Origin of the sequence: Nitrospirillum bahiense (assembly GCF_007828025.1) — a bacterium.
Lineage (GTDB): Bacteria > Pseudomonadota > Alphaproteobacteria > Azospirillales > Azospirillaceae > Nitrospirillum > Nitrospirillum amazonense.
Genome location: NZ_VITO01000011.1, coordinates 20,408 through 135,128 on the forward strand (window position 1 = coordinate 20,408; position 114,721 = coordinate 135,128).

At 67.2% G+C, this 114,721-nt stretch carries 97 protein-coding genes and 1 riboswitch (1 of these 98 only partly in view); of the genes, 33 read left to right on the forward strand and 64 right to left on the reverse strand.

Going from position 1 to position 114,721, the window contains the following annotated elements; genetic code table 11:
• A partial coding sequence (locus FBZ88_RS30565; protein WP_425465793.1) for a calcium-binding protein occupies window positions 1-529 on the forward strand: 529 nt, incomplete at its 5' end.
• A gap of 62 nt (window positions 530-591) precedes the next feature.
• On the opposite strand, the gene FBZ88_RS16690 is transcribed toward FBZ88_RS30565, so the two are convergent.
• The 3 genes from FBZ88_RS16690 to FBZ88_RS16700 all read right to left on the reverse strand — a co-directional run bounded on the left by FBZ88_RS16690 (window position 592) and on the right by FBZ88_RS16700 (window position 5,933).
• On the reverse strand, window positions 592-2,280 hold the full coding sequence (locus FBZ88_RS16690; protein ID WP_145618355.1) for a methyl-accepting chemotaxis protein: 1,689 nt from the start codon (window positions 2,278-2,280) through the stop codon (window positions 592-594).
• 29 nt (window positions 2,281-2,309) lie between these two features.
• Window positions 2,310-3,338, reverse strand: a complete 1,029-nt coding sequence (locus FBZ88_RS16695) for a sulfotransferase family protein (protein WP_246138703.1) — start codon at window positions 3,336-3,338, stop codon at window positions 2,310-2,312.
• A 465-nt stretch (window positions 3,339-3,803) separates the two neighbouring features.
• A complete protein-coding gene (locus FBZ88_RS16700) occupies window positions 3,804-5,933 on the reverse strand; it encodes a multicopper oxidase family protein (RefSeq protein ID WP_145618356.1) in 2,130 nt (709 codons plus the stop codon).
• A gap of 218 nt (window positions 5,934-6,151) precedes the next feature.
• Between FBZ88_RS16700 and FBZ88_RS16705 the strand changes: the two genes are divergently transcribed.
• A complete protein-coding gene (locus FBZ88_RS16705; RefSeq protein ID WP_145618357.1) occupies window positions 6,152-7,162 on the forward strand; it encodes an adenosine deaminase in 1,011 nt (336 codons plus the stop codon).
• On the opposite strand, the gene FBZ88_RS16710 is transcribed toward FBZ88_RS16705, so the two are convergent.
• Both FBZ88_RS16710 and FBZ88_RS30320 read right to left on the reverse strand, forming a co-directional pair.
• Complete coding sequence (locus FBZ88_RS16710) at window positions 7,159-7,734, reverse strand: manganese efflux pump MntP (protein WP_145618358.1); 576 nt, start codon at window positions 7,732-7,734, stop codon at window positions 7,159-7,161. The genes FBZ88_RS16705 and FBZ88_RS16710 overlap by 4 nt on opposite strands.
• A gap of 78 nt (window positions 7,735-7,812) precedes the next feature.
• Window positions 7,813-7,982: riboswitch (yybP-ykoY riboswitch) on the reverse strand.
• Between the two features lie 58 nt (window positions 7,983-8,040).
• Complete coding sequence (locus FBZ88_RS30320) at window positions 8,041-8,202, reverse strand: hypothetical protein (RefSeq protein ID WP_186464453.1); 162 nt, start codon at window positions 8,200-8,202, stop codon at window positions 8,041-8,043.
• A 265-nt stretch (window positions 8,203-8,467) separates the two neighbouring features.
• On the opposite strand from FBZ88_RS30320, the gene FBZ88_RS16715 reads away from it, so the two are divergent.
• Window positions 8,468-10,864, forward strand: coding sequence for an exo-alpha-sialidase (locus FBZ88_RS16715; RefSeq protein WP_246138704.1), 2,397 nt, complete (start codon window positions 8,468-8,470; stop codon window positions 10,862-10,864).
• Window positions 10,865-10,994: 130 nt separating this feature from the next.
• Entirely contained in the window at window positions 10,995-14,012 is a 3,018-nt protein-coding gene (locus FBZ88_RS16720) for a DUF748 domain-containing protein (protein WP_145618359.1), read from the forward strand.
• A 12-nt stretch (window positions 14,013-14,024) separates the two neighbouring features.
• Here FBZ88_RS16720 and FBZ88_RS16725 read toward each other — a convergent pair whose 3' ends face one another.
• The 3 genes from FBZ88_RS16725 to FBZ88_RS16735 all read right to left on the reverse strand — a co-directional run bounded on the left by FBZ88_RS16725 (window position 14,025) and on the right by FBZ88_RS16735 (window position 17,053).
• Window positions 14,025-14,702, reverse strand: a complete 678-nt coding sequence (locus FBZ88_RS16725; protein ID WP_145618360.1) for a Fe2+-dependent dioxygenase — start codon at window positions 14,700-14,702, stop codon at window positions 14,025-14,027.
• 119 nt (window positions 14,703-14,821) lie between these two features.
• Window positions 14,822-16,288, reverse strand: coding sequence for a sensor histidine kinase (locus FBZ88_RS16730; RefSeq protein WP_186464454.1), 1,467 nt, complete (start codon window positions 16,286-16,288; stop codon window positions 14,822-14,824).
• Between the two features lie 78 nt (window positions 16,289-16,366).
• Window positions 16,367-17,053, reverse strand: coding sequence for a response regulator transcription factor (locus FBZ88_RS16735; protein ID WP_145618362.1), 687 nt, complete (start codon window positions 17,051-17,053; stop codon window positions 16,367-16,369).
• Window positions 17,054-17,653: 600 nt separating this feature from the next.
• Here FBZ88_RS16735 and FBZ88_RS16740 point away from each other — a divergent pair.
• The 11 genes from FBZ88_RS16740 to FBZ88_RS16790 all read left to right on the forward strand — a co-directional run bounded on the left by FBZ88_RS16740 (window position 17,654) and on the right by FBZ88_RS16790 (window position 29,384).
• Window positions 17,654-18,058, forward strand: a complete 405-nt coding sequence (locus FBZ88_RS16740; protein ID WP_040849122.1) for a hypothetical protein — start codon at window positions 17,654-17,656, stop codon at window positions 18,056-18,058.
• A gap of 3 nt (window positions 18,059-18,061) precedes the next feature.
• Window positions 18,062-18,310 (forward strand): hypothetical protein, encoded by a 249-nt coding sequence (locus FBZ88_RS16745; RefSeq protein ID WP_145618363.1) that lies wholly within the window; start codon window positions 18,062-18,064, stop codon window positions 18,308-18,310.
• Between the two features lie 452 nt (window positions 18,311-18,762).
• Window positions 18,763-20,364 carry a FlxA-like family protein gene (locus tag FBZ88_RS16750; protein WP_145618364.1) on the forward strand — a complete coding sequence of 534 codons (1,602 nt, stop codon included), beginning with the start codon at window positions 18,763-18,765 and terminating at the stop codon, window positions 20,362-20,364.
• Between the two features lie 150 nt (window positions 20,365-20,514).
• Entirely contained in the window at window positions 20,515-20,931 is a 417-nt protein-coding gene (locus FBZ88_RS16755) for a hypothetical protein (RefSeq protein ID WP_145618365.1), read from the forward strand.
• A gap of 163 nt (window positions 20,932-21,094) precedes the next feature.
• Window positions 21,095-21,598 (forward strand): RNA polymerase sigma factor, encoded by a 504-nt coding sequence (locus FBZ88_RS16760; protein WP_145618366.1) that lies wholly within the window; start codon window positions 21,095-21,097, stop codon window positions 21,596-21,598.
• The gene (locus FBZ88_RS16765) at window positions 21,595-22,560 is read left to right on the forward strand and encodes a FecR family protein (protein WP_186464455.1); all 966 of its coding nucleotides are present in this window, start codon (window positions 21,595-21,597) and stop codon (window positions 22,558-22,560) included. The genes FBZ88_RS16760 and FBZ88_RS16765 overlap by 4 nt, the downstream gene beginning before the upstream one ends.
• Window positions 22,561-22,707: 147 nt before the next feature.
• Window positions 22,708-25,113 carry a TonB-dependent receptor gene (locus FBZ88_RS16770; protein ID WP_281290146.1) on the forward strand — a complete coding sequence of 802 codons (2,406 nt, stop codon included), beginning with the start codon at window positions 22,708-22,710 and terminating at the stop codon, window positions 25,111-25,113.
• Between the two features lie 13 nt (window positions 25,114-25,126).
• Window positions 25,127-26,359 (forward strand): ComEC/Rec2 family competence protein, encoded by a 1,233-nt coding sequence (locus tag FBZ88_RS16775; protein WP_186464456.1) that lies wholly within the window; start codon window positions 25,127-25,129, stop codon window positions 26,357-26,359.
• 111 nt (window positions 26,360-26,470) lie between these two features.
• Window positions 26,471-27,607: an aromatic ring-hydroxylating dioxygenase subunit alpha gene (locus FBZ88_RS16780; protein ID WP_145618369.1), complete on the forward strand. Its 1,137-nt coding sequence runs from the start codon at window positions 26,471-26,473 to the stop codon at window positions 27,605-27,607.
• Window positions 27,604-28,368, forward strand: coding sequence for a GntR family transcriptional regulator (locus tag FBZ88_RS16785; RefSeq protein WP_246138705.1), 765 nt, complete (start codon window positions 27,604-27,606; stop codon window positions 28,366-28,368). Before FBZ88_RS16780 ends, FBZ88_RS16785 begins: the two co-directional genes overlap by 4 nt.
• A gap of 41 nt (window positions 28,369-28,409) precedes the next feature.
• Window positions 28,410-29,384 (forward strand): PDR/VanB family oxidoreductase, encoded by a 975-nt coding sequence (locus FBZ88_RS16790; RefSeq protein WP_145618370.1) that lies wholly within the window; start codon window positions 28,410-28,412, stop codon window positions 29,382-29,384.
• 5 nt (window positions 29,385-29,389) lie between these two features.
• Here the strand turns inward: FBZ88_RS16790 and FBZ88_RS16795 are convergent, their stop codons facing one another.
• A complete protein-coding gene (locus FBZ88_RS16795; protein ID WP_145618371.1) occupies window positions 29,390-30,223 on the reverse strand; it encodes a metallophosphoesterase in 834 nt (277 codons plus the stop codon).
• Window positions 30,224-30,350: 127 nt separating this feature from the next.
• On the reverse strand, window positions 30,351-30,815 hold the full coding sequence (locus FBZ88_RS16800; RefSeq protein ID WP_145618372.1) for an Rrf2 family transcriptional regulator: 465 nt from the start codon (window positions 30,813-30,815) through the stop codon (window positions 30,351-30,353).
• 301 nt (window positions 30,816-31,116) lie between these two features.
• Here FBZ88_RS16800 and FBZ88_RS16805 point away from each other — a divergent pair, with 301 nt between their 5' ends.
• Complete coding sequence (locus FBZ88_RS16805) at window positions 31,117-32,553, forward strand: cytochrome ubiquinol oxidase subunit I (protein ID WP_145618373.1); 1,437 nt, start codon at window positions 31,117-31,119, stop codon at window positions 32,551-32,553.
• Window positions 32,550-33,563, forward strand: a complete 1,014-nt coding sequence (cydB, locus tag FBZ88_RS16810) for a cytochrome d ubiquinol oxidase subunit II (protein ID WP_211098829.1) — start codon at window positions 32,550-32,552, stop codon at window positions 33,561-33,563. The genes FBZ88_RS16805 and cydB overlap by 4 nt, the downstream gene beginning before the upstream one ends.
• Before the next feature lie 43 nt (window positions 33,564-33,606).
• On the opposite strand, the gene FBZ88_RS16815 is transcribed toward cydB, so the two are convergent.
• From FBZ88_RS16815 to FBZ88_RS16830, 4 genes are all read right to left on the reverse strand, one after another.
• Window positions 33,607-34,260, reverse strand: a complete 654-nt coding sequence (locus FBZ88_RS16815) for a hypothetical protein (RefSeq protein ID WP_145618374.1) — start codon at window positions 34,258-34,260, stop codon at window positions 33,607-33,609.
• Between the two features lie 370 nt (window positions 34,261-34,630).
• A complete protein-coding gene (locus tag FBZ88_RS16820; protein ID WP_145618375.1) occupies window positions 34,631-35,842 on the reverse strand; it encodes an NnrS family protein in 1,212 nt (403 codons plus the stop codon).
• Between the two features lie 257 nt (window positions 35,843-36,099).
• Window positions 36,100-36,624 carry a GAF domain-containing protein gene (locus tag FBZ88_RS16825; RefSeq protein WP_040849237.1) on the reverse strand — a complete coding sequence of 175 codons (525 nt, stop codon included), beginning with the start codon at window positions 36,622-36,624 and terminating at the stop codon, window positions 36,100-36,102.
• Between the two features lie 36 nt (window positions 36,625-36,660).
• Window positions 36,661-37,371, reverse strand: a complete 711-nt coding sequence (locus tag FBZ88_RS16830) for a glutamine amidotransferase (protein ID WP_145618376.1) — start codon at window positions 37,369-37,371, stop codon at window positions 36,661-36,663.
• Window positions 37,372-37,582: 211 nt separating this feature from the next.
• Here FBZ88_RS16830 and FBZ88_RS16835 point away from each other — a divergent pair, with 211 nt between their 5' ends.
• Entirely contained in the window at window positions 37,583-38,854 is a 1,272-nt protein-coding gene (locus FBZ88_RS16835; RefSeq protein ID WP_145618377.1) for an MFS transporter, read from the forward strand.
• Window positions 38,855-38,860: 6 nt separating this feature from the next.
• Here FBZ88_RS16835 and FBZ88_RS16840 read toward each other — a convergent pair whose 3' ends face one another.
• Window positions 38,861-39,616 (reverse strand): Crp/Fnr family transcriptional regulator, encoded by a 756-nt coding sequence (locus tag FBZ88_RS16840; protein ID WP_246138706.1) that lies wholly within the window; start codon window positions 39,614-39,616, stop codon window positions 38,861-38,863.
• 176 nt (window positions 39,617-39,792) lie between these two features.
• Between FBZ88_RS16840 and FBZ88_RS16845 the strand changes: the two genes are divergently transcribed.
• The gene (locus FBZ88_RS16845; RefSeq protein ID WP_145618378.1) at window positions 39,793-40,698 is read left to right on the forward strand and encodes a ketopantoate reductase family protein; all 906 of its coding nucleotides are present in this window, start codon (window positions 39,793-39,795) and stop codon (window positions 40,696-40,698) included.
• Here FBZ88_RS16845 and FBZ88_RS16850 read toward each other — a convergent pair.
• On the reverse strand, window positions 40,695-41,897 hold the full coding sequence (locus tag FBZ88_RS16850; protein WP_145618379.1) for an acyltransferase family protein: 1,203 nt from the start codon (window positions 41,895-41,897) through the stop codon (window positions 40,695-40,697). The genes FBZ88_RS16845 and FBZ88_RS16850 overlap by 4 nt on opposite strands.
• Window positions 41,898-42,068: 171 nt before the next feature.
• Between FBZ88_RS16850 and FBZ88_RS16855 the strand changes: the two genes are divergently transcribed.
• Window positions 42,069-42,419, forward strand: coding sequence for an antibiotic biosynthesis monooxygenase (locus FBZ88_RS16855; protein WP_088875342.1), 351 nt, complete (start codon window positions 42,069-42,071; stop codon window positions 42,417-42,419).
• Here the strand turns inward: FBZ88_RS16855 and FBZ88_RS16860 are convergent, their stop codons facing one another.
• Window positions 42,420-43,004, reverse strand: a complete 585-nt coding sequence (locus tag FBZ88_RS16860) for a TetR/AcrR family transcriptional regulator (protein ID WP_145618380.1) — start codon at window positions 43,002-43,004, stop codon at window positions 42,420-42,422.
• 208 nt (window positions 43,005-43,212) lie between these two features.
• Here FBZ88_RS16860 and FBZ88_RS16865 point away from each other — a divergent pair, with 208 nt between their 5' ends.
• Window positions 43,213-44,310, forward strand: coding sequence for an HlyD family secretion protein (locus tag FBZ88_RS16865; RefSeq protein WP_246138707.1), 1,098 nt, complete (start codon window positions 43,213-43,215; stop codon window positions 44,308-44,310).
• Between the two features lie 42 nt (window positions 44,311-44,352).
• A complete protein-coding gene (locus FBZ88_RS16870) occupies window positions 44,353-45,936 on the forward strand; it encodes an MDR family MFS transporter (protein WP_145618381.1) in 1,584 nt (527 codons plus the stop codon).
• A gap of 92 nt (window positions 45,937-46,028) precedes the next feature.
• On the opposite strand, the gene vapC is transcribed toward FBZ88_RS16870, so the two are convergent.
• The 14 genes from vapC to FBZ88_RS16940 form a co-directional block, all read right to left on the reverse strand.
• Complete coding sequence (vapC, locus tag FBZ88_RS16875; protein ID WP_145618382.1) at window positions 46,029-46,436, reverse strand: type II toxin-antitoxin system tRNA(fMet)-specific endonuclease VapC; 408 nt, start codon at window positions 46,434-46,436, stop codon at window positions 46,029-46,031.
• Window positions 46,436-46,660, reverse strand: coding sequence for a type II toxin-antitoxin system VapB family antitoxin (gene vapB, locus FBZ88_RS16880; RefSeq protein ID WP_040849228.1), 225 nt, complete (start codon window positions 46,658-46,660; stop codon window positions 46,436-46,438). Before vapB ends, vapC begins: the two co-directional genes overlap by 1 nt.
• 98 nt (window positions 46,661-46,758) lie before the next feature.
• The gene (locus tag FBZ88_RS16885) at window positions 46,759-47,349 is read right to left on the reverse strand and encodes a hypothetical protein (RefSeq protein ID WP_145618383.1); all 591 of its coding nucleotides are present in this window, start codon (window positions 47,347-47,349) and stop codon (window positions 46,759-46,761) included.
• Window positions 47,346-47,888 carry an RNA polymerase sigma factor gene (locus FBZ88_RS16890; RefSeq protein WP_145618384.1) on the reverse strand — a complete coding sequence of 181 codons (543 nt, stop codon included), beginning with the start codon at window positions 47,886-47,888 and terminating at the stop codon, window positions 47,346-47,348. Before FBZ88_RS16890 ends, FBZ88_RS16885 begins: the two co-directional genes overlap by 4 nt.
• A 204-nt stretch (window positions 47,889-48,092) precedes the next feature.
• Window positions 48,093-48,467 carry a group III truncated hemoglobin gene (locus tag FBZ88_RS16895; protein WP_211102700.1) on the reverse strand — a complete coding sequence of 125 codons (375 nt, stop codon included), beginning with the start codon at window positions 48,465-48,467 and terminating at the stop codon, window positions 48,093-48,095.
• Window positions 48,468-48,592: 125 nt separating this feature from the next.
• A complete protein-coding gene (ccoS, locus tag FBZ88_RS16900; protein WP_145618386.1) occupies window positions 48,593-48,760 on the reverse strand; it encodes a cbb3-type cytochrome oxidase assembly protein CcoS in 168 nt (55 codons plus the stop codon).
• Entirely contained in the window at window positions 48,760-50,979 is a 2,220-nt protein-coding gene (locus FBZ88_RS16905; protein ID WP_145618387.1) for a cation-translocating P-type ATPase, read from the reverse strand. The genes ccoS and FBZ88_RS16905 overlap by 1 nt, the downstream gene beginning before the upstream one ends.
• Window positions 50,980-50,988: 9 nt before the next feature.
• Window positions 50,989-51,789 (reverse strand): DUF2189 domain-containing protein, encoded by an 801-nt coding sequence (locus FBZ88_RS16910; RefSeq protein WP_145618388.1) that lies wholly within the window; start codon window positions 51,787-51,789, stop codon window positions 50,989-50,991.
• Window positions 51,790-51,819: 30 nt separating this feature from the next.
• Window positions 51,820-52,011 carry a hypothetical protein gene (locus FBZ88_RS16915; RefSeq protein ID WP_145618389.1) on the reverse strand — a complete coding sequence of 64 codons (192 nt, stop codon included), beginning with the start codon at window positions 52,009-52,011 and terminating at the stop codon, window positions 51,820-51,822.
• Window positions 52,008-52,949: a cytochrome-c oxidase, cbb3-type subunit III gene (gene ccoP / locus FBZ88_RS16920; RefSeq protein WP_211102701.1), complete on the reverse strand. Its 942-nt coding sequence runs from the start codon at window positions 52,947-52,949 to the stop codon at window positions 52,008-52,010. The genes FBZ88_RS16915 and ccoP overlap by 4 nt, the downstream gene beginning before the upstream one ends.
• Window positions 52,946-53,110 carry a cbb3-type cytochrome oxidase subunit 3 gene (locus FBZ88_RS16925; protein WP_145618390.1) on the reverse strand — a complete coding sequence of 55 codons (165 nt, stop codon included), beginning with the start codon at window positions 53,108-53,110 and terminating at the stop codon, window positions 52,946-52,948. Before FBZ88_RS16925 ends, ccoP begins: the two co-directional genes overlap by 4 nt.
• 6 nt (window positions 53,111-53,116) lie before the next feature.
• Window positions 53,117-53,890, reverse strand: a complete 774-nt coding sequence (ccoO, locus tag FBZ88_RS16930; RefSeq protein ID WP_145618391.1) for a cytochrome-c oxidase, cbb3-type subunit II — start codon at window positions 53,888-53,890, stop codon at window positions 53,117-53,119.
• Window positions 53,891-53,895: 5 nt separating this feature from the next.
• Window positions 53,896-55,563: a cytochrome-c oxidase, cbb3-type subunit I gene (gene ccoN, locus FBZ88_RS16935; RefSeq protein WP_145618392.1), complete on the reverse strand. Its 1,668-nt coding sequence runs from the start codon at window positions 55,561-55,563 to the stop codon at window positions 53,896-53,898.
• 419 nt (window positions 55,564-55,982) lie between these two features.
• Window positions 55,983-56,501 carry a hypothetical protein gene (locus FBZ88_RS16940; protein ID WP_145618393.1) on the reverse strand — a complete coding sequence of 173 codons (519 nt, stop codon included), beginning with the start codon at window positions 56,499-56,501 and terminating at the stop codon, window positions 55,983-55,985.
• A 243-nt stretch (window positions 56,502-56,744) separates the two neighbouring features.
• On the opposite strand from FBZ88_RS16940, the gene FBZ88_RS16945 reads away from it, so the two are divergent.
• A complete protein-coding gene (locus FBZ88_RS16945) occupies window positions 56,745-57,668 on the forward strand; it encodes a LysR family transcriptional regulator (RefSeq protein WP_145618394.1) in 924 nt (307 codons plus the stop codon).
• A 17-nt stretch (window positions 57,669-57,685) separates the two neighbouring features.
• Here FBZ88_RS16945 and FBZ88_RS16950 read toward each other — a convergent pair whose 3' ends face one another.
• Together FBZ88_RS16950 and FBZ88_RS16955 are read right to left on the reverse strand one after the other, a co-directional pair.
• Window positions 57,686-58,108: an organic hydroperoxide resistance protein gene (locus tag FBZ88_RS16950; RefSeq protein ID WP_145618395.1), complete on the reverse strand. Its 423-nt coding sequence runs from the start codon at window positions 58,106-58,108 to the stop codon at window positions 57,686-57,688.
• Between the two features lie 211 nt (window positions 58,109-58,319).
• Window positions 58,320-58,772, reverse strand: coding sequence for a carboxymuconolactone decarboxylase family protein (locus tag FBZ88_RS16955; protein WP_145618396.1), 453 nt, complete (start codon window positions 58,770-58,772; stop codon window positions 58,320-58,322).
• A 123-nt stretch (window positions 58,773-58,895) separates the two neighbouring features.
• Here FBZ88_RS16955 and pdxR point away from each other — a divergent pair, with 123 nt between their 5' ends.
• Entirely contained in the window at window positions 58,896-60,317 is a 1,422-nt protein-coding gene (gene pdxR, locus FBZ88_RS16960) for a MocR-like pyridoxine biosynthesis transcription factor PdxR (protein ID WP_145618397.1), read from the forward strand.
• A gap of 7 nt (window positions 60,318-60,324) precedes the next feature.
• Here the strand turns inward: pdxR and FBZ88_RS16965 are convergent, their stop codons facing one another.
• Complete coding sequence (locus tag FBZ88_RS16965; protein ID WP_145618398.1) at window positions 60,325-60,954, reverse strand: hypothetical protein; 630 nt, start codon at window positions 60,952-60,954, stop codon at window positions 60,325-60,327.
• A 280-nt stretch (window positions 60,955-61,234) separates the two neighbouring features.
• On the opposite strand from FBZ88_RS16965, the gene FBZ88_RS16970 reads away from it, so the two are divergent.
• The 6 genes from FBZ88_RS16970 to FBZ88_RS16995 all read left to right on the forward strand — a co-directional run bounded on the left by FBZ88_RS16970 (window position 61,235) and on the right by FBZ88_RS16995 (window position 73,255).
• Entirely contained in the window at window positions 61,235-61,780 is a 546-nt protein-coding gene (locus FBZ88_RS16970; protein WP_145618399.1) for a cysteine hydrolase family protein, read from the forward strand.
• Window positions 61,781-61,981: 201 nt separating this feature from the next.
• Window positions 61,982-67,852 carry an autotransporter outer membrane beta-barrel domain-containing protein gene (locus tag FBZ88_RS16975; RefSeq protein ID WP_145618400.1) on the forward strand — a complete coding sequence of 1,957 codons (5,871 nt, stop codon included), beginning with the start codon at window positions 61,982-61,984 and terminating at the stop codon, window positions 67,850-67,852.
• A gap of 363 nt (window positions 67,853-68,215) precedes the next feature.
• The gene (locus FBZ88_RS16980; protein WP_246138708.1) at window positions 68,216-68,827 is read left to right on the forward strand and encodes an invasion associated locus B family protein; all 612 of its coding nucleotides are present in this window, start codon (window positions 68,216-68,218) and stop codon (window positions 68,825-68,827) included.
• Between the two features lie 41 nt (window positions 68,828-68,868).
• Window positions 68,869-71,205, forward strand: coding sequence for a tetratricopeptide repeat-containing sulfotransferase family protein (locus FBZ88_RS16985; protein ID WP_145618401.1), 2,337 nt, complete (start codon window positions 68,869-68,871; stop codon window positions 71,203-71,205).
• A 14-nt stretch (window positions 71,206-71,219) separates the two neighbouring features.
• The gene (locus tag FBZ88_RS16990) at window positions 71,220-72,383 is read left to right on the forward strand and encodes a glycosyltransferase family 9 protein (RefSeq protein ID WP_211102702.1); all 1,164 of its coding nucleotides are present in this window, start codon (window positions 71,220-71,222) and stop codon (window positions 72,381-72,383) included.
• 5 nt (window positions 72,384-72,388) lie between these two features.
• Window positions 72,389-73,255 (forward strand): alpha/beta hydrolase family protein, encoded by an 867-nt coding sequence (locus tag FBZ88_RS16995; RefSeq protein WP_211102703.1) that lies wholly within the window; start codon window positions 72,389-72,391, stop codon window positions 73,253-73,255.
• Window positions 73,256-73,345: 90 nt separating this feature from the next.
• Here the strand turns inward: FBZ88_RS16995 and FBZ88_RS17000 are convergent, their stop codons facing one another.
• The gene (locus FBZ88_RS17000) at window positions 73,346-74,572 is read right to left on the reverse strand and encodes an AGE family epimerase/isomerase (protein ID WP_211102704.1); all 1,227 of its coding nucleotides are present in this window, start codon (window positions 74,570-74,572) and stop codon (window positions 73,346-73,348) included.
• Window positions 74,573-74,921: 349 nt separating this feature from the next.
• Between FBZ88_RS17000 and FBZ88_RS17005 the strand changes: the two genes are divergently transcribed.
• Window positions 74,922-75,209: a type II toxin-antitoxin system RelE/ParE family toxin gene (locus tag FBZ88_RS17005; RefSeq protein WP_145618403.1), complete on the forward strand. Its 288-nt coding sequence runs from the start codon at window positions 74,922-74,924 to the stop codon at window positions 75,207-75,209.
• Between the two features lie 93 nt (window positions 75,210-75,302).
• Here FBZ88_RS17005 and FBZ88_RS17010 read toward each other — a convergent pair whose 3' ends face one another.
• From FBZ88_RS17010 to FBZ88_RS17075, 14 genes are all read right to left on the reverse strand, one after another.
• Window positions 75,303-78,497, reverse strand: a complete 3,195-nt coding sequence (locus FBZ88_RS17010) for an efflux RND transporter permease subunit (RefSeq protein ID WP_145613155.1) — start codon at window positions 78,495-78,497, stop codon at window positions 75,303-75,305.
• 52 nt (window positions 78,498-78,549) lie between these two features.
• The gene (locus FBZ88_RS17015) at window positions 78,550-79,743 is read right to left on the reverse strand and encodes an efflux RND transporter periplasmic adaptor subunit (RefSeq protein WP_088875356.1); all 1,194 of its coding nucleotides are present in this window, start codon (window positions 79,741-79,743) and stop codon (window positions 78,550-78,552) included.
• Window positions 79,744-79,777: 34 nt separating this feature from the next.
• Complete coding sequence (locus tag FBZ88_RS17020) at window positions 79,778-80,551, reverse strand: alpha/beta hydrolase (protein ID WP_246138709.1); 774 nt, start codon at window positions 80,549-80,551, stop codon at window positions 79,778-79,780.
• 259 nt (window positions 80,552-80,810) lie between these two features.
• On the reverse strand, window positions 80,811-81,020 hold the full coding sequence (locus FBZ88_RS17025; RefSeq protein ID WP_145618405.1) for a hypothetical protein: 210 nt from the start codon (window positions 81,018-81,020) through the stop codon (window positions 80,811-80,813).
• A 463-nt stretch (window positions 81,021-81,483) separates the two neighbouring features.
• Entirely contained in the window at window positions 81,484-81,765 is a 282-nt protein-coding gene (locus tag FBZ88_RS17030; protein WP_326485528.1) for a type II toxin-antitoxin system VapC family toxin, read from the reverse strand.
• A gap of 139 nt (window positions 81,766-81,904) precedes the next feature.
• The gene (locus tag FBZ88_RS17035) at window positions 81,905-82,147 is read right to left on the reverse strand and encodes a type II toxin-antitoxin system Phd/YefM family antitoxin (protein ID WP_145618406.1); all 243 of its coding nucleotides are present in this window, start codon (window positions 82,145-82,147) and stop codon (window positions 81,905-81,907) included.
• 83 nt (window positions 82,148-82,230) lie between these two features.
• On the reverse strand, window positions 82,231-83,220 hold the full coding sequence (locus tag FBZ88_RS17040) for a LysR family transcriptional regulator (protein ID WP_145618407.1): 990 nt from the start codon (window positions 83,218-83,220) through the stop codon (window positions 82,231-82,233).
• 79 nt (window positions 83,221-83,299) lie between these two features.
• On the reverse strand, window positions 83,300-84,799 hold the full coding sequence (locus tag FBZ88_RS17045) for a 5-methyltetrahydropteroyltriglutamate--homocysteine methyltransferase (protein WP_145618408.1): 1,500 nt from the start codon (window positions 84,797-84,799) through the stop codon (window positions 83,300-83,302).
• Between the two features lie 15 nt (window positions 84,800-84,814).
• Window positions 84,815-85,609 (reverse strand): phosphonate ABC transporter ATP-binding protein, encoded by a 795-nt coding sequence (gene phnC, locus FBZ88_RS17050; RefSeq protein ID WP_145618409.1) that lies wholly within the window; start codon window positions 85,607-85,609, stop codon window positions 84,815-84,817.
• Window positions 85,609-86,424: a phosphonate ABC transporter, permease protein PhnE gene (gene phnE, locus FBZ88_RS17055; protein WP_145618410.1), complete on the reverse strand. Its 816-nt coding sequence runs from the start codon at window positions 86,422-86,424 to the stop codon at window positions 85,609-85,611. The genes phnC and phnE overlap by 1 nt, the downstream gene beginning before the upstream one ends.
• Window positions 86,425-86,441: 17 nt before the next feature.
• Window positions 86,442-87,326 (reverse strand): phosphate/phosphite/phosphonate ABC transporter substrate-binding protein, encoded by an 885-nt coding sequence (locus FBZ88_RS17060; RefSeq protein WP_145618411.1) that lies wholly within the window; start codon window positions 87,324-87,326, stop codon window positions 86,442-86,444.
• A gap of 22 nt (window positions 87,327-87,348) precedes the next feature.
• Window positions 87,349-87,711, reverse strand: a complete 363-nt coding sequence (locus tag FBZ88_RS17065) for a DsrE family protein (RefSeq protein WP_145618412.1) — start codon at window positions 87,709-87,711, stop codon at window positions 87,349-87,351.
• A 22-nt stretch (window positions 87,712-87,733) separates the two neighbouring features.
• Window positions 87,734-87,961 carry a sulfurtransferase TusA family protein gene (locus FBZ88_RS17070; protein ID WP_145618413.1) on the reverse strand — a complete coding sequence of 76 codons (228 nt, stop codon included), beginning with the start codon at window positions 87,959-87,961 and terminating at the stop codon, window positions 87,734-87,736.
• A 375-nt stretch (window positions 87,962-88,336) separates the two neighbouring features.
• A complete protein-coding gene (locus FBZ88_RS17075; RefSeq protein WP_145618414.1) occupies window positions 88,337-90,682 on the reverse strand; it encodes a TonB-dependent receptor in 2,346 nt (781 codons plus the stop codon).
• A 309-nt stretch (window positions 90,683-90,991) separates the two neighbouring features.
• Between FBZ88_RS17075 and soxR the strand changes: the two genes are divergently transcribed.
• Window positions 90,992-91,495, forward strand: coding sequence for a redox-sensitive transcriptional activator SoxR (gene soxR / locus FBZ88_RS17080; protein WP_145618415.1), 504 nt, complete (start codon window positions 90,992-90,994; stop codon window positions 91,493-91,495).
• A 188-nt stretch (window positions 91,496-91,683) separates the two neighbouring features.
• Here the strand turns inward: soxR and FBZ88_RS17090 are convergent, their stop codons facing one another.
• Window positions 91,684-91,944 carry a type II toxin-antitoxin system Phd/YefM family antitoxin gene (locus tag FBZ88_RS17090; RefSeq protein ID WP_145618417.1) on the reverse strand — a complete coding sequence of 87 codons (261 nt, stop codon included), beginning with the start codon at window positions 91,942-91,944 and terminating at the stop codon, window positions 91,684-91,686.
• Between the two features lie 115 nt (window positions 91,945-92,059).
• Between FBZ88_RS17090 and FBZ88_RS17095 the strand changes: the two genes are divergently transcribed.
• Window positions 92,060-93,130 carry an alpha/beta hydrolase family protein gene (locus tag FBZ88_RS17095; protein ID WP_145618418.1) on the forward strand — a complete coding sequence of 357 codons (1,071 nt, stop codon included), beginning with the start codon at window positions 92,060-92,062 and terminating at the stop codon, window positions 93,128-93,130.
• Here the strand turns inward: FBZ88_RS17095 and FBZ88_RS17100 are convergent, their stop codons facing one another.
• The 14 genes from FBZ88_RS17100 to FBZ88_RS17165 form a co-directional block, all read right to left on the reverse strand.
• A complete protein-coding gene (locus tag FBZ88_RS17100; protein WP_145618419.1) occupies window positions 93,131-94,114 on the reverse strand; it encodes a fumarylacetoacetate hydrolase family protein in 984 nt (327 codons plus the stop codon).
• An 11-nt stretch (window positions 94,115-94,125) separates the two neighbouring features.
• Window positions 94,126-95,376, reverse strand: a complete 1,251-nt coding sequence (locus tag FBZ88_RS17105; protein WP_246138710.1) for an alpha/beta hydrolase family protein — start codon at window positions 95,374-95,376, stop codon at window positions 94,126-94,128.
• 153 nt (window positions 95,377-95,529) lie between these two features.
• On the reverse strand, window positions 95,530-97,341 hold the full coding sequence (locus FBZ88_RS17110) for an ATP-dependent nuclease (protein WP_145618420.1): 1,812 nt from the start codon (window positions 97,339-97,341) through the stop codon (window positions 95,530-95,532).
• 243 nt (window positions 97,342-97,584) lie between these two features.
• A complete protein-coding gene (locus tag FBZ88_RS17115; RefSeq protein ID WP_246138711.1) occupies window positions 97,585-99,966 on the reverse strand; it encodes a TonB-dependent receptor plug domain-containing protein in 2,382 nt (793 codons plus the stop codon).
• A 302-nt stretch (window positions 99,967-100,268) separates the two neighbouring features.
• The gene (locus tag FBZ88_RS17120; RefSeq protein WP_246138712.1) at window positions 100,269-100,670 is read right to left on the reverse strand and encodes a Rieske (2Fe-2S) protein; all 402 of its coding nucleotides are present in this window, start codon (window positions 100,668-100,670) and stop codon (window positions 100,269-100,271) included.
• A 1-nt stretch (window position 100,671) separates the two neighbouring features.
• Window positions 100,672-101,607 (reverse strand): VOC family protein, encoded by a 936-nt coding sequence (locus FBZ88_RS17125; RefSeq protein WP_145618422.1) that lies wholly within the window; start codon window positions 101,605-101,607, stop codon window positions 100,672-100,674.
• A gap of 193 nt (window positions 101,608-101,800) precedes the next feature.
• Complete coding sequence (locus FBZ88_RS17130; protein ID WP_145618423.1) at window positions 101,801-103,714, reverse strand: CopD family protein; 1,914 nt, start codon at window positions 103,712-103,714, stop codon at window positions 101,801-101,803.
• Window positions 103,715-103,732: 18 nt separating this feature from the next.
• A complete protein-coding gene (locus tag FBZ88_RS31365; RefSeq protein ID WP_145618424.1) occupies window positions 103,733-104,104 on the reverse strand; it encodes a copper resistance protein CopC in 372 nt (123 codons plus the stop codon).
• Between the two features lie 47 nt (window positions 104,105-104,151).
• A complete protein-coding gene (locus FBZ88_RS17140; protein ID WP_145618425.1) occupies window positions 104,152-106,464 on the reverse strand; it encodes a TonB-dependent receptor in 2,313 nt (770 codons plus the stop codon).
• A gap of 173 nt (window positions 106,465-106,637) precedes the next feature.
• Window positions 106,638-107,180, reverse strand: coding sequence for a hypothetical protein (locus tag FBZ88_RS17145; RefSeq protein WP_145618426.1), 543 nt, complete (start codon window positions 107,178-107,180; stop codon window positions 106,638-106,640).
• A 224-nt stretch (window positions 107,181-107,404) separates the two neighbouring features.
• On the reverse strand, window positions 107,405-110,365 hold the full coding sequence (locus FBZ88_RS17150; protein WP_211102705.1) for a TonB-dependent receptor domain-containing protein: 2,961 nt from the start codon (window positions 110,363-110,365) through the stop codon (window positions 107,405-107,407).
• Between the two features lie 447 nt (window positions 110,366-110,812).
• Window positions 110,813-111,730 carry an ROK family protein gene (locus tag FBZ88_RS17155; protein ID WP_145618428.1) on the reverse strand — a complete coding sequence of 306 codons (918 nt, stop codon included), beginning with the start codon at window positions 111,728-111,730 and terminating at the stop codon, window positions 110,813-110,815.
• A complete protein-coding gene (locus FBZ88_RS17160) occupies window positions 111,727-113,586 on the reverse strand; it encodes an alpha-amylase family glycosyl hydrolase (protein ID WP_145618429.1) in 1,860 nt (619 codons plus the stop codon). Before FBZ88_RS17160 ends, FBZ88_RS17155 begins: the two co-directional genes overlap by 4 nt.
• Window positions 113,587-113,701: 115 nt before the next feature.
• Window positions 113,702-114,721, reverse strand: the 3' end of a protein-coding gene (locus FBZ88_RS17165) for a TonB-dependent receptor (RefSeq protein WP_145618430.1). The gene runs 1,455 nt beyond the window's last position; the window shows 1,020 of its 2,475 coding nt (coding positions 1,456-2,475); the start codon falls outside the window, past its right edge; it ends in the stop codon at window positions 113,702-113,704.

Genomic DNA, 114,721 nt, shown 5'->3' on the forward strand with positions numbered 1-114,721 from the left:
GGCCGACGTGCTGGACGGCGCCGCCGGAGCCGATACGCTGGTCGGCGGTACCGGCAACGACACCTATCTGGTGGATGACGCCGGTGACGTGGTGACAGAGGTGGTCGGGGCCGGGACGGACGAGGTCCGTACGACGCTGGCGAGCTACACGCTGGGTGACAATGTGGAGAACCTGACCTACACGGGGATGGGCGCCTTCACCGGCACGGGCAATGACCTGGATAACGTCATTACCGGCGGTTCAGGCGATGACACCTTCGCTGGTGGATTGGGGAATGACACCTACGTCTTTGGCCTGAACAGCGGTTCTGACGTCATCACCGATGGGGCGGGCGCCAATGTGCTGGTGTTCTCCTCCGACGTTGATCCGGGCAGCCTTGTCTTCCAGCAGTCGGGCAACGACCTGGTGCTGTCGCTGACGACGGGGAACACGGTGGTGACTTACGCCAATTACTACAGCGACCCCACCGTCGTTGGATCCGTCCAGCTGGGCAGCACGGTGTTGGTCCCGCCCTTCTCCCACAGCTGAGACCTCAAAAAGGGCGGCGCCTCCTTGCGGAGATCGCCGCCCTTTCTCCCCCCTTACTGTCTTCAGATCGCGCGCAGGCGGGCGAAGAAGCCGGTGATCTCGGCGTTCAGGGCGTCGGCGTCCTGGCGCAGGGCTTCCGAGGCCGTGTGCAGGGCGTTGGCCGACTGGCTGGTCTGCTCGGCTGCGCCCGCCACGCCGACGATGTTGGTCGACACCTGCTGGGTGCCCATGGCCGCCTGGTTGATGTTGCGGGCGATTTCCGAGGTGGTGGCGCCCTGCTGTTCCATCGCGGAGGCGATGGCGGTGGCGATCGTCCGCATGTCGCCCACCACGGTGGCGATGCTGCCGATGGCCTCCACCGCCCGCGAGGTTTCCTGCTGGATGCCGGTGATGTAGCCCTGGATTTCGTCCGTGGCCTTGGTCGTCTGGCTGGCCAGGGTCTTCACTTCGCTGGCCACCACGGCGAAGCCCTTGCCCGCCTCACCGGCCCGCGCCGCCTCGATGGTGGCGTTCAGCGCCAGCAGGTTGGTCTGGCCGGCGATCTCCTGAATGACCTGGATGATGTTGCCGATGCTCTGGGCCGCATCCGCCAGGCCCTGCATGGTGACGCCGGTCTGTTCGGCCTGGGCCACCGCCCGCTCCGCGATATCGGTGGAGCGCGTGACCTGGCTGTTGACCTCTCCCACGGCGGCGGCCAGTTCCTCGGCCGCGCTGGCGATCATCTGCACATTGCCGGTGGTTTCGGCCGAGGCGTGATTGGCCATCTCCACCATGCCGCGGCTCTGCGTCGCCATGTCGGCCAGGCCCGAGGAATGGTTGCGCACGTCTTCCGAGGCGTGCACCACGTTGCTGAGCACCCGGGCGGTGCGCTGCTGGAAATCGGCCAGCGAGGCCTCCACCGCTTCTTGGCGGCGCAGCTTCTCTTGCTGCTCGGCCTGCTGGGCTTGGGTCAGTTCGGCGTTGCGCAGGCCGTTGCGCTTGAACACTTCCAGCGCGCGGGCCAGGCGGCCGATCTCGTGACGGTCGTTCAACAGTGGGATATCGACGGTCAGGTCACCATCGGCCAGCTGGCCCATGCGCTCCGTCATCAGCTTCAGGGGCTTGGCGATGCTGCGGGCCAGCATGTAGGCCACCAGGCCGCCGGCGCCCACCACGATGGCGGTCAGCATCAGCATATCAATCAATATATCATGATAGATATCGTCGATGTCGTCGACGTAGATGCCGGTGCCCAGCGCCCACTGCCATGGCTCGAAGCCCAGGCTGTAGGTCATCTTGGGGAAGTTCTCGGCGGGGCCGCCCTTGCTGCCCGGCCGGGGGTAGGTGTAGGTGAAGGATCCGCCGCCCTGCTTGGCGGCCTCGATGCCCAGGCGCACGGTCTCGACGCCATCGGCCGTCTTGAAGTCCATGCGGTTCTTGCCCTCGAATTCCTTCTTGATGTGGACGACGGTCAGGCCGTCGTACTGGTTGACGTAGACGTACTCGCCATTGCCGAAGCGCAGCTTGCGGATGTCGTCCTGGGCGCCCTTCTGCGCCTGAGCCCGGGTCAACTCGCCCGACTGCTCGCGGTCGTACCAGTTCTGCGCCACCCCGCGGGTGACCATCAGGATCTGCTTCAGCTCTTCCTTGCGGTCCTCGGTCAGGGTGTGGCGCAGCGTGGTCAGGGCGAAGCTGACAGCCAGGCCCAGGGCCAGCACCAGCATGGGCATGAACAGCGCCAGCCGGTGGGAAATCTTTAGTTTGTTCAGCATGATCGGATCTCTCGCGCAGGGCGTAGGGGTCAGGCGACGGCGGCGGCAGACGCGGTGTCGTCCTCGCGGAACAGGCCGCGGGGCAGGTCCAGGTCGCGGGCGCAGGCGGCCGCGTTACGGGCATAGACCTCATCCACGCCATGACGGCACAGCAGATCCAGGTCCGTGTCCGTGACCGCCCCCCGGTCCCGGTCCTGATAGGCGTAGCAGCCGATGCCACCCGCCTGCTGATGCAGGCCCGGGGCGGCATAGGCCTCCGGCTCCACCGGGAACAGGATGCGCGACTGGCTGTCGTCCAGGCTGTCCATCCGCTGCCAGCAGGTCACCGTTTCGGGGGTGAAGTAATCGGACAGGCCCAGCCGGTGGAACAGGGCCGCGGCCGACAGCACCGGCTGCCGGGCCGCCTCATGAACGTAGTGGGTCACGGGCACGCCCTGCCGGCGGGCGTAGTTTTCGACCCGCGCGGCGTTTAGGGAGGCGATGACGAAATTCTCCAGCAACTGGTCCCGGCTGATCCGATGCGACCACTTACGCAGCCAGGATGCCAGGGCGTGCACCGGCTCGCGGTCCAGCATCACCAGGTGCAGGCGGCTGGCGGGATAACCCGCCTCGATCAGCATCTGCAGCGGGATGTACAGGCACTCCGCTGTCAGATAGGGTCCGGCCACGTCCTTGCAGAAGATATGCGGCGCCTGGTCGGCCAGGGGAATGGCCCAGGGGCCGGGGCAGTCGGCGGCCAGCACATGGCGCATGACCGCCTTGGTCGGCTGGTAGTACGAGGGCATGCCGGCCACGCCGAACAGGTTGGCCATGGCGGTGGAACCGACGCGGGCCCGGCCCCAGGCGCAAGTCAGGTGGGGGAAGTCCTGTTCCGCCCGCCCGCAAAAGCCCGCCGCCAAGTAGGTGGCGACCTGCTTAGTTAAGCCTTCTAAATGGAACTCCCGGACCTGATATCGCCCGTCGGACGCCAGGCAGACACTGCCCAGCGAAGGGGCATCCGCTTCCACCAGTTCCGCGAGCTTCTCTAAGTCAATGATTTGCTTATAGAAAGCGACCATTTCTTTCCCCGCCAAGGATAGTCGGCCGGTGTCCTGATGCGGCATCCCTCCGCCCCAAGTCACAGCCCTAACCCAAAGAATAGGAAAGAAGGTATTAAGGCAACATTAAGAGAGGGCGATACGTAAAAAACTACTACCAACGAATTAGAAACTGAATACAAACGTATTTACGCGGTGTTTATATTGCATTTGTATTTATTACGTTTGGCTGCTTACACACGTACGCAGACACTTGAATTTATATAAACATTCACTGGGATGTCACGGAGGTTAACCGGAGCGTGCGCGACATGCAGGGCCGTACCAACCCATGAGGCGCGACGCTCCCGCGTGCATCCCGTGGCCCGCCACCGGGCGGACGCCGCGCACAGCATGCGCGGGGGAATGGCGCCACCCGGACGCCAGACGAAAAACGGCCCAGCCGGTGAGGGCTGGGCCGCTGTCAGGAAGGGATGGCCGGGAGAATCAGTGGTGGGCTTTGGCCAGGCCGCCGTTGCCGTCGCCCACACCGATCTCCACGTTCTGCATCATGCCCTGGTCTTCATGGTCCAGGATGTGGCAGTGCAGGACGTACTCGCCAATGTACCGCTCATACCGGGTGCGGACGATCAGGCGGTAATAGCCCTTGGTCTTGTCCGTCAGCGTGGCGCCGAACGGGATCTTGGTCTTGACCCACAGCGTGTCCTTCCAGGCGCCGCGCAGGCCGGCGTACTGGCTGTCGCCATCCTTCTCGACATAGCCCGGGGCGCTGACGTCGTTGTTGTCAGGGTCCAGGATGGCCACGATCTGGAATGGGTTCACATGGATGTGGAAGGGGTGGTTGACCCCATAGGACCGCAGTTCCCAGGTTTGGGCCTGGCCCAGGATCAGCGAGCGGTCCACGACCTTCGGGTCATAGGAATGGGTCTGGGGCCGGCCGTCGGCGCCCAACTGGAAGGTGTTGCCCACGGTGAAGATGGCGGGGCCGTTCGGATTGTTGAGGTCCTTCGGCCCCAGATAGAACAGCATTTCCTGCGTCGGGTTGCCCGCCACCTCGCCTTCCTGGATGGTGGGGTGGGGCACGAAGCGGGTCAGCAGGATGTTGGGCTTGCCCTTGGCGTCCTTGGTCGTCAGGTCGGCGACGATCTGGTTGCGGACGTCCGCCGGCATGTTCTTCTGGGCCGAGGCCACCAGGGTATTCACTAGGGTCTGGATGGGATCGGCGGTGCGGGTGCCGCCCCGCACGGTGACCACGCCCAGCAGGCTGCGCAGCGTGCCGGATCGGCTGACGGTGACGTCCGCGGCCATCGGGCTCTGGGTCACGCAGTAGTTGCCGGGCTCGGGGAAAACCACCATCAGGTCATAGCGATAGCCGGGCTGCAGGGTGGTGTTGGTGTTGGTCAGGGTGTTGCCCATGGTCAGGCCATCGGCCGCCACCACCTGGTAAGGCACGGCGGGGCCGGTGCACACCGTGTCGACGAACTTGTCCGCGCCGTTCTTGCTGGGGCGGGCGGTGGCGGTCGTGGTGTCCGCCATCTTGTGGAATTCCACGTTGATGGTCTCGCGCACGCCGGCGTGGATCAGGCGCCAGCGTTCCGCCGTGCCCGCCTGGGCGTCGGTGAAGGTGGGCATGATGACGCCGTTGATGCTGGTCCAGCGCCCCGACTGCGCCCAACTGCCGGGGCTGAACTCGTCACTGGTCGGGGGGACGGTTCCCGGGGGGTTCTGCACGGCCCCGTATGTTTCGATGATCCCCGTCTGGTTGGCCTTGCAGTCCCAGGTCGGCGTCTTGTTGTCGTCCAGGCAGTAGTACTGGATCTGCTGGAACACCAGGGTGCGTTCCTTGAGGGGTTTGCCGTCGGCGCCGATCAGCAGGGTATCCAGGTCGCCGTTGATCTGGGGCGTGGGCTTGCGGTCACCACGGATGATCAGCGCGCCGGCCATGCCGCTGCCCACCTGCAGGGCCGTCGAGCCGTGGCGGTGCGGATGGTACCAGAAGGTGCCGGCCGGATGGTCGGCCGGGATGTTGTACTCATACTGGAAGCTGACGCCGGGATTCAGCGAGATCAGAACGTTGTCGCTGTTGCCCGTGGGGCTGACCCACAGGCCGTGCGAGTGCAGGTTGGTGCCGTTGAAGCAGTGCGGCGTGTCCGGCGTGATGCTGTGGTCATTGCAGCTGGGGTCGGCCGGCAGGTCGTTGTGCAGGGTGACGCGCACGGTGTCGCCCGGCGTCACGTCGATCTCCGGCGCCACATAGGGCGTGCCGGGCGACACGCCGGTGCCGACATAGCTGCGCAGGTGCACGCGCTGGTAACGCTGCTCGCCCGGGTCGTACAGGGCGGCGTCGGTGTACTGGATGTGCAGGTCGAAAGCCCGCTCCTTGCCGGCGTGTGCCGTCGGGCTGTCAGCCAAGCTGATGGCCGATGGCGCCTTGGGCAGGCCGGGGACGTTGGCTGAGCCCTTCGCCGGTGCCGTCTGGGGCAGGCTGGGGGGATTGGCGAAGGTGCTCTGCGCCGCGGCCGGCTGGGCGGCCCCCAGCAGCATCAGGCCCAGGCCGGCGACACCGGCCCCCAGGCTTACCCTCAGTGACGCGCCGCGCGCCGGATATCTCTGCATGCTCCACCCCCTCTTCGCGGCCCACGCCGCCTCTGGTTGAGTTATTGGGGTGCAATCTAGCAGATAAGTGTCGCCAATCCACCCGTTTAACGGGTATGTGGGATTGATATACCCTCCCCAGATGTAATCGGCCTTTTAACGGCGGTGCGGGAAGGTCTGTCATCGGCGGCATTGCTGGGGCTACACTGGCCATTCTTGCGATGATGAAAGGCAGCCCGATGACCGACCCTCTCTCCGATTTCATCCGCGGCCTGCCCAAGGCGGAGCTGCACCTGCACATCGAAGGCAGCCTGGAACCGGAGCAGATGTTCGACTTCGCCCGCCGCAACCGGGTGGATTTGCCCTTCCGCACGGTGGAGGAGGTGCGGGCAGCCTACGCCTTCACCAATCTCCAGGACTTCCTCGATATCTATTACCAGGGCGCCCAGGTCCTGCGCACGGAAGAAGACTTCCATGACCTGGCGATGGCCTATTTCCGGCGGCTGGCGGCCGATGGTGGCGTGCATGCCGAGATCTTCTTCGATCCCCAGACCCATACCGACCGGGGCATCCCCTTCCAGGTGGTGGCCGACGGCCTGCTGGCCGGCATGGCGGCGGCGGAGAGGGAGTTGGGCGTCACCTCCCGCCTCATCCTCTGCTACCTGCGCCACCTGGATGAGGAATCAGCCTTTGCCACCTTGGCGGCGGCGGAACCCTATCTGGACCGCATCGCCGGCGTTGGCCTGGATTCATCCGAGGTGGGCAACCCGCCCTCCAAATTCGCCCGGGTGTTCCAGGCGTCACGGGAGCGGGGGCTGAAGCTGGTGGCCCACGCGGGGGAGGAGGGGCCGCCCGACTACGTCTGGCAGGCGCTGGACATCCTGGGCGTGGATCGCCTGGACCATGGCAACCGCGCGCTGGAGGATGCGGCCCTCACCCGGCGGCTGGTGGACCAGGGCACGACGCTGACGGTGTGCCCGCTGTCCAACCTCAAGCTCTGCGTCGTGCCCAGCCTGGAGACGCATCCCCTGCGGCGCATGCTGGACCTGGGGCTGAAGGCCACGGTCAACGCCGACGACCCGGCTTATTTCGGCGGCTATCTGCTGGACAATTACGTGCGGGTGGCGGCGGCCCTGGGGCTGGACCGGGTGCAGCTGGCGCGTCTGGCCCGCAACAGCATCACCGGATCTTTCCTGGATATGGCCGCCCAGGTGCCGCATCTGGCCAAGCTGGACGCTATAGTGCTTTAACCGCCAAAGCCTCCCAGGGTGTGGTCGTACAGCACCTTGGCGCCGATGCCGATCAGGCCCAGGCCGCCCAGCACCTCGGCCCAGCGGCCCAGCACGGGACCGGCGGCCCGGCCCAGCATCACCCCGCCGAAGGCCATGGTGAACGTCACCAGGCCGATCAGGGCAATGGTGGTGGGCACGTCGACATTCATATAGCCCAGGGTAATGCCGACGGCGGTGGCGTCGATGCTGGTGGCGATGGCGGTCATGGCCAGCGCCAGGGGCGAATGCCGGTCGGCCTTGGGCTTGTCCTCATCGTCGTTCTTCCACGCCAGCCAGGCCATGCGGCCGCCCACGATCAACAGCAGGCCGAAGGCGATCCAATGATCGTAGGCCTCGATGTAATGGGCGAAGGACAGGCCCAGCCCCCAGCCCAGGATGGGGGCCGCCAGCTCGAACAGGCCGAAATAGGCACCCACCCGGGCCGCCTCCCGCACGCCGGGGCGGTTCAGGCTGGCACCCTTGCCCAGTGAGGCGGCGAAGGCGTCCATGGACAGGCTGAACGCCAGGGCGAAGGACGTGGTGATGGGCATGGTACAGACCTCGGGGGGCGGCAAAGCGACAGGCCAGGCGGACGACAGCAGCAGTCCGCGCCCGGCCCGGCCAGGGCGGACGCGACATGCCACTGGTCTCGCCAACGATCCGCGCAGGGCGGATCGGTCGCACGCGCCATGGGCCGCACCGGTGAGGCACCGAACTGGTGATGCACCGATGGGGCCCAAGTCTGTTGACGCGGCGCCCGCTCAAAATCGGCGGGCGGCTACTCCCCAATGATGGGCGGTGATTAACGGCTGGCGAGGCGGTCTGTCAAGGCTCCTTTCGCGCTGCACAATACCCCGTCATGGATCCCGTGATGGGGGAACCGACGGCGTGTCACTGGCGGGAAAGCTTTCCTCCAGCGCCTCGTCCAGCAACTCGTCGACATGGCGGTCATTGACCTTGGCGGGGCCGTTGGTTCCGGTTTGGCCGGGGGTTGGGGACGGCGGCGTAGGGGTGGGCATGGGCTTCCTTTCACATGATATCCTGCCGGGAACGCCAGGATGATGCGGGCGGGTGCCAGCGACCGTCCCGTGGCTATGCCGTGACTGACCGTGAAGATTTGATGGCGGTTGGCGGCCCGTGGCGATGCCGCATGCCGAACCGCCTGTTGCGCCGGCTTCCCGCCGGCTGCGACATTCCGGACTTGGCCGGCGCCCTTGATGTTACCGGTAACTTGAGCAACAGTGGCCCCGAAAACGATTACAAAATGGGGTTGGGAACGCTGTCATGACAGGAAACTCGCATTCCACGCGGGCGCGACGCCTGCTGCTCGCCACCGTCGCGGCTCTCGCGCTGGCCGGCTGCCAGACTGATGGCGGACGGAAGGCACCGCCCGTCGCCGCCGCGCCATCGGCGCCGCAAGGGCCCGTGCTGGCGGGGCAGGCGCCCTATCAGTGGAAGAACGTTCAAATCGTGGGCGGCGGTTTCGTCGACGGCATCATCTTCCACCCCACCGTGCCGGGCCTGCGCTATGCCCGCACCGACATGGGCGGCGCCTACCGCTGGGACGAGGGGGCCAAGCGCTGGATCCCCCTGCTGGACTGGGTGTCCTATGCCGACACCAACCTGATGGGCGTGGAAAGCATCGCGCTGGACCCGCACAACCCCGATCGTGTCTACATGGCGCTGGGCACCTACACCGCCCCGCAGGCGCCCACCGGCGCCATCGTGCGCTCCGACGACCGGGGGCGGACCTTCCGCCGCGTCGACGTGCCCATCAAGTTCGGTGGTAACGAGAACGGCCGTGGCAATGGCGAACGCCTGGCGGTCGATCCCAATGACCCGGACACCCTCTACCTCGGCACCCGCCACGACGGCCTGTGGGTCAGCCACGACGGCGCGTCCACCTGGAACCGCGTCGCCAGCTTTCCCGATGTGACGGAGGACCTGTCGAAGGAGATCGCGGCCGGCGCGTCGCCTTGGGCGCGCGGCGGGTCCGGCCTGGTGTTCGTGATCTTCGACCCCAGAAGCGCCACCAAGGACGGCAAGGGTAGCCGCACGATCTACGTCGGCGCCTCCCTCAAGGGGCGGGACAACCTGTTCCGCAGCACCGATGGCGGCCGGACCTGGACGCCCGTGCCGGGCCAGCCCACCGCCAATCGGCCAACGCGCGCCGCGCTCGCCGCCGATGGCACGCTCTACATCTCGTACGGCAGCAGCCCTGGCCCCACCCGCATGACCGACGGCGCCGTGTGGAAGCTGGACACCCGGCGGGGCAAGTGGACCGACATCACGCCGGAGAAGCCGGACGCGGCCAAAGGGGCAGCCTTCGGCTACGCCGCCGTGGCGGTGGACGCGCACAATCCCAAGGTGGTCATCGCCAGCTCCTTCGACCGGCACCGCCAGCCGGGGTCCTACCCCGGCCTGGGGGAGGACATCTTCCGCAGCGTGGATGGCGGCAAGACCTGGCACGGCGTGTTCGGCGGCCCCAAGGGCGACGGCAAGAATGGCGGCGTCTACGACTACAGCCTGGCGCCCTATGTGAAGCCCACGCCCATCCACTGGCTGTTCGATATCGAGATCGATCCCGCCAACCCTGACCACGCCCTGTTCACCACGGGCTACGGCGGGTGGGAGACGTTTGATCTTACCGCCGTGGACAAGGGCCAGCCCAGCCACTGGCAGGTGATGAGCACCGGCATCGAGGAAACGGTGGGCATGGCCTTCAACAGCCCCGTCCAAGGCGCCCCGCTGATCTCCGCCATCGGCGACTATGGCGGCTTCGTGCATTGGGACCTGGACAAGCCGGCGCCGGAGGGCGCTGCCTCCTCGCCCCTGTTCGGCAACACCGACAGCGTGGTGTCGGCACCGCTGAATCCCGGCGTGGTGGTGCGCGTGGGCATCCATGACGAACGCTATCCCGCGCCCAACATCGGCTATTCCCTGGATGGCGGCCGCAGCTGGAAGCCGGCGGAGATGCCGGTGCCGGAGGCCAAGCGTGGCAAGGTCGCCGTCTCCGCCGATGGCGCCACCTGGGTGTGGACGCCGCAGGGGGCTAAGGAGGGGCTGGTGTCCGGCGCCTTCGTCACCACCGACCACGGCGCCACCTGGACCTCGGCCCAGGGCCTGCCGGATGGCGTGCGGGTGATCGGCGACGCTGCGGATCCCAACACCTTCTATGCCCTGTCGCTGTTCGACGGGAAACTGTACGTCAGCACCGACCGCGCCGCCCATTTCCAGGCGCGGCCCTTCACCCTGCCCAACGGCCTGCCCACGCCGGCGGCGGTGCGCAACGGCCGGGGCGATCCGCGTGGCGGCCAGGATGCCCTGTACGCCACGCCGGGCCGCAAGGGCGACTTGTGGATCGCCGCCTTCGATGGGCTCTACCACGGCACGGCCGATGGTGGGGCCTACACCCGCCTGCCCGGCGTGGAGGAGTTGCACGCCTTCGGCTTCGGCAAGGCTGCCCCCGGGGCTGACGTCGCCGCCCTCTACCTAGTGGGCACCATCGACCATCAGCGGGGCATCTTCCGCTCCGACGATGCCGGGCGGCATTGGGTGCGGGTAAACGATGACCAGCACCAGTGGGGCCTGATCCTGCAGGTGTCGGGCGATCCCAAGCGGTATGGCCGCGTTTATGTCGGAACCCATGGCCGGGGTATCGTCTACGGCGATCCCCAATAAGGCGCAGCTTGGGAATCATAAGCTGACCCAAAGGGTTAGTGTCGTCCGGGCAGGTCCGGACGACACCAAGCCCATATCCCTTGCAGCTTTGCCATTATAGGATGGGGTCCACGCCGCAGGACCCCATCCCATGCCGATCCCGCCACCCACGCCGTCCTCGTTCCGCCATCGTCTCGGCGTTTTCATCCGCCGGCAGCGCCTGGGCGAGCCCCGCCTGTGGTGGACCGTGCGGCGCAAGCGCTTCTGGGCCGTCCTCATTCTGGCGCTGTACACGCTTGTGGGCTTCTTCGTCGCCCCGCCCGTGCTGCGGCGGGAAATCGTGGAGGTGACGCAGAAAGCCTTCCAACGCCCTGCCACCCTGGACGAGGTGCGCGTCAACCCTTACGCCCTCAGCGTGGAGTTGCGCGGCTTCCGCCTGACGGAGGCCGATGGCGCTCCGCTGCTGGGCTTCGACCGACTCTATGTCCGCCTGGCGCCCAGCGGACTGCTGCGCTGGGCCTGGGGCGTCAACGACATCCAGCTGGATGGCCTGAAAGCCACCCTGGTGCGCTATGGCGAGACCGACACCAACATCGGGCGCCTGATCCAGGCCGCCGCCTCTGGTGAGGACCAGGCCAAGGCCGACGCGCCCAGCCAGGGCCTGCCGCGCCTGCTGATCCATCGCGTGACCGTCACCAACGCGGCCGCCGACGTGACCGACCAGGTGCCGGGCACACCGTTCAAGACCAAGGTCGGCCCCGTCGGCATGGAGTTCAACGACCTCAGCACCCTGCCGGAACGCCAGGGGCAACAGCACCTGCAGGTGGGGCTGGAGGGCGGCGCCACCCTGGAATGGACGGGCACATCCGGCCTGAACCCCATCGTCTCCGCCGGCCATGTGGCGGCGCGCGGGCCTTACATTCCCCTGGCGGCCCGCTATTTCGGCGATGTCTTCAAGGTCACCGTGCCGACCGGCACCCTCGCGGTCGACCTGGATTATCAGGTCAGCCGCCGCGCCGACGGTGCCTATGCCTTGGCGGTCACCCATGCGGGTGTGGCGCTGCGCGACCTGGCGGTGCATGAGACCGGGGTGGCGGCGCCTTTCCTGACCCTGCCGGAACTGCGCTTGGCCGGCGGGCGCCTGGCTTGGCCGGAACGCACCTTCGCCGCCGACAGCCTCAGCCTGGACGGCTTGACCGCGGCCTTGCGGCGCCAGGCGGACGGTCGCGTCGGTCCCATGCCCTGGCTGGTGGGAGATGCCGATCCAGCGGCCATGCCGACACCGAAGGGGACCGACGCGCCGCCGTGGACCGCCACACTGGGCAAGGTCCAGGTGCGCAAGGCCAAGGCGGTGGTGGAGGATCAAGCGCTGCATGAGCCGGCGCGGCTGGAGCTGACGCCCATCGACCTCACCCTGGACAATCTCTCCAACCAGGCGGGCGCCGCATTCCCCTTCACCCTGGCGGCGGCGCTGTCCGGCGGGGGCCAGGTGACGGCGCACGGCAAGGTCACGGCGCTGCCGGCCCTGCGGCTTGAGGCCACGGCCACCCTGACCGACCTGCCGGCCGCCGCCGCCCAGCCCTATGTGCGCGAAAGCGCCCGGGTGGACATCAACGATGGCAATCTGTCTGCGGAGGGTGACATCACCATCACACCGCCCGAGGACAAGACGCCTGGCGGTCTCATCGTGGTCGGCAAGGGCGAGGTGCGGTCGCTGACGGTGGCGGAGCAGGGCGGCGGCATCCCGGTCGTCTCCTGGGAGAGTCTGAGCATCGACCGCTTTGAATACAGCCAGGCGGCCAATGAGCTGCGCGTTTCCCAGGTCACCGTGGCGGCCCCCTATCTGCGCCTGCAGGTGGCGGCCAACCAGACCACCAACTTCAACCATCTGATAGTGCCACGGGCCAAGGCCGCCGCCGGGGCGGCCGCACAAGCTTCGGCACCGGCCCCGGCGGTCAGCGTGGGCCGGGTGGTGGTCACGGGCGGCAAGGCCGATTACGGCGACGCCTCCCTGCCACTGCCCTTCTCGGCCCACATCACCGACCTGCAGGGGGAGGTGGCGGCGCTCAGTTCCAGCGCCACGGCGTCCTCGCGCCTAGCCTTGCGCGGTCAGGTGGGTGACTTCGGCCAGGTGACCATCGACGGGCGGCTGGTACCCTTCGACCCCGGCCGCGATTCCAACGTCAACATGCTGTTCCGCAACGTCGAATTCCCCGACCTGTCGCCTTACACGGTGAAGTTCGCCGGCCGGCGTATCGACCGGGGGCGCCTGGATGTCGACCTGCACTATCTGGTCAAGGGCGGCGCGCTGAACGGCGCCAACCGCGTCGTCATCCGCGACATCAAGCTGGGCGACCGGGTGGATGTGCCCGGCGCGCTGGACCTGCCCTTGGATCTCGCCATCGCCCTGCTGAAGGATGACGAGGGCAAGATCAACGTCGACCTGCCGGTCAGTGGCAACATCAACGACCCGCGTTTCGACATCGGCAGCGTCATCCGTGCCGCCGCCGCCGACCTGCTGACCAATCTGGTCACCGCCCCCTTCCGCGCCCTGGCCGCGCTGTTCGACGGGGCGGACGCGGACAAGCTGGACCATATCGACTTCGCCCCCGGCCGGGCCGACCTTTCCCCGCCGGAGCAGGAGAAGATCGTCCATCTGGCCCAGGCGCTGGGCGCCCGGCCGCAATTGGCCCTGGTCGTGCCTGGCGTCATGGCGCCGGAGGCGGACAAGGCACAGCTGCAGGGGGATGCGCTGGACGCCCGCATGGCTCAGGCGTTGGCCGACCACTACACCCTGGAAGGCCAGCGCCAGTTCCTGGAGGCGCAGTTCGTCGAGCGCCTGGGCGCCGACCAACTGCCGCGGTTGCGCGATTCCTTCACCCATACGCCCCCGGCGGCCCTCGGCGCCAAGACCCCGCCGCCCCCCGTGTTGGATGAAACAGGCTATGTCGGCGCCCTGCGCGACCGTGTCGCCAAGACCGAACCGGTAGCGGAACAAGCCTTGAAAGCCCTGGCGCAGGCCCGGGCGATCGCGGTGGCCGGCGCCCTGAAGCAGCGGCTGCCCAACCTGGATCCCAAGCGGGTAAGCCTGCGCGGCGAGGTCCAGGCGAAGGTGGACAGGGAAGGATTGATTCCCCTGAAGCTGGACGCGGCCAGCGCCGGCGACTAGGCCGTTACGCCTTCACAGCTCCGTCCATTCGCGCATAAGGTTGGCGTAGATGCGGGCCAGGGCGTCGAACTGCGCGCTCTTGCCTTCCAGGCTGTGCAGATGGGTGCGGGCCTGGCCCAGGTCATACAGCATGGACCGGTGTTCCGGGCGGCGGATCATGCTTTGCAGCCAGCCCACGGCGGCCATGCGGGTGCCCCGCGTCACCTTGGCCACGCGGTGGATGGCGCCGGACGGATAGGCGACCAACGACCCCGCTGTCGGCTTGAAACCCTGTTCGTGCCCGCCCTGGTCGATGACCAGTTCCCCGCCGTCATAGGATGTGGGATCGCACAGGAACAGGGTGAAGGAGATGTCGGCGCGGATGGGCCCCCGGTCCGGTGTGTTGATCACCGGCATGTCGTTGTGGGCGCCGTACTCCATGCCCTCGTCATAGCGGTTGAAAGCCAGCGGCGCCATCAGCAGGGGAAACAGGGCGCGGCGGAAATCCTCACACCGCTCGATGCCACGCACCACCGTGCGGAAGGCGCCGTCATAGCCCGGCATGCCCGCCTGCAATTGCAGGTTCTTCTTCACCTGCCGGATCTGCTCCCCCGCCGTGGCGGCGCCATCGGCGAACGGCGTGCCGCGCAGGCCCACCAGCAACTGGCTGACTTCCTGAGGGCTCAGGACATTGGGGAAGATGGTGATCATGGGCCCGCGGCGTCCCTGCGTTCGTCTTCTTGAGGCCGGTCACCTTGCCCGTTGGTTCAGGGACTGGCAACCGGGCAGTGGGGCTGGCACGCGCCGGAACGCTGGGGGCGGGCGGATATTCAAACGGTCGGGGAGGCAGCCACCGGCGCCCTGGGCGCCAGTGCCCCCTCCGCCACCAGTTCCACCACGCAGCCCGGGTTGTTGTCGCCGACCCGGGGCGCCATGCCGTGCAGCCGGGCGATGGCGGCCACCAGGCTGAGGCCCAGGCCGGTGCCCTCCAGGTGGCGGGTGCGGTCGGAGCGGTAGAAGCGGGAAAAGACAAGGTCGCGCTCGTGCGCCGCGATGCCGGGGCCGCTGTCGGCCACGCGGATGACGGTGGCGCCGTCACCCTCGCGCGGGCCCAGCGCCAGGGTGACCCGGCCGCCCGGGGGCGTGAACTTCAGGGCGTTGTCCACCAGATTTCCCACCGCCTCCATCAGCAGGTCGCGGTCGGCGAACATCGGCGGCACGGGCGCGATGTCGACGGTGAAGGTGATGTCCTTGGTTTCAGCGATGGGCTGGTACAACTCCTCGATCAGCAGGATGACCTCGGCCGGATCCAGGGTGGTGAAGCCGCGCTGGCGCTTGCTGTTCTCCAGCTCGCGGATGCGCAGCAGGGCGGTGATGACAGCCAGCGCCTGGTCCAGGCCGCCGATGGCCTTGCCCACCGTCTCCCGCGTCTCCTCCGGCCCCATGTCGCCCTTCATGGTGCGCTCCAGGCGGGCGCGGACGCGGGTCAAGGGGGTGCGCAAATCATGCGCGATCTCATCGCCCGTGGCTTTGATCTCGCCCAGCAGGCGCTCCGTCTCATCCAGGATGCCGTTGAACAACAGGGACAAGCGGTCCAGCTCATCCCGGGGGCCCATGCCGGCGATGGGCAGGCGCTCATGCACCTCTCCACTCATGATGCGCTCGGCGGCGCGATGCACCTCCTTCAGGCGCTGCTGGGTGCGCCAGGCTAGGAACATGCCGGCGCCCAGCGCCAGGCCCATGGCCGGGATGGCCCCCATGGTCAGGGCATGCATCACCACCTCGCGCAACACGACCATGTATTGGCCATTGCGGCCGATCACCAGGATGTTGCCATTGGCGATGCGCAGGGCCGCCAGGCGTACGTCGATGGCACCCATGGCCGGAAGGTCGGTGCGCGCGGCGCGCACGACGTGGACCTTGCCGTCGATGGGAAGGCCGGGCGGCACCCCTTCCAGGTTGCCGGCGATGCGGTTGCCGTTGGGTGCGAACAGGGCGGCATAGCCCACGCGGTGGAAATCGCCCGTCACGTGGGTGTTGATCAGGGCCAGGATGGCGTCCTGGTCCTCGCTGGCCAGGGTGCGCGCGTCCTCGGTGATTAGGGCGTCGATACGGTTGGTCTCGAACACCGTGGCCCGCCAGTAGATGAAGGCGAACAACAGCAGGGACGACCCGGCGAAGAAGCAGGCGAACACGATGGCCAGCCGGAAACTGGTGGTGCGGGCTATCTCATGCCAGCGGTCATGGGAGGGTGTTGCCGGGGCGCGCCGGCTGGCGGGCCGCGTCGTGAGGCGCATGAACCAGGCCGCCGGATGGCGGCGTCCGACACTTGCGCATGGCGGCATTTCAGCGGTCACGATCGAATACCGCCGATGTCACTGAGGTTCACGAAGAACGAAGCCCACGTTGCGGATGTTGTAGATCATGGGGAAGTCGCCGGGCGCGTCCACCTTGCGCCGCAGCTTGCCGATGTGAACGTCCACCAGGTTGGTCTGGGGCGAGAAGCGGTAGTTCCACACGTCTTCCAGCAGCATGGCGCGGGTGATGACCTGGGCGGGATGACGCATCAGGTACTCCAGCAGCTTGAACTCGCGCGGCAGCAGTTCCACCGGACGGCCGTCGCGGTTGGCCTCGCGGCTGATCAGGTCCAACTCCAGCGGGCCCACGCGCAAGCGGGTGGTGCGCGGCTCCGCCGGCCGCCGCAGCAAGGCTTCCACCCGGGCTGACAGTTCCGACAACACGAAGGGCTTGGTCAGGTAATCGTCGCCACCGGCCTTCAGCCCGCGCACGCGTTCGTCCACGTCGTTCAACGCGCTCAGGAACAGCACGGGCACGCGCACGTCTTCCGCCCGCAGCTGGCTGATGATGGACAGGCCGTCCACCTCCGGCAGCATGCGGTCCAGGATCAGCAGGTCGTACTTGCCCTCGCGCGCCCGCTCCAGGCCCACGCGGCCATTGTCGGCGTGGCTGATCATATACCCGCGGTCGGCTAGGTCGCGGATGATCTCATCGGCGGTTTCCCGATCATCCTCAATCAGCAGGATGTGAGCTTTGGAAGTCACGGGGGGCCATCCCTGATCGTCGAATGTGTCGATGTCCATCCGCCGGTTCCGCCGTCAGCCGTTACGCCACCACCCTGGGCGCGTGCGCGTCCAAGGCGAAAGCCTGACCATCCGCCAAGGGCGTGCCGGTGGCAACCACCAAACATGGTGAACGCGGCGATACCGCAGGGGCGGGAAACGGACGACGGCGGTCCTCTGGCGGGGACGTTGCCGTGGCAACTTTCGGCTCGTTTGATTAATGCCGCCAATTAAAAAGCGCGAATGGTTTTTAAAAAAAATTATAATTTTGGCTATGCGGGCGCTGTGATAACGAATTACCTCATAAAAATCCGGTATGCGATCTAATGCCGCAATATATCATGATATCTAGTTGTAAAACACCTTCAAATCGACCACAGCAATTTCGAAAATTCCGATGTGGTGCGACCAATATGGTGTTGTCAGCGGGATTTTACTGAGTCCATGATTGGTAAGTTGATTGACTCAGTTATTGAAAATCTAAAATCAGTTTTAATAAATAAACTAAGCTTTAGTTGTGACGTGAGTCCGTGACGATAACATTCGATCCATCAGTCATTCACTTGACGGTTGGAGTGGAAGATGCAGCGTATACTGAATAATGCCAAAGTCCAGAAGGCCGGCCTGGCTCTGCTGGTATGGGCCGGGGTGGCGGCTTGCGCCCATGCCGCGACGGTTCCCGCCACTCAGTTGGACACCGTGAAGCGCGTCTGTCGCGACACCATGGGCCTGACAGCACCCAACACCGACTATGTCGCCTGCGTGGACAGCTTGACCGGATCGCTGGCCGAAGCCGCCACGAACCGGGCGGAGGCTTCCGCCAACCTGGCCGGCCAGTCGGCGTGCAGCCAGAAGGGCCTGACCCCGGATACGCCGGACTACGCCATGTGCGTGCTGAACTATCGCGACAAGGTCCTGGGCAACGCCACCCATGTCGCCGCCTATCACTCCACCCAAAACCCGATCGACATCGCCGGGGGGAACTAAACCATGACCATCGCCATCAGCCGCCGCCTGATCAAGGCCCATTGGGCCGCCATCCTGGCCGCCGTCACCCTCGTCGCCGGCATCGGCGGCAGCTTGGCCGCCTGCGCTGGCCCCTCCTTCGCCACCCAGCGGCTGGCGCAGGAGAACCGCGCCTGCGCCGAGGTCGGCTTCACCCCGGGCACGGGGGAACATGCCCGCTGCGTCGACAACCTTGACGCCGCCATGACCCAGACCCTGGTGCCCATCAACTAGGGCGCTTCCCGCCATCGCCCCATCGACGGATCCCCGTCCCGCCTGTCTGGGGATCCGTCGTACGGCCCGGGTGGCCCCCGCAAAACCACCCAGGGCCTATCGGCCCGCCCCGCCGCCGGTTGCATCCCCCAGAAAACCCGGCGGCGGGGCGTGGTCTTTAGCTGGTAATATAGCAATATATCGTGATTTAATCTGAATATTGTCCGCGTGTGCGACTGAATGTCGCCCATAGGATCTTAAAAGCGAATTTAATTAGCTAAAAGATCCTTTAGTCGACTGCCACATTTCTTCAATCGACAACTGCTTTAAAGGGCCATCGCGCCTGTCCGGGTGCGGATAAGAAGCTAATCAGTTGATGGGAGTGGACAGTGATGTCTATTGAAGCGCGGAACGGATGGACCCATCCGCCGCATCAGATCCGTAAAGGCCGCGCCCTCGCGCGTGCCGCGTTCATGACCACGGCCTGCATCGCCCTGATGGGTGCAGCGACCGCGGCGCGCGCTGAGGACGCCGCCAGCACCACGAAGCATAAGAAGGCCGCCTCGGCTGCCGCCACCGCCGCCACGCCGACCCAGATCGTGGCGACCCAGGCGCAGATCGACGCCCTGAACAAGCAGATCCAGGCGCTGCAGTCGCAGCTGCAGGCGCTGGCGACCCAGCAGGACACCAACGCCAAGGCGGTGGTGGAATCCCGCGCGGCCGCGGAAAAGGCGGCCACCGCCGCCACGCAGATCGCCCAGCAGCAGAAGGTGACCGACCCCAAGGACAACAGTCTGCGCCTGGGCAAGGGTCTGAAGCTGACCTTCGGCGGCTTCATCGAAGCAGCCACCATCTACCGGTCTCGCAATGAGACGGCGGATATGGCCACCCCTTACAACAGCATCCCCTTCAAGAACTCGTCCAACTACGATCGTGACGAGTTCCGTGGCAGCGCCCGTCAGAGCCGCCTGTCGCTGCTGGCGGAAACCGACGTCGGTCCCGACACCCACCTGGGCGCCTATTTCGAGGCGGACTTCCTGGGGGCCGGCACCACGTCCAACAGTGGCCAAAGCAACAGCTACGTGCCGCGCATGCGCCACGGCTTCCTGTCGGCCGACTGGAACGATACCGGCTGGCACCTGCTGGCCGGCCAGACCTTCAGCCTGGTCACCACCGACAAGCTGGGCACGGGCATCACCCCGCGCAACGAGCTGCTGCCGGCCGGTCCGGACGCGCAGTACGCCGTCGGCTTCGACTGGACCCGCGCCTGGACCTTCCGCGCCACTAAGGATTGGGACAAGAAGTACTGGCTGGCCATCGCCCTGGAAGGCCCGCAGGCCTCCATCAACGGTTCGACCAGCCTGGTCTCCAACAGCAACACGAACCCAGGTGGTTCGCTGCTGAACGCCACCGCCAACTACTCCACCGACATCGCGCCGGACCTGGTCGTGAAGTTCGCGGCCGAGCCGGGCTACGGCCACTATGAACTGTTCGGTTTGGCGCGTGAGTTCCAGAGCCGCGTCGCCGGCCAGAACTACACCGAGACGGGTTGGGGCATCGGTGCCGCCGCCGTCCTGCCCCTGATGCCCAAGGTGCTGGACTTCCAGGCCAGCACGATGGTGGGCCAGGGTGTCGGCCGCTACGCCTCCGCGGGCCTGCCTGACGTGACGGTCAACCCCTACGGCCGCCTGTCGCCGCTGACCGAGGTCACGGCCCTGGCCGGCCTGGTCGCCCACCCGGACGCCGACTGGGATCTGTACGCCTACTACGGCCTGGAGCAGGCGGACAGCAAGGCCTTCACCGTGGCCGGCAAGGCCTACGGCTATGGTAACGCGCTGTCGGTCAACACCGGCTGCTACACAGAGAACTCGTCGCTGGCCTGCACCGGCAACACCCGCTCCATCCGCGAAGTGACCGCTGGTTACTGGTGGAAGTTCTACCACGGCAACATGGGCACCATGCAGTTCGGCATGCAGGCGGAATACCTGCGGCGCGACGCCTTCCAGGGCGTCGGCGGCAGCCCCAGCACCGACGACACGGTGGTCTACAGCGCCTTCCGTTTCTACCCGTTCTAAGTCGATCACCGGGCCCGGCTCCTTCGGGGGCCGGGCCTTTTTCAAGGTTCCGATGCCATCATGAAAGCTTGATGGACGGGACCGTCCCCGAAGAGGAGCACGACCGTCATGCCGGAAAAAGCCACCCCCAAGGTTAAGGATCAGCGGGTCATGACCACTTTCCGCCTGGAACCCGACCTGCTGCGGCAGATCAAGATCCGCGCGGCGCTGGACGGCACCAGCATCAACGCGCTGATGGAGCAGGGCATCCGCCATATCCTGCGCATCAACCGTGAGAACGACGAGTCCGTGCGCCGCTTCATCATTTTCGTGGCCGAACTGAGCCCGGCGGAAATGCAGCGCCTGGGCGCGGGCCTGGATGACATCGTGATGGAAGCGGCCACCGGAGAGTTCTACCTGTGGGCCCACGGCTTGCGGCGCGGCGATAAGGACCGCACCATGTTCAACAGCCACAGCCTGGCGGACACCGGCCTCAGCGGACGCCAGATCCGCCAGCACCTGCTGGACCATGCCGACGCCCTGGTGAACGCACCCCAGGACGTGCCGGTCAAGGCGGGCCGGGCCTGATCCGGACCGCATGGGCCACGTCCTCCCCAGCGGGGGCGTGCAAGCGGAGTTGGGCAAGGGGGGTAGGAGGGTTTCTGCGCGGCGCACCTTTCCCCGGGTGCGCCGGCTGCGGTATCGTACGCGCGCATATCCCCCGACGTTCCGCCGACGGAATTCCGCGCCCATGGACCAGCACCAGAAGGACGCCCTGGCCAGCCGCACCCTGTGGGCGCGCCTGCGCCGGCAGTTGATCCGCCTGACGGGCGCGCAGGACGTGGACGACCATCTGCACGCCGCCTTCATGAAGCTGGAGGCGTACCGCGCCCGGGAACAGGTGCGCAATCCCGAGGCCTTCCTGGTGCGGGCCGCCGCGAACAGCGCCCTGGACGAGCATCGCCGCGCCCGTCGCCAAACCGCCGCCGCGCCCTTGGACGCGGGCATGGCCGACACCTTGGCTGATGATGCCCCCCTGCAGGACGAGGTCTACGCCGCCCGCCAGCGTCTGGACCGGGTGCGCGAGGGCATCGGTCGCCTGCCGCCGCGCACGCGGGAGATTTTCCTGATGCACCGGCTGGATGGCCTGAAATACCATGAGATCGCGGCCCGCCTCGGCATCAGCCAGAGTGCCGTGGAAAAGCACATCGCCAAGGCGGCCCTGGCCTTGGCCGAATGGGCGAAGGGGTGGTGAGACAGGTGGCCCGGGCACAATCCCATAGCGCGTCGCCGCATGAGCCGGCCGATGTCGAGGCCGCCGCCTGGATGGCGCGCCTGCATGCCCCCGACCGGACCGAGGACACCGTGGCGGCCTTCCGTGCCTGGTGCGCCGCCGATCCCGCGCATGCCGCCGCGTTCGAACACATGACCCTGGTGTGGGACGTGGCCGGCGGCCTGCATGCGGAGCGCGCCAGCCTGTCGCCGCCACCGGCGCCTGACGCGCCCAGCCGCCGCCTGGTCCTGGCCGGCATCGCCGGCGGGCTGGTCCTGGCCGTGGGCGGCATCGGCTTCTGGCAGCGGGCGGGCGCCACCGTCTACAGCACCGCCGTGGGCGAACAGCGGCGTGTGACCCTGGCGGACGGCACCCGGGTCATCCTGGATACCGACAGCCGGATCCGGGTGCGCCTGGACGACAAGGCCCGCCGCGTGACCCTGGTGCGCGGCCGCGCCAGTTTCACCACCGCCGCCACCGATCCCCGCCCCTTCGAGGTGGAGGCGGCCGGCCGTCACGTCCAGGTCCAGCCGGGCGTCGCCCAGCTGGATATCCGCCGCGATGCCGACGACGTCACCGTCACCCTGGTGGATGGCGGCGCCCAGGTGGGGGGACTGCCGGGGGACGCCGCCCCAGTCACCCTGGCCGGGGGCCAGCAGCTGGCGACGGAAGCCGCCGGCGTGCGGCTGAGCCAGCCCAACGTGGCCGATGCCATCGCCTGGCAGGGCGGGCGCGCGGTGTTCCGCGACGACACGCTGGCGGCGGCGGCGGCGGAAATGAACCGCTACAGCGCCGTGAAGCTGGCGGTAGCGCCCGAGGTGGCGGCCCTGCGGGTCAGCGGCACCTATCGCGTGGGCGACAACGCCGCCTTCGCCCGCTCCGTCGGCACCCTGCTGGCCCTGCGCGTGGTGGGGCAGGGGGATCGGCTGACGCTCGTCCGGTAAAGAGCCGGATGACAGTTTAGTGAAATTTCCCAAAGGGGGGTGAGGTAAAGGCGGGCCCCCGGCGTCGAGGGAAAGAGGCTGGAAATCAGCCCTGCCACTCGGGGGAAAATCATGGCGTTTCATCACAGGAAAATGGCGGTCGGGCGGTTGCGCCGGTCCTTGATCGTGGGCACGGCGCTGGCCGGCCTATTAGCGGTGGGGGGCACCGCCCGCGCACAGGCCCCGGCTCAAGCGCCGGCCGGTCCTGCCCAGGCGCAGGCGCAGGTGCAACTGCCGGCCCAGCCGCTGGCGGCGTCGCTGGAAGCGCTGTCGCGCCAGACGGACACCAACATCCTGTTCGCGCCCGACATGGTGGCGGGCCGCACCGCGCCGGCGGTGGACGGCCGCATGAGCGTGTGGGATGCCGTGGTCCGCCTGCTGGCCGGCAGCGGGCTGGAGGTAGTGCCGGATGCCGGGGGCGGGCTGGTGGTGCGCAAGGCCGTGCCGCACGCGGCGGCGGGGGAGGCGGCCCAGTACGCCGCCGCCGACCTGACGGAAATCCTGGTCACCGCGCAGCGGCGTGAGGAAAAGTTGCAGGACGTGCCGGTGGCGGTGACGGCCCTGCCGGCGAAAGCCCTGCGCGACCAGCGCATCACCAACCTGCAGGATGTGTCGCGGGTGACGCCGGGCCTGCTGGTCTCCTCCTTCAACTACAGCAGCCCCACCATCGCCATCCGCGGCGCCAGCAACACCTTCACCCAGATCGGCGTGAACCGGCCGGTGGCGGTGGTGTTGGACGATGTGTTCATCACCCGCAGCTCCGCCGCCATGTTCGACCTGTTCGACCTGGATTCGGTGCAGGTGCTGCGCGGCCCCCAGGGCACCCTGTTCGGCCGCAACGTCACCGGCGGCGCCATCCTGCTGAACACACGCAAGCCGTCCTTCACCACGCCGGAGGGCTCGGTCTCCGTCGGCTATGGCAACTACAACGCGGTGGACCTCAACGCCCTGGTCAGCGGCCCGGTCAGCGACGATGTGGCGGCCAAGCTGGTGGTCTCCCGCCGCAGCCATGACGGCTATGGCGAGGATCGCCTGACGGGCAGGGCGGAGGATGATTTGGACAGCACCAGCGTTCGTGGCCAACTGCGGGCCCGCGCCGGCCGGGTGCAGACCCTGTTCACCCTGGACTACAGTGACGACCACAACGGCGGCCGCACCCTCTCGTCGCTGGGCGGTGGTAATGACGGCAACCCGCGCACCTCCGAGCTGGGTTTCCCGCAGAGCTTCACCCGGCACATGGCGGGTTTCGCCAACAACACCGAGATCGACGTGGGTCAGGGCACGGTCACCGCCATCACCGCCTACCGCCTGTCGCGCTCCGTGGAACGCTATTCCTCCACCGGCACCAACTACGCCTTCCTCACCACCGGCAGCCAGCAGATGAACGACGATGCCGACGACGTGAAGGATTTTTCCGAAGAGGTGCGTTACACCAGCCCGGAATGGGACCTCGGCACCTTCGTCGCCGGTGTCTATTACCTGAACGAGGACGCCAGCCGGCAGCTGGGCACCCGCAATTTCGCGGCACGCACCGGCGTGCTGACTACCAATCAGCTGGCCAATCAGTCGGTGGGCACGGACAGCATTTCCGGCTTCCTCGACGGCACCGTCAACCTGCCGGCGGACGTCAAGCTGACGCTGGGCGGCCGCTACACCCTGGACCAGAAGCAGGGCAACCTGGCCCGCACCAATTACCTGGTGCCGGCGGCGGGCTTCCGCACCGGGGACCTTAACAGCGCCTGGGCGCAGTTCACGCCGCGCGCCGTGCTGTCGTGGCGACCCATCCCCGACACCATGCTGTACGCCAGCATGGCCAAGGGTTTCACCTCCGGCGGGTACAACACCGAGGCCAGCAGCCTTGCCGCCATCGTCACCCCCTTCAACCCCGAAAAGGTCACGAACTATGAGGTGGGGGCCAAGACCGGCTGGTGGGACCAGCGCCTGACCGCCAACCTGGCGCTGTTCCACCTGGACTACCGCGACAAGCAGGAATTCGTGCAGAACACCGTCACCGGCATCGGCACCATCCTGAACGCCGCCAAGGCGACATCGCAGGGGGCGGAGCTGGAGCTGGGCCTGCATCCCGTCCAGGGCCTGGACCTGACCGCTGCCTATTCCTACCTGGACACCGCCTATGACGATTTCTTCATCGCCAAGGTGGTGAACAACACCGGCCACCCCCTGGGCTCCTCGCCTAAGCACAAGGTGGCGCTGACGGCCAATTATGAGACGCCGGTGGGCACGCTGGGCTTCCTCAGCGGCAACGTCAGCTATTCCTGGCTGGACGACTACTACACCGGCGCCACCAAAAGCCCGCAGCTGTTCGTGCCGGCCTATGACCTGCTCAACGCCAGCCTGTCGTTCGAAACGCCGGACCGACGCTATCGTCTGACCCTGTGGGGCAAGAACCTGTTCGACACGGCCTTCCTGCAGACACCGTCCACGGCGGGCGTGCTGTCGGAATATCTGGGCCCGCCGCGCACCTATGGCTTCACCCTGTCGGCGTCGTTTTAAGATGAGGGCGCACATGGATCGCCGCCAATTCTGTGGTGCCCTGGCCGGCGGCCTGCTGTTGGCCGGCACCCGGCGCGTGGGAGCTGCAGGCGAGGCGCTGCCGCCCTGGACGCCAGGCACGCTGGACATCCACCACATCGACACCGGCCGGGGCAACGCCACCTTCATCCTGGCACCCGACGGCACCACTCTGCTGGTCGATTGCGGCACCAACCATGACGGGCCGGGCCTCTCCGCCCCCATCCGGCCCGACGCCAGCCGCCAGCCGGGGGAATGGGTGGCGCGCTATGCCCTGCGCCAGGCCCGGGCCGCCGGACGGGACAGCCTGGACTATATGGTCGCCACCCATATCCACCCCGACCATATCGGTGACGTGACGTCGGACCTGGCCCAGGCGCCGGACGGCGATTATCGCCTGACGGGCCTCAGCGAGGTCGACCGCCTCATGCCGGCGGCCATGGTCATCGATCGCGCCTATCCCGACTATGGCGACTTGCCGCCCCTGTCGGCGCCTTTCGCCACCAACTACCGCGCCTGGCTGGATGCCCGGGCGCGGTCGGGCCGGGCGGTGGCGGCGGTGCGGGTGGGATCGGTGGACCAGATCCGGTCGCGCACCCCGGTGGCGGGCTTCGCCATCCGCGTGGTGGCGGGCAATGGCCGCGTGTGGACGGGCCAGGGCCCGGACAGCCGGCCGCTGTTCCCCGACAATGCCACCCTGGCGCCCGCCGATCGGCCGGTGGAGAACATGATGTCCCTGGCCCTGCGCCTGGACTATGGCCGCTTCGGCTATTTCACCGGCGGTGATCTGACGGCGTCCACCCGCGACGGCCGTTTTCCCTGGATGGATGTCGAGACGCCCGTGGCCGCCGCCTGCGGCCGGGTGGAGGTGGCGGTGGCCGACCATCACGGCTATTTCGATGCCTGCGGGCCGGACTTCGTCCGCCTGCTCGACGCCCAGGCCTATATCATCCCCTCCTGGCACGCCACCCATCCGGGCATGGCGCAGATGGAACGACTGACCAATGCCTGGCCGGGCGCCAAGCCCCGCGATGTCTTCGCCACCGAACTGCTGCCGGCGGCGGCCCAGGTCAACGAACGCTTTCTGCCGGCCCTGCGCAGCCGCCAGGGCCATGTGGTGGTGCGCGTCACCCCCGGCGGTGACAGCTACCGCATCTTCGTCCTGGACCCGACGAGGGAGGAGGGCGGCGTTACCTTGGCCTGTGGGCCTTATGCCTGCCGGGCTTGATGTATACAAAATAGGGAAATGGACGTCAGATTCCGCCGATAAAGAGTCAAGTTGCATGCATCTCCGCGATACGGTACATATGCTCCATAACAAATGTGGAGGAGCGGTGCCATGGGTCGGGACGATCGCGCGCAGGGTGAGGGCCAGTCCTGGGTGACGGGGCGTTCGTTGGTTTCAGGGGCTGGGGCCCCTGGGCTGGATACGGCGGCGAAGGCCTGGCCGGACAACGCCTGGTACGCGGCGGCCTGGGACCATGAGGTGGGTCGGGCCCTGTTCCCGCGTACCATCTGCGGCACGCAACTGGTGTTCTACCGTCAGCTGGACCGCACGCCGGTGGCCCTGGCCGACGCCTGCTGGCATCGCCTGGTACCGCTGTCCAAGGGCCGGCTGGTGGGCGATGGCGTGCGCTGCGGCTATCACGGCCTGGAATACGCCGCCAACGGCCGCTGCACCCACATGCCCAGCCAGGAAACGCTGAACCCCGCGGCGTGCGTGCGATCCTATCCGGTGGTGGAACGGCACCGTTTCCTCTGGGTGTGGATGGGCGATCCGGCCCTGGCCGACCCCGCCCTGGTGCCCGACCTGCATTGGAACCATGATCCCGACTGGGCAGGCGACGGCCGCCTGATCACGGTGAAGTGCGACTATCGCCTGGTGCTGGACAATCTCATGGATCTGACGCACGAAACCTTCGTGCACGGCTCCAGCATCGGCAACGACGCGGTGGCCGAGGCGCCCTTCCAGGTGACCCATACCGACAAGACCGCCACCGTCACCCGCTGGATGCACGGCATCGATCCGCCGCCCTTCTGGGCGGCCCAGCTGGGCAAACCGGGCAAGGTGGACCGCTGGCAGATCATCAATTTCGAGGCGCCCTGCACCATCGCCATCGACGTGGGCGTGGCCCCCGCCGGCACCGGCGCGCCGGAGGGCGACCGCAGCCAGGGTGTCAACGGCTATGTGCTGAACACCATCACGCCCCAGACGGACGGCAGCTGCCATTACTTCTGGGCCTTCTGCCGCAACTACCGCCTGGGTGAACAACGCCTGACCCATGAGCTGCGCGAGGGCGTGCACCGCATCTTCGGGGAGGATGAAGAGGTGCTGGAGGCGCAGCAGCGCGCCATCGAAAGCCATCCGGACCGCCGTTTCTACAATCTGAACATCGATGCCGGCGGCATGTGGGCCCGCCGCCTGATCGACCGCATGATCGCGGCCGAGCGGCCCCAGCGGGTGGCGGCGGAATGAAGGCGATGGTGGCGGAGGAAGAGGGGCGGGGCATGCAGGTGGCGCGCGCGCAGCAGGGTCTGCGCGAGCTGATCCTGGCGGGGGAACTGCCGCCCGGCAAGCGCGTGTCCGAACCGGCCATGGTCGAGCGGCTTGGCGTGTCGCGCACGCCGGTGCGCCTGGCCCTGGAGCGGTTGGCACAGGAAGGGCTGGTGGCGCCCGGGGCCAGCGGCGGCTTCGTCGTGCGCGCCTTCACCGCCGCGGATCTTGCCGACGCCATCGAGGTGCGCGGCACGCTGGAGGGGCTGGCCGCCCGCCTGGCGGCGGAGCGCCGGCCCACCGCCGCCGCCCTGGCGCCCTTGCGCGATTGCGTGGCGGCGCTGGACCGGGTGGTGGCCCAGCCGCTGCTGAGCGAGGCGGACTTTGACGAGTACGTCCGCCTCAACGCCTTTTTCCATGAGGAACTGGTGCGCCTGGCGGGCAGCGGCGTCGTGGCGCGCGCGGTGGAGCAGGCGGCGGCACAACCCTTCGCCGGCCCTTCCGCCTTCGTGCAGCTGCACGCCACAGAGGCGGCGGGCCGCGACACCCTGGTGGTGGCCCAGGAACAGCACCGCCTGCTGCTTGAAGCGATCAGCCGGGGCGAAGGGGCCCGGGCCGAGGCGCTGGCTGCCGAGCATGCCCGCGTGGCCCAGCGCCGCCTGCGCGCCGCCCTGAGCGACCGGGACAGGCTGACCGGCCTGCCCGGCGGATCGCTGCTGCGACTGGCGGCGGCGTGGCCGTGACCGTGGCGCGGCGCTGAGACATTACGGGAGGAAAACGACCTATGGGATTCAAGGCAGAATGGGGGTCGGCGCGCCTGCTGGCCACCCGCGACGTGGCGGATAGTGTCCGCCAGTTCGACATCCAGCCGCAGGGGCCGGTGCCGGCCTACGGCCCCGGATCGCACATCCAGGTGCAGGTGCTGATCGGCGGCCAGCCGGACGTGCGCCACTATTCCCTGGTGGGGGAACCGGGCGACGGCATCCTGCGCATCGCGGTGAAGCGGCTGCCGGACAGCCGGGGCGGTTCCGCCTATATGTGGGGCCTGGCGCCGGGCGCGCGCCTGACCATCAGCGCGCCCCTGAACCATTTCCAGCTGTCGGCCGGCCGGCCCGATCATCTGCTGATCGCTGGCGGCATCGGCATCACCCCCATCCTGGCGATGGCGCGCGCGCTGGCCCGCCGGGACGCCGCCGTCCGCCTGCTCTACGCCGCCCGCCGCGCCGTGGATCTGGCCTTCGCGGAGGAATTGCGGACGCTGCTGGGCGACCGGCTGCACATCTTCCTGGACGCCGAGGGCCAGGCCATCGACTTCAAGGCCGAGCTGGCGCGCGTGGCGCCGGGGGGTGAGGTCTATATCTGCGGCCCCGCACCCATGATGGCGGCGGCGCGCCAGGCCTGGGCCGCCCTGGGCCGCCCGCCGTCCGATTTCCGGCTGGAAACCTTCGGTGCCGGCGGCGCCTCTCCCGCCCAGCCGTTCATCGCCCGCGTGCCGCGCCTGAACCTGACGGTGACTGTGCGCCCTGACCAGACCCTGCTGTCGGCCCTGCAGGAGGCTGGCGCCGACCTGATGTACGACTGCCGCCGGGGTGAATGCGGCCTCTGTGCCCTGGACGTGGTGGATGTGGCCGGCGGCGCCCTGGACCACCGCGACGTCTTCCTCAGCGACCGGCAAAAGGCGGAGGGCCGCCAGATGTGCATCTGCGTCTCCCGCGCCACCGGCACGGTGACGCTGGAGACGGGGGACAGGGCGGGATAGGGGCCTTACAGCGGCCCCGCCCGCTGGGCATCCAGGACGCGGATGTCAGGTCCGTGCAGGGCCACGGCGGACAGCCGGCCGCTGCGGTAGGCGCCGGTGTCCACCGCGATGCGCTGGGGCAGGATGTCGACGTCCGGCACGATGGTATGGCCATGGACGATGACCTTCTCGTGCGGCCCCTCGGCCAGCATGAAGGGCGCGCGGATCCACAGCATGTCTTCCGCCGTCTGTTCGGCCAGGGGCCGGCCGGGCCGTATGCCGGCATGGACGAAGGCGTAGTCGCCATAGACGACCTGATAGGCCAGCCCGTCCAGGAAGCGGCGGTGTGACGGGGGCAACTGGGCCGCCAGTGCCTCGCTCAACGCCACGGCCTGCAGTACGGCAGGCCCCTCCATCACCGCGGGCAGGCCATAGCTGCGCAAGGTGGCCGGTCCGCCGAAGTCCAGCCAGCGCAGGGCGGCCAGGGGATCGGCCAGGAAGTCCAGCATGGATTGTTCGTGGTTGCCGCGCAGGCAATGGCGGGTGAAGCCGGGCAGCATATCGTCCAGGGTGCGGCCGGCCGGGTCGGCGCCCCCGCGCAGCAGATCGACGACCCCGCGGCTGTCCGGACCCCGGTCGACATAGTCGCCCAGCATGATCAGCACCGGCGTCAGGGGGCCATGGCGCTCCACCATCTGGGCGTGGTCCCGGGCGATGGTATCCAGCAAGCGGCGCAGCAATCCCAGTTCACCGTGGACGTCGCCTACGGCGTAGAGGACATGCCCGTCCGGCGCCCGGGGCGCCGTCCGGTCGGGACGGGCCTGGGCCGGCCTGAGGGCGGCGCGCAGTCGGTTCAGCATTGCGAATGACATCCGGCAAGGATGCGGGTGGGGTGAAACCGACGGTAAGGGCTGGACGTTCCCCTGTCACCATCGTTGCCATCGGGGCGACCCTGCGCGGATCGGGACACCGGGGCGTGGCGGGTGGTCAGGCGGTCCCGGCCAGGCTGGCGGGCAGCGGCAAATCCAGCAAGCCGGCCAGAGTGCGGCGGGGTTTCACCAGGTCGGCCAGGGTATAGTCATCCAGCACGGCCAGGAAAGCCTGCAGCGCCTCCTTCAAGGCGGACTTCAGCACGCAGGTGGGATTCAGGCGGCACAGGGCGGGCGAGGTACTGGAGAAGCACTCCAGGATGTCCAGCTCCTGCTCCGTGGCGCGCACGACCTCGCCCAGGCGGATGTCTTCCGCCTTGCGGCCCAGTCGCAGCCCGCCGCCCCGTCCGCGCACGGCCTCGACGTATCCCAGCTGGCTCAGCTGATGCACCACCTTCATCAGGTGGTTCTTCGAGATGTCGTAGGTCTGGGCGACATCGTTGATGGTGGCCAGGCCGTCGGACTTCAGCGCCAGGAACACCAGCGTGCGCAATGCGTAATCCGTGTAGCTCGACAACCGCATGGGCGCCCTCAAAAACAGCATGAAGGATACATCTATACCCCATTCATAGAGCCATGTTCCCCGATTTTTGTTGGGGGCGTCATGCGATGCTGGTCCTGACGACCGGAATTGGGCGATGCCAACCGGTTCCGACAAGTTACCGCAAAAATCACCAATCATTTCCGGGCTCAGTGCCTTAGACAATTCGACCGCTGGACGGTTCGCCCAATCAAGCGGATCCTGCCCACACGTGAACGCCAGGGGCATTTTCAACCGCGGACAGGCTCCACCCCCGGCGGCCTTCGAGAAGGAGACCAGTCCCATGTCCACCGACCACCTGTTGGATCCCCTGATCCTATCCCGGTTGCAATTCGTCTGGGTGGTGGCTTGGCACATCCTGCTGCCGGCCTTCACCGTGGGGATCGCCTCTTACATCGCCATGCTGGAAGGGCTGCACGCCTGGACCAAGAATCCCGTTTACTTGAAGATTTCCAAGTTCTGGATCCGCGTGTTCGCCGTCACCTTCGGCATGGGCGTGGTCAGCGGCATCGTCATGCCCTTCCAGTTCGGCACGAACTGGAGCCGCTTCACCGACGCCGTCTCCAACGTGGTGGGGCCGCTGTTCGCCTATGAGGGGCTGACGGCGTTCTTTCTGGAGGCCGCCTTCCTGGGCGTGCTGCTGTTCGGGCGCAAGCTGGTGCCGCCCTGGGCCCATTTCGTGGCGGCCAGCATGGTCGGCCTGGGCACCCTGCTGTCCACCTTCTGGATCCTGGCGGTGAACAGCTGGATGCAGACGCCCCAGGGCTACACCGTCGTCGACGGGCGCTTCTTCCCGGCCAGCTGGGTGGATATCATCTTCAGCCCCAGCTTCCCCTACCGCCTGGCCCACGTGGTCAGCGGCTTCTATGTCACCACCGCCTTCGTCGTGCTGGCGGTGGCGGCCTATACCCTGCGCAAGGGCCGCTTCCCGGATGAGGGGCGGGTGATGATGCGCATGGCGCTGGGCTTCCTCACCCTGTTCGTGCCGCTGCAGATCGTGCTGGGCGACATGCACGGCCTGAACACCCTGGAACACCAGCCGGCCAAGCTGGCCGCCATGGAAGGGCTGTGGGAGGGCGGGCAGGGCGTCCCGGCTTCGCTGTTCGGTTTCCCCGACCAGAAGGCGGAAACCAACCATTTCGAAATCACCGTGCCCAAGCTGGGCAGCCTGTACCTCACCCACCACTGGGACGGGGCGGTGAAGGGGTTGAAGGATTTCCCCGCCGACCAACGGCCGCCGGTGATCGTCGTCTACTGGGCCTTCCGCGTCATGGTGGGGGTGGGGCTGCTGATGCTGGCCATTGTCGGCGTGGGCTGGCTGCTGCGCTGGTCCGGGCGGCTTTACACGACCGGCTGGTATCTGCGCGGCCTGCAATGGGCGGGGCCTCTCGGTTTCATCGCCGTGCTGGCCGGCTGGACCACGACGGAGGTGGGGCGCCAGCCTTGGACCGTTTACGGCCTGATGCGGACGGCGGACTCGGTGACGCCGTCCCTGACCGGCGGGGACGTCATCCTGTCATTGCTGATGTACATGGCGGTCTATCTGCTGATCTACCCCACGGGTCTGCTGCTCCTGCGCCGCATCGTGCGCAACGGTCCGCTGGATCACGATGCGGAGAACGACACGCCTGTGGAAAGCGGCCGGCCGGCCCAGCCGGTGGTGGCCTTGCCGCTGGCCCAACTTCCCGAAGGACATGCTGCGGAGGGACATACGCCATGAACGGCCCCATGCTCGACCTGGTCGGCGTCTGGACGGTGATCCTGGGCGCCGGCGTCTTCTTCTACGTGCTGCTGGACGGGTTCGACCTGGGCGTGGGCATGCTTTACGGCCTGAACCCCGACAGCACGTCACGCGGCATCATCATGAACTCCATCGCCCCCATCTGGGATGGTAACGAGACTTGGCTGATCCTCGGCGGCTTGGCCCTGCTGGCGGCCTTTCCCCTGGCCTTCGCCATCATCATCCCGGCCTTGTATTTCCCCGTACTGCTGATGCTGCTGGCCCTCATCTTCCGTGGCGTGGCCTTTGAGTTCCGCTTCAAGGACAAGGAGCACCGGGGCTTCTGGGACAACGCCTTCGCCTACGGTTCCGCCGTCGCCACCTTCGCCCAGGGCACGGTGCTGGGCGCTTTCATCCAGGGTTTCCAGGTGGAGGGGCGGCAGTTCACCGGCGGCTCCTTCGATTGGCTGACGCCCTTTTCCGTCATGACGGGCGTGGCCCTGATGGCGGGTTACACCCTGCTGGGCGCCGGTTGGCTCATCCTGAAGACCGAGGGGGGGCTGCAGGACTGGGCACGGGTGCAGGGGCGGCGGGCGCTGATCCTGGTGCTGGTTGGCATCGGCATCGTCAGCCTGTGGACCCCCTATGCCCAGCCCGACATCGCCCAGCGCTGGTTCACCTGGCCCAACATCGTCTTCCTGGCGCCGGTGCCCCTCGCCAGCGCGGTGCTGGCCTGGGCCACCTGGCGCAGCCTGGGCCGTGACCATCACGCCTGGCCCTTCGTCTATGGCATTGGCCTGTTCATCACCGCCTACCTGGGCCTGGCCATCAGCCTGTGGCCCAACATCGTGCCCCACAGATATTCGCTGTGGGACGCCGCCAGTTCGGAAAGCACCCAGGCCTTTCTGCTGGTGGGTACGCTGTTCCTGCTGCCCATCATCCTCCTGTACAGCGGCTGGTCCTATTGGGTCTTCCGCGGCAAGGTGAAGGCGGACGCGGGCTATCATTGATGATGGGCGCCTCGGCCGGCGTCGATGCCGGCCGGGGCGCCGTTCATTTCGCGATGTACTTTCCGCCCCGCGGTTCATTCCGGCGGCTGGGGAAATGGCGGAAGATCAGCGAATGGACGTTGCCGGTGCTGGTGTCCAGGGCTGCGGCAATCGCCTTGTAGGATTGGCCGGCATCCAGCATCTCCCCGATCTTGCGGATCCGGTCCTTCAGGACGACGGGGTTGCGCGGCTTCAAGGTGGGGAAGTACTGCCCGATGGCGTTACGGACATAATATTCCGAAATGCCGGTTTCCCGGCTGATATGCGCTGGCTTATGGCCCTGGCGGTACAGGTCCCCGATATGGGTGATGATCTCGGGCGTCAGCTTGCTGGTTCCACCAAATCCTCGGATATTCCTATATATGTATTGTCGGATGGTGTGCTGGCTCTTGCCCAGAATCACGGCGATCGAGGGCACGGTTTCACCGGCGCGCAGCAGCGCTTCGATCGTTTCAAGCTGATATAATCGCAGGTCGATATTTCGGCTTGAGAGTTCGGGGAAATACCAATTTATCAATATTGATAAATAACTTGGGCTCATATTCAGTGCACTGGCTATCCGATAAATGGGATAGCCCTGATCAGACATTAACTTTATAAGCGCAATCGTGTCCGGGTTGTGGCGTTCTGGCGATCCATTCCGTTGAATGTTGTGCATGATATTTCTTCCAGATACGAATTATCGATTCATGAGGCCGATACCACGCAAAAGGACGAAAAATATATCGTGACAGGACGCATATCTCGCCAAAAACTTGCCTATGACTGATCATTTTCTTGGGAAGCCGCGCACATGTGCCCGCAGAATTATTTATGATCGCTCTAAATATACGGATCTCCAGGGTTGGAGTCTTGAACAAATGTGAAGGCGTACACCCCGTGCGACAAGTTTTCTGGGAAACTACGGCGACGGCCTCGTGCCCAGGGTGAGGTCAGCCGGCAGCATCCGGTCGCGCCCAAGTCGCAACAACGGCCGGTTCAGTCGATCCTGTCCGTGAGCGGACTTACGCGGTAATGCGTTTCCACCGTCACACGATCCGCTCCAGGCGCGGCCGCCGCCAATAAGGCAGGTTGCGCGCTGCGAACAGGGTGAAGGCGGTCACCCAAAGCAGGGCCGATAGGGTCAGCAGCGATAGGTGCGTTCCCCCCATGAGGCTGGCGGCGATGCGGGACAGGGTGGCGCCGTTGACCAGCAGATAGACTCCGACCGTCGCCCGGTCGGCGGTCAGGGGGCGGCCGGTATGGCCCAGTGTCGCCCGGCTCATGACCGCCAGCATCATGGTGCCGATGGACCCGGCGGTCAGGGCGTGTATCGCCGTCGCCATGGGCACGGCACTGGTCAGCAGGGTGCCGCCCAGCAGGGCCGCCCCCGCCACCACCCAGAGATAACCCAGATGCAGGATGCTCAGCAGCGGTTCAGCCAGGGTGGTCCAGCCCCGCCAGCGGGCCAGGCGCGCCAGGTTGGCGGCGCCGGCCAGCAACAATAGGCAACCGGCGAGGGCGGTGCCCGGCCCATGGCCGTTGGCCAGGAAGGCCCAGGCCAGCAGGCCGGTGTGCAGGCTGGCCAGCGCCAGTCGGTCGACAGGGCCGGGGCTGGCCGGGGGTAGGGCGGTGGCGCCCCGTTTCACCAGCCAGTTGCGGGTGAAGGCCGGGATGATGCGGCCGCCGATGGCGGAGATCAGGATGATGATGGCAGCCAAGCCCAGGCGCCAGCCTAGGCCATTGGGCACGGCAACGCCGCCGGCCTCGGCGACCGTCAGCCCGTCGGCGATGGCCAGGACCAGCAAAGGCACCGTCATTGCCAGGTTGCGCCAGTTGCGCGCGGCCACCACCTGGCGCGCGGCATAGGCGGCCAGCGCGAGGGGCAGGGCGGCGTCAACCAGCGCCACCAGGGCCAAGGGCGGTGTCGCCACCAGGCTGGTGAGCGCCAGCAGGCGTGCCGCCAGCCAGAGGCCGACCAGGGCGGCCAAGTGGGTACCGCGCACAGGGGGCCGTCCCGTCCAGTTGGGAATGGCGGTCAGGATGAAGCCGGCCACACCCGCCATGACGAAGCCGAACAGCATCTCATGGATGTGCCAGGCCAGCGGATCCAGGGCACGGGGCCCGACGATGGCGCCGCTCAGAAGCGCCACCCACAGGCCCAGTGCGACGGCGGCCCACACCGCCGCCGCCAGGAAGAAAGCACGAAACCCTTCGGCCAGCAGCGTGGGGCCGGCATAAGGACGGGGCGCGGTGGCCATGGCAAAACCCTCCGGACAGGAGCGCCGAACCCGGCGCGATCCTGCTCAGGATGGGCTTCCCACCGACGGCCATCGTTGTGCTGGCGCAAACCCTACACCGCCAAATGCCAGCGTCAGCGGGCTAGGACGCGACCGCGTCCGCCGCAGCGAGCACCGCCCAGTTGGTGTAAAGAGGCGCGCAGCGAGGATGGCAAGGCCACGGATGTGACCGCCCGCAGGGAACTACATAGTTGCTGGGACGCGCCCGCAGGGCAAACTTACAAAGGCCAGTCGCTGCCGGTGACGAACAGCTCGGCCAGGGCTTCGATGCCGGCCTGGTCCTGTGCGTCGAAACGGGCGGGGCTGGGGCTGTCCAGGTCGATGACGCCCAGCACCTGGCCATCCAGGATCAGCGGCACCACCAGTTCCGAGCGCGAGGCCGCGTCGCAGGCGATGTGACCAGGGAAGGCGTGCACATCCTCCACCAGTACGGACTGGCGCCGTTCCACGGCGGTGCCGCAGACGCCCCGGCCCACGGCGATGCGCACGCAGGCCGGCTTCCCCTGGAACGGCCCCAGCACCAGCTCCCGGGTGCCGCCCAGGTTGCCCTTGGCGGCGTTGCGCATGAAATAGAAGCCGGCCCAGTTCAGGTCGGGCAGGGTTGTGAACAGCAGCGCCGACAGGTTGGCGGCGTTGGCGATGGCGTCGCGCTCATCCGTCAACAGGCCGCTGAGGTCGGATTTCAGGTCGCTGTACAGCGTGGCCTTGTCGCGCGGGGTGTCGCTGGTGCGGGCTTGGAACATGGGAAGGCGTCCTCGGGGGCAAATGATGGCGCGGGCTCAGTCCAGCCGCGCCAGCCAGGGGGTGAATATACGTGTCGCCTGGTCGGCGGCGCGGGCGGCCATCACAGCGCCGGCCGCGCGCAGATCCGGCACCGACAGGCCAGCGGCCGACAGCTCTGCCGCGTGGCCCACATACCACAGGTTCAGGCGCGCCGGATCGGCCTCGATATGGAACTGCAGGGCCAGGGTGTTTGTGCCATGGCTGTAGGCCTGGTTGGGATAAAGGCTGTTGCCGGCCAGGCGGGTGGCGCCCTGCGGCAGATCGAAGGTGTCGCCGTGCCAATGCAGCACCCGGGCCCCCGGTTCCCCCAGTGGCGCCAGGCAGGAGGCGTGCCCGGCCTTGGTCAGGTCTAGGGCGCCCCAGCCGATCTCCTTGGCGGGACCAGCATAGACTTTCGCCCCCAGGGCGCGGGCCATCAGTTGGGCGCCCAGGCAGATGCCCAGCACCGGCCGGCCGGCCGCCAGCCGCCGCTCCAGCAGGGCGATCTCCTGGGTCAGGAAGGGGTGTTCCTTATCCTCATACACGCCGATGGGACCGCCCAGCACCACCAGCAGGTCGGCATCGGCGATGGCCGGGTCGTCCAGGTCGTCCACCGGCGCCTCGCGATATCCGACATTCCAGCCGCTGGCGGCCAGCACCGGTGCCAGCAGGCCCAGATCCTCAAACGCCACATGACGCAGCGCCACGGCTTTTCTGGTACGCGACATGGGAAGGAACCTCCGGTGCCGGGGTGGGGAGGTCCGTTATAGGGGGCGGGGAAGCACGGCGGGTAGGGGATTTTGCTGCGGCTGGGGCAGCGCTCTTCGCGGCCACCTTCCCGCCCAGCTCTCAATGTAAAGGTTTACATGAAGTCCAATCAGCCCTATGAGTCGGCCAAGCCGCTGGGATGGGCGGCAAACCGAAAAAAGGGGGAGGGGCATGAGGACGCGCCTGCTGGTGATGATGGCGTTGCAGATCGCCGTCTGGGGTGCCTGGGCGCCCAAGCTGTTCCCCTATATGACCATGCTGGGCTTCGGGCCCGGCCGGCAGGCGCTGGTGGGCAGCGCCTGGGGCATCGCCTCCGTTATCGGCATCTTCTTCTCCAACCAGTTCGCCGACCGCCGCTTTTCGGCGGAGCGTTTCCTGGCGGTCAGCCACCTGATCGGCGGGCTGTGCCTGGTGGGGGCGGGGTTCGCAACCGACTTCTGGCCCTTTTTCGCCTGCTTCCTGGGCTACAGCCTGGTCTATGTGCCCACCCTGTCGGTGGCCAACACCCTGGCCTTCGCCAACTTGGTGCAGCCGGCGCGGGAATTCGGGACGGTGCGCCTGGGCGGCACGCTGGGCTGGGTGCTGGCCAGTTGGCCCTTCGTCTTCCTGCTGGGCGCGCAGGCGACGGCGGCCCAGGTGCGCTGGATCTTCCTGGTCGCCGCCATCCTCTCCTTCGCCATGGCGGCCTATGCCCTGGCCCTACCGCACACCCCGCCGCAGCGGGAAGGGGGGCGGGAGGGGGCGGTCGACCGGCTGGCATGGCGCCGCGCCGTCGCCTGCCTGCGCCAGCCGGCGGTGGCCGTGCTGTTCCTGGTCACGCTGCTGGATGCCGTGGTCCACAACGGCTACTTCGTGATGTCGGATGCCTTCCTCACCAACCGCGTGGGCATCGCCGGAAACCTCAGCATGGTGGTGCTGAGCCTGGGCCAGGTGGCGGAGATGGCGACCATGGCCGTGCTGGGCTGGGTCCTGGCCCGCCTGGGTTGGCGGCTCACCATGATCATCGGTATCCTGGGGCATGCCGCCCGTTTCCTGGTCTTCGCCTTCCTGGCGGACAGCGTGCCCGCCATCGTGGCGGTGCAGTTGCTGCACGGCGTCTGCTACGCCTTCTTCTTCGCCACCGTGTACATCTTCGTCGACGATGCCTTCCCCAAGGATGTCCGGGTCAGCGCCCAGGGCCTGTTCAACCTGCTGATCCTTGGCGTCGGTAACGTCATCGCCAGCTTCGTCTTCCCCGCCCTGTCCAGCCGGTGGACGGTGGTGGTGGACACGGCCACCGGGCCGCAGGCGGCGGTGGATTACCGCACCCTGTTCCTGGTGCCGACGGCCCTGGCCTTGGCCGGGGCCGTGCTGCTGGCGCTGTTCTTCCGGCCCGGTCAAGGGATGGGCCCAGGGGTGGGGCATGGCGTGGGCCAGGGGGCGGAGCAGCCGGTCGAGGCCTGACCGGCGCTATTCCCGCCCCTCCTCCGCCACCGCGGCCAGCGCCGCCTGGTCGTGCAGGGTGATGCGGGACCGCCCCTGGGCGCGGCCGCTGGACAACCAGCCCCGCTTTTCCCACGCCGCCAGGGTGCGGCTGGCGGTGTGCAGGGTGGTGCCGGACAGTTCCGCCAAATCCTTGCGGGTCAGGGGGAAGGCCAGCGCGGTACCGGTGCCGGACGTCTTGCCGCTGGCCGCCAGGCGCAGCAGGGCGCGGGCCAGGCGTTGCTCCACCCGGCCGGTGGTGACCTCGCGCAGGCGGTCCTGCACCTCCATCAACCGGCGGCCGATGACCGTCACCAGGTTCAGGGCGATGGCCGGGTGGCGGGTGATCAACTGGCGCAAGGACGCCTCGGTCCAGCGGATCTCCACGCTGTCGGCCACGGTTTCGGCGTCGGCCGGATAGAGGCGGTCGGTGAACAGCGGCACGCTGCCGAACATCTCGCCGGCGCCGATGAAGCGCAGCGCCACCTGGGCGCCGGCGGCATTGGTCTGGCTGATGCGCACCCCGCCGCTCAACAGGGCGTGGCAGTGCCGGGCCGGGTCCCCCTGATGGAACAGCGGCGTGTGGCGGGTCACGGTGCGGATGAGGGCGACGGCCATCACCTCCGCCAGGGCGGGCACCTCCAGGCCCCGGAACAGCTCCATACCCGCCAGCGCCTGGGGTGGCCAGCTGGTGCTTTGGACCGGGGCGGCGTGGGAAGCGGTGTGGGGGACGGTGGACGGCATGGGGCGGAAGGATACCCCGGCCGCCGGGGACGGTGAAGGGCGGGATCCGGCCAGGCGGATGCGCTTTCGGCGGGGGAGGGATGAGCGATGGGCCGTTGCGCCGCTTCCCTGTCCCCCGCACCTTAACCGCAACGCCGCGTAGCGAAAGACGCGCCACCACACGGAGGATACGCAGGATGAACATCGGTGTCATGGGGGCCGGCGCGGTCGGCTGCTTCTTCGGCGGGCTGCTGGCCCGTGCCGGCCATGCCGTCACCCTGGTGGGCCGGCCGGCCCTGGTGGAGGCGGTGCGCGCCCACGGCCTGCGGCTGCAGATGAAGGATGGGTTCGACGGCCAAATCGCTATCGGCGCCGCCACGGGGCCGGAGGCGCTGGCCGATGCCGACTTGGTGCTGTTCTGCGTGAAGTCCGCGGATACCGAGGCGACAGGGCGCGCCATGCTGCCTCATCTGAAGCCGGGTGCGGTGGTGCTGGCGATGCAGAACGGCGTCGACAACGCCGAACGGCTGGCCGCCGTGCTGGGCCGGCCGGTGGTGCCGGTGGTGGTGTATGTCGCGACCGACATGGCGGGGCCGGCCCATGTGCGCCACCATGGCCGGGGCGACCTGATCCTGGGCACAGGCCCGGACAGCGGGCGGGTGGCCGAGATGCTGCGGACGGCCAACATTCCGGCCACGGTGTCGGCCGGCGTCACCGCCGCCCTGTGGGACAAGCTGATCATCAACTGCGCCTACAACGCCATATCGGCGGTGGCGCAGGTGACCTACGGCACCATGGTGACCGTGCCCGAGGTACGTGCCGTCATGGCCGACGTGGTGGCGGAGGCTGTGGCCGTGGCGCGCGCCCGCGACATCGCCGTGGGCGACGACATCCTGGATCGCGTCATGGCCCTGGCCGCGGCCATGCCCAACCAGTTCTCCTCCACCGCCCAGGATCTGGCGCGGGGCAAGCGGAGCGAGATCGATTACCTGAACGGCCACATCGTGCGCCAGGGTGCTGCCCTGGGCATCCCCACGCCGGCCAACCGGGCGCTGCTGGCCCTGGTCAAGCTGCTGGAGGCCAAGGCCGCCCTGACCGTCTAAAGCCGCACATGCAGGCCCCTGCGGTGCAGGGGCAGCAGCGCCAGCACCACCAGGCTCAGGATGCCCAGCGCACAGGCGAAGGATGCCAGGTATGGGTCGGCGATGACGGCCACCGACAGCCCATCGCCCCAAGCCTGTGGGGTGATGGGCCCTTGCGCGGTGACGATGAAGGGCACGCCGCCGATGGCGCTCAGACTCTGTGACAGGGTGAAGGCCAGGATGGCGTTGCCGCCCAGCACGCGGAAGGGGAAGCTCAGCGCCTGGGGGAGGGCGGCGGGCCCTTGGTCGAGCAGCACCGACAGGACGACCAGGACAGCCAGGGAAAAGCCGCTGCTGAACAGGGCGAAACTGCTGGTCCAGATGCGCTTGTTGATGACCAGCACGGGGTCCAGCGCCAGGCCCGCCATCATCAGCAGGACGGCGGCGACCAGCAGGTTCAGGCGGCTTTTGGATGCCTTCAGCGCCGTGCCGGTCAGCACGCCCACCAGCACGTTGACGGTGGCGGGCAGGGTGGACAGCAGGCCTTCGGGATCATAGACGACGGCGCCGGCCGCATCGGTGCCGTAAGGCCACAGATGAGGCACCGTGAAGACGCCGCGGTCGATCCAGGATGGCAGGTTGCCGCCGGGGTCCAGATGCCCCGCGCCGATGCCGGGCACCGGCACCCAGGCCAGCACCGCCCAATAGCCCAGCAGGACCACCGCCATGGCGACCAGCAACGCCCGCCGGTTCACCGTGCTCCCCGCATCCGGACCCGTCCTGGCGGTCGCGAGGCACAGCGTGGTGGCCAGGGTGTAGCACAGGGCGATGCGCTGCAGGATGCCGGGCAGGCGCAGATGCGGCAGGTCGAAATAGGGCAGGGCGTTCAGCACCACGCCCAGGGCGATCAGGGTCAGGGCGCGCCGCGCGATCTTGGCCCGCGCCGCCCGCTTGTCCCGCGTCAGCTTGCCGAACGACAGCGCGATCGCCAGGCCCACGCTGAACAGGAAGGTGGGGAACACCATGTCCGCCAGGGTCCAGCCGTCCCAGGGGGCGTGCTTCAGCGGTGCGTAGGCCTTGTCCCAGTCCCCGGGGCTGACCACCAGGATCATGCCGGCGACGGCCAGGCCGCGCAGCACGTCCAGCGAGGGCAGGCGGTTGGTCGCTGAGGCGCGTGCGGCGCGGTGTGCGCCGGATGGCGTGGTGGCGGCGATGGTCATGACGTTCCGGTTCTCCCCGATCTTTTATGGGGCGCACCATGACATGTTCTGACAACGTTGTCACATGAGATTTCACCAAGGCCGGCGAGGCTATTTTCCTGCTTGACCTCAACTTATATTGAGGTCTTAGCGTGCGGGGGCCTTTGAACGATCCGGTTGGAGCCAGCCCCCATGAACACCCATGCCCCCGTGTCCTCCTGCGCGGACGCCAGTCACCGCTATCGCATCGACAAGTTCACCGTGCCGGCGGCGGCGCGCGATGCCTTTATCGAGCGTATCCGCTTCATCGACGGCTTCCTGCATGATCAGCCCGGCTGCCTGCAGCATGGCCTGTATGAATGGCGGCTGGATGATGGCGACTACGGCGTCGTCACCTTGGTGCAGTGGGAAAGTGAGGAGGCCATGGCCGCCGCCAAGGCCCGTGCGGCGGAGGAGTACCGGCGTCAGGACTTCAACCCCGGCGCCTTCCTGGCCCAGTGGGGCATCAAGGCCGACATGGGCAGCTACATGCGCCTAGGTTGACTAGGCGGCCGGTTTGGCGGCGATGCCGTTCACCAGGATGTCGATGACGCCGTCCATCCAGGCGTCATCGGTGGGCACATGCAGCAGCAGCTGGTGGTAGATGGCGCCGAAGGTCAGGTCCAGGATGGTGTGCGGCGCCACGCCCGGGCGGATGGATCCGTCCTGGATGCCCCGTTCCAGCAGGGGCACCACCTCCGCCCGGCGGGGGGCCACCAGGTTCTCCTTGAACAGGCGCAGGGTTTCCGGGTCGCGCTGACATTCCGCCAGGATGCCGGCCATGATGGGGCCGGTGCTGCCCCGCATGGCCCGCGCCACCGACTTCAGCAGCCGGCGAAACTCCGCCAGGGCATTGTCGCCCTTGGGTTCCAGCGACAGCTCCCGATTCAGCATGTCGAGCGTCGCCTCCATGGCGATGGCCCCCCGGCTGGGCCACCAGCGGTACAACGTGCTGCGCGAGGCGCCTGCCCGGGTGGCCACCTTGTCCAGGGTCAGCCGTGCCAGACCCTCTTCCCGCAACAGCTCATAGGTCGCCTTCAGGATGGCGGCGTGGCTGGCGTCGCTGCGAGGGCGACCGACGGGGGCCATGGTGGTTCTCCTCAGCAATGGCCCGGGGTTTGAGGCGTGCCCGGGCACTCACCTCACCATAGGCCCCATTCGGGGGCGGGGCGAGAGCGGTGAGACATTACGGCACAGCATGTCTCGCATTCAAAGGCGGCGCTGCTCGTTAATTACGAAACGATGCAACTTGTATCGAAATTTGAACCCACCCTTTCTGGTTCCTCAGGAGATTTCCATGGTCGACATCACTGATACCGCCGCTCCCGCTGTCGCCGGTGCCCGTGTCGGCGGCATCTTCAAGCGCATCCTGCTGGCCGGTGTCGGCATCGCCGCCCTGGCCGCCGCAGGCCACTATGGTTTGGACTATTGGCGCATCGGCCGGTTCCTGGTGGAGACGGACGACGCCTACGTCGATGCCGACGCCTCCACCATCGCGCCGCACGTTTCCGGCTACATCGCCAAGGTGTTGGTGGACGACAACCAGGTGGTCAAAGCGGGCCAGCCTTTGGCCGTCATCGATGACAAGGACCTGAGGACGGCGCTGGACCAGGCCCGTGCCGCCCGCCAGATGGCGGAGGCCAAGGTGGCCAACATCCAGGCGCAGATCACCCTGCAACAGGCCCTCATCGACCAGGCCGCCGCCCGCCGGGTGTCGGCCAAGGCGGCGGCCACCTTCGCCGGCCAGGACAGCGACCGCTTCAACCAGCTGGTCACCACCGGCGCCGGCAGCGCGCAGAAGGCGCAGCAGGCGACCTCCGTGCGCCAACAGGCGGATGCCGACCTCAGCACGGCCGAGGCCGGCCTTGTTGCCGCCCGCCAGCAGGTGGAAGTGCTGAAGACCCAGAAAGTCACGGCGGAGACGGAGGTGGACGAGGCGCGCGCCGCGGAGCACCAGGCCGAACTGAACCTGGGCTACGCCACCATCACCGCCCCGGTGGACGGTGTGGTGGGTGCCCGCTCCGTCCGCGTCGGCCGCTATGTCCAGGCGGGCACACAGCTGATGGCGGTGGTGCCGCTGCAGCAGGTCTATGTCGTCGCCAACCTCAAGGAAACCCAGCTGACCGACGTGAAGCCGGGCCAGCCGGTGGACATCGCCGTCGATACCTATCCCGGCGTCGTCGTCCATGGCCGGGTGGACAGCATCTCCCCCGCCAGCGGGCTGAAGTTCGCGCTGCTGCCGGCGGACAACGCCACCGGCAACTTCACCAAGATCGTCCAGCGCGTGCCGGTGAAGATCACGCTGGACGCCTACGCCGCCGCCGGCAAGGGCGCGGTGCAGCTGCGCCCCGGCATGTCCGTGGAACCCACCATCAACACGAAGGACGCGGACTGACGACCCGTCCCGCTCAACCCGTCGCGTCCAGGAGTGAGGGTCATGGCAAACGCAGTTTCACAGGCGGCACCCGCCGGCGCTGAAGCGCCCACCAGCTTCAAGACCTGGTTGGCGGTGGTGGGGTCGATGATCGGCGCCTTCATGGCGGTGCTGAACATCCAGATCACCAACGCCTCCCTGCCCGACATCCAGGGCGCCATCGGCGCCGGCATCGACGACGGCGGCTGGATCTCCACCTCCTACCTGGTGGCGGAGATCGTGGTCATCCCGCTGACCGGCTTCCTGGTGCCGGTGTTCTCGCTGCGCCGCTATCTGCTGGCCAACACGGCCCTGTTCCTGGTGCTGTCGGTGGCCTGCGCCTTCGCGGGCAACCTGCAGCAGATGATCCTGCTGCGCGCCCTGCAGGGCTTCTTCGGCGGCGTGCTCATCCCGCTGGCCTTCACCATCACCCTGACCATGCTGCCCCGGTCGAAGCAGCCCATCGGCCTTGCGCTGTTCGCCCTATCCGCCACCTTCGCGCCCGCCATCGGCCCCACCATCGGCGGCTACCTGACCCAGACCTACGGCTGGCAGTACATCTTCTACGTCAACGTCGTGCCCGGCGCTGTCATGCTGGCCGCTCTGTTCCCCACCCTGCCGGCGGCGCCCATGAAGCTGTCGCTGCTGAAGAAGGGGGATTGGCCCGGCATCGCCACCCTGGCCATCGGCCTGGCCGCCCTGCAGACGGTGCTGGAGGAAGGCAACAAGGACGACTGGTTCGGCTCCCCCTTCATTGTGAAGCTGTCGGTGGTGGCGGTGCTGTCGCTGGCCGCCTTCCTGTGGGTCGAGCTGACGGCGGCCAACCCGCTGCTGAACCTGCGGCTGCTGACCCGCCGCAATTTCGGCCTGGGCAGCGTCAGCAACATCATCCTGGGCATGGCGCTCTATGGTTCGGTCTTCCTGCTGCCCAGCTACCTGTCGCAGATGCAGGGCTACAACTCGGAACAGGTGGGCGAGGTGCTGGCCTGGACCGGTTTTCCCCAGTTGCTCATCATTCCCTTCGTGCCCTTCCTGATGAAGAAGGTCGATGCCCGTATCCTGGTGGGCGTAGGCTTCGTCCTCTTCGCCGCCAGCTGCTTCCTGAACATCCATTTGTCCAAGGACTACGCCGCCGACCAGCTGGTCCTGCCCAACGTGGTTCGCGCCGTGGGCCAGTCCCTGGTGATGACGCCCCTGTCGGCGCTGGCCACCGGTGGCATCGAGCGTGAGAATGCCGGCTCCGCCTCCGCCCTGTTCAACATGATGCGCAACCTGGGCGGCTCGGTCGGCATCGCCGGCCTGCAGACCATCCTGACCAAGCGGGAACAGTTCCACTCCACCGTCATCACCACCCATGTGACGGGCTTCAGCGAAGCCACGGCCGACCGCATCCAGGAACTGCAGGAACGCTTCCTCTCGGTGGGCGGCGTCGATCCGGACCTCGCCTGGAACCAGGCGGTGCAGGCCATCGGCAAGTCGGTGAAGCTGCAATCCTTCCTGCTGGCCTACAGCGACGCCTTCTACCTCATGGGCGGCGCCCTGGTGCTGGCCCTGCTGGCCGCCCTGATGATGAAGAAGACCAGCGGCGGCGGGGCGGGGGCACATTGAGCTGACGCTGAAATCGGAAACGTTCCCATCCACCACGGGTGGGGGCGTGTCCTATTTTAAGGCGGCCCTACCCCACCGGAATCCGGTTCAGATCAGGTGTCTAGCCAGTCCTCGCAGCGTAGCCCATCCACGCGCCGGAACTCCCTCAGGTTTCCCGTCACGACAACCAAGCCCTGGCTGCGCGCATGAGCGGCGATCATCAGGTCATAGGGGCCGATCAGGCATCCTCGACGTTCCAGGTCCACGCGGATATCGCCGTAGTGGGATGCCGCATCGTCATCGAAGGGCAGTACCTCAAGGCGGGCAATGAGGCGCTCGACCTTGTCCCGGTTTTGCGTCGGCTGCGTGGACTTGGCCGCGCCATGGAACAGCTCCGCCAAGGTGACGGTCGAGATGCAGAGGCCGCCGGGGCCGGCGGCGTTGAATCTTGCGCGCGCCGCCGGTGGCCTGTCCCGCAGCACCCGGATACAGACGTTGGTATCCAACATGTAGCGCAACATCAAAGCTCTTCCCGGGCCTGATGCTCGGGTTGGTCTCGGTCAGGGAAATCCGCCGCGGGCTCATCGAAGAAGTCGTCCCAAAGGCCGTCAGCCGGTACGATGATGCGCTTCTTGCCTTCCCGGATAATGACCACCTCCCGCACGTCCGCCGGGAAGGAGACGTCTTTGGGCAGGCGAACGGCCTGGCTGCGATTGGATTGGAAAAGAGTGGTGCGGACCGCCATGGCGTGCCTCCGTGCCGGGATACCCACAGCGTATATCCCGGCACGGATATGTCAATGGGATATACGCCTGTTCCGTCGGCGGCTGGCGTCATCGGACCTTATCCCCTCAGCATCCGGTCCAGATCGTTGATCTGGTTCTGAAGGCGAGCCGCGCCAAGCAGGCTAACCAGCACGACGATGGCCAACATCAGCAGGCCGATGACGCCGCCCAGGATGATGAAGGTATGGTCGAGGTCCAGCGGCCGCCCGCCGGCATGATCCTGCCGATAGCGGCCGACATAGATCAGGATCAGCCCGGGCAGGAACAGGGGAAGGTCGCGGCGCCAGAAGGCGGCTGCGCCCCGGTACTGGCGGACCAGGGCGTCGCGGTAGGCATCGACCACCGTCCGGGCGTCGCCCCCGGCAGCCCGCGCATTGCCCCGCTGGTGCAACCGCCACATGGTCCAGCCCAAGGCCAGGATGGTCAGCGCGCTGCCCAGCTTGATCATCCAGCCGGGGAACAGCCAGATGTAAAACGCGAAGATCGCGGCCGCGACGGCGGTCCCAATGTATTCCCGCAGGTTGCGGCGGCGGATCTTGCGTTCGAAGGCGGCGGCCTTGGCGCGGATTTCGTCGAGGGTCACGGGTGGAATCTCCTGTTCCTGGGTTTGCCACAAGGCTTTCAGGGTGTCGGCGGGATCGGCCGTCATTTCGGGCCTCCCTTCTGCGCGGGTGCGGGTTGGAAATGCCGTGCCAGCACGGCCTTGGCGCGGTGGATCTTGGTGGTGACGGCGCCAGGCGACAGGCCGGTGACCTCGCCGATGGCGGCCCCGTCCTCCCCTTCCAGGTACAACAGCATCACCTGCTGGTCCGGGGCCTTCAGCCGGCGGATCAGGTCATATAGCCGGCTCAGGGTCTGTTGCCGGTCGGCCATCTGTTCGGGGTTGTCGGGGGCGGCCAGGCCATCCAGTTCTTCCAGGCTGACCAACTTGCCGGGGCGTGAGCGGCGTTGGCGCAGGATGTGGGTGGCCCCGGTGTTGTGGGCCAGACGGAACACCCAGGTGCGCAGGGCCGCGCGCCCGTCGAAACCGTCCAGGCTGCGCCACAGGGCCAGGTGGATGTCCTGCAGCAGGTCGCGCGCCAGGTCCGGGTCGCGCTCATAGGCGCGGGCCAGTCGCTCCAGCGCCGGGCCGAACTGGGCGACCGCCTGCTGGTATCGCGTGTCCCGGCTGTCCTGCCCGCCGTCCATGACCCATCCCTTGGCATCAGTGATGACAAGGTAGTCCGGAACGCGGGGAATTTCTTACGGGCGCCGTATGGAAAAAAAGCCCCCACCCCTAGCCTTTACCTGAACGGGGGGCGAAAGGTGGGGGGTGGCCAGTCACTGATGGCGGGAAGGGGTGTCGCCGCCATCAGTTTCCTCGGGCGGGGCCGAAGAAACGGGGAAGGGGGTTCAGGCGGCCGGGCGGTAGAACAGGCCCAGCTGCAGGCTGGTGGCGATGCGGGCGGCCTTGGCCAGGGCATCGGCCGCCGCGTCAGGCGGGAGCACGTCGGTGGTGGCCTCCGACCACAGGGCTAGCCAGCGGTCGAACAGGGCGGGGGTCAGGCGTTCCAGGTGCTTCAGGTGCGCCGCCATGGGGTTGCCCTTGTAGCGTTCACCCGTGTGCCGCTCCGGCGACAGCAGCAGGGCCGACCAAAACGCCGTCAGGGTTCCCAGATGATGGTCCCAGTCGTGGATGGCGTGGTTGAACACCGGCCCCAAATCGGGATCGCGGCGCACCCGGGCATAGAACTGGGAGACTAGGGTGGCGATCAGCGGCTCATCCATCACTTGGCCTAAAAGCATGTATTTTTGATGAATGTTATTATGCCGCCAGAAAGATGCAACAGGGATATTTGTTTTGGCGCCGCCGGCATGCGGCCGGCGCATCGCGCGGCAACCAAGCCGCGGGATCAGTCAGGTGATTGGTCGGCCAGGGGCGTGTCGTCATCCTGGTACAGGATGCGCTCCGCCGCCCCCTGCATGTCCTCATATTGGCCGTTGCGCAGCGTCCACAGGAAAGCGCCCAGGCCGCCGGCACCCATGGCCAGCGCGATGGGGATCAGGAAGAAATAGCCCATCACGCCCCCGCTCCCATCGCTGGGTTGGCCGGCTTGGGCAGGCCCCAGTCCAGGCGCAGGGCGTTGGCCACCACGATGATGGAGGACAGCGACATGGCCAGTGCCGCGATCAGGGGCGAAACATGGCCCAGCACCGCCACCGGCACGGCCGCCGCGTTATACAAGATGGCCAGCGCGAAGTTTTGGCGCACCAGCCGCCCCGCCCGGCGGCAGACGGTCACCGCAAGGGGCACCGCCCCCAGGCTGTCACGCAGGAAGACAAAGTCGGCGGCGTTGCGCCCCACCTCCACCGCGTTGGCTGGCGCCATGGAGACATGGGCCGCCATCAGGGCCGGCGCGTCGTTCAGGCCATCGCCCACCATCAGCGCCTTGCGCCCCGCCCGGGCGATGTCCGCCAAGCGGGCGGCCTTTTCCCCGGGCGGGACAGCGGCCTTGTAGTCGGTGATGTCCAGCCGGCCGGCGAGGTCCGCGACCGCCAGCACCTGGTCACCCGACAGCACTTCGACGGCCAGACCCTGGGCACGCAGGCGGGCCATGGCGGCCCCGGCGTCGGGGCGCACGTCGTCCTGGAAGCGGAAGCCGGCCAGCCGCCGGCCGTCACGGGACAACACGACGTCGTCGCCGTCGTCCCGCTCCGCCGCCGCCCAGCCGGGTCGGCCCAGGCGGTAGACATGGGTGCCGACCATCGCCTCCATCCCCAGGCCCGGTAGCTCGGCCACCTGATCCAGGGTGGGCAAGGGCAATCCCGTGCCGGCGGCGGCCAGCGCCCGCGATCGGGGATGGCTGGAATGGGCGCCTAGGGCGGCGGCCAAGGCCAGCACGGGCGGATCGACATCACCCGTCCCCAGGCGCGGGCTGCCCAGCGTCAGGGTGCCCGTCTTGTCGAACACCACGGTGTCGATCTCGGCCAGCCGTTCCAGGGCCGACCCGTCCTTGACCAGGATGCCCCGGTCGAACAGGTGGCGGGCGGCCACCACCTGCACCATGGGTACCGCCAGGCCCAAGGCGCAGGGGCAGGTGATGATCAGCACGGCCACGGCGATGGTGATGGCCCGGTGGATGTCGCCTGCCGTCGCCATCCAGCCAATGAAGGTCAACAGGGCGGTCAGGTGGACCACGGGCGCGTACAGGCGGGCGGCACGGTCGGCGACGCGGCGATAGGTACCGCGGCCGGACTCCGCCACCTCCATCAGGCGCACCATTTCCGCCAGGAAGCTATCGGCGGCGGCGGCCGTGGCGCGCAGGGTCAGCGGCCCCGTCAGGTTCAGGGTGCCGGCCTGTACGGTGGTGCCGGGCTCCGCCCCTTGTGGTGCCGACTCTCCCGTCACCAGGGCGCGGTCGATGTCGGACCGGCCGGCGATGACCTTCCCATCCACCGGCACCCGCTCCCCCGCCGGCAACAGCACGGTCATGCCGGGACGGATGTCGGCCACGGGTAGATAGCAGCGGGTGCCGTCGTCCAGCACCACGGTGGCGCCCCGGGGTGCCAGCCGGGCCAGCCCCTTTACCGCCGTGCGCGCCTTTTCCCGCATCATGTGGTCCAGCGTGCGACCCACCAGCAGGAAAAACAGCAGCGAGGTGGCCGCGTCGAAATAGGCCTGGTCGCCATGATGCAGCGTATCGTACAGGCTCATGCCATAGGCCAGCAGGACGCCCAGCGAGATGGGCACGTCCATGTTGGTCTGGCCCCGTCGTAGCGCGCGCCAGGCGGAGCGGAAGAACACCCGCCCGGAATAGCAGAGGGCCAGCAGCGCGATCACGGCGGAGATGCCGTGGAACAGGTCCCGTGTGGCCGGCTCCGCCCCCGACCAGATGGAGACGGAGAACAGCATGATGTTGCCGGCGGCGAACCCGGCCACGGCCAGCGCCCGTACGTGCGCCGCCAGCACCGGGTCCCTGGCCGATGCCCCGCCCGCGTCCGCGTCGTTCAGGTGGGCGCTGAAGCCCAGGCGGGTCAGCGTTTCCATCAGGGGCGGCGGCGTCCCTTCATCCCGCCAGCGCACCGTCAGGCGCTTGGTCGACAGGTTGACGCGCGCGGCCGCTACGCCGGGCAGCCTGCCCACCGCACGCTCGATGCGCTGCACGCAGCCGCCGCAATGGATCTCCGGCACCGAAAGCTCGGTCTGCAGCAGCTTCGGCCCCACGCTGCGGCTGGCCAGACGGATCTCCTCCGCCTTGACTGGGGCGTCATGGGTGCCGGGCAAGGTCAGGACGGCCATGGGGCGGCCTCAGGGCTGGCGGATGGCGATATAGGCGTGCCAGGTGGCGTGGCCCAGCAGCGGGAAGGCCAGGATCAGGCCGATCATGCCCGGGATCAGGGCCAGGACCAGGATAACCAGCACGATGGCGCCCCAGGCGATCATGGGCCGCCGGTTGTTCCACACCAGCCGGATGCTGGTGCCCATGGCGGTGAAGGCGTCCAGCCGCTCATTCAGCAGCATGGGCACGGAAAAGACGCTGACGGCGAAGCTGAAGGCGGCGAACAGGCCGCCGATGAGGGTGCCCACCAGCAGCATCCACCAGCCGGTGGCCGTGCCGAACAGCATGGACGCCACATGGTCCAACCCAGGGAAGGGCAGCACCCCGAAGAACAGGGCGTAGATCAGCACCGCCGAGCGGAACCACAGAGTGAGCAGCAGGCACAGCAGCACGCCGATGAAGAAGATCTGCAGACCCGACCGCGCCTGCACCAGGATCATGTAGGCCAAGTCCACCCGCTGCCCCTCCGCCCGGCGGCGGCTTTTCTCATAAAGGCCGGTGGCGATGACCGGCGCCACGATCATGAAGCCCGCCAACGCCGGGAACAGGAAATAATCCAGCCCCAGGCGGAACAGCCCGCCTACCAAGCCGATGGAGATGAGGAAGACGGCGGCCCCATAGGCCAGGCTGGGCAAGGGATTGTCGCGCAGGTCGTCCCATCCCTTCATCAGCCAGCCCAAGGCCGCTCCCGACGGCAGATGGCGTGCCAAGTCGTAGGCCGGCGGCTGGCTCGGCAGGATGGGGGGCAGGACATCGTCAAGGCTGTTCATGCGGATCACCCTCGAACTGGCGGGACGCGGTCAACAGGAGGACTGGGCGGCGCTGAGACTGGAGGCGCCGGGCGCGGTCCCTGGCTTCTGGTGGGGCACGCAGCCGGGCCAAGAAGATCGCGCCACATGGATCAGGTGGGCGTTGGCCAGGGCGAAGATTCCGACACCCCCCGCCACCAGCAGGGCGATGCTCCAGCGCGGTTTCAGGCGGCCGAGCCTCATGGCACCGTACCCTCGCTAGCCTTCACCGCAGCGCTGTCGGCCGGCGCCCCCTTGCGGCCCAGATCCAGCACGTAGAGCGTCAGCACCTTGCGGTCCAGCGCGGTCAGCCGCGCCTCCCAACTCGGCATGTGGCCCTGCCGGCCATTATAGACCGTCTCGAACACCGTTTCCTTGTCGCCACCGTACAGCCAGATGGCATCCGACAGGTTGGGTGTCCCCATGGCCGTCTGGCCCTTGGCATCCTCGCCATGGCAGGCGGCGCAGTTGGCGGCGAACAGGTCCTTGCCGGCGGCCACCTTGGCCTGGTCCTCCTTGTCCACTGGCCCGGAGAGGGAGCGGACATAGGCGATGACGGTCAGGATGTCGGCCCGGGGCAGCATCTGGTCATGGCCGAAGGCCGGCATCTGGGACACACGGCTGTCGGGGTGGGTGGAATTGATGCCCACGCGGATGGTCTCGAACACCGTGTCGGGGTCGCCGCCCCACAGCCAGTCATTGTCCGTGAGGTTGGGGAAGCCCTTGTTGCCCGTGGCGTTCAGGCCGTGGCAGACGGCGCAGTTGTCGCCGAACAGGGTGTGGCCGCGCTGGCGCACGTCGGCCATCAGGGCGGGGTCGGCCTGGATGGTGGCGTAGTCCGCCGCGGCCACCTTGGCCATCCATTCCGGCGCATGCGCCGCCGCCTGCTGCAGCTTGTGCTCCACCGTGCGGCGCTGGTCCACGCCCAGCAGGCCCTTGGTGTAGGTGTGGCCCAGGGGCCAGGCCGGCATCAGGATCCAATAGCCGACGCCGAACAGGAAAGCGATGGTCAGGAAGAACCACACCGGCTTGGGCACCGGTGTGTTCAACTCGGTGATGCCGTTCCATTCGTGGCCTGTGGTCATGTGGCCGGTGTGCGGATCGCGCTTGGGCGCATGGTCCATATGGTCTGGCTGGCTCACGGCGTGTCCTCCTCCCGCAGGATACTGCGCGCCGCCTCGGGGAAGCGGGTCTTGGTGCCGGGCCAATAGGTGTAGGCCAGCACGCCCACGGCCATGGCCAGCAGGTAGAACAGGCCGAAGGATTTGGAGAGCATGACGACCAGATCGTGCAGGTTATCCATCGCGCCTCACTCCCCCGCCGCCGTGGGTATGGCGCCGGCGGCGCCCGCCTTCTCCCACGCCGCCTGTTCCTTGGCGGCGGCGTCGGTCAGGTGCCCCAGGATCTGCAGGTAGGCCACCAGGGCGTCCATCTCCGTCACCTCTCCGGTGTTGCCATCAAAGGCGCGGATTTGCGTGGCGCCGCCGTAGCGCTCCTGCAGGCCGGCGTCGTCCGTGCCGGGCGTGGCTTGGGCGATGGCGTCCTTGGTCGCATGCTCAATCATGGCGTCGGTGTAAGGCACGCCCACCTTGCGCAGGGTGGCCAGGTGCCGACCCAAGTCGTCGGTGCGCAAGGCCGTGCGCTTCAGGAAGCGGTAGGCCGGCATGACGGAGACGGAGACGACGTCGCGCGGGTTGTTCAGGTGCGCCACATGCCATTCGTCGGAGTACTTGCCGCCCACGCGGGCAAGATCCGGCCCGGTGCGCTTCGATCCCCAGAGCATGGGGTGGTCGTATTTGGATTCCACGGCCAGGGAATAGGGACCGTAGCGTTCCACCTCATCCCGGAGCGTGCGGATCATCTGCGAATGGCAGGCGTAACAGCCCTCGCGGATGTAGATGTTGCGGCCGGCCACCTCCAAGGGTGTGTAGAGGCGCATGTCGGGGGCGGCCTCTACCGTTTCGCCGATGGTGAACAGGGGGGCGATTTCCACCATGCCGCCCACGGCGGCGACGCAGATGATGGCGATGACGAAACGCAGCGCGTGGCGTTCCAGGCGGTAGTGGAAGCTGAAGATGGACATCGGCCTCACTCCCCCGCCACGGCGGGCGCCGGCAGTGCGGCTATGGGCACATCCAATGCGGCGGGGTCGGGCGCCGGCTGGGCCGTGGCTGGCGCGGCCGGGCGGATGGTCATCCACACGTTGTAGGCGCCGATGCCGGCCCCGGCGAGGAAGAACAGGCCGCCGATGGCGCGGGCGATGTAGTAGGGGTGCATGGCCACCAGGCTGTCCACGAAGGAATAGGCCAGCGTTCCGCTTTCATTGTAGGTCCGCCACATCAGCCCCTGGATGATGCCGGAATTCCACATGGCGAAGACGTAGATGATGGTGCCGAACAGGGCCAGCCAGAAGTGCCACTCCACCAGCCTGGGCGAATACATCTGTGGCCGTTTCCACAGCCAGGGCGTCAGCGTGTACAGCGAGCCGAAGGTGATCATGGCGACCCAGCCCAGGGCGCCCGCGTGCACATGGCCGATGGTCCAGTCGGTGAAGTGGGAGAGGGAGTTCACCTCGCGGATCGCCAGGAAGGATCCCTCGAAGGTGGTCAGGCCGTAGAAGATGGCGGCCACCATCATGAAGCGCAGGGTGGCGTCGTCGCGCACCTTGTGCCAGGCGCCGTTCAGGGTCAGCAGGGCGTTGCCGGCCGAGGCCCACGATGGGATCAGCAGCATGAGCGAGAAGGTCATGCCCAGCGTCTGCACCCACTGCGGCAGGGCGGTGTAGTGCAGGTGGTGGGACCCCGCCCACATGTACATGAAGGTGATGCCCCAGAAGCTGATGATGGACATGCGGTAGCTGAAGATGGGGCGCCCCGCCTTCTTCGGCAGGTAGTAGTACATCATGCCCAGGAAGCCGGAGGTCAGGAAGAAGGCCACGGCGTTGTGGCCGTACCACCACTCCGTCATCGCGTCCTGCACGCCGGAAAAGGCGGAGTAGCTCTTGGCGTGGTCCAGGCCGATGGGCACCGCCAGGTTGTTGACGATGTGCAGCAGGGCCACCACCAGGATGAAGGCCATGTAGTACCAGTTGGCCACGTAGATGTGCGGTTCCTTGCGCCGCGCCAGGGTGCGCAGGTAGATGGAGAAATAGACCACCCACACGATGACCAGCAGCAGGTCGTCGTACCACTCCGGCTCGGCATATTCCTTGGACTGGGTGATGCCCATGAGGTAGCCGGTGGCGGCCAGCACGCAGAACAGGTTGTAGCCCACCAGCACGAACCAGGGGCTCAACTGGTCGGGCAGGCGGGCGCGGGCCGTGCGCTGCAGCACATGGAAGGACGTGGCGATCAGGGCGTTGCCGCCAAAGCCGAAGATGACGCCGCTGGTATGCACCGGCCGCAGACGGCCAAAGCTGGCCCAGGCGGCGTCGAAGGTCATGTCGGGATAGGCCAGCAGCCAGGCCACCCAGTCGCCCACGAACATGCCGACCACGGCCCAGATCATGGTCAGGACGATGCCGGCCTTGCTGGGGTCGTCATAATACCGCGACAGGCGGGCGGCATCCGGCTCGGGCGCGCCGATGCCGCCGATGACCGCGAAGGCCAGGGCGACGGCGATGCCGACCACCAGCAGGCCGTGCACGCCCACCGGGTCACCGGCGCCCACGACGCCGAAGGTCAGACCCAGCAGGGCCAGCGCGATCAGCAGGCCCAGGGCCAGCTGGCGTTCAAATACCGTGAGTTGTGCGACCATGGCTCCCCCCGTGGGGCCCCCTGCGGCTGGCGTTGCGGTCGGACGGCCGCCAGGACGGCGGCTATAAGATTCATCTACAATATGTGTTTATGCGTTGCTTTGCGTATTGGAAAGGAAATTATATCACCCCATCAAATGGATGCGCCTCATCACGGTTTTGTGAGCGCATCATTTGGCGATTAATAGGGCGTTTTATAAAGGCCTTATGGCTGTATCAGAGCCGTTATGGTTGGGCTAACGGCCCGTTCCCTGCATAAAACGTATGGTCGAAAATCCTTCGGCGCGCCACGGGACACTTTCGCCGATGGACGCTGGAATTCAAGCATCGCCCGGTGTGCTTGCGGGCAACGCAACAAAGGCGGCATCCCCGCCGCAACGGGGAACGCCACCTGGTGCGAAAAGACCTTGAAAGGGGCTTGTCAGGCCCGGGCGCGCCGGGCGCTGGCCGTCGCCAGCCACCCCCCGGCCAGCCGGCAGGGAACCAGCATCAGCAGGGTGGCGGCAGCGGCCACCTGCAGGCGCTGCAGCAAGGCCGCCAGCAGCAGGCGGGGATGGTCGGCCCACATCAGGAAATCCGGCACGTCCATGCGCAGCGGATGCTGCACGGTGCCGAGCTCGGCCAGAGAGCCCAGGGCGGCACCGCCGCCAAACAGGGGCACCAGCACCATCAGCGCTTGGGTGGCGCCCTGCAGCAGGGGGAAGGGGGTGGCACTGCTGCGGCCCAGGGCCAGGCGGGCCAGGGCCAGCAGCAGAACGGCGGCGCCCAGCATCTGGTTGACCTCGCGCAGCGCCGCCTCGCTGGTGGTGAAGGAAACGGCATGCAAGCTCAGGCTCAACGCCGACACCTCATGGGCCAGGGCCAGTCCCATGGACAGGCGGTCGCGGGGCAGCAGGGCGGAGATCAGGGGGCGGATGGCCAGGGCGGGTAGGGTGGTCATCGGGCAAACCTCCGGCTGTCCGGGCGTGAGCCCGGCGTCTGGAACGCGGCGCTGGTTGGGAAGGCGGGTGGGGGATGGCCCCCGGAGTTGATGGCTTAGGTGTACTGTGGGGCGGCGTCGCGGATAAGGCAGCGCGCCGGCACTTCATTGATGAAGAAAAGCGACTAATGTGGGGGCCACGGGGCGTTTTGGGCCCTGATGATGCGTTCCGGGGAACGCACTGTTGCCGTTTGGGGATAGCTGATGCCGCATTTGCCGGATTTCGAGGCCTGGGCCGTCTTCGCCAAGGTGGTGGAGCGGGGGTCGTTCTCCGCCGCCGCCGAGGACCTGGGCCTGTCCAAGACCACGGTGTCCAAGATCATCACCCGGCTGGAGGAGCGGATGCGCACCACGCTGCTGCACCGGACCACCCGCCAGCTGTCCCTGACGGAAAGCGGCCGGTCCGCCCTGAGCCGGGCCAGCCGCATCCTCAGCGACGGCGCCGCCATCGAGGAAGACATTTCGGAAGAGGCGGCGACGCCGCGCGGCACCGTCAAGATCGCCGTGACCATCACCTTTGGCTTGGAACACCTGGCGCCGGTCATTCCGGACTTCATCGCCAAGTATCCGGAGGTGGGCGTCGACCTGCACCTGACCGACGATGCCATCGACATGGTGGCCGAGGGCTATGACCTGGCGGTGCGCGTGGGGGCGGCGGCTGATTCCTCCCTGCTGATCAGTCGGCTGTTCTCCTTCCGGCTTCCCGTCGTGGCGTCGCCCGCCTATTTCGAGCGTCGCGGCAGGCCGGCGCATCCCCGGGATCTGGAGGGGCATGAGGCCCTGCTGTTTTCCCACGTTCCCGACCATGCCCACTGGCGTTTCCAGCATCCGGAGCATGGCAGCCTGGTCGTGCCGGTCACGGGCCGTTTCCACGTCAACAACGGCTTGGCGGCCGTTCCGGCGCTGGTGGCCGGCATGGGCATCACCGTACTGCCGGAATCCTTCGTCTGGCGGGAACTTGAGGACGGCCGGCTGGAAGAGGTGCTGGCCGACTGGACGGTGCCCTCCATCCCCGTCAACATGCTGACCCCGCCCCGCCGGGTGCGGCCGGCGCGGGTGCGCGTGATGATCGAATTCCTGCGCCAGCGCTTCATGACCATGCCCTGGGCGCGCGGGGTGGAGGTGTAGCGGCGAAGCGCGGCCGGTCAGAACAATTCCAGCCGCACGTCCAGGCCGTTGCGGGTGGCGTGGGAATAGGGGCAGGCGATGTGGGCCTGGCGCACCAGGTCCTTGGCCACATCCGGATCCACGCCAGGCAGGCTGATGGTCAGCGTCACGTCCAGGCCATAGCCCTGGCCATCGTCGCGCTTGCCGATGCCGACCTCCGCACTGACGGTGCTGTCGTCCGCCAGTTTGACCTTGCGGCCGGCGGCGACGGACTTCAAAGCGCCCAGGAAGCAGGCGGCGTAGCCGGCGGCGAACAGTTGCTCCGGCGTGTTGCCGTCACCGCCCTTGCCGCCCAGCTCGCGCGGGGCCGCCAGGGTCACGTCCAGGCCGCCGTCGGCCGTCCGCACCCTGCCGGTGCGACCGCCAGTGGCGATGGCGCGGGTCTGGTACAGGGTCTTCATGGGCGGCGGGCTCCTGACGGGTTTAGGGCGGTAAGGCCCCCCTTTGAAATAGCGCCGCCGCCCGGGCCGGAATATCGCCCAGTGACCACATCACTGTTGACGAAAGGAAACCAATGCACGGCAAAGTTGCCGTACTGGCGTTGACATTGTGATAGAAACGGCAACAGGCGGGCGGCCGTGGACCGCCCGCCTGTTGGCATGATGGATCTGTTCAAACCTTCGCGGCGGCCGGCACGGCGCGGAAGCTGATGGCCATGCGGTTGTAGGCGTTCATCAGGCCGATGGCGATGGTCAGGTCGGCCAGCTCCTTGTCGCTGAACCGCGCGCGGGCGGCCTGGAACTCCGCGTCCGGCACGGCGGTCTCGGCCACGCGGGTCACCGTCTCCGCCCAGCGCAGGGCCGCCTGCTCCTGCTCCGTGAACAGGGCGCCGGCCTCATGCCAGGCCGGGACCAGCACCAGCTTTTCCACGTCCAGCCCGCCCTTCAGCAGGTCGCGGGAATGCATGTCGATGCAGTAGGCGCAGCCGTTGATCTGCGAGACGCGCAGATAGACCAGGTTCACCAGCTGGGCGGGCAGGCCACTCTGGGTGATGTAGCCGTAGACACCGCCCAGGGCCTTCATGCCGGCGGGGGAGGCATTGGCGTAGTCGAGACGCAGGGTCATGATCCGTTTCCTTATGGCTGTCTGTCGTGTCGGAAGGCGGCGGGGGGCCGTTAACAAGAAGATGCACCCGGCATGGATCAGGAAATAGGACCAAGAATTATCAAAAAGATTGTACCATGGTCCATGGACACCGACCTTTCCATCGTCCTGGACCGGGCGGCGGCGATGCCGCTGGCGGCCCAGATCCACGGCGCCCTGCGTCAGGCCATCCTGGGCGGGCGGCTGGCCGCCGGCGCCCGCCTGCCATCCTGGCGCGATCTGGCGGCCCAGCTGGGCGTGGCGCGCGGCACCGTGCGGGTGGCCTATGAGCGGCTGATGGATGAGCAGCTGGTGGTGGGCATGGGGGCGGCCGGCACCCGGGTGGCGCGCTGGCCGGTGCCCGACCTGCCGCCGGTGCCGCCGCCGGCGGAGACCTTGCCCATGGCGGCCTTCTTCCATGACTTCGAGGGCACGCCGCTGGCCTTCCAGATGGGCGTCCCGGCCCAGGACGCCTTCCCCTATACCCAGTGGTCCCGCGTCCTGGCGCGCGCGGCGCGCACGGCGGCCCAGGCGCCGGTGGGCTATCCCGACCCGCGCGGCCATCCCGAGCTGCGGCACGCGGTCGCCGCCTACCTCGCGATCGCCCGCGGCATCCAGTGCGCGCCGGGCCAGGTGCTGGTGACCAACGGCTATGCCGGGGCGCTCAACCTGGCTGTCCGCGCCCTGGGGCTGGAAGGCAGGGCGGCGTGGATGGAGGAACCGGGCTTCCCGCTGACCCGCACAGCCCTGTCGCTGGCCGGCATGCGGCCGGTACCCGTGCCGGTGGACGGCCAGGGGCTGGACGTCGCCGCCGGGGTGGCGGTGGCCCGTGATGCCGCGCTGGCGGTGGTGACGCCGGGGCAGCAGGCGCCCCTGGGCATGGCGCTGTCGCTGGCCCGCCGCATCACCCTGCTGGACTGGGCCCGCCATACCGGCGCCTGGGTGTTGGAGGATGATTACCTGAGCGAGCTGCAACTGGCCGGCCGGGCAGCGCCCGCCCTGGCGGCGGTGGACCACGCGGCGGGCGGTGACGCCCGGGTGCTGCACGCGGGCACCTTCAGCAAGACCATCAGCCCGGCCCTACGCCTGGGCTTCCTGGTGGTGCCGGCCGCCCTGGCCGGCCATTTCGGCGACGTGGCCGCCTGCCTGTCGCCGGCCCCGGCGGCCCCGGTGCAGCGGGCCGTCGCCGCCTTCCTGGCGGAGGGGCACTACCTGCGCCACCTGCGGCGCATGAAGCGGCTGTACGCTGCCCGGCGAGCCACGCTGCTGCGCGCCCTGGATGGTCTGCTGCCGGTACGGGCCACGGCCGGCCTGTCGGTGGTGGTGTCGCTGCCTCCGGGCACCAATGATATCGCCATCGCCAACCAGGCCCTGGCCTTCGGCATGGCGCCGGTGCCGCTGTCGCCGTGGTACGTGGCCGAGGGTAACGGTCAGGCCGGCCTGCTGCTGGGCGTCAACAACTTGAACGATCGCCACCTGGCCGCCGACTGCGGACGACTGGCGGAGTTGGTGGCACGCTTCGGATGAGGGGAGGCTACAGCGGTAGCGCGTCGATCGCGCGGATTAAGCCACTATAATCCCGACGGTTGATGGGCAGCTTCGTTTCATTCTCTGCTGCGACTACGGCGGAGAAATACGGCACGCTCCAGTCCCACAGAACTCGATTATTGGTTATTTTGGCCGCTATTGGGATCATGAAAGGTCCAAGGTGGCGGAAAAGGCGCTTGTCGCAGGCGTAGGCGACGGCGGTCTCCAGGTCAGCCAGTGCCGACAGCCGGGCTTCTTCGGCCAGAAGATGTTCCCTGATTTCTTCCTGGGTAGCGATGATGCCGGATGGGGAACCGGGACTGATGTCTTCCTGCGCCAGATAGAAATGGCGTTCGTCCTCCCAGAACAGGCCCCAGAGCCACAACCGGAACATGCCGATATGCCTGTCGGGCCAGCCTGCGTTCGAGGCACCACTGATCAAGGCCTTGTTCAGAACGTCGAAGCGCAGGCCGGACGTGTAGCTCAGATGATGCCATATCCCCGACATCAGGGCGGTCACATGCACGCCCTTGGCGACGGTTTTGCGCAGGCCATCTCCGTGCTGGGCGTCGCGATAGCCATCAGGATGCAGGCTGGCCCGCAGAAAGGCGCGGGTGTCACGGTAGTAGTCGGCCATGCTGTCCCCTCTTGGGCAATGTAAACACGGCGCAGGTGCGTCCGTCACTAAGACGCTTGACGCCGTCCACGCCCACCCGGCATGGTGCCCGTCATGAACGCCCTGTCCTCCATCCTTGTGGCCGCCCTGACCACCAAAACCATCACCACCACCGCCATCGGCGGGCGGCGCGGGATGGGCTTGTCGGCGTAAAGCCAGGTCGTTCCGCAACCCCCGCCCTAACGGGACGGGGGAGATGGCCAAAGGCGCCTCCGTTCCAAGACCCGAACGGAGACCCCTCATGAGACCCCAACACTCCCGTCGTTCCTCCTCCGCCCTCATCGTCCTCGACATGCAGGTCGGCTTGCTGCATGGCCCCGTGCCGGCCCATGGCGGCGCCGGCGTCGTGGTGCGCATCCAGGACATGGCCGACCGCGCCCGCAAGGCCGGCGGCATGGTGGTCCTGGTTCAGCACGACGGCCCGGAAGGGTCGCGCGCCGCGCCCGGTTCCGCCGATTGGCAGCTTGTGGAACAGCTGGCGCCCCAGGCCGGCGACCTGGTGGTGCGCAAGTCGCGGCCCAGCGTGTTCGCCGGCACGGAACTGGCTGCCCTGCTGCGCGACCACGGCATCGGCCGCGTGGTGCTGTCGGGCATGAAGACGGAATATTGCGTCGACGCCTCCTGCCGCGCCGCCCGTGATTTGGGCTTCGAGGCCGTGCTGGCCGGTGACGCCCACACGACGATCGACACGCCGGTCCTGGCCGCGGGGGCCATCATCCACCACCACAACCTGACGCTGGGCGGCCCCTTCGCCCAGGTGATGGCCGCGGCGTCCGTGGGGTTTTGACGGGGCTTCCGGCCTGCCCATCCGCCGCTGTCCAAAATACCCAGGTAGGGACAAGTGATGGAAAAGACGCAGGTTTGTTGAGCACCCTCCATTTCGCGCCCGCTGGTCACCGTTTGGTCACAGGCCAAGGCCAACCCCGGCACGCTTGAAAGGGGCGGCGCCCACTCAAGGGCGCGCCCAGATCAAGGCGGGGAGGGCCATATGGGGCTTAATACGGGCACGGCGGCGCGGCTGCTGAAGGGCGGTTCCTCCTTGCTGGCGCTGGGCGTCGCGCTGGCGGCGGGGACGGCGCGGGCGCAGGATGTCACGCTCACCGGGGCCACCATCGGCTATGCCAACGCCGGCACGCTGGGGGCGTTGCTGATTGCCGGCACGGCCACCGTGGCGGGCGGCACGGTGGCGGGTATCGCCAACACCGGCGCCATCGCCACCCTTACCAATGACGGCACCCTTACGGGCACTTTTGGCGTGCTGAACCAGGGCAGCATCGGCGCGCTGATCGACAGTGGCACCATCCAGGGCGCCGCCACGGCGCTGCGCAACGAAGGCACCATCGCCAGCCTGACCATCACCGCCAGCGGCGGCCTAAGCGCGAATTCCACCGCTTTTTACAATGGGGGCAGCATCGGCACGCTGGTGAACCAGGGGCGGATCGGCGACGGCATCGGTTTCGGACAGCATGCGCTGTTGAACGTGGGCAGCATCGGCACCTTTCTCAACGGCGGGGTGATCAGCGGCTTTTCCGGCGGCGTGGTCAACCTCGGCACCATGGGCAGCCTGGGCAACACTGGCACCATCGAGGGGCCCGTCATCGCCCTGATGAATCAGGGCACTGTCGGCCGCCTGGACAATGCCGGCATCATCAACGCCGCCGGCACCGCCCTCTATGTCCACACCCTGGGCGGCGTCGGCCTGTTCAACAACAGCGGCCTGATCGCCGGTCAGGCGGGCCTGTGGAACGACGGCAGCATCACCACCCTGGTCAACACCGGCACCCTCAGCGGCGGCACCCAGGCCGGCCTGACCAACCGGGGCTGGATCGGCCAGGTGGACAATGGCGCCACCATCTACGCCCTGCTCACCGGCCTGGACAATGCCGGCACGCTGGACAGCGTCATCAACAGCGGCACCATCATCGGGCGTAGCGACGGCCTGGTGAACGCCGGCACCGTGGGCACGCTCAGCAACAGCGGCACCCTGACCAGCAGCCGGGGGGAGGCGATCTACAACGGCCGGGGCACCCTGGCCGTGCTGGACAACAGCGGCACCATCAGCGGCTACAAGGCCATCGCCAACGCCGCCAGCCTGGGCCAGGTGACCAACAGCGGGCTGATCAGCGGCACGGGGTTCGCGTTCGATCTTTCAGGCACCACGGGGACGGTCAGCAACAGCGGCACCATCATCGGGCCCACCGCCCTGCGCCTGAACAGCGGCGCCACCCTGGCCGGCCTGATCAACCAGGGCACCATCATCGGCAACATCGTGAACCTGTCGTCGGCCCCCCTGACCTTGTCCGGCGGTGCCAGCCTGGGCACCTACACCGGCACCAACGGCGGCCAAGCCATGGTATCCAGTACGCTGGCCAACGTGGTGCTGGGCGGCGGGCGCCTGCTGCTGAACGATGGCGTGGATGTCGGCGGCCACACCCTGGTGAACGCCGGCGCCACCGTGGTGCTGGACACGATGGTCAGTGTCACCGGCGCCTATGCCCAGGCGCAAGGCGGGCTGGACCTGGCCACCATGGCGGCCCGGCTGGTGGTCGGCGGTGCCGCCTTGATCAGCGGCGGCACGGTCATGACATCGCCCGCGCCCACGGCCACCTATCGGGTGGGCGATACCGTGGGTACGTTGGTCCAGGGCGGCACCGGATCCAGCTATGCCGGCGTCACCGTCGCCAGCGGCGTGGCGGGCCTTGCCTTGGCGGGCCGGGCGGGCGGAACCGATCTGCTGGCGGTGGCGGCCAATGATTACATCGGCGATGCCCAGGGCTCACTGGCCAACACCGGCACGCTGGCGGCCGTCACGGCCGTCCATATCGCGGCGACCGGCAGCCTGGCCACTCTGAACAACAGCGGCACCCTGCAGGGGACGGCCTACGCGATCTACGGCGCCGGCACGCTGGACACCGTGGTCAACAGCGGGGTGATCGCCGGCACCATCGTCAATGCCGCCGCCCATGCCCTGACCATCGCCGGCGGCCTCGGGGGTGCCATCGGCACGCTGACCGGCCTGGCGGGCGGCCCGGGACTGCTGCGCAGCGGCGGCGACGTGGTCCTGGCCGGTGGCGCCCTGCTGCTGAACGACGCCATTGATGCCGCCGGGCATACGGTGGCCAACACCGGCGCCACCGTGGCGCTGGGCGGTACACTGACCATCACCGGCGGCTACAGCCAGACCGGTGGCGTTCTGGCGCTGGGCGGCAACACCCTGGTGGTGACGGAGACGGCGCTGCTGAGCGGTGGCACGGTGACGGCCAGCCTGTCCGCCACCGCCAACCGGATGGCGGGAGAGGTCACGGGCACCTTGGTTGCGGGTGGAACGGCCTCGCGCTATGGCGGGGTGGCGGTGGACGTCGGCGTCACCGGCTTGTCGGTGGCCGCGGTGGCGATGACCATCGGCGGTCAGGTGGACCTCGTGGCCACGGCCACCAACGACTATATCGGCGGCACCCTGGCCGCGCTGGAGAACGGCGGCGTGATCACGGCCGCCACGGCTGTCCACATCGCGGCCACGGGCAGCTTGGGCACCGCCGGCAACACCGGTGTCCTGGTGGGCACCGTGGCGGCCGTCGCCAACCTCGGCACCGTCGGCCTGCTCAGCAACCAGGGCACGCTCAGCGGCGTGACGCGCGGCCTCTACAACACCGGCACCATCGGCGCCGTGACCAACAGTGGCCTGATCACCGGCGCGACCGCGTTATACACCAGCGGCAGCATTGGTGCCGTCGGCAACAGCGGGGTGATCGCGGGGCGGATCATCAACGCCTCGCCCAACGCGCTCAGCATCAATGGCGGCCCCAGTGGCGCCATGGGCACCCTGACGGGGCTGGCCGGCGCGCAGGGGGCCATTGTCAGCACCGGCGCCGACGTGGTGCTGCCGACCGGCAGCCTGCTGCTGAATGACGCGGTGGACGTGACTGGACACACGCTGGTCAACAGCGGGGCGGCGGTGCTGCTGGCCAGCATCGTCAGCGTGACGGGCAACTATGTTCAGACGGGCGGCACCCTGGCGGCGGGCATCGGCGGGGCCTCCATGGGTGGATTGGTCGTCAGTGGGGCGGCCAGCCTGACGGGCGGCACCGTCGCCGTGGCGGCGATGGCCGGATCCAACCTGCTGGCGGGCGACAGCTACACCATCGTGGCGGCCGGCAGCCTGACCGCCACGGGCCTGACCGCCGCCGCCAGCGGCTTCACCGCCACCCTTGGCACGACCACCAGCGGGGCCGCGACCGACCTGGTGCTGACGCTGGTCAGCGACTATATCGGCGGCACCCTGGGCACCCTGACCAACAGCGGTGTGCTGTCGGCCACTACCGCGGTGATGATAACGCCGGCGGGCAGCCTGGGCACCCTGGCGAACACCGGCGCCATCCTGGGGGACGTGGTGAACGCCAGCGCCAACGACCTGGTGGTGACGGGCGGCAGCGGCGGCACGGTGGGCACGCTCGCCGGCGGCATCATCCACAATAGCCTCAGCAACCTGGTCTTCGCCGCCGGCGATCTTAGCCTGGGCGACGCCATCGACGCCGCGGGCCACACGGTGGTCAACGGCGGCGCCAACATCGCTTTGTCGCGCGACGTGGCCATCACCGGCGCCTACAGCCAGACGGCGGGCACCCTGGTCGCCGCTGGCCACGTGTTGAGCGTCAGCGACGCGGCGCGTGTGATGGGCGGCGTGGTCTCGGCCGGGGTGGACGCCGGCGGAACCTACCAGGTGGGCGACAGCGTCACCCTGATCCACGGCGGGGCGGGGTCCAGCTACGCGGGCGCCACGGTCACCAGCGGCGTTGCCGGCCTGTCGGCCACCGGCGCCACCGGCGGCACCGACCTGCTGGCCGTGGCCGGCAACGACTATGTCGGTGGCGGTCTGGACAAGCTCGACATTTCCGGAACGCTCGCCAACACCGCCGGTGGCGCCACGGCGTTGTACATCGCGGCCAGTGGCGCCCTGGGCACCTTGGCCAACAGCGGCATCATCGCCGGTGACATCGTGAACCAGTCAGCCAATCCCCTGGTGATCAGCGGGGGCACGGATGATGCCCCCGGCACGCTGACCGGCGCCGGCGGGCGGCTGGGGTCCATCACCAGCCGCTTGGCCGACGTGCGCTTCATTTCCGGCACGCTGCTGCTGAACGACCATCTGGACGTCGGCACGCATGGCGTGGTCAACAGTGGCGCCACCCTGCTGGTCAACAGCGCCATCAACATCACGGGCAGCTACAGCCAGACGGGCGGCGGTCTGGTGATCGGTGTCGCCTCCACCAGCAGCTACGGCAGCCTGGTGATCAGCGGCAGCGCCAGCCTGGGCGGCGGATCGGTGACGCTGAAGCCTACGGCAGGTGGGGCGCTGACGGCCGGCAGCTACACCATCGTGTCGGCGGGGGGCGGGCTCAACACCGGTACCCTGGCCCTGGCGGCGGCCGGCTACACGGTGACCAGTTCCACCATGACCAGCGGCGGCCACACCCAGCTGGTGCTGACCCTGAACACCGCCAGTACTGGCACCACGGGCGGGAATACGGGCGGCACTACAGGTGGCAGCACGGGTGGAAATACAGGTGGGGACACGGGTGGGAATACCGGGGGCTCGACCGGCGGCGGGACGGATACCGGGGGAACGGACGGTGGAACGGGCAACACGGGTGGCACAGGAAATACGGGTGGGACGGGCACCGGTGGCGGCACGACCAGCCCACCGCCCCCCGTCGGCTCCCACTATGCCGCGGTTGGCCTGGCCCAGGGTGGGGCGGCCATGGGGGCCGGCGCGGCGCTGGATGCCATCGCCGCCAGCGGCGGCGGTGCGGCAGCGGCCTTCCAGGCGGCGGTGCTGACGCCCCTGTCAGGCTTGCCGGTCATGGCGCAACGGCTGGCGGTGGCGCAGCTTGCGCCCAACCAGACGACGCCGCAGATGACCCTGTCCATGACGGCGCCCACCACCACGGCCATCAGCCAGCACCAGCAGACGGTGGCGGATCTGATGGCCGGCACCGGCGCCTCGGCCGGTTCCGACGGTCAGCAGGGTGCCATCTGGGGGGAAATCCTGGGGGGTGGCGCCCTGCGCGCCAACAGCGCGGATGCGGCCGGGTATCGCGCCAGCAGCGCCGGCCTGGTGCTGGGCGCGGACTGGTATGCCGATGACCAGGTGATGGCCGGCCTGGCCTTCAGCTGGCTGAACAGCGCGGCGGTGGGTCAGGGGGTATCGGCAAACAGCCTGACGCGGGCGGGCAGCTATCAGCTGACGGCCTACGGCGTCTGGCGGCCGGACATCGCCGACCAGCGGCTGTCCATCGCCGGCCAGGTCAGCTTCGGCTACAACCATTACGACCAGCGCCGCTGGATCGATTTCCTGGGCGCCCGCGCCAACGCCAACTATGGGGGGGAGCAGTACCTGGGCAAGCTGACGGTGGGCTATGACCTACCGCTGACGGGGACCTTCACCCTGACGCCGCAATACAGCCTGCGGGCCGTGCGCCTGACCAACCACGGATACCAGGAACACGACGCGGGCGTGGCCGACCTGGCCGTGGACGCGCTGGTGACCAGCAACATCACCCAAGAGCTGGGGGCGACGATGGCCACCCAATTCAATACGGGGCTGGGCGCCCTGGTGCCGGAACTACGCGTGGCCTGGGTGCACGATTACCTGAACGGTCCCGTCGCCACCACGGGCGTGCTGGCCGGCGTGGCTTTCGCCAGCACCACGGCCCAGGTCAGCGCCGACGGTGTCGCCATCGGCGTGGGCGCCACCCTGCGCCAGGGCGATAGTGTCAGCCTGCGCCTGGAATACAGCGGGGAATACCGCCGGGATTATCAGACGCACGCCGGCATCCTGCGTGCCACCTGGGCGTTTTGACGGCGTGGAGGTTCGTCTCAGCGCATGTAGCCGAGGTGTGAACGAATCACCTCGACGTCAGGTCCGCACAGATTTGGCAAAAGTGTGAAAAGCCTCTTGCCATTTACAGACAGCCATTCATTTTTCATCAGAATTGATCAGAGGTCTGCGGGCGATTTGCCCGGGTCTACCCCTGGCACCGCCACCCGCCCTCTAAATGACGCGAAAAAAGCTTTTGAGAGCTTGACCTTGTTATCGCCCTGTTGGTTAGTCCCTTATCGTCCTTCCGTATAGGCTACGGGCGATAGTTAGGACGTGGCGGGACGCCGCCATTTCATTCTATAAGCGGTTAGACCGCATACTTGCAGGGGCCGGAGTACCGAGATGAGCATAGTGGCGAGGGCGGCGTTGGTCGCGATGACGGCCGGCGTGTTGACGGCGTACACCGGGGCGGCCACCGCCACCGTGGCGGCGGAGCCGGTGAAGACACCCCCGCCGGCGACGTCCGTTCCCGCCCCCGCCAACGGCCCGGCCGCCGGCAAAGGCCCCGATGTGACCAAGGCGCCGGGCCCGCTGTGGTCCAAGAGCTGCGCCAAGACCGACGCTGGTGCCGAGATTTGCTATGTCGAGCAGTTCGCCATCGCCACGCCACAGAACGTCATGATGCTGCATGTCCGCGTGGGCTATCTCGGCCCCGACGGCAAGCCGCGCCTGATCCTGGCGACGCCCCTGGGCGTGCTGCTGCAGCCGGGCATAACCTTGGTGGTGGACCAGGACAAGCCCTTGTCCCTGCCGTTCGACGCCTGCCAGCAGGGCGGGTGCGTCGCCGCGGCCGACCTTGAGGACGGCAAGGTGTTGGACCACTTCACCGGCGGCAAAGTCCTGGCGGTGCGTTATATCAATGGCGACAAGGCCGCCGTCGACATCCCGGTGCAGCTGAGCGGCCTGGCCGCGGCGCTGAAGGCCCTGCCGGCGCCGCCCAAGCGCACCCCGTAAGCCACCCGCCCTGACCCATTCCTGAAAAGCGCTGTGAAGCCATGAACACTCAACCGCAGACCACCATGACCGTTGAGCAGGCGCTGGGCCAGGCCCACGCCCATTGGAACGCCGGCCAGGCCGACCAGGCCGAACGGTTGTGCCAGCATGTGCTGGCGCTGTGGCCAGGGCAGTCGGACGCCTTGCACCTGATGGGCCTGATGGCCCACGCCTACGGCAACCTGGACCTGGCGATCGACCATCTGCGACGCGCCTGCCAGGCGCCGCGCGTGCCGGCCGTCTACCTCAGCAACCTGGGTGAGATGCTGCGCCAGCGCGGCCTGCTGGCCGAGGCCGAGGTGGCCGCCCGCCGCGCCGTCACCATGGACAACGCCCTGGTGGCCGGCTGGAACAACCTGGGCATCATCCTGCAGGAAGCCGGCAAGCTGGAAGACAGCCTGACCTGCCTGGAGCGGGTGGTGGCGCTGCAGCCCAACTATGCCGAGGCGCACAACAACCTGGGCAACACGCTGAAGCGCATGGGCCGGCTGGACCAGGCCCGCCAGCGTTACGAATACGCCCTGAACCTGGCCCCGGCCTATGCCGAGGCGCAGAGCAACCTGGCCAACCTGCTGAACGACCTGGGCCGCCCGGACGAGGCCCTGGCCGCGGCGCGCAAGGCCATCGACCTGAACCCGCGCCTGTCGGACGCCTACATCAACGCGGCGGCGGTGGAACTGGGCCGCAACCGTAATGAGGACGCGCTGCGCTGGATCGACGCGCTGCTGAGCTACGCCCCGCTGCATGCCGGCGCCCTGACCGTGCGCGCCACGGCCCTGCGCCACCTGGAACGGCTGGAGGAGGCGTTGGCCGACGCCCGCCGCGCCGTGGCGCAGCAAGCCGACAATGGCGAAGCGCAGAACGTCCTGGGTGAGGTGCTGCAGGCCCTGGGCCAGCATGACGAGGCGCTGGCCGCCTTCGACAAGGCGTCCAAGACCCTGGGCTTCGCCCCCGAAAAGGCCCTGATCAACCGTGGCGTCCTGCTGATGGAACGCGGCGACAAGGCCGAGGCCAAGGCCGCCTTCGAACAGGTGGTGGCGCAGTTCCCGCGCTCCGCCTCCGCATGGTTCAACATGTCGGACCTGCACCGCTTCCAGGCCGGCGACCCGGCCGTGACCAAGATGGAAGCGTTGCTGTACGGCCCCGACCCAGTGCAATCGCAGACCGACCGCACCGCCCTGAACTTCGCCCTGGGCAAGGCGTGGATGGACATTGGTGACGCGGACCGCGCCTTCGGCTACCTGAACGAAGGCAACCGGCAGAAGCGCGCGACCTTCGCCTACGATGCCGCTGCCACAGGCCGCTGGATGGCCGACATCGCCGCCGCCTTCCCGGCCGATGCCCTCAAGAAGGCCAAGTCCAGCCTGGCGGGAAGCGACCAGGCGGTGTTCGTGCTGGGCATGCCGCGTTCCGGCACCACCCTGATCGAACAGATCCTGGCCAGCCATCCCCAGGTGGCCGCCGCTGGCGAGCTGTCGGCCTTCAACAACCTGGTGAACCAGCTGGGCCCGTACCCCCAGATCGCCGGCCATCTGACGCCGGAGATCACCGGCGGCCTGGGCCAGCGCTACCTGGACTTCATCCGTCCCCTGGCGGGCGGCCGTCGCAAGGTCGTGGACAAGATGCCGTCCAACTTCCTGTTCGCCGGCCTGATCAACCTGGCCCTGCCGGACGCCCGCATCATCCATGTGCGCCGCGACGCGGTGGACACCTGCCTGTCCTGCTACACCAAGCTGTTCACCCGTGAGCAGCTGTTCACCTACGACCTGGCGGAGTTGGGGCAGTTCTACCGCGCCTATGAACGGCTGATGGACCACTGGCGCGCCGTGCTGCCTGCCGACCGCTTCATCGAAGTGCGGTACGAGGACGTGGTGGATGACCAGGAAGGCCAATCCCGCCGCCTGATCGAGGCCATCGGCCTGAATTGGGACTCTGCCGTCCTGGACTTCCACAAGACCCAGCGCACCATCCGCACCGCCAGCCTGAACCAGGTGCGCCAGCCCATCTTCCGCAGCAGCATGGGCCGTTGGAAACCGTTCGCGGCCCAGCTGACGCCGCTGCTGACGGCGCTGGGGATCGACCCCAACGCCCCGGACGCTCCAATGGACGTCCCGGCGGCCGTGCCGGCCAAGAAGCCCACCGCGAAGAAGGCGGCGCCCAAGGCCGAAAAGGCGCCTGAGCCGGTGATCGAAACGCCCGCGCCTGAGGCTTCCGCGCCGAAGGCCAAGGCGGCACCTAAGAAAGCCAAGGCCGAAGCCCCGGTGGCTGAGCCTGTCGCCGCCCCCGCCGAGGACGCGGCGAAGCCGTCGCGCAGTCGTCGCAAGCCGGCCGCCAGCTGACAGGGCCTGCCGTCATGGACATGAAGGAACTTGAGCAGCAGGTCCGCCCCATGCTGATCGCGGGGCGGGGTGTCGAGGTCGAGGCCATGATCCGGCCCCTGCTGGCCAGTGGCACGGGCCCTGTGACGCTGTGGGCCCTGCTGGCCCAGGCCCTGCGCGTGCAGGGTCGGGTGCTGGAGGCCAAGCCCATCCAGGAGATGCTGGTGGATGCCCTGCCCGGGCACCTGTCCACCCGCTTCGACCTGGCGGAAACCCTGCTGCTGCTGGGTGAGTTCGACCGCGGCTGGCGGGAATACGCCTACCGCTACAGCCTGGCGCACACCACGCGCATCGAGCGCAAGGTGCAGCGCCCGCGCTGGGACGGCCGTCCCATCCCGGGCAAGACCCTGCTGATCCATGATGAGCAAGGCTATGGCGACACCTTCCAGTTCATGCGCATGGTCGCCTGGGCGAAGGAGAAGAGCCAGGCCAACGTCATCCTGGAAATCAATCATGAAACGGCCAGCCTGGCGCGGCGCATGAAGGGTTTCGACGCCCTGACCCTGCGCGGCGAGCTGCCCCCCTATTTCGACGTGCACGCCGAAATGATGAGCCTGCCCATGATCATGGGCCTGCAGCTCAGCCAGCTGCCCGGCGAGCCCATGCCCTATCTGTCGGCACTGCCCGACCGGCGGGAGCATTGGCGCAAGCGGCTGGAATCCTACAAGGGCCTGAAGGTGGCCTTCCTCTGGGCCGGCCGCCCCACCCATTTCAACGATGCCAACCGGTCCATGGGGCTGGAGATGCTGGCGCCGCTGGCACAGGACGGCGTCACCCTGTTTTCCGTGCAGAAGGGGCCGAAGGAAGAGCAGGCGCTGAACCCGCCGCTGGCCCTGGGCAAGCACGTCGTCAGCCTCAGCCCCGAAATCCGGGATTTCGAGGACACAGCCGCCATCCTGATGGAGGTCGACCTGCTGATCTCCATCGACAGCTCGCCGGTGCACCTGGCCGGCGCGCTGGGCCGCCCGGCTTGGGTCATGATACCCCTGCTGCCGGATTGGCGCTGGCTGCAGAACCGTGACGACACGCCCTGGTATCCGTCGGTCCGCCTCTTCCGCCAGACGGAATGGGGACAATGGGGTCCGGTGGTCGACCGCGTGGCCAAGGCGCTGGCGGAGTTCAAGGCCAAGAAGGGCTGACGGGTATGCGGGCCCGCGCCCTGATGGCTTTGGTGCTGGCGGGCTGCTTGGCCGCCTGCTCCGGTATCCATGGCCGGCAGGAGCGGGGACCCACCCTGGCCCAGGGTGGCGGGTGGCGCTGGGACTATATTTCGGCAGGCAGCTTCGACCTGGCGACGGCGGTCAAACCCTACTCCCCTGGGCCTGGCCGGGGCGAGGATCTGCTGACCGTTTACATCGAAGGCGATGGCTTGGCCTATCTGTCGGCGCGCGAGCCGTCGCAGGATCCCACGCCCACCGATCCCCTGGCGCTGCGTCTGGCCATGGGCCATCCCGGCACCGGGCCCGTCGCCTATCTTGCCCGGCCCTGCCAATACGTCATGGAAACCCGCCCGCGTACCTGCCAGGTGGGCTACTGGACCAAGGCCCGCCTGGCGCCCGAGGTGGTGGACAGCGCCAGCCTGGCGCTGGACCGGCTGAAGGCCGACGCCCATGCCCAGAGTCTGGTGCTGGTGGGATATTCCGGCGGCGGCGGTCTGGCGGCGGTGCTGGCGGAACGGCGCGCCGACGTGGCTGGCCTGGTCACCGTGTCCGGCAACCTGGACTTCGGCCTGTGGACCAAGACGTTGGACCTGACGCCGCTGTCGCAGTCGGTCGATCCCATCACCGACGCCGCCAAGCTGGCGGGCCGGCCCCAGGTTCATTTCGTCGGTGCCGACGACAAGGTGGTGGGCATCGCCATCGCCCAGTCCTTCGTTGCGCATCAGCCCACACCCGCGTCCGCTACCATCATTACCGTGCCCGGCCAAGACCACGGCTGCTGCTGGGCCGCTGCTTGGGCCACCTTGGCCCGGCGGCCAGAGATGAAGGCCATCCCCGGCTGGCTGCCCTGACGGGTCCTTTTCAGGGGCGGTTCCTTTCACGCAGCTTCCCTGCGAGGCTGGGATGCGGGATACGGCCGTTCTGACGTCAGAACAAGGGCTTCAGCCTGGGTGTCCAATGGCGGCCAACGCCTGGTCCAGTTCCTGGATGGCGCAGACGATGTGGTAGAAGCTGCTGGCGGGGGCGGCCTCTTCGACGAAGGTGCCGTCCGGGTTCAGGCGGTCGCGCCACAGGCCTTTCACCGGCGTGTCGAAGTATTTCATCAGGCCGCGCCCGCCGTTGGCGGCCATGGTCCAGTAGGTGTCGCTGCGGTCGGCGTCGTCGCGGGTGGCCAGGGCGGCCAGCACGGCGCACTTGATGCGTTCCGTCTGCGGCCACAGGCGGGCGACGGGGTCGTGGGGGGTCAGGTCGTCCAGCAGGGCGTTCATGGCCACGCCGCGCGCCGGGTCCACGCCCGGCCCCTCGCCCACGGCGATCATGCGCCAGGCGGCGTCGGCGGCCGCCTTGTTGCCGGTCAGGGCCGACCAGCGCAGCATCAGCCACGACCATTCGAACTGGTGTCCCGGCTCGACGATGCGGCCGGGCGTGCCGGCCTGGGGCCGCCAGTCGCCGTCGAAGAACTCCTTCAGCCCGCCCATGTCGTCGTCGATGAAACGGGTGAGCGCCAGGCCCACGATCTCTTCCGCCAGGTCGCGCCAGCCGCTGTCGCCGCCCTGTTCCATCCAGGCCAGCGACGCCTCCAGCATGTGCATGTGCGGGTTGGACAGCAGGGGCAGGGTGCGGGGGTGGCTCTCCTCGAACCCGCCCTGGGCGTGGTGCAGGGTGTCCAGCAGCCGCTGGCGCAAGGCCACGGCCATCTCCTCCGCCCTGCGGTTCTCCGGCGTGGCGCTCTGCGCGGCGGCCAGCGCGAACAGGGCGAAGGCCTGGTCGTACAGCACCACGGTGTCGTCCAGGGCGGTGCCGTCCGGCGCCACCTTGGTGCGGAACAGGCCGTCGGGCCGGCGGTAATGGTTCAGGAAGAAGGTCAGGCCGTGCTCCGCCGCCTCGCGCACCGGGCCGTTCCAGCCGGATTTGGCGGCGACGGAATAGGAATAGACCTGGCGGGCCTGCACCCGGGCGCGGCGGGCGTCGTTGGTGGGCTTGCCGTCCAGCCTCAGCTTCTCATGGAAGCCGCCGTTCACCCGATCCGCCCCCACCTCCCACCACAGGGGGTAGGCTTGCTCCACCAGCCAGGCCTTAAGCTGGCCGCGCACGGCGGCGGCATCGGCCACGGCGCCGGTGGGGGTGGAGTTGGGGGTGATGGAGGATTGGACAGCCGCGTGCATCATGGTTCGCTTTCCGATCGGGCTCTCGGGAGAAATTGCCAAGACGATAAAAGGCGCGTCCCGCGCCGGCCAGGGGCAAGGCGGTAATAATTCGGTGACCGGGTGGTCAGGGAGCGAAGTGGCGGGCACTCGACATCCATCCAGCTCGGTGCCATCTTCTAGGGATGAGCAAGCCGGAACCCATAACGCCGTTGAGCGATGAAGAAGCTGCCGAGTTGGCGGCTTTGACCGCTGCTGTGGCGGAGGCTCGGGCGGATTATCGTGCTATTCCGCACTCTGAGGTGCGGGCCTGGCTGCTGGAGATCGCAGCCGGCAATTTTGACGCGCCTCACCCCACGCCCCGGTAACCTGGATGGCGGAGCAGGTCACGTGGCGGCCCGTCGCTTTTACGGACCTCGCCAAGATTATCGCTCATATCCATGCGGAAAATCCAATCGCCGCCCAGCGTGTCGGCCGTGAATTGCTGCTTGCGGGGGATAGCCTGGCGATTTTCCCAAATCGCGGGCGGCCTGGGCGCGTGCTCGGTACCCGCGAACTGGTGACCATTCGGCCGTACATCATCGTCTATGAAGTGAACGACCGGACGAAAGTGACAATCCTGCGGGTTTGGCACAGCGCCCAGGACTGGCCAGCGCCATAAGGGCGCTCTAAAAAAACGGCCCAGGTCCGGTGAAGGACCTGGGCCGCATCGTAACCGCCGCCTGTAGGGGGGAGAGGAAGGCGGCGGGTGCGATCACTCGGCGGCGTGCTGCGCCGCGTGGCTGCCGATGGCCGGCTGATCCAGCTTCTCATGCGTGATCAGCTTGCCGCCCGCCAGCTTGCGCAGGAGGACGTAGAACACCGGCGTCAGGCCCAGGCCGAAGAAGGTCACGCCCAGCATGCCGAAGAACACGGCGACACCCATGGCATGGCGCATTTCGGCACCCGGCCCCGTCGACATCACCAGGGGCACGACGCCCATGATGAAGGCGATGGAGGTCATCAGGATGGGACGCAGACGCAGGCGGCTGGCCTCGATCGCGGCCTGGACGGGGGTTTTGCCGTGGATTTCCAGTTCACGGGCGAACTCCACGATCAAGATGGCGTTCTTGGCCGACAAGCCCACCAGCACCATGAAGCCGATCTGGGTGAAGATGTTGTTGTCACTGCCCGTCAGCCACAGGCCGGCCAGGGCCGACATCAGGCTCATGGGCACGATCAGCAGGATGGCCAGCGGCAGGGTCAGGCTCTCGTACTGGGCGGCCAGCACCAGGAAGACCAGCAGCACGCTGATGGGGAACACCCACAGGGCGGAGTTGCCGGCCAGGATCTGCTGGTAGGTCAGGTCCGTCCATTCCAGCTTGATCCCCCGGGGCAGGACCTCATGCGCGATCCGCTCCGCGGCGGCCTGGGCCTGGTTGGTGGAATAGCCGGGGGCCGGGCCGCTGTTGATGTCGGCGGCGGTGTAGCCGTTGTAGCGCACCACCATTTCCGGACCATAGGTCGGGCTGACGCTGACCAGCGACGACAGCGGCACCATCATGCCCTGGGCGTTGCGGGTCTTCAGCAGGCCGATGTCGTCGGCATGGGCGCGGAACGGGGCGTCCGCCTGCACCCGCACCTGGTAGACGCGCCCGAAGCTATTGAAGTCGTTGACGTACAGCGAGCCCAGGTAAATCTGCATAGTGTCGAAGACGTCGTTGACCGACACGCCCAACTGCTTGGCCTTCACCCGGTCCAGGTCCACGTTCAGCTGCGGAACGTTGATCTGGTAGCTGGAGAACGTCGGCCCCAGCTCCGGCGTCTTCATGGCCTTGGCAATGAAGTCGTTGGAGGCCTTGGCCATGGCCTCGTACCCCAGGGCGCCGGTATCCTCAAGCTGCAGCTTGAAACCGCCCAGGGTGCCCAGGCCCATGACGGGCGGGGGCGGGAAGACGGCGATGTAGGCGTCCTTGATGCCCGCGTATTCCTTGCGCAGGTTGGCGGCGATCTCGGCGGCCGAGATGTGGCCGGGACGATCGTCGTAATGTTCCAGCGGGACGAAGACGATGCCGGCGCTGGAGCTGTTGGTGAAGCCGTTGACCGACAGGCCGGGGAATGAGACCGCATGGGTCACGCCCGGCTGCTTCATCGCGATCTCCGACATCTTGCGGATGACCTCCTCCGTGCGGTCCAGCGAGGCGCCGTTGGGCAGCTGGGCGAAGGTCACCAGGTATTCCTTGTCCTGGGCGGGCACGAAGCCGCCGGGCACGGTGTTGCCCAGGAAGACGGTGGCACCCAGCAGGGCGACATAAATGCCGACCATGATGCCCTTGTGCCGGATGACGCCGCCCACGCTGTTGCCATAGGCCTGGGACCCGCGGTGGAAGACCTTGTTGAAGCCCCGGAAGAAGGGGCCCAGCACGGTGTTCATGCCGCGCGTCAGCCAATCCTGGCCGTCATGGTGACCCTTCAGCAGCAGGGCCGCCAGGGCGGGGGACATGGTCAGCGAGTTGAAGGCGGAGATGACGGTGGAGATCGCGATGGTCATCGCGAACTGCTTGTAGAACTGGCCGGTCAGGCCGCTCATGGCCGCCAGCGGCACGAACACGGCCACCAGGGTCAGGGCGATGGCGATGATGGGGCCGCTGACCTCGCGCATGGCCTGGTAGGTCGCTTCCTTGGGCGACAGCCCCGCCTCGATGTTGCGCTCGACGTTTTCCACCACGACGATGGCGTCGTCGACCACGATGCCGATGGCCAGCACCATGCCGAACAGCGATAGCGCGTTGATGGAATACCCGAAGGCCAGCAGCAGGGCGAAGGTGCCGACGATGGAGACGGGCACGGCCAGCAGCGGGATGATGGACGCCCGCCAGGTCTGCAGGAAGACGATGACCACGATCACCACCAGGGTGATGGCTTCCAGCAGGGTGTGGATCACCGCGTTGATGCTGGCGCGGACGAACTGCGTCGGGTCATAGACGATGCGGTATTCCACGCCGGGGGGCATGTCGGTGGCCAGTTCCGCCATGGTCTTGCGGACCTCGTCGGAAATGGCCAGCGAGTTGGCGCCGGGCGACTGGTTGATGGCCATGGCCACGGCCGGCTTGTTGTCCAGCAGCGCCCGCAGGCCGTATTCCGAGGCGGCCAGCTCGATGCGGGCCACGTCGCGCAGGTAGGTCACGCCGCCGTCGGCCGTGGTCTGCAGGATGATGTCGCCGAACTCCGCTTCCGTCTTCAGACGGCCGCGGGCGTTCACCGACAGCTGCAGGGGTACGCCCTTCACCGACGGGGACGAGCCGATCACGCCCGCCGCCACCTGGACGTTCTGGTCACGGATGGCCGCCACCACGTCCTCGGCGGTCAGGTTGCGCTGGGCCACCTTCTGCGGATCCAGCCAGACGCGCATGGAATAATCGCCCGAACCCCAGACCTGCACCTGGCCCACGCCCTGGATGCGCTCCAGCCGGTCCTTCACGTTCAGGACGGCATAGTTGCGCAGATAGGTCATGTCATAGCGGTCGTTGGGCGAGATCAGGTGCACCACCATGGTCAGGGTGGGGGAGCTCTTGATCGTCGTGACGCCCAGGCGCTGCACATCCTCCGGCAGGCGCGGCAGCGCCTGCGAGACGCGGTTCTGCACCATCTGCTGGGCCAGGTCGGGGTTGGTGCCCAGCTTGAAGGTGACCGTCACCGCCAGGTTGCCGTCGCTGTTGGCCTGCGACTGCATGTACAGCATGTTCTCGACGCCGTTGATCTGCTCTTCCAGCGGCGCCGCGACGGCTTCGGCGATGACCTTGGGGTTGGCGCCCGGGTATTGGGCGTGCACCACCACGGTGGCGGGCACCACCTCGGGGTATTCCGAGATGGGCAGTTGGAACACGGATATCAGGCCGGCCACGAAAATGGCCACCGACAGCACGCCGGCGAAAATCGGCCTATCGATGAAGAAGCGGGAGATGTTCATGGCTGTTCTCTAAGGGAACGGGCGTTCATCCAGGCACCTCGGGGGTTGCGCCTCACAGGGCGGAACCGGCGGCGGTCTGCCGGGTCTGGGTGGCGGGGTTCTCGCCCGCCATGGCGACGTTCTTGGGCTTCACCGCGTCGCCGGGGCGGGCGAACTGCACGCCGTTGACGACGATGCGCTCCCCGGCCTTCAGGCCCTTGGTGATGACGCGCAGGCCGTCCTGCATGCCGCCCAGGGCGACCTCGCGGTAGGCGACCTTGTTGTCGTCGCCGACCACCAGGACGTACTTCTTGTCCTGGTCGGTGCCGATGGCGCGGTCGTCCACCAGCAGGGCCTCATGCGGGCTGCTGCCGCCCACCTTGATGCGGGCATACAGGCCGGGAACCAGCAGGCCGTCCGCGTTGTCGAACTTGGCGCGCACGCGGATGGTGCCGGACACGGTGTCCAGGTGGTTGTCCACATGCTCCACCGAACCGGTCCGGGAATAACCGTCCTCGGTGGCGAGGCCCAGCTGCACCGGCGCGGTGCCGTCCTTCACGCTGGCGATGTAGCGCAGGTAGGTCTGCTCATCCACGTCGAAGGAGGCGTAGATGGGCGAGACGGAGACCAGCGTGGTCAGGGGCACGCTGGCGGCACCGGCGGCCACGATGTTGCCCACCGTGATCTCCGCCCGGGAAACGCGGCCGTCCACCGGTGCCACGACGCGGGTGTAGCTGAGGTTCAGGCGCGCCACCTCCAGCGCCGCCTCGGCCGCCTTCACGTCGGCGGCGGCGGTGCGGGCGGTGTTCTCGCGATCGTCCAGGTCCCGCTGGGGGATGGCGTTGCTGGTGATCAGCTTGCGGGCGCGCTCCAGGTCCGTGGTGGCGAAGCGCAGGCGCGACTGCGCCGACGCCAGCGCCGCCTCGGCCCGGTCGACCTCCGCCTGGAAGGGGCGGGGGTCGATTGTGAACAGCAGATCGCCCTTCTTCACCAGGGCGCCGTTCTTGAAGTTCACGGCGACGATGGGGCCGGAGATCTGCGGACGGATGTCCACATGCTCCACGGCCTCCAACCGGCCGGAATAGCTCTGCCAGTCGACGACGGTGCGGGCCAGCACCGGGGCCACGTCCACCTCGGCCGCCGGCGGGGCGGCGGGGGTGGAGGCGGCCTGGGCGCCGGAGGGGCCGTGCAGGAAAAAGCCGCCGATGGCGACCAGGGCGACGCCGGCGGCCAGCGCCAGCACCAGCTTCGTGCGCGTGTTGGACATGAATGATACTCCTTGAGACGGCGTTGGCGGGGCGTTACAGGCGACGCCCGAGGAAGTTGGCGATGGCCGCCAGGGCCGCGGGATTGGCGGCCAGGTCGGCATGGGAAACGCGGGGGAAACGGGTCACCTCGGTGGGCACGCCGGCCCCGATCAGTTGACCCGCGTACTTCTCGGCCTCGACGTGCAGCACGTCGTTCTGGGCCGTGACGATCAGCGCCGGGGGCAGGCCGGCCAGGCGCCGGGACTCCAGCGGCGCCGCATAGGGATGCAGGCGCTGCGCCGCTTCCGGCAGGTAGGCGCGGTAGCACTTGGCGCAGTCGGCGATGGTGATGTCCGAACTCAGCAGCGTCTCGTCCCCCACCCGGGTCAGGCTGGGGTCCAGCATGGGGCCAATCAGCACCTGCGCCTTCAGCGGCACGTCACCCTGGTCTCGGGCGATGAAGGTCAGCGAGGCGACGATATGCCCGCCGGCATCGTACCCGGCCACGCCCAGGCGGTTGGCGGCGCCGCCGAAGTCCTTGGCGTGTTCGGTGGCCCACAAGGCGGCACGGTAGGCGTCGCCGGGGGCGGCGGGGAAGGGGTGGGCCGGGGCCAGGGAATAGCCCACGGAGATGACGAAGGCCGGCGTATGCGTGGCGATGAAACGCGCCGCCGGATCGGCATCGTCCAGCCCGCCCTTGGTGAAGCCGCCGCCGTGGAACACCAGCACGACCGGCAGCGAGGGCCGCAGGGTCTTGCGCGCCACGGCCGGACGGTACAGGCGCAAGGTCACGTCCTGGGCATAGCCCGGGATGCGCGTCTCGCACACGGTCACCTCATCCGGGCCGCTGGCGGTGGTTTCACAGGGATTATGGCGCGATGGCCTGGACATTTCACACGGACGCGGGTGCGTCCCTCCTGGTTTATGACAGGGTGGACTGTATGAGGGGTGTTGCGGCGAATAAATCAGTGTTTCGCTGCTACACAATTCGGATTGTCAGAACAATCGCGCCGACGGGAGACGGCAACGCGTACCGCGGCCGGTGCGCCGCGGTACGCATGGGGCGAATTTTCGGGAGGGGCGGTGCTTAGAAACCCCGGAGCATGACGCCGATAAAGGGCAACAGGTCGCAGAGCGCCAGGCCGGCGAACAGCGACAGGCCGGTGCCCATGGCCGCCAGGACGGCCAGGGTCATGCGGGCGTCCGAGGTCAGAAGATGGCTGGAGGCAGGTGCCTCCCCCACCAGCGACGTGGGAATCGTCAAGCTGTTCTGGACATCAAAGGTCGGTGCGGCCATCGGACGAACTCCTTACGAGCGGGTGACGCCAGGCATACGCCGGGAACTGCGGCGGTCGCGTCCCGTTTCCCGCCGTCAAATCGGCGCGGATGCGGGCGGCGGTATCGGCCGCGGGTTCCGGCAAGGATGCCGGCATCAGGCATGGGGCGGCGGGACCGGAGACTGCCAAGACCACGGGTCACGCCAGGGACAACGCGTCCGCGCCCCTCTCCATTGGAAAAGGACGATCAGGCCGCGAGACTAGGTTGGGGCCCCGAACGGGGCGGTTTCACGAAGGGCGGACCCTAGGATTATCCCCCGGATCCGGGCCACCGACCGGTCCGTGACCGGCACTGCAGCAACGGTTCCATCATAGCGAACGCCGCTCTAGGCGGAATACGCGATAATGCGAATAGTCTGTTTAGAAAAAACCGCATAATCGGGGCATTGGGGGCCCCGCCCGCGCCGCAGCTGAGCAATGACTTTACGGTATCATTGTCGCGATGCCCAGGGCCAGCCCCGCCTCGGCGAGCTTGTGATCCAAAGTGCAAAGAGTGGCGCCTTCATCGGCAGTGATTGCCAGCTGAAGGGCATCAGCGGCCCGCAAACCCAAATTATGATGGTCGCAAAAACGGGCAGCGGCTTGGAAATGACCTGAAGAAATCGGTGGCCGGATGAAAGTGTATTCTATCCGCCCCCAAAATATTCTCAAGGCTTGTGCCCGTTGCTCAGCGCTGATTCGACTTGTCCGCACCTTGATGGACAAGGCCGAGGAAAACCCCGTTATCACCCAATCGCTGATGAGCAGGGCATTGGCGTCCTGCCGGCTCAGCAATGTCTGGATACGATGCGAAGCGGACTCATCGTCAGGGCGGCGACCAGCAGCGACGTGTCGAGGTAGAGCATCAATACCGGTCGTCGTTCCGCATGGCGCGCACGAAGGCTTCAGCGGGCTGTGCTTGCGGCGCCATGCTTCCGGTTAGCGCTTGCATCGGGGCTAGCGCGATCGGTTGCCGGGAGGCGGTCATTGGGACTAGGCGGGCGACGGGCTTGCCCCGGCGGGTGATGATCACGGTTTCCCCCGCTTCGGCCTGGCTGATCAGGTCGCTCAAGTGCGCCTTGGCATCAGCAAGGTTGATCGTGGTCATGTTCGTTCTTCCTGACCAGATAGTTGGTCAGATATGGACGTGTCCCTCCCTGAAAACAATGCGAATTGCCCGGGCGCGCATCCTCACGCGCAGATCAGGCACTTCTCCTCTTCCTCCACATCGGCTGGGGCGGGGGCCGGGGGCTTTTCGGGGCAGAGGGTGGCCTGGCCGTTGAACAGCGGGCAGCTGTCGAAGAGGTCGGCCACCCAGTCCACGAACACCCGCACCTTGGGCGACAGGTGGCGGTTGTGGGGATAGACGGCGGAGATGGGCATGGGCTCCGGCTTCCACCGGGGCAGCAGTTCCTTCAGCTGGCCGGACAGCAGGTAGGGCTTGGCCATGAAATAGGGCGGCTGGATGATGCCCAGCCCTTCCAGCCCGCAGGTGAGATAGGCGTCGGCGTCGTTCACGGCGACGGGGCCGGCGGCTTTCACCTCCTGCACCTCGCCCTCCACGATGAAGGACAGGTCGACGATCTTGCCGGTGCGGCTGTGGAAATAGTTCACGGCCTGGTGCCGCTCCAGATCCTCCAGCGTTTCGGGCACACCGTAGGCGGCGATGTAGGCAGGGCTGGCGCAGGTCACGCCTTGGAACACGCCCACGCGCCGCGCGATCAGGCTGCTGTCCTGGAGATGGCCAACGCGCACCACGCAGTCCACGCCGTCCTGCACCAGATCCACCGGCCGATCGCCCATGCCGATCATCAGGTCGATGTCGGGATATTGTCGGCGGAATTCATGGACGCGGGGAATGACCAGCAGCCGGCCGATGGCGCCCGGCATGTCCACGCGCAGCTTGCCGCGCGGGTTCTTCTTCATGTTGGCGAAGGAGGACTCCGCCTCGTCGATGTCGGACAGGATGCGGACGGCGCGCTCGTAATAGGCGGCGCCATCGGGGGTCAGGCTCAGGCGCCGCGTCGTCCGCTGCAGCAGGCGCACGCCCAGGAAGCCTTCCAGGTTCTGGATGATGGTGGTGACGGACGCACGGGGCAGGCCCAGCGTGTCCGCCGCCTTGGAGAAACTGTTCACTTCCACGATGCGGGTAAAGACCTGCATCGCCTGCAACTTATCCATGGGAACCACCGGATATCACGCGATCCGGATCAATGTAGGCGCTTGAACGGTCCGGTTCCAGGTTCGCAGTTACGGGCCGTCAGCGGAAGCGCGCCGCCCCGCGCGCGATGGCGGCCAGCTTGTCCTGGGCCGTGCCGCCGGCGCAGATGGGGTTGTCGGCGAAGGTGGCGAAGCCGCAATCGGGGTGCAGCAACACCCGCCCCCGCCCGAACAGGTCGATGGCGTGCCCGATGCGGGCCGCCACCGCGTCCGCATCCTCCACCGCCGCATGCTTCTGATTGACCACGCCGACCCCGACGCGGGCGTCCTGCGGCAGGGCCCGCAGGATTTCCATTTCCCCGGCGCGCGGCGTGCACATCTCCAGCAGATAGGCGCCGACCCTCACCTGGGCCAGGGTGGCGACCAGGGGCGCGTAGCTGCCGGACAGGGCCACGCTCTCATCCGGCGTCCAGTTGCCCCGGCAGACGTGCAGGGCGGTACGCTCGCGGGGGAAGCCGGCCAGGACGGCGTTCAGCAGATCGCGGGCGAAACCCAGCTCATGGTCGGGCCCCAGCGATTCCGAGAGCGCGCCGCACATGAAGCTGCGTTTGTTCTTGGCACCGGCGAACACCACTTCCGACAGCACCGGCTCATCGAACTGGACCAGCGTGGCCCCGGCGTCCAGTACCTCCGCCAGTTCTTCCCGCAGCACCCGCACGATGTCCTGGGCCAGGGCCTCGCGGCTGGCGTAGGCCTGATCGGAAATGCACTCCATCCACATGGTGCGGGTCAGGAGATAGGGGCCGGGCAGGGCCACCTTCACCGGCTTGGCCGTGACCGTGCGGGCGAAGTCCACCTCGTGCGCCACCAAGGGACGGGAACGGACCAGCGGCCCGAACACCGCCGGATGGCGCACCTCACCCGCTGGAATGTCCAGGGCCCGCAGCTCCGCCTCGAATGCCTCGGGATCATCCACCAGGGGCAGCAGGTCGGTCAGGGGGATGAGCTGGCAGTTGTCCAGCCGGGTGGCGACGAAGCTGGCATAGCTGTCGCGCCGCTGCTCCCCATCCGTCACCACGTCCACGCCCGCCTTTTCCTGGGCGGCGATGGCCAGACGCACGGCGTCGTCGGCGGTCTCATGGAAAGCCTGCTCCGGCAGGCGGCCCTCCACATAGGCGTGCATGGTGTCGGCCATCCAACGCGGCCGCGGCCAGGACCCGATGCCCATGACCGCCAGCTCCGGCAGGGGCGGGGCCGCCACCGGTTCGCGCCGCCGGGCGGGGACGGCGGGCGCCATGGCCATGGGGGCCGCCGGCATGAGGGGTGCCACCGTCCGTTCCGCCAGGGCGCCCTTGCACACCAGGAAACTGCGCTGGCGGCCGGTCTTGGTCCAGGACACCAGTTCGTTGCGGGTCATGCGGCACCAGGCCGGCAAATCCTCGTCCACCGACACCTCGGACGACAGGATCTCCAGCAGACCGCCGCGCGGCAGCGGGTCGATATGCTTGCGGATCAGCAGCAGCAGGCCGTTGCCGCAGTCAAGCTCCCCCCCGTCGAAGGAGACGTCCGGGCTGTGGGCGTGGTGGGCGATGGGGTCCATGGGGAAGCTGTCCGATCAGGAATTGCCGTAAAGGCGCGCGGCGGCGGCGGCGTCGAAAAGACTGGTCGGCAGGTCCGCCACCACCCGGCCGCCGGCCAGGCCGATGATGCGGTCGGCGGCGGCGCGGGCCAGGTCCACCTGATGCAGGCTGCATACCACGCCCACGGCGCCATCGTCGCCTTGGGGGCCGCGCGCGATGTCGCGCAACAGGTCCAGCACCCCGGCGGCCGTGGCGGGGTCCAGGCTGGCCACCGGCTCATCGGCGACGATCAGGCGGGGACGCTGGGCCAGCGCCCGGGCGATGGCCACGCGCTGCTGCTGGCCGCCGGACAGGGTGTCGGCCCGCTGCTCCGCCTTGGCCAGCAGGCCGACGCGGTCCAGGCATTCCAGGGCCAGTAGGCGGTCGGCGCGGCCGAAGCGGCGTGACCAGCCGCGCCAGGCCGGCACGTGGCCCAGTCGGCCGGCCAGCACATTGTCCAGGGCCGTCAGCCGGCCCACCAGGTTGAACTGCTGGAACACCACGGCCACGTCGCGCGCCAGGCGCCGACGGTCGCGGCCGGCGGTCCGCGCGATGTCCTGCCCCCACACCCGCACGGACCCCGCATCGGGTGGGGCCAGGCCGGCCAGGCAGCGGAACAGGGTGGTCTTGCCGGCGCCGCTGGGGCCCAGCACGGCCACCACCTCGCCCGCGCGCACGCTGAAGCTGACATCCGCCAGGGCGGCATGGCCGCCGAAGGCCTTGGCCAGGCGCTCCGCGCGCATCAGCGGTTCCACGGGAATGGCACGGACAGGGGGAAGCGGCGCGTGCATCACGCCAGCCTCCGGCGCAGCCAGCCGGAAAACTGGTCCAAGGCCGTCACCACCACCAATATGACGGCGATGATGGTGACCAGGCGGGGGAAATCCAGCAGATCCATGCTGTTCTTCAATTCCTGGCCGATGCCGCCGGCGCCCACCACGCCCAGGACGGTGGAGGCGCGGACATTGAACTCCCACCAGAACAGGGCGGTGGACAGCATGACGGGCGCCACGTCGGGCACCAGGGCGTAGCGGATGGCCGCCAACCGGCCGGCGCCGGTGGTGCGCACGGCCTCCAGCGGGCCCAGATTGGCGTTTTCCAGATGGTCGGCGAACTGCTTGGCGGCGCTGCCCCAGGTGTGCAGGGCGATACCCAGCACGCCGGCGAAGGGCCCCAGGCCCACCGCCGCCACGAACAGCAGGGCGAAGACGAAGCTGTCGATGCCGCGCAACGCGTTCAGGAACCAGCGCGCCGGATGGTACAGCCGTGGCCAGGGCGTCAGGGGGCGGCTGGCCAGGATGGCCATGGGCAGGGCCAGCAGGACGGCCAGCGTGGTGCCGATGGCCGCCATGGCCACGGTTTCGGCCGTGCGCAGCGCGAACAAGGGCAGCTCATGCAGGTCGGGCGGCCAGGCCGTGGCCAGCCAGCGGCCCAGCTTGGGCAGGCCCACCGCCAGCTTGTGCGGGTCTATCCCCGCCAGCCGCCAGGAGGCGGCGTAGAAGGCCAGCAGGGCGGCGCAGATCAGCCACAGCCGCAGGCGGGGCCCCGTGATGCCTCGGCCCGCCGCCTCCATCCGCCGCAACGCCTGTTCCGCAGCACTGGCCATCCGTCGCCGTTCCGTCCTCAGGCCTTGGCCTTGATCTTGCCCAGCGCCAACCCCGCCTTCTCGATCATGTCGTAAGAGGCGTGGGTGGCGGCCACGAAGCCGGTGTAGCGGTTGGGCAGCAGGGCCTTGGCCTGATCCACCGTGATGGCGGTCAGGATCTTGCGCACCTGGTCGCCCATGCCGGCCGGGGCGTTGGCCGGCAGCACGATGGCGTCGTTGGGCAGGGGGTCGGAGGTCCAGACGATCTTGTTCGCGTCCTCCTTCACCTTGCCGCTGGCGATCATGGCGTTGCGGTTGCGGTCGAAATCGGTCGCCAGGTCGACCTGGCCCGCACTGACCGAAATCTCGTTGGCGGCGTGGGTGGCGCCTTCCGTGTAGGTCCAGAAGGTCCTGGGGTCGATCTTCCAGACCTCCTTGGCGTAGTAGCTGGGGATCAGCCAGCCGGAGGTGGAGCCCACGTCGGCGAAGGAGATGGTCATGCCTTTGGTGTCGTCCGGGAACTTGGCGACCTTGACGTCCGGCCGGGCGATGATGACGCCCAGGTAGGTGGGCTTCTCGTCATACTTGACCGTGGCCACGGCCTGGCAGCCGGTGGCGTTGTTGGCGATGATGTAGCCCCAGGGGCCCATCCAGGCCAGGTCCAGCTGGCCTGAGCCCATGGCCACGGCCATGCCAGCCCAGTCGGTGGTGGCCACCAGCTCGAAATCCACGCCCAGTTCCTTGGCCAGGTGGGCGAACAGCGGCATGTAGGCCTTCTTGGTATCCTCCGGCGAGGGCAGCAGCGGCCCGATGCCGAAGCGCAAGGTCTTGCGGGCCTGCGCCAGGGCCGGCGTGCCCATGACAGCCGTGGCCAAGCCGGCGCCCGTGACGATGCCCCTGGCGATGAACGTCCTGCGATCCATGTGCGTATCCTCGTCCCTGGGATCAGTAGCTGACGCTGGGTGCGCCGTCGCTCATGAACTCCACCAGCTTGGCGCCGCCCACGATCTTGGCGCCTGGGATCAGCTTGCCCTCGTCCAGGCCGCGCTTCTTGAAGCAGGGGGAGCAGACATAGATGGTGCCGCCGGCGGCGGCGAAGTTAGCGATCAGGTCCCTCAGGGGGGCGAAGCCCTCCTCATGGATGTCGTCGGCATAGCCCGCCTGCGACAGGCGGGTGCCCTCGATGGACAGGAACACCACCGTTTCCTTGTCGGATGCCACGGCGGCGTTGGCGATGACGAAGGCGACGGTGGCCTTGTCGGTGTCGTTCTTGGCGCAGCTCAGCGAGACGACGAATTTTCCAGGCATGGTTACTCTCCGGTGAGGGGACTCACGGCCAATCGGGCCGGGAGCGGATCCAGAAGCTGTGGGTGGCGGGGTCGTGGCGGACCAGCGTGTTGCGGGTCATGCGGCACCAGGCCGGCAGATCCTCCGGCGCGCCGCTGTCATGGGCGATGACGCGCAGCATGGCGCCGGGCATGGCTTTCAGCCGGACGCGCAGCAGCATCACCAGCTCGCCGCAGCCCATGTGGCCGGCATCCCAAGTGTCGCTGTCCATGTTGCGCATCTCCGCCACGCCAACCGCTTTCCGCCCAGGCCCGACCCGGACATGAACCGCCGTGCATGCGCCCAGGCGCACGCGATCCCACGAGGATTCCTGAAGGGAAGGAGCGGATGACGGCCACGGACGTCCCCGTGGGCACACGGGCATCGGGCCAGCCCGGACCGGGCATGACGTGGGACCGAAACGCTCAGCAATCACCCTAGGTTAGCGCCGGGACGGGCGTCAAGGCGTGGCGGTCGCCCGCCCGGTACCGGGCCCGGTTCGGCGGTGTTTTCTTATAAAAAAGCGTCAAGGATACAAGGCGGAAAGGAAAGGGGCCGGCACGCGGACGTGCCAGCCCCTCGCGTCAAAGCCGCTGAGGCGGCGGGCTTAGAACCCGGCCTTCAGGGTGACGAAGAACTGGCGTGGGGCCAGCGGGTAGATGGCGTAGGTGCCGGAGGCCGAGCCCACGGTGATGGTGCTGGCCGCCTTCTTGTCCATCAGGTTGGTGACGTTCAGCGCGATGGAGGAGGACTTCACGCCCGGGGCGATGGCGCCCAGGTCGTAGCTGGCCTCCAGGTTGAACTGCCAGTAGGAGGGGACCCACAGGTCGTTGGTGTAGGTGGCGTAGCGCTTGCCGTAGTACTCGCCGCTGACCTTGGCGCCGAAGGCGCCGTAGTTGCTGCTGACGATGAAGCGGTTCATCCACTCCGGATCGCCGGGGATCAGCTTGCCCGCGGTCTGCACCGTGCTGGCGCCGCTGACGTAGTTCTGATCGTACTGGGAGTGGTTGTAGGACAGGGCATCGTAGACCGAGAAGTGGTCGCCCAGATGCACGGTGGCGGCCACGTCGACGCCGTCGGTGGTGACGCTGCCCACGTTCTGCAGGATGCCGACGCCGCCCACGAAGCTGGTGAGGGTGGCGTTCGGGCTGATCAGCAGCTGACGGTTGCTGAAGTCGACGTGGTAGTAGTTGATCTGGCCGCCGATGCCGGTGATGAAGCCCAGGTCCACCGGGTGGTCGCCGCGCCAGCCGGCCTCATACGTCCATGAGGTTTCCGGGTTGCCGGTCTTCTTGAACAGGTCGAAGGCAGCCTGGTTGCCCAGGCTCCACGGCGAGGCGCCGCCCAGGCCGTAGGTGATGTACTGGCGCAGGTTCTTCTGGATGTTGAAGAACAGCTGGTCGTTGCCGGTGATGTCCCACAGGGCGCCCACCTGCGGCAGGAAGCCCTCCTTGGTGTCGATCTGGCCCTGCGGCAGGTTCACGGTGGTGCCGCTGTAGGAACCGGGCAGGGGCTGCACCGGCATCTTGCCGTCGGCGAACTGCAGGCTGGCCTTGAAACCGGCCTGCAGCTTCACGGTCGGCAGCACCTGCCACTGGTCCTGCAGGTAGGGCTGGATCACGTCGTTGGTGATCTTGCTTTCCACCTGGGTGAACAGCGCGTTGTCCGGGACGTCATAGGGCGTCAGCGGGTTGGTCAGCGACAGCTGGTACCAGCGCCGGGCCGTGGTGGTCTCGTTATGCTCCCACCACACCCCACCTTCGATCTGGTGATCGCCCAGGGTATAGGTGGCGTTGGAGCGCACGCCCTCGCGGTCGATGGTGTACTCGGTGGTGCGCACGCCATAGCCGGTGTTGCCCAGCACGGTCTTCAGATCCTGGGTCGGGTAATAGACCTTGAACACCGAGGCGGCGCCGCTGATGGGCAGGGCCACGATGCCGCGGCCGTCGTCATGGTGATAGTAGACCTGGTTGTGCCAGACCAGATCGTCGCTGAACTGGTAGTCATAGCTGACGTAGCCCAGGTAGTCGGTACGCTGCGCCGCGCTGAAGTAGTTGGAATAGTTGGCGCCCAGGGCCGCCGGGGTGTTGCCCTTGGCATCGACGTAGGTCAGCGCCTTGGTCAGGTCCGGATACAGGAAGGGGCGGGTGTAGGGCTGGTAGGCCTGGTTGGCGGCGATGGAGGTCGCGTCCTCGTTCGGCTCGACCTTGTCCGACCAGTCGAAGAAGGCCTTCAGCGTACCTTTGTCGCCGGCATGCACGAACTTGCCGTTGACCTGGTATCCGCCCTGCTGGCCGTTGAAGTCCCAGGCGCGGGAATCCTGGCGCACGAAGGAGACGTAGCCGCTGTTGCCGCCGCCCAGGTCGCCGGTGTCGATGCGGGCGAAGGTGCGGAAGGTGTCGTAGCTGCCGAACACCTGCTCCACCTGCGCGCCGGCGTCAGCCTTGGGGTCATCGGAGAACACGGCCAGCGTGCCGCCCAGGTTGCTGGTGGACGCGGTGCCCAGGTCACCGGCGCCTGACGCCAGGCTGATGCGGCCAATGTTCTCGCTGATGATGGCGCGCTGCGGCGACAGGCCGTTGTAGTTGCCGTAGGACTGGTCGCCCAGCGGCACGCCATCCAGGGTGTAGCCCAGCTGCTGGGCGTTGAAGCCGTGGATGTAGAGCGAGGAGTTCTGCTCGTTGTTGCCCCACGGGTCGGCGTTCTGGAAGATGACGCCCGGCAGCATGTTGATGGCCTTCACCGCGTTCACGCCGGGCATGATGGCCTGGATCTCGCGCGTCGGCAGCTCGATTTCCGACGCCGAGCGACGGGACGAGGTGACGATGACCTCCTGCATCTGATCGGTGTCAGCGGCGGCCGCATCGGGCGCCTGCTGGGCCGACGCGGGCAGGGTCAGGCCGGTCAGCAGCGCCAGGGCGGCGGCCGACGCCAACAGGTGACGGATTTGCATTTCTTTCCCCCAGGGTTATGAAATTTCTGGGGTAATAGCCAGGCTACCGCAGTGCGGCAAATTAAGATTTGATTTCAAAATGGGTGCGGTAACATTACAAAATCATGTAAGTTATACTTACAACGAATGGTTTCTGATCGCTTTGATTATGTCTTAAGGGCAATATACTGCGTAATTGCCACGGTGGCGAGATGCCGCAGATGCGAAGGCGCCCCTGCTGGCGGGCAGGGGCGCCGGCCTGTCGTCGCATCCTTGCACCCGTTTGCCGGCGGGCCTTATAAAACCTCGTCCTTTGTTTAGGTATGCGCCATGTCCGCTCCGCCAAAGCTGCCCCCTGCCAACCCGCCGCCTGCCAAGCTGAAACGTGAACTTTCCGTGGGAGAGGTGGCGAAACGCGCCGGTGTCGCCGTTTCCACCCTGCATTTCTACGAGAGCAAGGGCCTGATAACCGCCAGCCGCAGCAGCGGCAATCAGCGCCGCTATCCGCGCGATGTGCTGCGCCGCATCGCCATCATCCGCGTGGCTCAGCGCGCCGGCATCGCCCTGGCGGACATCCATGCCGCCCTGGGCACAGTACCGGACGGCCGCACCCCCACCCAGGCCGACTGGCGCCGCCTGTCAAGTGACTGGAAGGACATGCTGCAGCAGCGCATCGACAGCCTGATGCAGCTTCGCGACCAGTTAGAAACCTGCATCGGTTGCGGCTGCCTGTCACTGGGCGACTGCCCCCTGCGCAACCCCTACGACCGCTTGGGCGCCGATGCGGCGGGCCCTGTGCTGTTGCAGCCGGGTGTAGGTGGGGCAGCGGAGTGAGGCGACGGTGGTCTTAAGGCAACATCAGGCGGACGTTGCTTGACGCGGCGGCTTGCCGCAACGTCGTGCCCAAGGGGGCGAGCGGCAGGCCCGATCTCAACGCCAGTCCCAAATAGATGGCGTCATACACGCAGAGCCCGAGACGTAGGGCGAGGTTAGGGATCGCGTCCAGGGTCTGCGCCATAGGGTCATCGGCGGCCTTCAAGGCGGTATTCATCCAACTCAGCCATTGCGAAGGGCGTTTGGTCCTTCGCCGCGATGGAATGGCGCAGCGTCGTCAGCGTGGACGCCGCCGCTTTCGCTGAGGCGATATCCTTGCCACCATCGATAGGACTGAGTTTGGCGACGGGACGACCGTGGCGGGTGATGATTACTTCCTCGCCCGCTTCGACCTTATCAAGCAGCGCAGCCAAATGGGTTTTAGCTTCAAATGCGCCTACGCTGGCCATGGCGGGGTCTCAAACTGGTTGGAAGACCAGTTTAATTGAGGGTGAGCTTTTGTCCCCGAAAACTTTCCACCCCCGCGCCCGTATCACCGGCTGTGACGGGGTGGGAAGGGTTGACATGGCGGTACGGCGATTGATGGCGCAGGGGGTGGTGCTGGCGGCCTTGCTGCCCTTGTGCACCGGCTGCTTCTTCGCGGCGCGGCAGGGGGTGAAGGCGCTGCGGGGGGATAAGCACGCGACGCCGGCGGCTTGCGACGGCATGGTGCTGCCGCCGGGCATGCCGGCCGGGGTCGATGGTCCCTACGCCATGGTCCAACATTCGGTGCCCGATCCCGCTATGGCAGGGCAGGACCTCGTGGTCTTCCTGCCGGAGCATGCGCCCGGCCCCAGCCCGGTGATCTTCCTGGCCCACGGCTTCGGACCCAACCGCTGGCCCAGCTATGAGGGCCTGATCCGCCATATGGTCAGCCGGGGAGCCGTCGTCGTCTATGCCCCCTATCCCGCCTTCGGTGCCACGCATGACCAGCGCTACGACGCCCTGTGGGTAGGGTTTAAGGCGGCGGTGGCGGCGGAGGGTCGGGCCATGGACCTCACCCGCGTCGGCATCGTCGGCCATTCCTATGGCGGCGGGGCGGTGCCCTTCCTGGCGGCCCGCGTCTTCGGGGAACAGGGCTGGGGCGGGCGGGGCGCCTTCACCCTGGCGCTCGCGCCCTGGTACAGCTATCGCACCGGCGATGCCGACATGGCCCGCCTGCCGCCGCATGTCCTCCAGGGCTGGCAGGTCTATGACGGCGACACGATGAACGACCAGCGCATGGCGGTGGACCTGTACCGCCATGCGCCCCCGGCGGGCGGGCGCTACTTCTTTCAGGCCGCGTCCGGCACCCTGACCTGGCCGCAGGGTCCTACCGCCGGCTGTCCGCTGGTGGCGGACCACCGCACGCCGGGGCTGGGCGATGGCGTGCTGTTGAAGCGCCTGGCCGTCTATCCGGTGGCGGACGCCCTGGCCGACCAGGCCTTCGTGACCAGCGCCGACACGGCGGCCAAGCTGGCGGCCCTGGGGCAGTGGGGCCCCGGCTATCACCCCCTGGTGCGGGAGGCGGCGCCCGCCGCAGCCAAGCCGCAGGACGCCTATGTCTTCCCCTGGACGCACCCTCAGAACCCCCGCCAGGGTGAAGGTACCCCCTGATCAGCGCACCACGGGCACGACCCGTTGGTCGATGGCGCCGAAGACGCTGGCGCCATCGACCAGCTTCACCTCCATGCGCACCCGGTCGCCATAGCGCATGAAGGGGGTCTTGGGCTCCCCCTCATCCAGGATCTCGATGCCCCGCCGCTCGGCGATGCAGCTGGACCCCACGGTGCGGTAGCTGTCGTTGGACACGGTACCGGAGCCGATGATGGTGCCGGCGCACAGGTCGCGCGTGCGGGCGGCGTGGGCGATCAGCTCATGGAAGCCGAAGGCCATGGCCCCGCCATCCGCTGCGCCGAAGCGCTGGCCATTGAACCAGACGTCCAGCGGCCGGTGCACGCGTCCCTCCCGCCAGGCGTCCCCCAGCTCATCCGGCGTCACCGCCACCGGGGCCACGCTGCAGGGCGGCTTGGCCTGCACCCAGCCGAAGCCGGTCTTCATCTCGCGCGGTGCCAGCACGCGCAGGGACCAATCATTGATCTGCACCACCAGGCGCACATGGGCCAACGCCTGCTCCGCCGTCACGCCCAGGGGCACGGCGCCGGTGATGACGCCGAACTCCCCCTCGAAATCGATGCCGTCCGCCTCCGATGGCAGGGGTACATCCTCGGTCGCCGCCAGGAAGCGGTCGGAGATACCCTGGTACATCAGGGGCTCCGCCCCCTGGACGTTCTCGATCTTGAACACCTTGGCCATCAGCTCGCCATGGCTGAGGTAGGCGGAACCGTCCAGCCACTGCCAGGCGCGGGGCAGGGGCGCCAGGGCCTGGGTGGGGTCGAAGGGGAAGGTGTCGCGGCCGATATTCACCGCGTCATACAGGGCCTGCAGCGCAGGGGCGACCTCGTCCCAGCGCTCGATGGCATCCTGCAGGGTGGCGGCGATGCCGTCGGCGTAGGCGGCGCAGCGCAGGTCACGGGAAATGACAGCCAGGCAGCCGTCACGGTCGCCGCGTGTCCCGTTGGGCAGGGTCGCGAACTTCATCGTATATTTCCTCAGCCCACGTTTCCGCCGAACGTCTCGGCGATCCAGTCGGCGATGTAGTCGCGGCCGTAGGACATGTTGTCCACGCCCACATGCTCGATGCCGCCCTCGCGCGGGGTGAAGATCTTCAGCTCGCGCTTGGGGCTGTTGACCAGCTGGTCATAGGTCTGGTGGGCGTAATCCAGGCTGATCTGGCGGTCGCTCTGGCCGTGGGTGACCAGGAAGGGCACGCGGATCCGCTCCACCACGCCGTTCAGGGTCATGCCTTCCGCCTTGGCGAAGAAGTCGTTCATGTCCTTGGCGCCGAACACCCAGCTGACATGGGCCCAGTAATGGGGCACGGGGTTCTCCCCCTCGCGTGCCAGGCGCTTGTGCTGCACCTCGGCCCAGTTGTGGTTGGCGCCCCAGACGACACCCAGGGCAAAACGCGGCTCGAACGCAACGGCGCGCGGGGTGTAATAGCCGCCCAGGGAGATGCCAGCGATGCCGATGCGCTTGGCATCGACGTCGCCCTGCGTCTCCAGCCAATCCACCACCTTGGACGCCCATTCCTCCGATTTGTGGGTGGCGGGCAGGTTGTGCAGGCGCAGGGCCTCGCCGCTGCCCGGCTGGTCGATGCACAGGGTGGAGATGCCCCGGCGCAGCAGCGCCTCCGGCAGGCGGGACCAGTACAGCAGCTCCTTGCAGCTATCCAGGCCGTTGACGTAGACGACCACCGGCTTGGGCCCCGGGCCCGGCGCCCGGGTGTACAGGCCGGCGATGACGCCGCCCTGGTAGGGAATCTCGATGCGCTCGGCGTTCTCCTTGCCCAGCGCCATGGCGCGGCGGAAGCTGTCCTGCGCCTTGGCATAGGTGTCGGCCCGGCCGGGATGGCCGTGGCCCTGCATGCGCTCCGCCGTCGTGTAGTAGAGCGACGCGCGCTGCAGCTTGGTGCCGGCGGAGAAGTTGCGGCCCCGGGCCTCATCCTCGGCGGCCAGGTCCACCAGCTTGTCGGCCATGGCCACCCAGTGCTTCAGGAACTCCCCCGTGCCGGTATCCTCCCCCCGCGCCGCCGCGTCGCGCAACGGCCGGCACATCTCATCGATCTCACCAATCTGGGCGCCGGACTCGATGGCGATGTCCACCGACAGGTTCCAGACGTAATTCTTGGGGAAGTATTCGAACATGGGGTCCTGGCCTCTGGTCGCGAAAGGGGCGCTGGGCCTGGGCACCGGGCTGGACGATGGGATGGTGGCGGTGCCGCGGCGGCCGCCTGCGGGCATGGCTGGTGCCCCTCCTTCGATTTCCCTCCCGCCGTCCGCCGGTGGCCTTGGGCACCAACGATACGCACGGGTGCACCCTGACGCGGGGGCGGCTATTTGGGAAATCGAAGGATGCGATGGGGCGCTAACGGTTTGGGTGATAGGGGCCAGATTCTATTGGTGCAGATGTCTATTCCATATTGAATAAATGAAATTCCTGGCTTCGTCGAGCTCCCTATCGGTATTAATATTTTTTGTTTCAATAACTTGCTGGACCCATTTGGGCCCGTGACCGCCTATGGTTCTGCAAAATCCCTCCAACTCACCAACTGGGACGATCCATATCCCTATATTCTCGAGATATTTTCTGATTTCTTCCATAGATTTGCTTGCATCGCCACTTGGTATTGCTGAATACCCCGCCTTTTTCAATATTTTCCACGGCGAACTCTTCTCTAATAGGGAATTTATGTCCGATACAGCTCTCTCTGGAAAATCAGAGCTATCTTCTATGTTGTCAAGTATAGACCGTATGGATGCTTTTATTTCCAGTGATCTTCTCTTTTTTGCACTGGAATTGATGGCGGCCCTCAAAGTGGCTAAATATGGCTCCACCTCTCTCCACTGACCTCCCATCGCACTGATTATTTTCTTCATAACATCGATGTCGCTGAGTATATCAATATCGGCGATAATATCGACAGGAACTCCGAGAGATAATAAAGACTCACATAAAGTTACCATTCTATGTTTTCCGTTGGCATGTAGAAATAAAGCATCATGATAAGAGTGCCTTTTAGAGTGATCGTGAGATAGTATGGCTTGATAGAAGGAGCAATCAGCATCTGACTCGCAAATTATAGCTCTATTATGGAATATTCCAGAAAGAACTGATGAATGTCTCATCAGGGGGTCAATTGATATCGATCTGGTTTTTGATCGTTCCAATTCTTTTATCTGGTTTTGGTCCGATCTTTTTTGCACTCTGATGATCCGTAGCTGATTTGGTGCTGCATTAAGAAGGCCTATCAGCACATCGACGCTATGAGTTGCAATAAAGATTTGGGAATTTTTTCTCTTTTCTTTTGCAAAAAGTTCACCTAAAAGTCTAGCTTGAGGGGGATGAAGAAAAGCTTCCGGTTCATCTATTAGAAGGATGCTAGGAGCCTCGCTAGTCAACATTTCGAGAATCGCACTTGTGAAGCTACGCATGCCATCTCCTTGTTCTTCTAAAGGAGATGCAACCTCTTCTAATTTCTTTAGATATGATCTGGTAGTGGGATCTTCTCCATTAACAATATTTGGCTTCTGGCCTACATATAAAGGTATTTTATCACCTCCACCTTTCATGACGATTAACTCAGAGCCAAATGCGGCATGGAAGTATCTTGATACTTTATCCTCTATATCTTTATTTGCATAGAGCGCATGTATTGGTCTAGATGCCGCTTCATCCAGAACATTAAACGTCATTGCCGCATCACTGTCCGTAATTCTTGTCTCTGTTTTTAGTCTTCTGCAGAAAAATCTACAAATATCTCTTGAGAGTTCATTCCACTCGCCAACCACATTGTCAACAGATATATTATATTCGTCGCCAGAATAAGTACGATGAATACCATAAGATGACTCTACGCTGCTGTGTTTCTCGATGTATTCTTTGATATATCTATCATCCCCGGATTTGACTATTTCTATTTTACTGATCGCTTTCCCCAAGAATTTTTTATTATGCATCATCTCTTCAATTTCTTTTAAGCATGAACTTTTCCCGGAATTGTTTGACCCAACAAAAACAATAATGTCATTATTGTCAACGGCAATTTCTGTTCCAGATATAAATCTTATAGATTTTACGGTTATTGTTGGTGTTTCCTTATTTACTGGAGAGCGAACTTCATTATTCTTCTTCTTTGTTCTCATATTCCCACTGAATATCTGTTCAAATATTTTTGGTCTCGCCATATTAACCAATCTCTTAAGCATAGTGCGGCGCTCCTGAAATTTACCGATATATATATATCAATTTGAGAACATTAATAAGAGGTTTTGCCACTTATAGCTTGTCCAACCTTTTCTAAAGGACGAGAGCTATACTTCTGAAAAAAGGGCCGCCGGCGGGAAGTCCGGCGGCCCCGAGGTGCCTTCCAGGGGGCCAACCCGAGGAAGGTAACTGGGGAACGATCACCCCATTCCGATGGTACGTTCGGGGCGGGGCGGTTCCTGTCGTCAGAAATCGTATTTCAGGCGCACATAATAATAGCCGCCGTCATAGCCGTAGGGGCTGCTGAAGGAGTACTGCTGGCCCACGCCATACGTGCCGAACTCCGGCCGGATCTTGGCGGGGTATTTGTCGCCCACGTTCTGGCCGCCGATGCTGGCGGTCAGGTCGTCCAGCACCTTGTATGAAACCTCGGCGTCGAAGATCCAGGCGGGGTCGAAGTTCTGGCCCAGGCAGGTGGTGCCGCAGATGCTGACGTTGTCCTCCCACGCGCCGAAATAGCTGGCGCGGCCCAGGATGCTGAACTTGCCGATGTCCCACACGCCGGTCAGCGTGGCACGGTAGTGCGGGCTTTCGTTCTGCAGGTCCTGCACCTGGCCCAGGCCGATGACGGTGGGATTGTACTTGGTGACGACCGTGTGGTTGATGTTCATGGCCGCCGTGGCGTGCAACTCGCCCGCCGTGTCCAGGTCGAAGGTCTTGTTGGCGACGATGTCCACACCTTGGGTGCGGGTGTCGAAGCCGTTGGCGAAGTAGTTCACCTGGCCGCCCACGCCCACCGCCGCCAGCGCCGGCTGGGCCACGATGTCGGCCGCCGTCACCGAATAGGTGCTGGTGATGCCGATGCGGTCCTCGACCTTGATGTTGTAGTAGTCGACGGTCAGGTTGACCTTGTAGGGCAGGTCGAAGACCAGGCCGCCGGCGATGTTGAACGAGGTCTCGGGCTTCAGCGCCTGGGCGCCGTAATAGCGGGCGATGGCGCTGCCCACGGGGTAGGTGCCCTGCTCCACCGGGTTGCCGTTCTGGAAGATGGTGGTGACCTTGGACACGTTCTCCTGGCCCGGCGTCGGCGCGCGGAAGCCGGTGTTGACGGAGGACCGGACGGCCACCCAGTCGGTCAGCTGATAGCGGCCGGTGACCTTCCAGTTGGTGGTGTTGCCGAAGTCGCTGAAATCCTCATAGCGCAGGGCGAAGCCCAGGCTCAGGTCCTTGATCACGTCGGCTTCGGCGTCGGCGTAGAAGGCGTAGTTGCTGCGCGGGAACTGGCCGGCGTCGGTGGGGGTGAAGCCCGGCATGCCGTTGGACCCCACCGGCACGTAGGCGGCATAGGCGCCGGAGGTGTATGAGGCCGCGTCGCCGGGCGTGATGGTATAGGTCTCGCGCCGGTATTCCGCGCCGCCCGCCAGGGTCAGGGGGCTGGCCAGCCAATCGATGTGGACTGGGTAGGTCAGGTCCAGGTTGAGGTCGGTCTCCTCCTGCGTCTGGGTGCCCACGTAGAATTGGGTGGGGCTGATGGGGCCCAGCGAGGGGTTGACGGTATTGACCAGGTTGTAGCGCACCTCATCCCGGCCATAGCTGGCGCTGGCGTCGATGATCAGGCCGGACTTCAGCGTCGTCTTGTAGCCGCCGGTGATGCTGCTATCCAGGATGTCGCCGTAGAACCAGGGGTGGTAGCCGCCGGGGTAGACGCTGGCCCAGGAGAAATTGCCGCCGCTGGTCAGGGGGAAGGTCGTGCCCAGCCAGCTGCTGACCGGGTCGCGGTAGTAGAAGCTTTCCTTCTCGTTGCTGTGGCCGAAGTTGCCGAACAGGTAGATCTTGGAATTGTCGGTCAGGTCGACGCCGCTGTTGATGAACAGCCGCTCCGCCTCCACCGCGTTGTCGCCCCAGCGCTGGTTGGGCGTGGGATAGCCCTTGGGGCCGGGGTTGTAGCCGGACGCCTTGAGGTCGGTGACGTCGCTGCGCTCCACGCCCCGGTCCGTGGGGTCGTTCTTCTGGTACTCGGCACTGATGTTGACGAAGCCCCGGTCACCCAGGGGCAGGCCGGAATTCACCTGGATGTGGCCGGTGGCGCCGTCGCCGGCATAGTCCTGGCCCCATTGCACGATGACGCTGCCGCCGTCGGCGGCATCCTTCAGGGTGAAGTTCATGACGCCAGCGATGGCGTCCGACCCGTACTGGGCGGAGGCGCCGTCGCGCAGCACCTCCAGCTGCTTGATGGCGATGGCCGGGATCTGGTTCAGGTCGGCACCCTGCGAGCCCGAGGTCTGGGCGTCGCCGGCGATTTGCACCAGGGCCGAGCGGTGGAACCGCTTGCCATTGATCAGCACCAGGGTTTCATCCGGCGGCAGGCCGCGCAGCGTCGGCGGGCGCACGATGCCCGAGCCGTCGTCGCTGGAGAAATGGCCGACGTTGAAGGAGGGCACCAGGGTGCGGATCAGGTCCTGCGTGTCGCTGCCGGCCTGGCGCTCCAGATCCTCCGGCGTGAAGACGTCGACGGGGGAGGGGCTGTCGGCCACCGAGCGATCGATACGGCGCGTGCCCGTGACGATGATCTCGCTGAGGTTGTCCGCGTCGGCGGGTGCCGTCGCGGCCCAGGCCCCGGATGACATCGGAATGGAGGTCAGCGCCGTGCCGGCCAGAAGAGTCAGCGCAGTAAAAACGCGCGCACGTCGCCATTCATGCGCGGAACACCGCGCACTGCCGCAAAATCCCATATGAAGTCTCCCAGATTATCGTTTCGATACGCTCTGGGTCGCTTCGTGGTGATTTATCCCTATTTGCCCGTTTCGCGCTTGCAGCACGTCTTGCTCTTGGGGAAAGCGTACGGGACGCGACTTAGGGTTGGGGATGCGACATTTCGCCTTCGGCTGAACGGGATATGACCTTGTCATGACGCTGATGGGCAGGGGGATCAGCGCAAGAGGGGGCTGTCCGGGGCCACGGCCAGGTAAAGCCAGTCGTCCTCGATGACCAAGGGCAAGGATGCCAACGACATACCGCGGCAGGGCCCGTCGGTGCACAGGCCGCTGTCGGCGTCGAAATGGGCGCCGTGGGCGTAGCAAAGGACGCGCTGGCCATCACCGGACAGGAAGCGGTCCTTGCGGTATTCCAGCGGCACGCCCTGGTGGGGGCAGTGGTTGCGGTAGACCCGGATGCCGTCGCTGCGGCGCAGCGCGAAAACCGTGTCGCGACCGGATTTGGCGGGGTCGAAGCCCCGCGCCTGGCCCACCGGCGGCAGGGTATCCAGGGCGCACAGCGGGGTGCGGGTGTCCCCCGGGGCCGGCGCCCCGGGGGTATGGGAAAGCGCCGCCACTTCAGTGCGCGCCGCCCTTGGGCGGCGGACCGCTGGGGAACCACTTCTCCCGCGCCGTGAACAGGAACAACTGGGAATTGTCCGCCCCCGGCGGACGGTGGCGGGCTTCCCACGCGTCATCGTGCAGATCCATGTCTGCGTCGTATTCCACATGGCAGCCCAGGGGGCTGTTGAAGTACCAGAACCAGTTGGACCCGAAGTAGTGACGGCCAGGGCCCCAGAAGGTGGTGTAGCCCTTGGCCTCGAACTGGGTGCCGGCGTGCAGCACTTCCGTCCCGCTGCCCAGGTGGAAGGTGAAGTGCTCCACCCCCTTCATGAAGGGCGGCGTCTGGATCAGGAACAGGGTGTGGTGGTCCTCCGTGCCCGCCGGGCGCAGGAAGGGGCCCACGCCGATGAACTTGTCCGTCAGGCGGAAGCCCAGGCGGTTCACGTAAAAAGCCTCCGCCTGCTCCATATTGGGAACGAACAGGACCACGTGCGACAGGGTGCGCGGCTCGACCTTCATGTCCCAGTTGATGCCCAGCAGGTTGGGCCCGCGCTGGGGCGGATGGCCGGGGGCGTTGGTCAGGTCGGCCGGGGCGGTGTAGGGCCGACGGATGGTCAGTGCGAAGCTGAGGTGGAAACCGGAATCGTCGTCGGCGTGCACGCTGCCGCCCTCGCCCCGGCGCACCTCACGGTCCTTGGACAGCTCGGCGGCGATGGCCTCCAGCGTTGCCGCGTCGCCCACGCCGTAGACGATCTCGCGGATCGAGGGGGCGGGGCCGATGGCCGGCGGCAGGCGGGGGTCGTCGGCGGCGCGGATGATGACGCAGGTGCCGTCCAGCGCCTCGAACCGGCCATCACCGGCCGGTTTCAGGCCGTAGTCCGTCAGGTACTGGCTGCAGGCGTCGACATCGTCGACACCGAACACCAGGGCGTCCGGTCCGATGATATTCATGAGGCGTTCGTCTCCCGAGTAGGGTCCGCCCTCTCCCGTGGGGCGATCCAGCCTGAAATCTAGGGATCCGGTCGCGCTGTTAAAAACCGTTCCTATCCATTGCACGTATGGATGAAACCGATGGGTCCGGCGGGGGATTGAGGCCGGCATCTATGGATGGCGCCAAAGGCTCCGCAGCGGAAATATTCCATTCTCAGTGATGATGATGCCCGCCGCCGCCGGTGGCGAAGGGATGGCGTTCGGCTTCCTCCGCCTTGGCCGCCAGCACGGCGATCGCGGCTGGCGTCGCCGGGAAGGGGCCCTGCCAGATGGTGCGCAGGGCGCCCCGGCTGTCCACCAACACCAGCAGCGGGCCTTCCGGCGCGCCGCCGATGGTGCGGTAGGCCACGGCCGCTTCCGGACTGGTGCTGCCGCAGGCCGAGGCGGGCGGGGCCTGGTCGGGGTTGGTGCTGACGATGACCGGCACTACCGGCGTCGCCCGCACCGCCGCAAGGGCCTGGGCGGGGACGTCGCCATAGCCGATGGCCAGCAGCAGCGGACGACCGGCCAGGTCGGCCAGGCTGCCGGCCTTGGCCAGGGCGCCGTCGGCCGGGCAGCTGAGGTCCAGCTCCGGCGCGGGCATGCCCCAGGTCCACACGCCCTTGGCCTCCGCCACCGTCGTGCCGCTGTTCAGGGTGTGGATATAGTCGATCAGGGCCCAGCGCTCATCTTCCGACAACTGGTCCTCGAAGGCCGGCATGACCGGCTTGCCGTCCGGGTCGGGCATGCCGTGGCTCAGCCACCAGAAGATGTCGCCCTCGCTGTGGTCCAGCAGATGGTGGGCGGTCAGGTCGGCGGGCGGGATGCTCAGCTTGGCCGCGTCCGGCCCATCACCGGCGCCGCCAGCGCCGTGGCAGCGGGCGCAGTGGCCGGGGAACAACGCGGCCCCTTGCGCCACCGACGCGGCGGTGAACCCGGTGGGGGAGGACCAGTAGCTGGTGGGGAAGGCTTCCACCGTCAGCAGGTCCAGGTCGGGCACGCCGAACCACAGGGCGGCGCCGGCGGCGGCCAGAGCCGGCAGGCGTAGGGCCAGGGCGGGCCGGCGCCAAGCCCCAGGCCAGGGCGGCATTACGGCCAGGGCCAGGCCCAGGATGCCCAGGCCGGACAGGAGGATGGCCTTCCAGGCCAGGCCGCCGTAGTCGGGATCGGACAGGATCTCGCCGCTGAGCTTGCGGGTGAAGGGCCACAGGGGCTGATCATGCACCCCCGGCACGATGCTGGCCAGCCAGGCGGCCAAGGCCACCACGGCGGTACCCAGAGACAGTTCCACCAGCACGCAGGTGCGCAACATCCCCAGCGGCACCGTGCCCCGGGCCAAGCCGGGGGCGATGCGCCAGCGGTTGAGCGCGGCGCAACCCAGCATCAGGGCGAACAGCACGGCCTTGGCGATGGCGACATGGCCATACGTGGTGCCGATCAGGCCGGCCAGGGTACCGATCAGGCCCACGCCGTTCAGCAAGGCGGTGGCGGCCAGCAGGGTGACGCAGGTGACGCCCAGGGGAGAAAAACGCATGGCCAGATCAGCCGCCAGCGCCGGACGCGACAGGGCCAGCAGCAGCCCGGCCATGCCGCCCAGCCAGGCGCCGGCCGCCAGCAGGTGCAGCACCTCCGCCGCCAGGCCCGGCAGGCTGGCGGTGTCGAAGGTGACGGCGACATGGCCGACGCCGGCGTGCAGCGCCAGCGACAGGCCCAGCAGGCCGGCCAGCCTCTGCACCGACAACCGTTTTTCCAGGACCACCGCCGCGACCAGCAACGCCAGGCGGGGCAACACGACATGCCCGTAACGGGTCGCCGCCGTGGCGGCCAGCGCACCCAGCACGGCGGCGGGGTTGTCGTCACCCACGAACACGGCCGCCTGCGCGGCGAACCACAGCAGCCCGGCCGCGACGGCCGTTCCCGCCGCCCCGCGCGCCCAGCGGCGCAGGGTGGCAGTCAGGTCGTCACGGGCGGGGCCCGCGGGCGCCTTCGCCACCACCAGGGCGGCGAAGGCGGGCAGGCCCCAGGCGGCCAGCGCCAGGGCGAGATGCAATGCCCGGGCGATGGCCAGGCCGGTTTCCAACGTGTTCATAAGATGGGTTTAGACGCCTTACTTCTGAACCTCAAACGTGAAGCTGCCATTGGACTTGTGGGTGTCGACCGAGGTGACGGCCCAGGTCACCGTGTAGGTGCCGGGGGCGGCGCCGTCGATGCCGACGATCAGATGCTTGGCGTCGGCCGGATCGGTGTGGGTGTCGCCCTTGTCCACCTTCTTGCCGTTCGGGCCGGGGCCCGTAACGGTGATGGTGCTGAACTTGGGCTCCAGATCCTCGGTGAACCATGCCTCCACCTGGGTGGGGCCGGCGACGGTGCCGCTGGCGGTGGGGACGGAACGCTTCAGGTGGGCGTGGGCGGCCGCGGTGCCGGCCAGGCCCAGGGCGATGACGAAGGCGGCGGAGGCCGCGACGGTGCGGTAGGTCATGGGCGTATCCTTGAGATGAAAGGAGAAACGGGTGACGTGACCGGGCGTCAGAGCGACACTTTCAGGCCGCCGAAGAAAGTCCGCCCCGGGAAGGGGTGGTACAGGAAGTACTTCTCATCATTGAGATTGTCGACGCCCAGGTCCAGCGTCAAATTGTCCATCACCTTGTAGTTGATGTGGACATCGGCGACCAGGAAGCTGTCAAAGGCGCCGAATACCTTGGCCACGCTGTCGGTGTTATCCAGGGTCGAATACTGCTTTCCACTATAGCGGCCGGCAACGGTGAAGGCCCATTGTTCGTCCGGCCGGTAGGTTGCCGCCAGGGTGACGCGCCAGTCGGGGACGTAGGGCACGTGCTTGCCCGTTGCCGTGGTGCCGGTGGTGCTGGCGAAATTGGGGTCGGACAGGATGGTGCTGTCGACGTAGGTGACGCTGCCCGACAGCTCCAGCCCCTTGACCAGCACATCCTGCTGGCTGGCGGCCAACTCGACGCCGCGGTTGCGCACCTCATCCACGTTCACGGTGTAGCTGACCGGCGTGGCCCCCGTCAGGAAGGCTGTCTGCGCGATCAGGGCGTCGCGGGTGTTCTCCTGGAACAGTGACAGCCGCACACGCCCATCCGTGAACGTGCGTTCCACCGCCAGCTCGCCGCTCAACACCCGCTCCGGCTTCAGGTTGGCGTTGGGTGCCGTGTAGGTCGTGCCGGTCTGCACCAGCTGATATAGCTCGCTGACCGTGGGGAAGCGGTAGGCCTCCCCGAACGACCCGGTGACGTGCCAGTCGGCGGCGGGCGTCCAGGTCAGGGTCGCCTTGGGCGAGAAGGCGCCCCTTTCCGTGTCCGGCTGCTCCACCCCCTTGCCGCCGCTGTAGTTATAGCCGTCGAAGGCCTGCCAGCGTTCCAGCCGCCCGCCCAGGGTGACGGTCCAGTCGGGCAGGAAGGTCCATTCGTCCTGCGCCCACAGGGCCAGGGTCTGGGTCTTGCCCCGGCCGCTGCTGTACAGGCTTTGGCCCTGGTCGCTGCCACCCTGCCAGGTGGTGGTGCTGTAGGTGGGGTTGACCAGCTCATACTGGTCGGCGTGCAGGCCGGCGCTGACGGTATTGGACGGCGTGGTGCGCCACAGGGCCTTGGCGTCCACGTTGGTCCAGTTGGTGCCGTCCATGCGGGCGATGCGGCCGGTGGTGCTGAAGCCGGTGCCGTTGGCGCTCACGCCGGTGGGGGTGCGCTGGATATCGTCCAGCATCTCATAATGGCTGGCCGTCACCTCCGCGTCCCAGGGACCCTTGCTATCGCTGCGCAGGGTGACGCTTTGCGCCAGATGGCTTTGCCATAGGCTGTACTTGCCGCTGGCGAAGCCGGTCAGGCCGGCGAAGGTGGCGGCGCCGGTGCTGTCGCGCAGATAGGTCTGCACGTCCGACGTCGCGTCGTTCTGCCAATACCCCAGCGTGTAGTTCAGGCGCCAGACCGGCGACAGGTCATACCCCAGCTTCAGCTTGGCGTTGGTCATCCGGGTGTGCAGCAGGCCGCTGGCGCCCACCACGTCGGCCACTGCCCCCGTCTTGTTCTGCGCCAGGAAGGTGCCGCTGGTGCCGGCGGGGACCTTGCCGTTGGTGACGAAGCTCAGCGGTTGGCTGTCGCTGTCCTGATAGTTGGCGCTGAGCGACCAGGTGAAGGGCCCCATGCGGTCGCCGACATGGGCGCTGGTCTGCGAGGTCACCAGGTCCTTGTGCGTGCCATAGAGGCCGAAGCTCTGCACCGCTTCCGACTGGCGGGCGTCGGCCTCCAGTTTCTCCGGCGTTCGGGTGGTGATCTGCACCACCCCGCCCATGGAGTTGCCGGCATAGGCGGCGGAATAAGGGCCGTACAGCACGTCGACCCGCGCGATCTCCTCCGGTGCCACCAGCCCCCAGCGCGGGGCGCCGATGGTGTTGTTGTTGGCGATCAGGGCCGAGATCAGCACGTCGTCGGCATAGACCAGGGTGCGGGCGCTGGAGTTGACGCCCCAGGTGCGGGTGGCCAGCACCGCCTGGGTGTCGCCGTTGTTACGCTTACGCAGGAACAGGCTGGGCAGATATTTCAGCGCGTCCTCGCTGTCCAAGATGTTCTGCGTTTCCATGACCGTGGCGCTGGTGACGCCGACGCTGGTCTGGGGGGCGGCGTATTTCTCCAGGGCCGGCCGGTCGGCGGTGATGACGATGGGGCTGGTGGCAAGGTCAAGGTCGGCGTCGGCCTCCGGCGCCGGGGCGGCCAGGGAGGAGGCGGCCAGGGACGGGGCAGACGGGACCATGCCCAAGAGGCCGACGCCCAGGGCGATGGCGGCGGTGAGCGGGCGGCGCGACGGGCGCCGGGATAGGCATACCATGAAGGCGATCCCTTCGGGGGACGGCCGGCGGCGGCCCGGGAATGGTGCCGGGCGGCGCGGACGCGGCCGTTCAGGACAGGGGTGCCGCCGCCGGTCCCGGAAAGGGGCCGGACGGCGGGCGATGTCGGGGATGCCCAGGGGTGAAGGCCGCTGGAACGCGGGGTGCCCTGGGCTCAGGCGGCCAGGGGCGGGGCGCGGGCACCGGGCGTGCCGGGCAGGCGCGAGGTGAAACGGCGGGCCCGGTTGCTAGGCCGCCAGCTTTGCCGCGCCTGCCGCGTGGGCAGCGCCAGGATCAGCAGCAGCAGCGGGACGGCCAGCGCCGCCAGGGCGGCGAAGGCGCAGGGCCCCATATGGTCCTGGTCGCCGCCCGGCCGGTGGTCGTGATGGCCGGCATGACCCGGTGGCATCAGCAGGCCCCCGGGCTCGGCATCCGGGTGATGGTGATGCGCCTGGGCCAACGGCGCGGCCGGCATCGGGGCATCCTGAGGGGCCATCACCTGGTCCAGCACGTCATGCACGCCGGGGCAAAGCATGAAGGGTGCCGGCCCGCCACCGGTGTTGACCATGTAGCCGACAGGGATCAGCCCGCGCAGTAGCACCGCCGCCAACACCAGCCAGGCCCACCCGCGCGGCATGCGCCGGGCCTGGCCGAGGTCCAGGAACCTCAGCGCGGCGGCCGGCGCAGCCGACGGGGGAGACAAGGGGCGGGGCGTCATGATGCTACTTTTATGCGCGCAAAGACTGTTGCTCGGCAACCCGAATGATGTGCCGCCAGCATCCTATTCCGGCTGCGATTTGTCTACCCTGAGATGGATCAAGCCTGCCATCGGCACCGGATCACCGATGTGGATTCGGCCGGGTGTGCGCTGCGTCGGTTCGATTTTATAAAAGAAAAAGCCCGCCCCCGGGGACACTGGGGGCGGGCTTCTTTTCCAGAGATTTAGAACTTCGCACCGGCGCTCAGGCGGAAGTACCGGCCCAGGATGGCGCTGAAGTAACGGTTGGTGCTGTAGCCCGCTTCCGGGAACGGCAGTTTGCTGTTCAGCACGTTGTCCACCATGAAGCGGACGCGATAGCCGCCATCAAACTCATACCCCGCCGAGGCGTTGAACATCACATACGGGTCCATGATCGGGTACTGATAGTTGGACAGGGGCGTGTTCACGCTGATGCGGGTTTCGCTGTAGTACTGGGTCTGCCACAGGAAGTCGAAACCGCCATTCTTGTAGTTGACATTGGCGGTGAAGTTGTTGCGCGGCTCCTGCACGCCGCCGACCGTGTACTGCTTGTCGCCGGTCCCCACCTTGTAATAATGGCTGAAGGTGTGCAGGTAGTTGACGCTGAAGTCGATGGCGCCGTAGTTCTCCGGTAGGCCCACGTCGCTAAGGGCGAAGGGGTAGTCCAGCACGGCCTGGAAGGCTTTGAAGCTTTCAATGGCGGCGTTGTAGTAGCCCTCGGCCACCGATGTCACCTGGCCGGTGTTGTCACGGACGAAGGTGCTGCAGAAGGAATTGCCGGGGGCGCCGTCATAGCAAGCATCCAGCAGATCGGTGGCGGTCAGCTGCGCGATCTCGTTGGTGATGTCGATGCTGATGTAGTCACCGGACAGGGTCAGGCCGGGAACGAACCGGGGGCGCAGCACGGTGCCGACCGTCCAGCTGTCGGCGATTTCGTTCTGCAGGTGCGGGTTGCCGGAGCTGGTGCCCGGGATGGTGAAGTCCACGATGTTGGAGGTGAAGGGTTGGGTGATCCCCGCGGCCGCGCAGTTGGCGGCGCGCGCGGCCGGGTTGGGCCCGCCTTTGATGTAGCGGGCATCGCAAGGATCGTCGGCGGTGTCGAAGATCTGGCCCGTGGGGCTGAAGGCCTCGGTGATGGCCGGCGCGCGGAAGGACCGGGTGTAGTTGCCGCGCAGGGTGATGTCGCGGATGGGCTGATAGGTGCCGCCGCCGGTATAGGACCAGAAGGTGCCCGTCTGGCTGTTGTCGACGAAACGGGCCGCCCCCTGCAGTTCCAGGTTATAGATCAGCGGCAGGTTCATGTCCGGCGCCACCACCGGGATATCCACTTCACCGAAGCCTTCGTTGGTGTGGTATTCGCCGGCTACCGGGTCGATGGGGATGCTGTTGCCGAACTGCGTCCGGGTGCCGTCGCCGTTGGGCTGGCCGTAGTAGAAGGCGCCGGGGTCGAAGTCCGTCGTTTCGCGCCGGTATTCATAGCCCAGCGAGAACTTGGCGTCGCCGGCCGGCAGCTTGACGATGTTGCCGTTGATGTCGGCTACGACGTCATACTGGGCGTTGTTCTGCTTGGGCTTGGCGATGGCGGTGACGTAGTCGATCGCCGCCTGGCTGGCCTGGTTGATGCCGAAGATGTTCAGCGGCGCGCAAGTGCTGCTGAGGGTGGCGATGGCGGCGTTGGTGTAGCCGGGGGCGCAGGTGATGTTGCCGTTTCCATCCCGCACCGCGTTGATGGCGTTGTAGAAGTTCTGGGTTACCAGTTCGCGGGCTTCGGTATCGGTTTCCGCGTGGCCGTAGTTGCCGGTGATTTCCCAGTTGAAGGTGCGGTTCAGCGCATCGAAGTCACCCTCCAGGCCCGCGACCACGCGGTAGGTGGTGGTCGTGCTCTGGAAGGCGCCGGTGGCCAGGTCAGTATTCGCGCGGGCCATGTAGAAGGTGCTGGGATCCCCACCGTAGGCGTTCAGATTGCTGATGATGGTCGCGCGGTCGGCGGCGCTCAGATAGGGATTGTCCGTGCTCAGGACCAGATTGCCATTGGGGTCGCCCGCGTTGCCGAACAGGGCGGTGTTGTAATAGGGCTGGTCACGCAGGTTCTGCGCCCGCGAGCGGCCATACCACAGCTCGCCGTTGAAGCGCAGATGGTCGGTGATGTCGTAATGGCCCAGCGCCGTCACCTGCTCACGATTGCTCTGCGTTTCCAGGTTGCCGAAGTCGGCGATGGGGAAGCCGCTGCCGCCCGCCTGGTAGAGAGAGCTGCCGGTCAGCTGGCCGTTGATGAAGGGCGTCAGCTGGCCGTTGGGGCCGAAGTACAGGGCTTGACCGGCGTCGTTGGTGATGGCGTAAGCCGGCTGGCCCCGGGAAATGGGAACACTGTCATCCACCATGGGCATGCCGGTGTTGGTGAACACGTTGTAGTGCTCGCCGCCGGAATAAAGCTGCTGAGTGTAGGTGTGGCCCTTGGTGGCGCTGCCGAAGAAGTTGTCGGCGCCGCCGGTGATGCTCTTGCGATCTTCCGTGGTCAGGCCGTTTTGCTTGTCGTACTGGGCGGCCACGGTGATGTTGCCACGGCCGTTGTTGAAGTTCTGCCCGAAGACGACCGAGGCGTTGTAGTCGGCGGCGTCACCGTACTCCGACAATCCGCTCTGCACGTTGACATCGACGCCCTGGAAATCCTTCTTCAGGATGATGTTGATGGTGCCGGCGATGGCGTCGGAACCGTAGGTGGGTGCGCCGCCCACCGCCACCACTTCCGTGCGGTCGATCAGGGCGACCGGGATGGACGAGAGGTCCACCGGGCTGCCGGCCACGGGGCCGAAGATGGACGAGGTGGCCGGGGAGACGAAGCGGCGGCCGTTCACCAGGGCCAGGGTGCGCTGGGACCCTAGGTTGTACATATTGGCAAAGGTCTGGCCCGCGCTGAATGAGCCCTGGGCGCCGATGGTGCTGTTGCCCGGCACGCTGAAGGCCGGCAACTCCTGCAGCGCCGTTCCCAGGTTGGTGAAGCCGCGCTTGGCGATCTCGTCCGAGCCCAGAACCTCCGCTGGCTGCATGGTGTCGAAATTGGCGCGCTTGATGCGCGAACCTGTCACGACGATTTCGTTGAGGGAGGACTGCTGTGCGCCATTGCTGGCGGTGGTGTCGTCCGTCTGCGGAGCCGCCTGCGCCACTTGCGCCTGTTCCGCAGGCGCCGGGATTGACTCCCCGCTCTGCTGAGCCCAGGCGCTGGCGGCTGTCCCCATAGCGCCGATGCCGGCACCAACCATTAAGGCGAAACGCAAACAATTGACTTTGCGGGAAGAACGCGACGATTGGGTAGACCGGCCCATAGTTGCCCCCGTTGTTATTGATGCCCGTTATGGCATCAATGGGAGGTTGACCAAACGGTCAGGGTCAAGCCGGTTTTGTTACTCCGTTGTTAATGTTGGCAATAAGCGTCGCAATAATGCAACACAACGTATAGAATTTTATAACTTTATGGTGCGGCAAAATGACCGCACCCATGCCGTTTTGGTTAGGTGGGCCATCTATGCGGTGCGGTCCATCTGGCGCGCACGATTACGGTCGTAGCGAGGGCGTTCCTGTACCGTAACGGCTAAGGTTGGCTCCCCAGCGACTCAGGCGGAAGCGGTTTCAAGGTATGTCCACCCCAGGGCCAAGGCGCCGGCCAGCCCCGCCTCCGCCCCTAGGCCCGGCGGCACGATGAAGCCGACCAGGCCCTCGGTCAGGACGGGGTGGTCGATGTAGCCGCCGATGTGACGTTCGGCATGATGGCGGACCTTGTCCAACAGGCCGGGTCGCCCGCCCACGCCGCCGCCGATGACGATGCGCTGGGGCGACAGGGCGAACAGCAGGTTGGCCGCCATCTGGCCCAGATAGTCGCCCACCAGGTCCCAGACGGGATGGTCGTCGGCCAGCTCCGTGGCCGGCCGGCCCACGCGCGCCTCGATGGCGGGGCCGCAGGCCAGGCCCTCCAGACAATCACCATGATAGGGGCAATGGCCAGCATAGGGGTCGCGGGCCGAATCGCGGCGCACCAGCAGGTGGCCGCCCTCGGGATGAACTAGGCCATGCTGCGGCCGGCCACCCACCACCACGCCCACGCCGATGCCCGTGCCCACGGTCACATAGACATGGCTGTCCAGGCCCTGCGTCGCGCCCCAGCGGCCCTCACCCAGGGCGGCGCCGTTGACGTCGGTGTCGATGGCGACGGGAACCTCCAGGGCGTTAACCAGGTGATCACGTACCGGCGCGCCGGACCACCCCGGCTTGGGCGTGCGGGTGATGCTGCCGTATTCCGGGCGGTGGGGGTCCAATTGCAGCGGCCCGAAACTCGCGACACCCACGGCGTCCAACCCGCCCATGCGGCCGCCCAGTTCGCGCAGCGTCTCGACGCAGCGCGCCAGCGTCTCCTCCGGCGAGGTGGTGGGGATGCGAACGGTCTCGATGCACTGCGGCCGCCCTGTACCCTCCATGACGGCCGCGCCCACGACGGCCTTGGTGCCGCCCAGTTCCACCGCCCCGATACGCCTCATGACCGGACCTCGATCCAGCGTGCCTGCCAGGCAGCTAGGGGCACGGCCGCCGGGTCGATATCCTTTTCCACCACCACGTCCCGCCCGGCGGATCCAGTGGGCAGCGCCACCGTGACCGTCTCGCCCGTCAGGTTGGCTAGGCACAGCAGGGGTCGGAAGCCGACGCGCCGGAAGCCCAGGACACCCGCCGGTAAGCCAGCCAAGGGCTGAGCAGGTTCCGCGCCATGCAGGGCGGGCAGGCTGGCGCGCACTCTGATCAACTGATGCAGGGCGGTATGGAACGCGCCTGCGGCGGCGGCGCCGTCATCGCGTCCAGCGGCCCGGTCCCAGTCCATGTACGGCCGATGCAGCCAGCGGCCTTCGCCATTGGGCAGGCCGGACAGCGGGGCGTTGGTCAGCGCGACCTCATCCCCCATGTACAGAACCGGCAGGCCATCCAGCGCCAGGGTGACCTGGTACAGCTGCAGCAGGCGCGCCAGGGCGGCATCCGTGTCCGCTTCGCCGGGGCGCCCTTCCGGCCGCAGGCCCACCAGCGAGGCCGCCATTCCGTTGGTGCTGGGTGCGCCGCCGCCATCCGCCTGGAAGGCGGCGCCCAGGGCGTAGCTGCCGGCCGTGGCGCCGGCGTAGAAGGCGGAAACCCGGTGCAGCGTCTCTTGCGGGATCAGGGCGGCCAGCGCGTCCCAGATGATGTCGTCATGGCAACGGACATAGGTGATCCAGGCCGCCTGCCGCGGCCGCCCAGACAGCCGGTCCAGCAGGGCATGGGCGGGGCTCGCGTCGCCGGTCGCCTGGGCCAGCCACAGGGCCGTCATCATGCCGTTGTTGTAGGCCAGGTGGCATTCGTTGGCGGCAGGCCGGCCGGTGGCCTCGTCCCGGCCGAAGAAGGACACCACGTCGTCCGGGTCGACGATGGCCTCGCCTTTCAGCAGCACGCCCGGTGCCGCGATGGCCAGCAGCGCCCGCCAGGCCTGCACGATCCAATGGGTCTGCGGCAGCCCCCGGCAGGACGTGCCCGGCGCCTTCCACAGGAAGGGCGTGCTGTCCAGGCGGAAGACGTCGACGCCCTGGTTGGCCAGGTGCAGCAGCACCTCCAGCATTTCCAGGAACACGGCCGGGTTGGCGTAATTCAGGTCCCATTGATAGGGGTAGAAGGTGGTCCATACCCAGGCGCCGCCACCATCGCGGGCCAGCGACGGCTCGGGGGTGAAATTGCCCGGCGCCGTCTTGGGGAAGACCTGGCCCAGCGTGGCCTCATAGGCGGCAACCTCGTCCGCACTGTCCAGCACGTGGTAATAGGCGCGATAGGTCGGATCGCCCGCCAGTGCTGCTTGGGCCCAGGCATGGTCGCGGGCCGTATGGTTGCACACCACGTCCAGGCACAGGGCCATGCCGGCCTGGTGGGCATCGTCCGCCAGCGCCCTCAAATCCTCTGCCGTGCCCAGGCGGGGTTCCACCGAACGATAGTCGGCCACGGCGAAGCCGCCGTCATTGTCGCCGGACTGCATGGCCAGCAGGGGCAGGGGGTGCAGATAGGTCACACCCAGGTCCGCCAGATAATCCAGCCGCCGCCGCACCCCCGCGAGCGTGCCGGCGAAGCGGTCGACATAGAAGCAGTAGCCCAGTTGGTCCGGCCGCTGGAACCAGTCGGGCTCCGCCTGACGCCACGTGTCCAGGTCGGCCAGGGCCTGCGGCCGGTTCCGCGCCGCCCGGGTGACGGCCTCACGCACTTGGCCCAGCCAGTGGTCCGGTCGGGGGGTGCCGCCATACAGGCGCCGCAGCAGGGCGTCGGCCACGGGCCAGTGCCGGTCCAGGCGGTCGTGCAGGGCCGCAGCCCGGCTGAGGACGGAAGAAGTCATGCCGTGAAAGTCCCAGGAGGGTCGATGTCAAAAAGAACCGGCTGGCGGGAGGGCGCCCGCGACGGGCGTTCCCACCTGGGGAGGGAAAGATGGGGCCCACCAGCCGGTACCAGGGTCAGAAGCTGTATTTGACACCGGTCTTGAAGGTGCGACCGTTGATGGACCGCGCCAGCAGGATGCCATTGCTGGGCACGGCATCGGTGGTGCCGTCCACCTCGGTCAGCCCCAGGGTGTTGAACAGGTTGTTGGCGGAGAACGACCAGACGATGTCCTTGGTCAGGTTATAGGTGGCGAACAGGTTGACCTGGGCATAACCGGGCATCACCAGCTTGTTGGTAGTGTCGGCGTAGCTGTCGGTGGTGCCGATGATGTTCACGCCCACGCTGTAATCGTTGCCCGCGTAGGACGGGGTGATCTGATAGACGAAATCGGCCTGGCGCTGGGGCACATTGCCCACGTCACTGGGGGTGATCTCATCCTTGGTGATGCGGGAATGGGTGTAGGTGACGCCGGCGTCCAGCTGGAAGGCGCCGTAGCGGTAGCTGGCCTCCAACTCCGCCCCTTCCGCGTCATAGACGCGGGAGATGAAGCGCTGGGTCAGCGAGGTCACGTCCTGGTTGGCTTCCTCGGTGTTGGCGTAGAAGCCGGTGAGGAAGACGCTGAGGCCGATATCCGACCGCCATTTCACGCCGCCCTCGGCCTGCTTCACTTTGTTCACCGCGTTCTGGTAGGCGGTGGAGCCATCGGGGTTGATGGAGCCGAAGGCCAGACGGTCGGCGTTGGCGCGTCCACCCTCGCTATAGCGCACGAACAGCGCCAGATCGCGGTCGATGGCGTAGTTGGCGCCAATGGAATAGGAAATGTAGTGCCAGTCGTAGTTGACCGGGCTGGCCGCCGACTGGTTGACCACCGGCACCGTCAGTTCCGGCACCTGCAGCACACCGTCCTGGTTCACGTCCAGGGACGTGGTGCCCGTGGGCCCGGCGTAGCTGCCCGAGGCATGGCCGTAGTCATAACGCAGGCTGGCGTCCACCGTCAGCTTGTCCCAGGCCCAGTTCAGGGCGGCGTAGGGCGCGTCGATGTCATAGTGCATGTCATAGCTGCGCACGCAGCAATTGCCCCAGTAGGGCTCGCC

Excerpts from the sequence above, each read along its gene's own strand:
- FBZ88_RS16885 (WP_145618383.1), bottom strand. The coding sequence starts at position 47,349 with ATGACGGCCGATCCCGCCGACACCCTGAAAGCCTTGTGGCAAACCCAG.
- soxR (WP_145618415.1), top strand. The coding sequence starts at position 90,992 with ATGTCCGCTCCGCCAAAGCTGCCCCCTGCCAACCCGCCGCCTGCCAAG.
- FBZ88_RS16780 (WP_145618369.1), top strand. The coding sequence starts at position 26,471 with ATGGGTCGGGACGATCGCGCGCAGGGTGAGGGCCAGTCCTGGGTGACG.
- FBZ88_RS16980 (WP_246138708.1), top strand. The coding sequence starts at position 68,216 with ATGAGCATAGTGGCGAGGGCGGCGTTGGTCGCGATGACGGCCGGCGTG.
- FBZ88_RS17090 (WP_145618417.1), bottom strand. The coding sequence starts at position 91,944 with ATGGCCAGCGTAGGCGCATTTGAAGCTAAAACCCATTTGGCTGCGCTG.
- FBZ88_RS16725 (WP_145618360.1), bottom strand. The coding sequence starts at position 14,702 with ATGATCACCATCTTCCCCAATGTCCTGAGCCCTCAGGAAGTCAGCCAG.
- FBZ88_RS16925 (WP_145618390.1), bottom strand. The coding sequence starts at position 53,110 with ATGGATAACCTGCACGATCTGGTCGTCATGCTCTCCAAATCCTTCGGC.
- FBZ88_RS16840 (WP_246138706.1), bottom strand. The coding sequence starts at position 39,616 with ATGCCGTCCACCGTCCCCCACACCGCTTCCCACGCCGCCCCGGTCCAA.
- FBZ88_RS17160 (WP_145618429.1), bottom strand. The coding sequence starts at position 113,586 with ATGACTTCTTCCGTCCTCAGCCGGGCTGCGGCCCTGCACGACCGCCTG.
- vapB (WP_040849228.1), bottom strand. The coding sequence starts at position 46,660 with ATGGCGGTCCGCACCACTCTTTTCCAATCCAATCGCAGCCAGGCCGTT.
- FBZ88_RS16730 (WP_186464454.1), bottom strand. The coding sequence starts at position 16,288 with ATGCGCCTCACGACGCGGCCCGCCAGCCGGCGCGCCCCGGCAACACCC.
- FBZ88_RS17155 (WP_145618428.1), bottom strand. The coding sequence starts at position 111,730 with ATGAGGCGTATCGGGGCGGTGGAACTGGGCGGCACCAAGGCCGTCGTG.
- FBZ88_RS17105 (WP_246138710.1), bottom strand. The coding sequence starts at position 95,376 with ATGCCCGCAGGCGGCCGCCGCGGCACCGCCACCATCCCATCGTCCAGC.
- FBZ88_RS17100 (WP_145618419.1), bottom strand. The coding sequence starts at position 94,114 with ATGAAGTTCGCGACCCTGCCCAACGGGACACGCGGCGACCGTGACGGC.
- FBZ88_RS31365 (WP_145618424.1), bottom strand. The coding sequence starts at position 104,104 with ATGACCTACCGCACCGTCGCGGCCTCCGCCGCCTTCGTCATCGCCCTG.
- FBZ88_RS16845 (WP_145618378.1), top strand. The coding sequence starts at position 39,793 with ATGAACATCGGTGTCATGGGGGCCGGCGCGGTCGGCTGCTTCTTCGGC.
- FBZ88_RS17140 (WP_145618425.1), bottom strand. The coding sequence starts at position 106,464 with ATGGTATGCCTATCCCGGCGCCCGTCGCGCCGCCCGCTCACCGCCGCC.
- FBZ88_RS17075 (WP_145618414.1), bottom strand. The coding sequence starts at position 90,682 with ATGCAAATCCGTCACCTGTTGGCGTCGGCCGCCGCCCTGGCGCTGCTG.
- FBZ88_RS16800 (WP_145618372.1), bottom strand. The coding sequence starts at position 30,815 with ATGCGGTTGTCGAGCTACACGGATTACGCATTGCGCACGCTGGTGTTC.
- FBZ88_RS16760 (WP_145618366.1), top strand. The coding sequence starts at position 21,095 with ATGGACCAGCACCAGAAGGACGCCCTGGCCAGCCGCACCCTGTGGGCG.
- FBZ88_RS16695 (WP_246138703.1), bottom strand. The coding sequence starts at position 3,338 with ATGGTCGCTTTCTATAAGCAAATCATTGACTTAGAGAAGCTCGCGGAA.
- FBZ88_RS16805 (WP_145618373.1), top strand. The coding sequence starts at position 31,117 with ATGTCCACCGACCACCTGTTGGATCCCCTGATCCTATCCCGGTTGCAA.
- FBZ88_RS16750 (WP_145618364.1), top strand. The coding sequence starts at position 18,763 with ATGACCACGGCCTGCATCGCCCTGATGGGTGCAGCGACCGCGGCGCGC.
- FBZ88_RS16890 (WP_145618384.1), bottom strand. The coding sequence starts at position 47,888 with ATGGACGGCGGGCAGGACAGCCGGGACACGCGATACCAGCAGGCGGTC.
- FBZ88_RS16850 (WP_145618379.1), bottom strand. The coding sequence starts at position 41,897 with ATGACCATCGCCGCCACCACGCCATCCGGCGCACACCGCGCCGCACGC.
- FBZ88_RS16740 (WP_040849122.1), top strand. The coding sequence starts at position 17,654 with ATGCAGCGTATACTGAATAATGCCAAAGTCCAGAAGGCCGGCCTGGCT.
- FBZ88_RS17005 (WP_145618403.1), top strand. The coding sequence starts at position 74,922 with ATGGCGGAGCAGGTCACGTGGCGGCCCGTCGCTTTTACGGACCTCGCC.
- FBZ88_RS16940 (WP_145618393.1), bottom strand. The coding sequence starts at position 56,501 with ATGACCACCCTACCCGCCCTGGCCATCCGCCCCCTGATCTCCGCCCTG.
- FBZ88_RS17125 (WP_145618422.1), bottom strand. The coding sequence starts at position 101,607 with ATGAATATCATCGGACCGGACGCCCTGGTGTTCGGTGTCGACGATGTC.
- FBZ88_RS17070 (WP_145618413.1), bottom strand. The coding sequence starts at position 87,961 with ATGGACAGCGACACTTGGGATGCCGGCCACATGGGCTGCGGCGAGCTG.
- FBZ88_RS17015 (WP_088875356.1), bottom strand. The coding sequence starts at position 79,743 with ATGTCCAACACGCGCACGAAGCTGGTGCTGGCGCTGGCCGCCGGCGTC.
- phnC (WP_145618409.1), bottom strand. The coding sequence starts at position 85,609 with ATGCACGCGCCGCTTCCCCCTGTCCGTGCCATTCCCGTGGAACCGCTG.
- FBZ88_RS17035 (WP_145618406.1), bottom strand. The coding sequence starts at position 82,147 with ATGACCACGATCAACCTTGCTGATGCCAAGGCGCACTTGAGCGACCTG.
- FBZ88_RS16830 (WP_145618376.1), bottom strand. The coding sequence starts at position 37,371 with ATGTCGCGTACCAGAAAAGCCGTGGCGCTGCGTCATGTGGCGTTTGAG.
- FBZ88_RS17115 (WP_246138711.1), bottom strand. The coding sequence starts at position 99,966 with ATGTCATCCGGGGCCTGGGCCGCGACGGCACCCGCCGACGCGGACAAC.
- FBZ88_RS16790 (WP_145618370.1), top strand. The coding sequence starts at position 28,410 with ATGGGATTCAAGGCAGAATGGGGGTCGGCGCGCCTGCTGGCCACCCGC.
- FBZ88_RS17060 (WP_145618411.1), bottom strand. The coding sequence starts at position 87,326 with ATGGATCGCAGGACGTTCATCGCCAGGGGCATCGTCACGGGCGCCGGC.
- FBZ88_RS16720 (WP_145618359.1), top strand. The coding sequence starts at position 10,995 with ATGCCGATCCCGCCACCCACGCCGTCCTCGTTCCGCCATCGTCTCGGC.
- FBZ88_RS16745 (WP_145618363.1), top strand. The coding sequence starts at position 18,062 with ATGACCATCGCCATCAGCCGCCGCCTGATCAAGGCCCATTGGGCCGCC.
- FBZ88_RS16955 (WP_145618396.1), bottom strand. The coding sequence starts at position 58,772 with ATGACCCTGCGTCTCGACTACGCCAATGCCTCCCCCGCCGGCATGAAG.
- FBZ88_RS16965 (WP_145618398.1), bottom strand. The coding sequence starts at position 60,954 with ATGGCCGACTACTACCGTGACACCCGCGCCTTTCTGCGGGCCAGCCTG.
- FBZ88_RS17130 (WP_145618423.1), bottom strand. The coding sequence starts at position 103,714 with ATGAACACGTTGGAAACCGGCCTGGCCATCGCCCGGGCATTGCATCTC.
- FBZ88_RS16970 (WP_145618399.1), top strand. The coding sequence starts at position 61,235 with ATGAGACCCCAACACTCCCGTCGTTCCTCCTCCGCCCTCATCGTCCTC.
- FBZ88_RS17045 (WP_145618408.1), bottom strand. The coding sequence starts at position 84,799 with ATGGACCCCATCGCCCACCACGCCCACAGCCCGGACGTCTCCTTCGAC.
- FBZ88_RS17010 (WP_145613155.1), bottom strand. The coding sequence starts at position 78,497 with ATGAACATCTCCCGCTTCTTCATCGATAGGCCGATTTTCGCCGGCGTG.
- FBZ88_RS16785 (WP_246138705.1), top strand. The coding sequence starts at position 27,604 with ATGAAGGCGATGGTGGCGGAGGAAGAGGGGCGGGGCATGCAGGTGGCG.
- cydB (WP_211098829.1), top strand. The coding sequence starts at position 32,550 with ATGAACGGCCCCATGCTCGACCTGGTCGGCGTCTGGACGGTGATCCTG.
- FBZ88_RS16710 (WP_145618358.1), bottom strand. The coding sequence starts at position 7,734 with ATGCCCATCACCACGTCCTTCGCCCTGGCGTTCAGCCTGTCCATGGAC.
- FBZ88_RS16975 (WP_145618400.1), top strand. The coding sequence starts at position 61,982 with ATGGGGCTTAATACGGGCACGGCGGCGCGGCTGCTGAAGGGCGGTTCC.
- FBZ88_RS16825 (WP_040849237.1), bottom strand. The coding sequence starts at position 36,624 with ATGTTCCAAGCCCGCACCAGCGACACCCCGCGCGACAAGGCCACGCTG.
- FBZ88_RS16985 (WP_145618401.1), top strand. The coding sequence starts at position 68,869 with ATGAACACTCAACCGCAGACCACCATGACCGTTGAGCAGGCGCTGGGC.
- FBZ88_RS30320 (WP_186464453.1), bottom strand. The coding sequence starts at position 8,202 with ATGCCCACCCCTACGCCGCCGTCCCCAACCCCCGGCCAAACCGGAACC.
- FBZ88_RS17040 (WP_145618407.1), bottom strand. The coding sequence starts at position 83,220 with ATGGATAAGTTGCAGGCGATGCAGGTCTTTACCCGCATCGTGGAAGTG.
- FBZ88_RS16950 (WP_145618395.1), bottom strand. The coding sequence starts at position 58,108 with ATGAAGACCCTGTACCAGACCCGCGCCATCGCCACTGGCGGTCGCACC.
- FBZ88_RS16815 (WP_145618374.1), bottom strand. The coding sequence starts at position 34,260 with ATGCACAACATTCAACGGAATGGATCGCCAGAACGCCACAACCCGGAC.
- FBZ88_RS16855 (WP_088875342.1), top strand. The coding sequence starts at position 42,069 with ATGAACACCCATGCCCCCGTGTCCTCCTGCGCGGACGCCAGTCACCGC.
- FBZ88_RS16990 (WP_211102702.1), top strand. The coding sequence starts at position 71,220 with ATGGACATGAAGGAACTTGAGCAGCAGGTCCGCCCCATGCTGATCGCG.
- FBZ88_RS16715 (WP_246138704.1), top strand. The coding sequence starts at position 8,468 with ATGACAGGAAACTCGCATTCCACGCGGGCGCGACGCCTGCTGCTCGCC.
- FBZ88_RS16905 (WP_145618387.1), bottom strand. The coding sequence starts at position 50,979 with ATGGCCGTCCTGACCTTGCCCGGCACCCATGACGCCCCAGTCAAGGCG.
- FBZ88_RS16865 (WP_246138707.1), top strand. The coding sequence starts at position 43,213 with ATGGTCGACATCACTGATACCGCCGCTCCCGCTGTCGCCGGTGCCCGT.
- FBZ88_RS17000 (WP_211102704.1), bottom strand. The coding sequence starts at position 74,572 with ATGATGCACGCGGCTGTCCAATCCTCCATCACCCCCAACTCCACCCCC.
- FBZ88_RS16910 (WP_145618388.1), bottom strand. The coding sequence starts at position 51,789 with ATGAACAGCCTTGACGATGTCCTGCCCCCCATCCTGCCGAGCCAGCCG.
- FBZ88_RS16870 (WP_145618381.1), top strand. The coding sequence starts at position 44,353 with ATGGCAAACGCAGTTTCACAGGCGGCACCCGCCGGCGCTGAAGCGCCC.
- phnE (WP_145618410.1), bottom strand. The coding sequence starts at position 86,424 with ATGGCCAGTGCTGCGGAACAGGCGTTGCGGCGGATGGAGGCGGCGGGC.
- ccoO (WP_145618391.1), bottom strand. The coding sequence starts at position 53,890 with ATGTCCATCTTCAGCTTCCACTACCGCCTGGAACGCCACGCGCTGCGT.
- pdxR (WP_145618397.1), top strand. The coding sequence starts at position 58,896 with ATGGACACCGACCTTTCCATCGTCCTGGACCGGGCGGCGGCGATGCCG.
- FBZ88_RS16700 (WP_145618356.1), bottom strand. The coding sequence starts at position 5,933 with ATGCAGAGATATCCGGCGCGCGGCGCGTCACTGAGGGTAAGCCTGGGG.
- FBZ88_RS16795 (WP_145618371.1), bottom strand. The coding sequence starts at position 30,223 with ATGCTGAACCGACTGCGCGCCGCCCTCAGGCCGGCCCAGGCCCGTCCC.
- ccoN (WP_145618392.1), bottom strand. The coding sequence starts at position 55,563 with ATGGTCGCACAACTCACGGTATTTGAACGCCAGCTGGCCCTGGGCCTG.
- FBZ88_RS16690 (WP_145618355.1), bottom strand. The coding sequence starts at position 2,280 with ATGCTGAACAAACTAAAGATTTCCCACCGGCTGGCGCTGTTCATGCCC.
- FBZ88_RS16705 (WP_145618357.1), top strand. The coding sequence starts at position 6,152 with ATGACCGACCCTCTCTCCGATTTCATCCGCGGCCTGCCCAAGGCGGAG.
- vapC (WP_145618382.1), bottom strand. The coding sequence starts at position 46,436 with ATGTTGCGCTACATGTTGGATACCAACGTCTGTATCCGGGTGCTGCGG.
- FBZ88_RS16860 (WP_145618380.1), bottom strand. The coding sequence starts at position 43,004 with ATGGCCCCCGTCGGTCGCCCTCGCAGCGACGCCAGCCACGCCGCCATC.
- FBZ88_RS16915 (WP_145618389.1), bottom strand. The coding sequence starts at position 52,011 with ATGAGGCTCGGCCGCCTGAAACCGCGCTGGAGCATCGCCCTGCTGGTG.
- FBZ88_RS16835 (WP_145618377.1), top strand. The coding sequence starts at position 37,583 with ATGAGGACGCGCCTGCTGGTGATGATGGCGTTGCAGATCGCCGTCTGG.
- FBZ88_RS17025 (WP_145618405.1), bottom strand. The coding sequence starts at position 81,020 with ATGGCCGCACCGACCTTTGATGTCCAGAACAGCTTGACGATTCCCACG.
- ccoS (WP_145618386.1), bottom strand. The coding sequence starts at position 48,760 with ATGGGCTATTTCTTCCTGATCCCCATCGCGCTGGCCATGGGTGCCGGC.
- FBZ88_RS16775 (WP_186464456.1), top strand. The coding sequence starts at position 25,127 with ATGGATCGCCGCCAATTCTGTGGTGCCCTGGCCGGCGGCCTGCTGTTG.
- FBZ88_RS16945 (WP_145618394.1), top strand. The coding sequence starts at position 56,745 with ATGCCGCATTTGCCGGATTTCGAGGCCTGGGCCGTCTTCGCCAAGGTG.
- FBZ88_RS17145 (WP_145618426.1), bottom strand. The coding sequence starts at position 107,180 with ATGACGCCCCGCCCCTTGTCTCCCCCGTCGGCTGCGCCGGCCGCCGCG.
- FBZ88_RS16995 (WP_211102703.1), top strand. The coding sequence starts at position 72,389 with ATGCGGGCCCGCGCCCTGATGGCTTTGGTGCTGGCGGGCTGCTTGGCC.
- FBZ88_RS16755 (WP_145618365.1), top strand. The coding sequence starts at position 20,515 with ATGACCACTTTCCGCCTGGAACCCGACCTGCTGCGGCAGATCAAGATC.
- FBZ88_RS17095 (WP_145618418.1), top strand. The coding sequence starts at position 92,060 with ATGGCGGTACGGCGATTGATGGCGCAGGGGGTGGTGCTGGCGGCCTTG.
- FBZ88_RS16895 (WP_211102700.1), bottom strand. The coding sequence starts at position 48,467 with ATGGATGAGCCGCTGATCGCCACCCTAGTCTCCCAGTTCTATGCCCGG.
- FBZ88_RS16820 (WP_145618375.1), bottom strand. The coding sequence starts at position 35,842 with ATGGCCACCGCGCCCCGTCCTTATGCCGGCCCCACGCTGCTGGCCGAA.
- FBZ88_RS17110 (WP_145618420.1), bottom strand. The coding sequence starts at position 97,341 with ATGCTTAAGAGATTGGTTAATATGGCGAGACCAAAAATATTTGAACAG.
- FBZ88_RS17065 (WP_145618412.1), bottom strand. The coding sequence starts at position 87,711 with ATGCCTGGAAAATTCGTCGTCTCGCTGAGCTGCGCCAAGAACGACACC.